97 protein-coding genes and 1 tRNA gene (2 of these 98 cut by a window edge) are annotated in these 115343 nt (G+C 55.8%); 49 read left to right on the plus strand and 49 right to left on the minus strand.

Annotated features, from left to right (window positions below; all coding sequences use genetic code 11):
- From hycC to fdhF, 9 genes are all read left to right on the plus strand, one after another.
- Positions 1 to 336 carry the 3' portion of a formate hydrogenlyase subunit 3 gene (hycC, locus tag FHW74_RS02830; RefSeq protein WP_183169052.1) on the plus strand. 1491 nt of this gene lie to the left of the window's left edge, so only the last 336 of its 1827 coding nucleotides appear in the window; its start codon lies off the left edge, out of view; the stop codon is at positions 334 to 336.
- Between the two features lies 1 nt (position 337).
- Complete coding sequence (locus tag FHW74_RS02835) at positions 338 to 1264, plus strand: respiratory chain complex I subunit 1 family protein (protein ID WP_183169053.1); 927 nt, start codon at positions 338 to 340, stop codon at positions 1262 to 1264.
- A 14-nt stretch (positions 1265 to 1278) separates the two neighbouring features.
- A complete protein-coding gene (locus FHW74_RS02840; RefSeq protein WP_183169432.1) occupies positions 1279 to 2988 on the plus strand; it encodes an NADH-quinone oxidoreductase subunit C in 1710 nt (569 codons plus the stop codon).
- 12 nt (positions 2989 to 3000) lie between these two features.
- Positions 3001 to 3543 (plus strand): formate hydrogenlyase complex iron-sulfur subunit, encoded by a 543-nt coding sequence (locus FHW74_RS02845; RefSeq protein WP_183169054.1) that lies wholly within the window; start codon positions 3001 to 3003, stop codon positions 3541 to 3543.
- A complete protein-coding gene (locus tag FHW74_RS02850; RefSeq protein ID WP_183169055.1) occupies positions 3543 to 4307 on the plus strand; it encodes an NADH-quinone oxidoreductase subunit B family protein in 765 nt (254 codons plus the stop codon). Before FHW74_RS02845 ends, FHW74_RS02850 begins: the two co-directional genes overlap by 1 nt.
- Complete coding sequence (locus tag FHW74_RS02855) at positions 4307 to 4717, plus strand: formate hydrogenlyase maturation HycH family protein (protein WP_183169433.1); 411 nt, start codon at positions 4307 to 4309, stop codon at positions 4715 to 4717. The genes FHW74_RS02850 and FHW74_RS02855 overlap by 1 nt, the downstream gene beginning before the upstream one ends.
- Complete coding sequence (gene hycI / locus FHW74_RS02860) at positions 4710 to 5165, plus strand: hydrogenase maturation peptidase HycI (RefSeq protein ID WP_183169056.1); 456 nt, start codon at positions 4710 to 4712, stop codon at positions 5163 to 5165. Before FHW74_RS02855 ends, hycI begins: the two co-directional genes overlap by 8 nt.
- Before the next feature lie 163 nt (positions 5166 to 5328).
- Entirely contained in the window at positions 5329 to 5874 is a 546-nt protein-coding gene (hydN, locus tag FHW74_RS02865) for an electron transport protein HydN (protein WP_183169057.1), read from the plus strand.
- A gap of 45 nt (positions 5875 to 5919) precedes the next feature.
- Positions 5920 to 8070, plus strand: coding sequence for a formate dehydrogenase subunit alpha (gene fdhF, locus FHW74_RS02870; RefSeq protein ID WP_183169434.1), 2151 nt, complete (start codon positions 5920 to 5922; stop codon positions 8068 to 8070).
- Between the two features lie 116 nt (positions 8071 to 8186).
- On the opposite strand, the gene FHW74_RS02875 is transcribed toward fdhF, so the two are convergent.
- Positions 8187 to 8274: transfer RNA gene (locus tag FHW74_RS02875), tRNA-Ser, on the minus strand.
- 282 nt (positions 8275 to 8556) lie between these two features.
- On the opposite strand from FHW74_RS02875, the gene yccA reads away from it, so the two are divergent.
- Positions 8557 to 9216, plus strand: coding sequence for an FtsH protease modulator YccA (yccA, locus tag FHW74_RS02880; protein WP_183169058.1), 660 nt, complete (start codon positions 8557 to 8559; stop codon positions 9214 to 9216).
- Between the two features lie 102 nt (positions 9217 to 9318).
- Positions 9319 to 9648, plus strand: a complete 330-nt coding sequence (gene tusE, locus FHW74_RS02885; protein ID WP_183169059.1) for a sulfurtransferase TusE — start codon at positions 9319 to 9321, stop codon at positions 9646 to 9648.
- Here the strand turns inward: tusE and yccX are convergent.
- Positions 9645 to 9926 carry an acylphosphatase gene (gene yccX / locus FHW74_RS02890; RefSeq protein ID WP_183169060.1) on the minus strand — a complete coding sequence of 94 codons (282 nt, stop codon included), beginning with the start codon at positions 9924 to 9926 and terminating at the stop codon, positions 9645 to 9647. The genes tusE and yccX overlap by 4 nt on opposite strands.
- Positions 9927 to 10016: 90 nt before the next feature.
- On the opposite strand from yccX, the gene rlmI reads away from it, so the two are divergent.
- Positions 10017 to 11207 carry a 23S rRNA (cytosine(1962)-C(5))-methyltransferase RlmI gene (rlmI, locus tag FHW74_RS02895; RefSeq protein WP_183169061.1) on the plus strand — a complete coding sequence of 397 codons (1191 nt, stop codon included), beginning with the start codon at positions 10017 to 10019 and terminating at the stop codon, positions 11205 to 11207.
- A 62-nt stretch (positions 11208 to 11269) separates the two neighbouring features.
- Positions 11270 to 11587 carry a heat shock protein HspQ gene (hspQ, locus tag FHW74_RS02900; protein WP_183169062.1) on the plus strand — a complete coding sequence of 106 codons (318 nt, stop codon included), beginning with the start codon at positions 11270 to 11272 and terminating at the stop codon, positions 11585 to 11587.
- A 30-nt stretch (positions 11588 to 11617) separates the two neighbouring features.
- Here the strand turns inward: hspQ and FHW74_RS02905 are convergent, their stop codons facing one another.
- The gene (locus FHW74_RS02905) at positions 11618 to 12031 is read right to left on the minus strand and encodes a CoA-binding protein (protein ID WP_183169063.1); all 414 of its coding nucleotides are present in this window, start codon (positions 12029 to 12031) and stop codon (positions 11618 to 11620) included.
- A gap of 175 nt (positions 12032 to 12206) precedes the next feature.
- Between FHW74_RS02905 and FHW74_RS02910 the strand changes: the two genes are divergently transcribed.
- Together FHW74_RS02910 and mgsA are read left to right on the plus strand one after the other, a co-directional pair.
- A complete protein-coding gene (locus FHW74_RS02910) occupies positions 12207 to 12869 on the plus strand; it encodes a DUF2057 family protein (protein WP_183169064.1) in 663 nt (220 codons plus the stop codon).
- Between the two features lie 91 nt (positions 12870 to 12960).
- Positions 12961 to 13419, plus strand: coding sequence for a methylglyoxal synthase (gene mgsA / locus FHW74_RS02915; protein WP_183169065.1), 459 nt, complete (start codon positions 12961 to 12963; stop codon positions 13417 to 13419).
- On the opposite strand, the gene helD is transcribed toward mgsA, so the two are convergent.
- On the minus strand, positions 13420 to 15474 hold the full coding sequence (gene helD / locus FHW74_RS02920; protein ID WP_183169066.1) for a DNA helicase IV: 2055 nt from the start codon (positions 15472 to 15474) through the stop codon (positions 13420 to 13422).
- A gap of 124 nt (positions 15475 to 15598) precedes the next feature.
- On the opposite strand from helD, the gene FHW74_RS02925 reads away from it, so the two are divergent.
- Positions 15599 to 16045, plus strand: coding sequence for a YccF domain-containing protein (locus tag FHW74_RS02925; RefSeq protein WP_183169067.1), 447 nt, complete (start codon positions 15599 to 15601; stop codon positions 16043 to 16045).
- Positions 16046 to 16062: 17 nt separating this feature from the next.
- Positions 16063 to 18195, plus strand: coding sequence for a YccS family putative transporter (yccS, locus tag FHW74_RS02930; protein WP_183169068.1), 2133 nt, complete (start codon positions 16063 to 16065; stop codon positions 18193 to 18195).
- On the opposite strand, the gene FHW74_RS02935 is transcribed toward yccS, so the two are convergent.
- Positions 18178 to 18795, minus strand: a complete 618-nt coding sequence (locus FHW74_RS02935) for a TfoX/Sxy family DNA transformation protein (protein WP_183169069.1) — start codon at positions 18793 to 18795, stop codon at positions 18178 to 18180. The genes yccS and FHW74_RS02935 overlap by 18 nt on opposite strands.
- Positions 18796 to 19011: 216 nt before the next feature.
- On the opposite strand from FHW74_RS02935, the gene sulA reads away from it, so the two are divergent.
- Both sulA and ompA read left to right on the plus strand, forming a co-directional pair.
- The gene (gene sulA / locus FHW74_RS02940) at positions 19012 to 19521 is read left to right on the plus strand and encodes an SOS-induced cell division inhibitor SulA (RefSeq protein ID WP_183169070.1); all 510 of its coding nucleotides are present in this window, start codon (positions 19012 to 19014) and stop codon (positions 19519 to 19521) included.
- A 351-nt stretch (positions 19522 to 19872) separates the two neighbouring features.
- A complete protein-coding gene (gene ompA, locus FHW74_RS02945) occupies positions 19873 to 20955 on the plus strand; it encodes a porin OmpA (protein WP_183169071.1) in 1083 nt (360 codons plus the stop codon).
- Between the two features lie 91 nt (positions 20956 to 21046).
- On the opposite strand, the gene matP is transcribed toward ompA, so the two are convergent.
- Positions 21047 to 21502 (minus strand): macrodomain Ter protein MatP, encoded by a 456-nt coding sequence (gene matP / locus FHW74_RS02950; RefSeq protein WP_183169072.1) that lies wholly within the window; start codon positions 21500 to 21502, stop codon positions 21047 to 21049.
- Between the two features lie 182 nt (positions 21503 to 21684).
- Between matP and FHW74_RS02955 the strand changes: the two genes are divergently transcribed.
- Positions 21685 to 23445: a Lon protease family protein gene (locus FHW74_RS02955; protein ID WP_183169435.1), complete on the plus strand. Its 1761-nt coding sequence runs from the start codon at positions 21685 to 21687 to the stop codon at positions 23443 to 23445.
- Positions 23446 to 23513: 68 nt separating this feature from the next.
- Positions 23514 to 24032, plus strand: a complete 519-nt coding sequence (fabA, locus tag FHW74_RS02960; protein WP_183169073.1) for a bifunctional 3-hydroxydecanoyl-ACP dehydratase/trans-2-decenoyl-ACP isomerase — start codon at positions 23514 to 23516, stop codon at positions 24030 to 24032.
- 64 nt (positions 24033 to 24096) lie between these two features.
- Here fabA and rmf read toward each other — a convergent pair whose 3' ends face one another.
- The 6 genes from rmf to rlmKL all read right to left on the minus strand — a co-directional run bounded on the left by rmf (position 24097) and on the right by rlmKL (position 32028).
- Entirely contained in the window at positions 24097 to 24264 is a 168-nt protein-coding gene (gene rmf / locus FHW74_RS02965) for a ribosome modulation factor (RefSeq protein WP_183169074.1), read from the minus strand.
- Positions 24265 to 24518: 254 nt separating this feature from the next.
- Complete coding sequence (gene pqiC / locus FHW74_RS02970; RefSeq protein WP_183169075.1) at positions 24519 to 25085, minus strand: membrane integrity-associated transporter subunit PqiC; 567 nt, start codon at positions 25083 to 25085, stop codon at positions 24519 to 24521.
- Positions 25082 to 26722, minus strand: a complete 1641-nt coding sequence (pqiB, locus tag FHW74_RS02975) for an intermembrane transport protein PqiB (protein WP_183169076.1) — start codon at positions 26720 to 26722, stop codon at positions 25082 to 25084. The genes pqiC and pqiB overlap by 4 nt, the downstream gene beginning before the upstream one ends.
- Complete coding sequence (gene pqiA / locus FHW74_RS02980; RefSeq protein WP_183169077.1) at positions 26709 to 27980, minus strand: membrane integrity-associated transporter subunit PqiA; 1272 nt, start codon at positions 27978 to 27980, stop codon at positions 26709 to 26711. The genes pqiB and pqiA overlap by 14 nt, the downstream gene beginning before the upstream one ends.
- A 16-nt stretch (positions 27981 to 27996) precedes the next feature.
- On the minus strand, positions 27997 to 29904 hold the full coding sequence (locus FHW74_RS02985) for an ABC transporter ATP-binding protein (RefSeq protein ID WP_183169078.1): 1908 nt from the start codon (positions 29902 to 29904) through the stop codon (positions 27997 to 27999).
- 6 nt (positions 29905 to 29910) lie between these two features.
- Positions 29911 to 32028, minus strand: coding sequence for a bifunctional 23S rRNA (guanine(2069)-N(7))-methyltransferase RlmK/23S rRNA (guanine(2445)-N(2))-methyltransferase RlmL (rlmKL, locus tag FHW74_RS02990; RefSeq protein ID WP_183169079.1), 2118 nt, complete (start codon positions 32026 to 32028; stop codon positions 29911 to 29913).
- 112 nt (positions 32029 to 32140) lie between these two features.
- On the opposite strand from rlmKL, the gene FHW74_RS02995 reads away from it, so the two are divergent.
- Positions 32141 to 33253 carry a YcbX family protein gene (locus FHW74_RS02995; RefSeq protein WP_183169080.1) on the plus strand — a complete coding sequence of 371 codons (1113 nt, stop codon included), beginning with the start codon at positions 32141 to 32143 and terminating at the stop codon, positions 33251 to 33253.
- On the opposite strand, the gene zapC is transcribed toward FHW74_RS02995, so the two are convergent.
- Both zapC and pyrD read right to left on the minus strand, forming a co-directional pair.
- A complete protein-coding gene (gene zapC, locus FHW74_RS03000; protein ID WP_183169436.1) occupies positions 33250 to 33792 on the minus strand; it encodes a cell division protein ZapC in 543 nt (180 codons plus the stop codon). The genes FHW74_RS02995 and zapC overlap by 4 nt on opposite strands.
- A gap of 163 nt (positions 33793 to 33955) precedes the next feature.
- Positions 33956 to 34966 carry a quinone-dependent dihydroorotate dehydrogenase gene (gene pyrD, locus FHW74_RS03005; RefSeq protein WP_183169081.1) on the minus strand — a complete coding sequence of 337 codons (1011 nt, stop codon included), beginning with the start codon at positions 34964 to 34966 and terminating at the stop codon, positions 33956 to 33958.
- Positions 34967 to 35201: 235 nt separating this feature from the next.
- Here pyrD and ssuE point away from each other — a divergent pair, with 235 nt between their 5' ends.
- Entirely contained in the window at positions 35202 to 35777 is a 576-nt protein-coding gene (gene ssuE / locus FHW74_RS03010; protein ID WP_183169082.1) for an NADPH-dependent FMN reductase, read from the plus strand.
- A gap of 37 nt (positions 35778 to 35814) precedes the next feature.
- On the opposite strand, the gene pepN is transcribed toward ssuE, so the two are convergent.
- On the minus strand, positions 35815 to 38427 hold the full coding sequence (gene pepN, locus FHW74_RS03015; protein ID WP_183169083.1) for an aminopeptidase N: 2613 nt from the start codon (positions 38425 to 38427) through the stop codon (positions 35815 to 35817).
- A 267-nt stretch (positions 38428 to 38694) separates the two neighbouring features.
- Between pepN and pncB the strand changes: the two genes are divergently transcribed.
- From pncB to aspC, 4 genes are all read left to right on the plus strand, one after another.
- Positions 38695 to 39897 carry a nicotinate phosphoribosyltransferase gene (gene pncB / locus FHW74_RS03020; protein WP_183169084.1) on the plus strand — a complete coding sequence of 401 codons (1203 nt, stop codon included), beginning with the start codon at positions 38695 to 38697 and terminating at the stop codon, positions 39895 to 39897.
- A 172-nt stretch (positions 39898 to 40069) separates the two neighbouring features.
- Complete coding sequence (gene asnS, locus FHW74_RS03025) at positions 40070 to 41470, plus strand: asparagine--tRNA ligase (protein ID WP_183169085.1); 1401 nt, start codon at positions 40070 to 40072, stop codon at positions 41468 to 41470.
- Positions 41471 to 42050: 580 nt separating this feature from the next.
- Entirely contained in the window at positions 42051 to 43142 is a 1092-nt protein-coding gene (gene ompF / locus FHW74_RS03030; protein WP_304488609.1) for a porin OmpF, read from the plus strand.
- Positions 43143 to 43326: 184 nt separating this feature from the next.
- Positions 43327 to 44517, plus strand: coding sequence for an aspartate transaminase (gene aspC / locus FHW74_RS03035; protein WP_183169086.1), 1191 nt, complete (start codon positions 43327 to 43329; stop codon positions 44515 to 44517).
- Positions 44518 to 44562: 45 nt separating this feature from the next.
- Here the strand turns inward: aspC and FHW74_RS03040 are convergent, their stop codons facing one another.
- The 7 genes from FHW74_RS03040 to cmoM form a co-directional block, all read right to left on the minus strand.
- Positions 44563 to 45210, minus strand: a complete 648-nt coding sequence (locus FHW74_RS03040) for an MBL fold metallo-hydrolase (protein ID WP_183169087.1) — start codon at positions 45208 to 45210, stop codon at positions 44563 to 44565.
- A gap of 35 nt (positions 45211 to 45245) precedes the next feature.
- Entirely contained in the window at positions 45246 to 45794 is a 549-nt protein-coding gene (locus FHW74_RS03045; RefSeq protein WP_183169088.1) for a YcbK family protein, read from the minus strand.
- A 179-nt stretch (positions 45795 to 45973) separates the two neighbouring features.
- Positions 45974 to 47806, minus strand: coding sequence for a L,D-transpeptidase (gene ldtD, locus FHW74_RS03050; protein ID WP_183169089.1), 1833 nt, complete (start codon positions 47804 to 47806; stop codon positions 45974 to 45976).
- A gap of 273 nt (positions 47807 to 48079) precedes the next feature.
- On the minus strand, positions 48080 to 52528 hold the full coding sequence (mukB, locus tag FHW74_RS03055; protein ID WP_183169090.1) for a chromosome partition protein MukB: 4449 nt from the start codon (positions 52526 to 52528) through the stop codon (positions 48080 to 48082).
- Positions 52521 to 53231, minus strand: a complete 711-nt coding sequence (gene mukE, locus FHW74_RS03060; protein WP_144130523.1) for a chromosome partition protein MukE — start codon at positions 53229 to 53231, stop codon at positions 52521 to 52523. Before mukE ends, mukB begins: the two co-directional genes overlap by 8 nt.
- Positions 53212 to 54534: a chromosome partition protein MukF gene (gene mukF / locus FHW74_RS03065; protein ID WP_183169091.1), complete on the minus strand. Its 1323-nt coding sequence runs from the start codon at positions 54532 to 54534 to the stop codon at positions 53212 to 53214. Before mukF ends, mukE begins: the two co-directional genes overlap by 20 nt.
- A gap of 3 nt (positions 54535 to 54537) precedes the next feature.
- On the minus strand, positions 54538 to 55317 hold the full coding sequence (gene cmoM / locus FHW74_RS03070) for a tRNA uridine 5-oxyacetic acid(34) methyltransferase CmoM (RefSeq protein ID WP_183169092.1): 780 nt from the start codon (positions 55315 to 55317) through the stop codon (positions 54538 to 54540).
- Positions 55318 to 55450: 133 nt separating this feature from the next.
- Between cmoM and elyC the strand changes: the two genes are divergently transcribed.
- The gene (elyC, locus tag FHW74_RS03075) at positions 55451 to 56230 is read left to right on the plus strand and encodes an envelope biogenesis factor ElyC (RefSeq protein WP_183169093.1); all 780 of its coding nucleotides are present in this window, start codon (positions 55451 to 55453) and stop codon (positions 56228 to 56230) included.
- Here elyC and FHW74_RS03080 read toward each other — a convergent pair.
- The 13 genes from FHW74_RS03080 to FHW74_RS03140 all read right to left on the minus strand — a co-directional run bounded on the left by FHW74_RS03080 (position 56207) and on the right by FHW74_RS03140 (position 70995).
- Positions 56207 to 57100 (minus strand): YcbJ family phosphotransferase, encoded by an 894-nt coding sequence (locus tag FHW74_RS03080; RefSeq protein WP_183169094.1) that lies wholly within the window; start codon positions 57098 to 57100, stop codon positions 56207 to 56209. The genes elyC and FHW74_RS03080 overlap by 24 nt on opposite strands.
- A 127-nt stretch (positions 57101 to 57227) precedes the next feature.
- Entirely contained in the window at positions 57228 to 57974 is a 747-nt protein-coding gene (gene kdsB, locus FHW74_RS03085; RefSeq protein ID WP_183169095.1) for a 3-deoxy-manno-octulosonate cytidylyltransferase, read from the minus strand.
- Entirely contained in the window at positions 57971 to 58153 is a 183-nt protein-coding gene (locus FHW74_RS03090) for a Trm112 family protein (RefSeq protein ID WP_125291790.1), read from the minus strand. The genes kdsB and FHW74_RS03090 overlap by 4 nt, the downstream gene beginning before the upstream one ends.
- Before the next feature lie 47 nt (positions 58154 to 58200).
- Positions 58201 to 59424, minus strand: a complete 1224-nt coding sequence (locus FHW74_RS03095) for a winged helix-turn-helix domain-containing protein (protein WP_183169096.1) — start codon at positions 59422 to 59424, stop codon at positions 58201 to 58203.
- 28 nt (positions 59425 to 59452) lie between these two features.
- On the minus strand, positions 59453 to 60430 hold the full coding sequence (lpxK, locus tag FHW74_RS03100; protein ID WP_183169097.1) for a tetraacyldisaccharide 4'-kinase: 978 nt from the start codon (positions 60428 to 60430) through the stop codon (positions 59453 to 59455).
- Entirely contained in the window at positions 60427 to 62175 is a 1749-nt protein-coding gene (gene msbA / locus FHW74_RS03105; RefSeq protein ID WP_183169098.1) for a lipid A ABC transporter ATP-binding protein/permease MsbA, read from the minus strand. Before msbA ends, lpxK begins: the two co-directional genes overlap by 4 nt.
- A gap of 36 nt (positions 62176 to 62211) precedes the next feature.
- Positions 62212 to 64473, minus strand: coding sequence for a ComEC family protein (locus FHW74_RS03110; RefSeq protein ID WP_183169099.1), 2262 nt, complete (start codon positions 64471 to 64473; stop codon positions 62212 to 62214).
- Between the two features lie 200 nt (positions 64474 to 64673).
- Positions 64674 to 64958, minus strand: coding sequence for an integration host factor subunit beta (ihfB, locus tag FHW74_RS03115; protein WP_125291785.1), 285 nt, complete (start codon positions 64956 to 64958; stop codon positions 64674 to 64676).
- A 90-nt stretch (positions 64959 to 65048) separates the two neighbouring features.
- Positions 65049 to 66722, minus strand: a complete 1674-nt coding sequence (gene rpsA, locus FHW74_RS03120) for a 30S ribosomal protein S1 (RefSeq protein ID WP_183169100.1) — start codon at positions 66720 to 66722, stop codon at positions 65049 to 65051.
- Between the two features lie 110 nt (positions 66723 to 66832).
- Positions 66833 to 67519: a (d)CMP kinase gene (gene cmk, locus FHW74_RS03125; protein ID WP_183169101.1), complete on the minus strand. Its 687-nt coding sequence runs from the start codon at positions 67517 to 67519 to the stop codon at positions 66833 to 66835.
- 174 nt (positions 67520 to 67693) lie between these two features.
- The gene (gene aroA / locus FHW74_RS03130; RefSeq protein WP_183169102.1) at positions 67694 to 68980 is read right to left on the minus strand and encodes a 3-phosphoshikimate 1-carboxyvinyltransferase; all 1287 of its coding nucleotides are present in this window, start codon (positions 68978 to 68980) and stop codon (positions 67694 to 67696) included.
- A gap of 75 nt (positions 68981 to 69055) precedes the next feature.
- Positions 69056 to 70141 carry a 3-phosphoserine/phosphohydroxythreonine transaminase gene (gene serC / locus FHW74_RS03135; protein ID WP_183169103.1) on the minus strand — a complete coding sequence of 362 codons (1086 nt, stop codon included), beginning with the start codon at positions 70139 to 70141 and terminating at the stop codon, positions 69056 to 69058.
- A 161-nt stretch (positions 70142 to 70302) separates the two neighbouring features.
- Positions 70303 to 70995, minus strand: a complete 693-nt coding sequence (locus FHW74_RS03140; protein WP_183169104.1) for a YetF domain-containing protein — start codon at positions 70993 to 70995, stop codon at positions 70303 to 70305.
- A gap of 138 nt (positions 70996 to 71133) precedes the next feature.
- Between FHW74_RS03140 and ycaO the strand changes: the two genes are divergently transcribed.
- From ycaO to pflA, 4 genes are all read left to right on the plus strand, one after another.
- Positions 71134 to 72897 (plus strand): 30S ribosomal protein S12 methylthiotransferase accessory factor YcaO, encoded by a 1764-nt coding sequence (gene ycaO / locus FHW74_RS03145; RefSeq protein ID WP_183169105.1) that lies wholly within the window; start codon positions 71134 to 71136, stop codon positions 72895 to 72897.
- Positions 72898 to 73300: 403 nt separating this feature from the next.
- On the plus strand, positions 73301 to 74158 hold the full coding sequence (gene focA, locus FHW74_RS03150; RefSeq protein WP_183169106.1) for a formate transporter FocA: 858 nt from the start codon (positions 73301 to 73303) through the stop codon (positions 74156 to 74158).
- 49 nt (positions 74159 to 74207) lie between these two features.
- Positions 74208 to 76490, plus strand: coding sequence for a formate C-acetyltransferase (pflB, locus tag FHW74_RS03155; RefSeq protein WP_183169107.1), 2283 nt, complete (start codon positions 74208 to 74210; stop codon positions 76488 to 76490).
- Between the two features lie 198 nt (positions 76491 to 76688).
- Positions 76689 to 77429 carry a pyruvate formate lyase 1-activating protein gene (pflA, locus tag FHW74_RS03160; protein WP_183169108.1) on the plus strand — a complete coding sequence of 247 codons (741 nt, stop codon included), beginning with the start codon at positions 76689 to 76691 and terminating at the stop codon, positions 77427 to 77429.
- 51 nt (positions 77430 to 77480) lie between these two features.
- Here pflA and FHW74_RS03165 read toward each other — a convergent pair whose 3' ends face one another.
- A complete protein-coding gene (locus tag FHW74_RS03165) occupies positions 77481 to 78629 on the minus strand; it encodes an MFS transporter (RefSeq protein ID WP_183169109.1) in 1149 nt (382 codons plus the stop codon).
- Positions 78630 to 78928: 299 nt separating this feature from the next.
- Between FHW74_RS03165 and ycaC the strand changes: the two genes are divergently transcribed.
- On the plus strand, positions 78929 to 79552 hold the full coding sequence (gene ycaC, locus FHW74_RS03170; RefSeq protein WP_125291774.1) for an isochorismate family cysteine hydrolase YcaC: 624 nt from the start codon (positions 78929 to 78931) through the stop codon (positions 79550 to 79552).
- Positions 79553 to 79599: 47 nt separating this feature from the next.
- Here ycaC and serS read toward each other — a convergent pair whose 3' ends face one another.
- The 5 genes from serS to lrp form a co-directional block, all read right to left on the minus strand.
- Entirely contained in the window at positions 79600 to 80892 is a 1293-nt protein-coding gene (gene serS, locus FHW74_RS03175) for a serine--tRNA ligase (protein ID WP_183169110.1), read from the minus strand.
- A gap of 90 nt (positions 80893 to 80982) precedes the next feature.
- Complete coding sequence (rarA, locus tag FHW74_RS03180; RefSeq protein ID WP_183169111.1) at positions 80983 to 82326, minus strand: replication-associated recombination protein RarA; 1344 nt, start codon at positions 82324 to 82326, stop codon at positions 80983 to 80985.
- An 8-nt stretch (positions 82327 to 82334) separates the two neighbouring features.
- The gene (gene lolA / locus FHW74_RS03185) at positions 82335 to 82946 is read right to left on the minus strand and encodes an outer membrane lipoprotein chaperone LolA (RefSeq protein ID WP_183169112.1); all 612 of its coding nucleotides are present in this window, start codon (positions 82944 to 82946) and stop codon (positions 82335 to 82337) included.
- A 147-nt stretch (positions 82947 to 83093) separates the two neighbouring features.
- Entirely contained in the window at positions 83094 to 86846 is a 3753-nt protein-coding gene (locus tag FHW74_RS03190) for a DNA translocase FtsK 4TM domain-containing protein (RefSeq protein WP_183169113.1), read from the minus strand.
- Positions 86847 to 86966: 120 nt separating this feature from the next.
- On the minus strand, positions 86967 to 87461 hold the full coding sequence (gene lrp, locus FHW74_RS03195) for a leucine-responsive transcriptional regulator Lrp (RefSeq protein ID WP_000228469.1): 495 nt from the start codon (positions 87459 to 87461) through the stop codon (positions 86967 to 86969).
- A gap of 496 nt (positions 87462 to 87957) precedes the next feature.
- Between lrp and trxB the strand changes: the two genes are divergently transcribed.
- The 5 genes from trxB (at position 87958) to infA (ending at position 93763) form a co-directional block, all read left to right on the plus strand.
- Entirely contained in the window at positions 87958 to 88926 is a 969-nt protein-coding gene (gene trxB, locus FHW74_RS03200) for a thioredoxin-disulfide reductase (RefSeq protein WP_151604202.1), read from the plus strand.
- Positions 88927 to 89040: 114 nt separating this feature from the next.
- Positions 89041 to 90807: a cysteine/glutathione ABC transporter permease/ATP-binding protein CydD gene (gene cydD, locus FHW74_RS03205; protein WP_183169114.1), complete on the plus strand. Its 1767-nt coding sequence runs from the start codon at positions 89041 to 89043 to the stop codon at positions 90805 to 90807.
- A complete protein-coding gene (cydC, locus tag FHW74_RS03210) occupies positions 90808 to 92541 on the plus strand; it encodes a cysteine/glutathione ABC transporter ATP-binding protein/permease CydC (RefSeq protein ID WP_183169115.1) in 1734 nt (577 codons plus the stop codon). It abuts the gene before it with no gap.
- A 31-nt stretch (positions 92542 to 92572) separates the two neighbouring features.
- Positions 92573 to 93280, plus strand: a complete 708-nt coding sequence (gene aat, locus FHW74_RS03215) for a leucyl/phenylalanyl-tRNA--protein transferase (RefSeq protein ID WP_183169116.1) — start codon at positions 92573 to 92575, stop codon at positions 93278 to 93280.
- Positions 93281 to 93544: 264 nt separating this feature from the next.
- Positions 93545 to 93763 carry a translation initiation factor IF-1 gene (infA, locus tag FHW74_RS03220; RefSeq protein ID WP_001040187.1) on the plus strand — a complete coding sequence of 73 codons (219 nt, stop codon included), beginning with the start codon at positions 93545 to 93547 and terminating at the stop codon, positions 93761 to 93763.
- Between the two features lie 91 nt (positions 93764 to 93854).
- On the opposite strand, the gene clpA is transcribed toward infA, so the two are convergent.
- Positions 93855 to 96128, minus strand: coding sequence for an ATP-dependent Clp protease ATP-binding subunit ClpA (clpA, locus tag FHW74_RS03225; RefSeq protein WP_183169117.1), 2274 nt, complete (start codon positions 96126 to 96128; stop codon positions 93855 to 93857).
- A gap of 28 nt (positions 96129 to 96156) precedes the next feature.
- Complete coding sequence (gene clpS, locus FHW74_RS03230; protein WP_002463110.1) at positions 96157 to 96477, minus strand: ATP-dependent Clp protease adapter ClpS; 321 nt, start codon at positions 96475 to 96477, stop codon at positions 96157 to 96159.
- A gap of 325 nt (positions 96478 to 96802) precedes the next feature.
- On the opposite strand from clpS, the gene cspD reads away from it, so the two are divergent.
- Complete coding sequence (cspD, locus tag FHW74_RS03235) at positions 96803 to 97027, plus strand: cold shock-like protein CspD (RefSeq protein WP_161661496.1); 225 nt, start codon at positions 96803 to 96805, stop codon at positions 97025 to 97027.
- Between the two features lie 72 nt (positions 97028 to 97099).
- On the opposite strand, the gene macB is transcribed toward cspD, so the two are convergent.
- Positions 97100 to 99040: a macrolide ABC transporter ATP-binding protein/permease MacB gene (gene macB, locus FHW74_RS03240; protein ID WP_183169118.1), complete on the minus strand. Its 1941-nt coding sequence runs from the start codon at positions 99038 to 99040 to the stop codon at positions 97100 to 97102.
- Positions 99037 to 100152 (minus strand): macrolide transporter subunit MacA, encoded by a 1116-nt coding sequence (gene macA, locus FHW74_RS03245; protein ID WP_183169119.1) that lies wholly within the window; start codon positions 100150 to 100152, stop codon positions 99037 to 99039. Before macA ends, macB begins: the two co-directional genes overlap by 4 nt.
- A 153-nt stretch (positions 100153 to 100305) precedes the next feature.
- Between macA and FHW74_RS03250 the strand changes: the two genes are divergently transcribed.
- Positions 100306 to 101265 (plus strand): VirK/YbjX family protein, encoded by a 960-nt coding sequence (locus FHW74_RS03250; protein WP_183169120.1) that lies wholly within the window; start codon positions 100306 to 100308, stop codon positions 101263 to 101265.
- Here the strand turns inward: FHW74_RS03250 and FHW74_RS03255 are convergent.
- On the minus strand, positions 101262 to 102920 hold the full coding sequence (locus FHW74_RS03255; protein WP_183169121.1) for an ATP-dependent endonuclease: 1659 nt from the start codon (positions 102918 to 102920) through the stop codon (positions 101262 to 101264). The genes FHW74_RS03250 and FHW74_RS03255 overlap by 4 nt on opposite strands.
- Before the next feature lie 353 nt (positions 102921 to 103273).
- Between FHW74_RS03255 and aqpZ the strand changes: the two genes are divergently transcribed.
- From aqpZ to hcr, 4 genes are all read left to right on the plus strand, one after another.
- Positions 103274 to 103969, plus strand: coding sequence for an aquaporin Z (aqpZ, locus tag FHW74_RS03260; protein ID WP_183169122.1), 696 nt, complete (start codon positions 103274 to 103276; stop codon positions 103967 to 103969).
- 123 nt (positions 103970 to 104092) lie between these two features.
- Positions 104093 to 104992, plus strand: coding sequence for a lysine exporter LysO family protein (locus FHW74_RS03265; protein WP_183169123.1), 900 nt, complete (start codon positions 104093 to 104095; stop codon positions 104990 to 104992).
- A 142-nt stretch (positions 104993 to 105134) separates the two neighbouring features.
- A complete protein-coding gene (gene hcp, locus FHW74_RS03270; protein ID WP_183169124.1) occupies positions 105135 to 106787 on the plus strand; it encodes a hydroxylamine reductase in 1653 nt (550 codons plus the stop codon).
- Positions 106788 to 106796: 9 nt separating this feature from the next.
- On the plus strand, positions 106797 to 107765 hold the full coding sequence (hcr, locus tag FHW74_RS03275; RefSeq protein ID WP_183169125.1) for an NADH oxidoreductase: 969 nt from the start codon (positions 106797 to 106799) through the stop codon (positions 107763 to 107765).
- Positions 107766 to 107801: 36 nt separating this feature from the next.
- On the opposite strand, the gene FHW74_RS03280 is transcribed toward hcr, so the two are convergent.
- Complete coding sequence (locus FHW74_RS03280) at positions 107802 to 108230, minus strand: DoxX family protein (protein ID WP_183169126.1); 429 nt, start codon at positions 108228 to 108230, stop codon at positions 107802 to 107804.
- Positions 108231 to 108375: 145 nt separating this feature from the next.
- Between FHW74_RS03280 and poxB the strand changes: the two genes are divergently transcribed.
- The 4 genes from poxB to FHW74_RS03300 all read left to right on the plus strand — a co-directional run bounded on the left by poxB (position 108376) and on the right by FHW74_RS03300 (position 113693).
- On the plus strand, positions 108376 to 110094 hold the full coding sequence (gene poxB / locus FHW74_RS03285) for a ubiquinone-dependent pyruvate dehydrogenase (protein ID WP_183169127.1): 1719 nt from the start codon (positions 108376 to 108378) through the stop codon (positions 110092 to 110094).
- A gap of 38 nt (positions 110095 to 110132) precedes the next feature.
- Positions 110133 to 111134, plus strand: coding sequence for a low-specificity L-threonine aldolase (gene ltaE, locus FHW74_RS03290; protein ID WP_183169128.1), 1002 nt, complete (start codon positions 110133 to 110135; stop codon positions 111132 to 111134).
- 12 nt (positions 111135 to 111146) lie between these two features.
- Entirely contained in the window at positions 111147 to 112595 is a 1449-nt protein-coding gene (locus tag FHW74_RS03295; RefSeq protein WP_183169129.1) for an SDR family oxidoreductase, read from the plus strand.
- 87 nt (positions 112596 to 112682) lie between these two features.
- On the plus strand, positions 112683 to 113693 hold the full coding sequence (locus tag FHW74_RS03300) for an NAD(P)-dependent oxidoreductase (RefSeq protein ID WP_183169130.1): 1011 nt from the start codon (positions 112683 to 112685) through the stop codon (positions 113691 to 113693).
- Here FHW74_RS03300 and FHW74_RS03305 read toward each other — a convergent pair.
- The gene (locus FHW74_RS03305; protein WP_183169131.1) at positions 113690 to 114520 is read right to left on the minus strand and encodes an N-acetylmuramoyl-L-alanine amidase; all 831 of its coding nucleotides are present in this window, start codon (positions 114518 to 114520) and stop codon (positions 113690 to 113692) included. The two genes, FHW74_RS03300 and FHW74_RS03305, sit on opposite strands and share 4 nt — an antisense overlap.
- A complete protein-coding gene (locus FHW74_RS03310; RefSeq protein WP_183169132.1) occupies positions 114517 to 114840 on the minus strand; it encodes a heavy metal-binding domain-containing protein in 324 nt (107 codons plus the stop codon). Before FHW74_RS03310 ends, FHW74_RS03305 begins: the two co-directional genes overlap by 4 nt.
- 168 nt (positions 114841 to 115008) lie before the next feature.
- Here FHW74_RS03310 and FHW74_RS03315 point away from each other — a divergent pair, with 168 nt between their 5' ends.
- Positions 115009 to 115343 carry the 5' portion of a lipoprotein gene (locus FHW74_RS03315; protein ID WP_183169133.1) on the plus strand. Its footprint extends 202 nt past the window's final position, so only the first 335 of its 537 coding nucleotides appear in the window; its start codon is at positions 115009 to 115011; the stop codon falls past the right edge of the window.

Genomic DNA, 115343 nt, shown 5'->3' on the forward strand with positions numbered 1-115343 from the left:
GTTTCGCAGCCGGCCATCGCCCTGTTGCTGATCGCATCCCTGCTGCTTCCGCTGGCGCTGATGGCGCTGTTTAAAGGCGACCGGCTGGCAAACCGCACACGCGGTTCAGCCTGGGTGTGCGGCTATCAGCACGAGCCGGAAATGGTGATTACCGCCCACGGCTTCGCGCACCCGCTGAAAGCGGCTTTCGCCCCGGTACTGGCGCTGCGCAAACGCCTGAACCCGGTGGCGCTGTTTCCCGGCTGGGAGGGTGAAGGGACCGGCCGGTTATTTCGCCGGATGGCGTTTATCGAGCTGGCGGTTCTGCTGGTTGTCGTGATTTCTCAGGGAGCCTGATATGAGCAATCTACTTTTACCCCTTATCCAGATGCTGGTGTTGTTCGCTATCGCGCCGCTGCTGTCTGGTATTACCGGTGCCGCCCGCGCCCGGCTGCATAACCGCCGCGGCCCCGGCATCTTTCAGGAATACCGGGACCTGGTGAAATTACTTAGCCGCCAGAGCGTCGCGCCCGCCGCATCTGGCTGGGTGTTTCGCCTGATGCCGTGGGTCATGGTGGGCGTGATGCTGACCATCGCCAGCGCGTTGCCGGTAGTGACGCTGTACTCGCCGCTGCCCGAACTGGGCGATTTGATCACGCTGATCTACCTGTTCGCCATCGCGCGTTTCTTTTTCGCCATTGCCGGGCTGGATACCGGGAGCCCGTTTACCGGCATCGGCGCAAGCCGCGAGGCGATGCTGGGCGTGCTGGTCGAGCCAATTTTACTGCTCGGCCTGTGGGTGGCGGCGCAGGTGGCCGGCGCAACGCACCTTAACAGCATCACCCTGACGGTATACCACTGGCCCGTGCGCGCCACGCTGCCACTCGGATTGGCGCTGCTGGCCTGTGCGTTCGCCACGTTTATTGAAATGGGCAAACTGCCCTTCGATCTGGCCGAAGCGGAGCAGGAATTGCAGGAAGGGCCGCTGAGCGAATACAGCGGCAGCGGTTTTGCGCTGCTCAAGTGGGGGATCAGCCTGAAACAATTGGTGGTACTGCAAATGTTTCTCGGGGTGTTCATCCCCTGGGGCCAGATGAGCGCCTTCTCCTGGCCGGGGCTGCTGGTGGCCGTGTTAATCGCGCTAATCAAACTGGTGGCGGCGGTACTGCTGATCGCCCTGGCGGAAAACAGCATGGCGCGTCTGCGGTTTGTTGAGACGTCCCGCATCACCTGGGCCGGTTTCGGCTTTGCCTTTTTAGCTTTCGTCTCCTTGCTGGCGGCGTGATAAGAGAATTTATGATGTCTGAAGAAAAAGTGGGTCAACACTATCTTGCCGCGCTGCACCAGGCGTTTCCTGGGGTCATCCTGGATGAAGCCTGGCAAACCCGTGACCAGATAACCCTGACCGTCAAACTGAATTATTTGCCGGAAGTTGTTGAGCATCTTTACTACCAACAGGGCGGCTGGCTGTCGGTGCTGTTCGGCAATGACGAGCGCAAACTGTGCGGCAATTTCGCCGTGTATTACGTGCTGTCGATGGAACAAGGCACCAAATGTTGGATCACCGTGCGGGTGGAAGTCGATCCTGACCGGCCGGAATTCCCGTCCGTGACGCCGCGCGTGCCCGCCGCCGTGTGGGGTGAGCGCGAAGTCCGCGATATGTACGGTCTGATTGCGGTAGGGTTGCCTGATGAGCGCCGTCTGGTGCTGCCTGATGACTGGCCGGACGATCTCTATCCGCTGCGCAAAGACAGTATGGATTACCGCCAACGCCCGGCGCCCACCACCGACAGTGAAACCTATGAGTTCATCAACGAACTGGGGAATAAGAAAAACAATGTGGTGCCGATTGGCCCGCTGCACGTGACCTCTGACGAGCCGGGTCACTTCCGCCTGTTTGTGGATGGCGAAAACATTATTGATGCCGATTACCGCCTGTTCTACGTCCATCGCGGTATGGAAAAGCTGGCGGAAACCCGTATGGGTTATAACGAAGTCACGTTCCTGTCTGACAGGGTCTGCGGCATCTGCGGCTTTGCCCACAGCACTGCTTACACCACCTCGGTCGAGAATGCGATGGGCATCGTGGTGCCGGAGCGCGCCCAGATGATCCGCGCCATTTTGCTCGAAGTGGAACGGCTGCACAGCCATCTGCTTAACCTGGGGCTCGCCTGCCACTTCGTCGGGTTTGATTCCGGCTTTATGCAATTTTTCAAAGTGCGCGAAGCCTCGATGAAAATGGCGGAAATCCTTACCGGCGCGCGTAAAACCTACGGCCTGAACCTGATCGGCGGTATTCGCCGGGATCTGCTGAAAGATGACATGATCCAGACCCGGCAACTGGCGCAGCAGATGCGCCGGGACGTGCAGGATCTGGTGGATATTCTGCTGAGCACGCCGAATATTGAGCAGCGCACCGTCGGCATTGGCCGCCTCGACCCGCAAATCGCCCGCGACTTCAGTAACGTCGGCCCGATGGTACGCGCCAGCGGCCACGCCCGCGATACCCGCGCCGACCATCCGTTTGTCGGTTACGGCCTGCTGCCGATGGAAGTCCATAGCCTGGATGGCTGCGACGTGCTGTCGCGCCTGAAAGTGCGCATCAATGAAGTGTTCACCGCGCTGAATATGATTGATTTTGGCCTCGATAATTTACCGGGCGGCCCGCTGGCGGTGGAAGGGTTCACCTACATTCCGCACCGCTTTGCGCTGGGCTTTGCCGAAGCGCCGCGCGGCGACGATATCCACTGGAGCATGACCGGCGATAACCAGAAACTCTACCGCTGGCGCTGCCGGGCCGCGACCTACGCTAACTGGCCGACCCTGCGTTATATGCTGCGCGGCAATACCGTGTCCGACGCCCCGCTGATTATCGGCAGCCTCGACCCTTGCTACTCCTGCACCGACCGTATGACGGTGGTGGATGTGCGTAAGAAGAAAAGCCAGGTGGTGCCGTACAAAGAGCTGGAGCGCTATAGCATCGAGCGCATCAATTCACCGCTGAAATAGTCCGGGGAGAGTATGTTTACTTTTATCACAAAAGCCCTTAAAGGCGGCGTGGCGACCTCAACCTGGCCACTGCAACCGTATGATGTGGATAAAAATTACCGCGGTAAACCGCAGCACAATCCCCAGCAGTGCATTGGCTGCGCCGCCTGCGTTAACGCCTGCCCGTCAAATGCCTTAACGGTCGGGGTCGATCAGGCTAAGCAGCAGTTGGCCTGGCAATTCGATCTTGGTCGCTGCATTTTCTGTGGCCGCTGCGAAGAGGTGTGCCCGACGGCAGCCATTGCGCTGTCCCGGGAGTATGAGCTCGCGGTGTGGCGCAAAGAGGATTTTCTGCAACAGGCGCGCTTTGACTACTGCCATTGCAAGGTGTGCGGCACCCCCTACGCGGTGCAAAAAGAGATTGATTACGCCATCGCGCTGTTAGCGCATAACGGCGATAGCCGCGCTGAGCAACACCGGGAGAGCTTTGAAACCTGTCCGGACTGCAAACGCCAGCAGGGCCTGGCCCCTTCTGAGCGAATCGACTTTACCCGTGAGATGAAGGAGGCGGTGTAATGAGCCAGCTTTTAGGGCCACGCGACGCCCAAGGTATTCCGGTACCCATGACGGTAGATGAATCCATTGCCGCCATGAAAACCGCGCTGTTGAAGAAAATCAAACGCTCAGCCTATGTGTATCGGGTGGATTGCGGCGGCTGCAACGGGTGCGAGATTGAGATTTTCGCCACCCTGTCGCCGCTGTTCGATGCGGAGCGTTTCGGTATCAAAGTGGTGCCCTCACCGCGCCACGCGGATATTTTACTGTTTACCGGCGCCGTCACCCGCGCCATGCGCTCCCCCGCCCTGCGCGCCTGGGAATCGTCGCCCGATCCGAAAATCTGCATTTCTTACGGCGCCTGCGGCAATACCGGCGGGATCTTTCACGATCTCTATTGCGTATGGGGCGGCACCGACAAGATTGTCCCGGTGGACGTGTATATCCCCGGCTGCCCGCCGACGCCCGCTTCGACGCTGTATGGGTTCGCCATGGCGCTGGGCCTGCTGGAGCAAAAAATCCATGCGCGCGAACCCGGCGAACTGGACGCCGCGCCCGCGCAGATCCTGCATCCCGATATGGTGCAACCGCTGCGGGTGCGCATTGAACGTACCGCCCGTCGGCTGGCGGGCTATCGCTATGGACGCCAAATCGCCAATGACTATATGCGCCATCTGGTGCAGGGTGACGACCATGTGCTGCGCTGGCTGGAGCAGGAAAACGATCCGCGCCTGAACGAAATCGTCACCAGCCTGCGCAACGTTGTGGAACAGGAGCGGGTGTGATGGACGAGTCGGTGGTGTTCAGCGTATTAATCCGTAAGTTCATCGATCGCAGCGAGCCGACGCCCGCGCAAGCGCAACAGGTGATCTATTACAGCCTGGCGATTGGTCACCATCTTGGGGTGATTGATTGCCTGTCGGCGGCCCTGACCTGCAATCTGATTGACTACCGCGCCTGGATCGCCACTCTGGCGGCAGGCAGCGAAGCGCGGCGCAAAATGGAAGGCGTACCGCGCTACGGCGAAATTGTTATCGACCACAGCCATGTGGCCATGCTGGCGCGGGCGTTTGACAACGCGCTGGCCGATCAAACCGCGCAGCAGCAGGCGTGGACCCAGTCGATGCTGGGCTGGCTGGCGGCGATCCACCAGGAAAGCGCGGTTTACATCATGGTGAGGAGGCAATATGACTGACGTGTTACTGTGCGTGGGCAACAGCATGATGGGCGATGACGGCGCGGGCCCGCTACTGGCCGAGCGCTGCCACGCGGCGCCGGTTGGGGCGTGGCAGGTCATTGACGGCGGCAGCGCGCCGGAAAACGATATTGTGGCGATCCGTGAGTTGCGGCCTGAGCGGTTGTTGATTGTCGACGCCACCGACATGGGGCTTAATCCCGGTGAAATCCGCATTATCGACCCGGATGACATCGCCGAGCTGTTTATGATGACCACCCACAATATGCCGCTTAACTACCTGGTGGATCAGTTAAAACCGGATGTCGGCGAGGTAATTTTCGTCGGCATCCAGCCGGATATCGTGGGCTTTTATTATCCTATGACCGACGCGGTGAAACAGGCGGTTGAGACGGTTTATCAGCGTCTTGCTGACTGGCGCGGCAACGGGGGCTTTGCGGCGCTTTAACGGCGCATCACCCGCTTTGCCTGGGCGTCACTGACAGTGTCACACATGACAATGACAGTGACGCCCTTTTTATATTCGCGACTGAAACCCTTAATTTTCAATTATTTAAATATTGGCACGGTTAATGCTTGGCGAAAGCGCAACTTATTAACCGGAGATATTGATGAACCGCTTCATCATTGCTGATGCCAGCAAATGTATTGGGTGCCGCACTTGCGAAGTCGCTTGCGTGGTTTCTCATCAGCAGGACCAGGACTGCTCAGCCCTGACGGCGAAAACCTTTCTGCCTCGGGTACACGTAATTAAAGGCGTGAACGTCTCTACCGCGACAATGTGTCGGCAGTGCGAGGACGCGCCCTGCGCGAACGTCTGCCCGAACGGGGCAATTCGCCGGGACCAGGGGTTTATGCATGTCCAGCAGGAGCGCTGCATCGGCTGTAAAACCTGCGTCGTCGCCTGCCCGTATGGCGCGATGGAGGTGGTGGTCCGCCCGGTGGTGCGTAACAGCGGCGCAGGCCTCAACGTGATGGCGGAAAAAGCGCAAGCCAATAAATGCGATCTCTGCCATCACCGTGCGGAAGGCCCGGCCTGCATCGAGGCTTGCCCAACCAACGCCATTCTCTGCGTCGATCGTAATCGGCTGGAACAACTCAGCGCGGAAAAACGCCGTCGCGCGGCGCTGGACAGTATGCCGGACCTGACGTTTTAACCCCAATCCCCCTCACTCTTTCAACTTTTAACAGGTCTGTTAATGATGAAAAAAGTCACCAGCATTTGCCCGTACTGTGGTGCGGGCTGCAAACTCAACCTTGTGGTCAACAGCAATAAAATTATCCGCGCGGAGGCGGCAGACGGCGTAACCAATCAGAACCAGTTATGCCTGAAAGGGTATTACGGTTGGGATTTTCTTAATGATACCCGGCTGCTTACCCCACGCCTGCGCCAGCCGATGATCCGCTACCAGAAGGGGGGCAAACTCACTCCGGTGACCTGGGACGAGGCAATACGCTATACCGCAAAGCGGCTTGGCGAGATCAAAGCCGCTTTCGGCCCCCGCGCCATTATGACGACGGGATCGTCACGCGGTACGGGGAATGAAACCAATTATGTGATGCAGAAATTCGCCCGGGCGGTGCTCAACACCAATAACGTCGACTGTTGCGCCAGGGTGTGCCACGGCCCTTCCGTGGCCGGATTGCAGGAAACCCTCGGCAACGGGGCGATGAGTAATTCCATCGCTGATATCGAACATTCCAGATGCCTGCTGGTATTTGGCTACAACTGCGCGGATTCGCATCCCATCGTGGCGCGTCGGGTGCTGAAGGCGAAGCAGAACGGCGCGAAAATCATTGTTTGCGATCCGCGGCGCATCGAAACGGCGCGCATCGCCGATCAACATTTGCAGATTAATAACGGCTGCAATATGGCCCTGGTCAACGCCTTCGGCTATGTGCTGCTGGAGGAGAATCTTTATGACCACGAATACGTCACTCGCTATACCGACGGGATTGACGCTTATCGCGAACAGGTAAAAGCGTACGCGCCGGAAGCGGTGGAAGCTATTACCGGCGTTTCTGCGCAAAGCATCCGGCAGGCAATGCGGACTTATGCCGCCGCACCCACCGCCACTATTATGTGGGGCATGGGCGTGACGCAGTTTGGCCAGGCGGTGGATGTGGTGAAGGGGCTGGCGAGCCTCGCGTTGCTGACCGGTAACCTTGGCCGGGCGCATGTCGGCGTCGGCCCGGTACGCGGCCAGAATAACGTCCAGGGGGCGTGTGATATGGGCGTGTTGCCGAACCTGTTTCCTGGCTACCAGTCCGTTACCGATGCCGCAGTGCGCGAGAAATTCGCCCGGGCATGGGGTATCGACCCCGCGCGGATGGATGGTAAACCGGGCGTGCGCATTACTGAAGTTCCCCATCTGGCGCTGGAACAGAAGGTAAAAGCGTATTACATCATGGGGGAAGATCCGCTACAGACCGAAGCCGATCTCGGGCTGGTGCGCGCCGGGTTTGAGGCGCTGGACTTTGTGGTAGTACAAGATATCTTCATGACCAAAACCGCCGAGGTGGCCGATGTGATTCTGCCCGCCACCTCGTGGGGGGAGCACGGCGGTGTGTTTACTTGCGCCGACCGCGGATTCCAGCGTTTCGAACAAGCGATTGAGCCGTCTTACAACGTTAAACGCGACTGGGAAATCATCAGCCTGCTCGCTACAGAGATGGGCTACCCCATGCATTACCAGGATAACCAGCAAATCTGGGATGAAATGCGCGAATTGTGCCCGCTGTTTTTTGGCGTGACATACCAAAAAATGGGTGAGATGGGGCATATACAGTGGCCCTGCCCGACGCTGGATCATCCGGGCACCACGTACCTCTACGAAGGCAACCAGTTTGATACGCCGAACGGTCGCGGCCAACTTTTCGCCGCCCCGTGGCGAGCGCCGGCGGAACGCCCCGATGCCGACTATCCGCTGGTGCTCTGTACGGTGCGTGAGGTGGGCCACTACTCCTGCCGTTCGATGACCGGCAACTGCGCCGCATTACAAACGCTGGCTGATGAGCCGGGTTTTGTGCAAATTAACCCTGCAGACGCTCAGCGACTGGGTATTCATCATGGGGCGCTGGTGTGGGTGAGCTCGCGGCGCGGCAAAGTAATCAGCCGCGCCGAAGTAAGCGAGCGCATTAATCAGGGCGCGGTGTATATGACCTATCAGTGGTGGATCGGCGCGTGTAATGAACTGACCCAGGATAACCTCGATCCGATTTCTAAAACGCCGGAAACCAAGTATTGCGCGGTCAATCTCAGCGCAATAGCGGATCAATACTGGGCCGAGCAGTACACCCAGACAACCTACAGTAATATGAAAGCCAGATTGCGCGACGCGGTGGCGGGATAAGCGGAAAGTAAAGCCGGAGCAGGGTTAACGCGCTCTGGCTTATTGTTTGGCGGATAGCGGATTACCCAAAGCTCAAAAGCAAAAGGGGTCGCCTTTCGACGACCCCTTCAGTAATATGGCGGAAGCGCAGAGATTCGAACTCTGGGACCCTTTCGAGTCGCCGGTTTTCAAGACCGGTGCCTTCAACCGCTCGGCCACACTTCCAATGAGGCGAACTATAAACATCCCCTCTCATCCTGTAAAGCCCGGAACCGTTCGTTTGCCGCAAAAACAAGCAAATTGCGATTAATCGCCTGAAATATCGACGTTATGAACAAAAAGTTAGCAGTAAAACTGCCGGTATTAACGTTGCTGCTTTCGATGAATTAGCCGCCTGGTGATTGTTTTCGCTTGATAAATCAGCGTAAAGATGGGTAAAAGCCCTTTCCCGCTTCCTTATTGCGCACTATTCTCTGACGCTAAACACCTGTTATGAGAGAACAACTCATGGATCGCATAGTTTATTCCTCACGCGATATGAATTCGCTGCTTAGCACGCATAAAGTGCTGCGTAATACTTATTTCCTGTTGAGCCTGACGCTGGCGTTTTCCGCTATCACCGCAACCGCCAGCACCGTGCTGGGTCTGCCGTCGCCGGGGATTATCCTGACGCTGGTGGGTATGTATGGCTTGATGTTCCTGACCTATAAAACCGCGAATTCTCCGGCGGGTATTTTCTCCGCGTTCGCGTTTACCGGTTTCCTGGGTTATATCCTGGGCCCGATCCTGAATGCTTACCTGTCTGCCGGTATGGGTGACGTGATCGGTATGGCGCTCGGCGGCACCGCGTTAGTGTTCTTCTGCTGCTCAGCCTACGTGCTGACTACCCGCAAAGACATGTCCTTTATGGGCGGTATGCTGATGGCGGGTATCGTCATCGTGCTGATTGGCATGGTAGCGAATATCTTCCTGCAACTGCCGGCCCTGCACCTGGCCATCAGTGCCGTGTTTATTCTGATCTCGTCTGGCGCAATCCTGTATGAGACCAGCAATATCATTCACGGCGGCGAAACCAACTATATCCGCGCTACCGTCAGCCTGTACGTATCGCTGTATAACATCTTCGTCAGCCTGCTGAGCATCCTGGGCTTCGCCAGCCGCGATTAATCAGCCTCTTGTTTACCCGGCCCCGCCACTGTGCGGGGCTTTGTTTTTTCAGCCGCCAATATTTGCTACACTGCGACCCCGTTTCACGGTGGTAAGAGCATTATGTTGACCTTTAACGATGTACAATTTGAAACCGATAACGAGGGTTATCTGAAAGACTCCAGCGCCTGGAGCGAAGGCCTGGCGGAGGTGATTGCCGAGCAGGAAGGCATCGCGCTTACGCCAGAGCACTGGGAAGTGGTGCGCTTTGTCCGTGCGTTTTATCTGGAATTTAACACCTCGCCCGCCATCCGGATGTTAGTAAAGGCCATGGCGAAAGCGTATGGCGAGGAGAAGGGCAACAGCCGCTATCTGTTCCGTCTGTTTCCGAAAGGCCCGGCGAAGCAGGCCACAAAAATCGCGGGTCTGCCTAAGCCGGTGAAATGCCTTTAATGGCGAATGCCGAAATTGGTCCATTCGCGCTCGGGTCGGTGCGGCTCATGAAGCACTTTCTCCACCCGGGCGCTGCGCGGCCCGCCCGCTTTTAACCAGGCCAACAGCTGTTCCACCTTGTCATTTTCGCCACAGGCCACTACCTCCACGCTGCCATCGTCTAAATTACGGGCATACCCGGTGAGCCCCAGCCGGTTGGCTTCATGCTGGGTGCTGTAACGAAACCCTACGCCCTGGACCGTGCCGTGCACCCAGGCAATTACGCATACATTTGACATTACCCTGCTCCTTTATGCCGGGCGCGTTGCATTTCACCGCTGAACTCGGGAAAATAGCGCCCATTTTCTCTGACATCAGCATAGCAAATTATGAGTGTACGTTTAGTGTTAGCCAAAGGGCGCGAGAAATCGTTATTGCGCCGTCATCCGTGGGTTTTTTCCGGCGCCGTTGCGCGCCTGGAAGGGAAAGCCAATCTGGGTGAAACCATTGATATCGTCGATCACCAGGGCAAGTGGCTGGCGCGCGGCGCATATTCTCCCGCGTCGCAGATCCGCGCCCGGGTCTGGACCTTCGATCGCGATGAAGCCATCGATATCGACTTTTTCACTAAACGCCTGCAACAGGCGCAGCAGTGGCGCAGCTGGCTGGCGGCGCGCGACGGGCTCGACAGTTATCGCTTAATCGCTGGTGAGTCAGACGGTTTGCCGGGTGTGACCATCGATCGCTTCGGCGATTTCCTGGTGCTGCAACTGCTGTCGGCTGGTGCGGAGTATCAACGCCCTGCCCTGCTCAGCGCGCTGCACACGCTCTATCCGCAATGCGCTATTTACGATCGTTCTGATGTCGCGGTGCGTAAAAAAGAGGGCATGGAGTTGACGCAGGGGCCGGTGAGCGGCGAATTGCCCCCTGACCTGCTGGCGATTGAAGAACACGGCATGAAGCTGCTGGTGGATATCAAAGGCGGCCATAAGACCGGCTATTACCTCGATCAGCGCGACAGCCGCTTCGCCACCCGCGGCTATGTGAAGGATAAACGTGTACTGAACTGCTTCTCTTACACCGGCGGATTCGCGGTTTCCGCGCTGATGGGCGGATGCCAGCAGGTAATCAGCGTTGATACCTCGCAGGACGCGCTGGACGTGGCGAAGCAAAACGTTGAACTGAACGGTCTGGATCTCAGCAAAGCTGACTTTATTCGTGACGACGTGTTCAAGCTGCTGCGTAAATATCGCGACCAGGGCGAGAAATTCGACGTCATCGTGATGGATCCGCCCAAGTTTGTAGAAAACAAAAACCAGCTGATGGGTGCCTGCCGCGGCTATAAAGACATTAATATGCTGGCGATCCAGCTGCTCAATCCGGGCGGCGTGCTGCTGACTTTCTCGTGTTCAGGGCTGATGGCCAGCGATTTATTTCAGAAAATCATCGCCGATGCCGCTGTAGATGCCGGACGTGATGTACAATTTATAGAGCAGTTCCGTCAGGCAGCCGATCACCCGGTGATAGCGAGCTACCCGGAAGGGCTTTATTTGAAAGGATTTGCCTGCCGCATCATGTAACTTGAAAAATGGGAAACCGCCCGCATATCAGATGCAGAGTTAAGTTTCCCCGGGAGGTGACGATGATTGCCAGCAAATTCGGTATTGGCCAACAGGTCCGCCACTCATTGCTGGGTTATCTGGGCGTGGTGGTCGATATCGATCCCGAATACGCGCTGGATGAACCTAACGCAGACGAGCTGGCGGTAAACGCAGAATTGCGCGCCGCCCCCTGGTATCATGTGGTTATGGAAGATGACGACGGCCAGCCGGTTCACACCTACCTGGCCGAAGCCCAATTGAGCGGCGAGCTTCAGGACGAACATCCTGAGCAACCCTCGATGGACGAACTGGCGCAGACTATCCGTAAACAGCTTCAGGCTCCGCGCTTAAACAACTAAAAATAAACCCCGCAGCGCGGGGTTTATCGTTTATTTGGCCAGCCCCAGCCGGGGAATTTCAATTGCCGGGCAACGATCCATCACCACTTTCATTCCCGCATCCCGCGCCAGTACCGCCGCCTGTTCATTGATCACACCCAGTTGTAGCCACAGCGTTTTCGCGCCAATCGCAATCGCCTCCTGCGCGACGCCCCACGCAGCTTCCGAATTGCGAAACACGTCCACCATATCGATTTTTTCCGGGATTTCGCTCAGCGAACCGTAGCCTTTCTGGCCCAGCAGCGTTTTCCCCGCCACTTTGGGCGATACGGGGATCACGTGATAACCCTGGTTCAGCAGATAAGCCATCACACGGTAACTTGGCCGTTCCGGTTTGTCGCTGGCTCCCACTAGCGCAATGGTGCGCGTTGTCTTCAGAATGCCAGCAATATCAGATTCATTCATAGTCGACCCTCCAGCAGTGGTTTCTCAGTGTATGCCAAACCTTCAGGACTCACCATCATTCCCATACGGATGCATGAGAGCAAAACAGATAAATCTGGATATATGTTAATGAATATTATTCGTGCAAAATTTTGATACATTCTCTGGCTGTGATGCCGGGAGTCTGGAGACATTAATGAAAGGCTTTTTCGCCGCGGCGATGCTGGTGGCGCTGATTCCGGTTACGGCAGCGGCCACGACGCTACATCTTTCCGGAGATATCGATTTATTGGTTCTCGATGGTAAAAAGGTTTCTGGCTCTTTATTACGCGGCGCGGATAGCATTGAATTAGATAACGGCCCTCATCAGTTGGTGTTTCGGGTGGAAAAAAATCTGGTTACCGCCAGCCGGGACAGATGGCTGTATATCTCCCCACCGCTGATCATGACGTTCGACACCCGCAATGTCACTCAGGTCAATATCGCCTTACCGCGGATTGAAACGGAAAAAGAGAGCGAACAGTTTAACGCCGCGCCGCGCGTGCAGTTGTTGGACGGCAGCGCCGCGCCAATACCGGCCAGGCTCGATGTGCTGGCGGTGACTAGCACCCCCAAAGGAATTGATTACGAATGGGAAACCGAGCGCTATAACAAGGCCAACAACAAAGCTTCCGCCCCTGAATTTGTCACCCTGATGGCCGATGACAGCGCCCTGCTTTCCGGTCCGTCGGAACTGGACAGGCCGGTGGCCCATTCGCAAACCCTGACCGAGCAACGGCTTAAGCACTGGTATTTACAGGCCGACAATGACACCCGCACCCGCTTTCTGGAATGGGTGAAGCAGCAACCCTCTTCCTGACCCGTATCAACCTCGGTTTTTTTCATCGCTTCGCTTGCGGCATCAATCACTTCCGGTAAGCTGTAGCCAAATTTCTTTCATGGATACTGCTATGGAACTGACTACCCGTACCCTTGGCGCACAAAAACATATCGCGCTGGTTGCCCACGATCACTGCAAAGAAATGCTGCTGAAATGGACCGAACGCCATCAAACGCTGCTGTCGCAACACGTCCTTTACGCCACCGGCACTACCGGTAACCTGATTCAACGCGCCAGCGGGCTGGAAGTCAAAGCCATGTTGAGCGGCCCGATGGGCGGCGACCAGCAGGTGGGCGCGCTGATATCGGAAGGCAAAATCGACGTGCTGATCTTCCTGTGGGATCCGCTTAACGCCGTCCCGCACGATCCCGATGTAAAAGCGCTGCTGCGCCTGGCTACGGTATGGAATATTCCCGTCGCCACCAATATTTCCACCGCCGACTTCATTATCCAGTCGCCGCATTTTAATGATAACGTCGATATTCTTATCCCTGACTATCAACGTTATCTGGCTGACCGTCTGAAGTAATTACGGCTTTTTCGCCATCGGCACACCGAGCGCTTCCAGAACAGGCACAAAGCGGGAAGGGTTCGGTTTGTTGTAGAGCAGCCATACCCGATGCCGGGCGCGGGTTAGCGCCACATAGAGCAAACGCCGCTCTTCGGCATCCGGAAAATCCTCCGGCTGCGGCAGCAGCCCCTGCTCAATCACCGATTCCCGCGCGGGTGCCGGGAAGCCTTCCTTGCCCTCCTGTAAGCCCGCGATAATCACATAGTCCGCCTGCTGGCCTTTGCTGGCATGGATAGTCATAAAATCGATGTTCAGCTTCGGCCAACGGGTTTCGGCTTTCTCCAGCGCGGCCGGGCGCAAATGGTGATAGCGAGCCAGCACCAGAATGCGCTCATCATGACGGGCGTAGCCGCTGAGTTTATCCAGCAGCGCCTCAAGCTGGTCGTCAGGCAGCAGGGTGACCGCTCTTTTATCCCCCGCCGTTAAGCTGTTCAGCGGCTTAGCCAGTTGATGCGGGTTCTGCTGCACAAACGCGTTGGCAATTTGACCGATACGCTGATTAAAACGATAGGTCGTGTCCAGCGCGCATTGATCCCCTTCGCCAAAGTGATGGGCAAAGGAGGTGGTCAGCAGCAACTCCGCGCCGCTGAAGCGGTAAATCGCCTGCCAGTCATCCCCCACGGCATACAGGGCGGTGTGGGAGTTTTGCCGCCGTAGCGCCGCCAGCAGCGCCGCGCGTTGGGGAGAGATATCCTGGAATTCGTCCACCAGGATGTGCTTCCATGGGCTGACAAAACGCCCGTTATCCAGCACATTAACCGCCTGGTGAATCAGCCCGGAAAAATCCACCGCGCCTTCCGCTTTCAGTGCGCCCTTCCAGGCTTTAACCAGCGGCGCCATCAGCCTGACGCGTTTCTGAAACAGGTCGCGGATCTCTTCCGGCACGCTGGCGATCATCTCCGCCTGGCTACCGCCATGGGTGCGGATAATTCCCAGCCATCTCTCCAGCCGTGGAGCAAGACGGCGGGCCAGTTTGTCATCCTGCCAGAAGTTGCCTTCATCAATTTCCCAACCGAGCTCGTCGGTCAGCCATTGCCGCCAGCCCTTCGCCTGGGCTTTTTTCTCCTGGCACTGTTCACGCCAGGTGGTGATCAACAGTTTGTGGCGCGCCTCGGTATCGCTTTCCAGTTTGCTGATTTGCGGCGCTTTCTTGCTACCCTGTTGGATAATATGCAACGCCAGAGAATGGAAGGTGCGCGCGCTGATTTGATCGGTATGCAAACGTTCCTGAATCCGCTGATCCATCTCCTGGGCCGCTTTGCGCCCAAACGCCAACAGCAAAATTTGATCGGCGGAGGCTTCGCCGCGCGCCATCAGCCACCCTGCGCGCGCCACCAGCACCGACGTTTTACCGCTGCCGGCCCCGGCAAGCACCAGCACTGACTCTTCACCATTGACCACCGCGCGGGCCTGGCTTGAGTTAAGCGGTGACGATTCAATCTGCTGGAAGAATTCGGCGTACTGGCTAAGCATCTGTTCCGTGAACGTTTGGTTAGCCTGCTGGCGGCGTTTTTCAACGTTGGTCAGCCAGCTGTTACATTCCAGGTAAGCGTCACGGCAGTTATCAAACTCCGTTAAACGGGACAGCGGCAGCGGCAATGCGCTAAACGCCGCGCGGATAGCCTGCTGGATGCCCTCAATATCCTGGCGCTTGAGCCACTTATTGCGCCGGGTCAGCGCCTCGATACGCTGACATTGCTCGTCGAGTACCGATGCGGCTATCTCGCTCATTTCCTGGCTCCAGCGCGTCCAGAGCCCGGAAAGATGCTGGTAAAAACGCTGGGTTTCGCCCCACTCCGTGCCGTGCAGACGCACCACCTGATTATTCGGCACCACAAATTCCAGCTCGCCCCATACCATGCCGCGTTTGCAGCTCATCGCCAGCAGTTGGTTAAAGGGAATGAGATATTCGTGATTATCGCCCGATACCTTTACGCCCGCGGTCAGGATCTCGACCCGATCGTAAGGATGCTGCGCGAGCCGTTTTCCTATTGAAGTTGCTTTCAGTTCCATCACGTAACCAGGGTTAATCGTCGTTGGCTAAGTTTAACCGCCCTGTATATGCCGCTCCAGAGTAAAAACGCGTTACAATTGCTGAGGTTAATGTTTTTGCTCAGCAATCAAAGGAAGAGATTCTATGCGCACGGTTCTTAACATTCTTAATTTTGTTCTCGGCGGCTTTGCCACCACCCTCTCCTGGCTGCTGGCGACGGTGCTGAGCATCGTCTTTATTATTACTCTGCCGTTAACCCGCTCCTGCTGGGAAATCACTAAGTTATCGCTGGTGCCTTATGGCAACGAAGCGGTTCACGTCGATGAACTGGAGCCGCAAAGCAGAAGCGCGATCCTGAACACCGGCGGCACGCTGCTGAATATGGTTTGGCTGGTGCTGTTCGGCTGGTGGCTGTGCCTGATGCACATCGCCGCCGGGATTATGCAATGCGTATCGATTATTGGCATTCCGGTGGGCATCGCGAATTTTAAAATTGCCGCCATTGCGCTTTGGCCAGTGGGCCGCCGGGTGGTGTCGGTGGAAGTCGCGCAAGCCGCGCGTGAAGCCAATGCCCGTCGCCGTTTTCAATAATGAAAAAACGCAACAGTATGTTTAGCCCCCTGCTCAGGCGATACTCCTGGAACAGCACCTGGCTGTATAACGTGCGCATTTTTATCGCCCTGTGCGGCAGCGCGGCGCTGCCCTGGTGGCTTGGCGAAGTTAAGCTCACGATTCCGCTGACGTTAGGCGTTGTTGCCGCCGCGCTGACCGATCTGGACGATCGGCTGGCGGGACGGTTACGTAATCTGATCATCACCCTGATCTGCTTTTTTATTGCCTCCGCCTCGGTGGAACTGCTGTTTCCGTGGCCATGGCTGTTTGCCGTTGGGCTGATGATCTCCACCTGCGGTTTTATACTGCTCGGTGGCCTGGGGCAGCGTTACGCCACCATCGCGTTTGGCGCATTACTGATTGCCGTCTATACCATGCTGGGCGTCTCGCTGTACCAACACTGGTATCAGCAGCCGTTGCTGCTGCTGGCGGGCGCGGTGTGGTACAACCTGCTGACGCTGATCGGCTACCTGATTTTCCCGGTCAGGGCGTTGCAGGACAGCCTGGCACGCAGCTACGAGCAGCTCGCCTGGTATCTGGAAATGAAATCGCGGTTGTTCGATCCCGACATTGAAGAGGAGCGGCAGGCGCCAATGATGGAGCTGGCGCTGGCCAACAGCCAGTTGATCGCCACGCTCAACCAGACCAAGGCGCTGTTGCTGACCCGTCTGCGCGGCGATCGCGGCCAGCGCGGCACCCGCCGGACACTACACTATTACTTTGTCGCGCAGGATATTCACGAGCGAGCCAGTTCCGCCCACATTCAGTATCATGAACTGCGTCAAAAGTTGCGTTATAGCGATGTGATGTTCCGCTTCCAGCGGCTGCTTTCTATGCAGGGGCAGGCCTGTCAGGCGCTGGCGCGCTCAATTTTGCTGCGTACCCCCTACCAGCATGACCCGCGTTTTGAACGCGCGTTTATTCATCTTGACGCCGCGATTTCACGTATCCGCCCGGATGCGATGTCGGATGCGGAAAAGAAAGCCATCGGATTTCTCATCAACAACCTGCGCGATGTCGATGCCCAGTTAGCCAGTATTGAATCTGAGCAGGCCCTGGCTGAACCGCGTAGCGATGAGAACCAGCTTGCCGATGACAGCCTGCACGGCGTCAACGATATCTGGCTGCGGCTTAGCCGCCATTTTACCCCGGAATCGGCGCTGTTTCGCCATGCGGTAAGAATGTCGGTGGTGCTGTGTATCGGCTACGCCTTTATCCAGGTAACCGGTTTGCAGCACGGTTACTGGATCCTGCTGACCAGCCTGTTTGTCTGCCAGCCCAACTATAACGCCACGCGCCACCGTCTGGCGTTAAGGGTGATCGGTACGCTAATTGGCGTGGCGATTGGCATCCCGGTGCTGTGGTTTGTGCCCTCGCTTGAAGGACAGCTGATATTAATCGTTATTACCGGCGTACTGTTCTTTATGTTCCGCACCGTGCAGTACGCTCACGCCACCATGTTTATTACCCTGCTGGTGCTGCTGTGCTTTAATCTGTTGGGCGAAGGCTTCGAAGTGGCGCTGCCCCGCATTATCGACACGCTGATAGGTTGCGCCATCGCCTGGGCAGCGGTGAGTTTTATCTGGCCGGACTGGCGTTTTCGCCGGCTCGATCAGGTGCTTGAGCGGGCGCTTAACGCCAACTGCCGCTATCTTGATGCCATTCTCGAGCAATACCACCAGGGCCGCGACAACCGCCTCGCCTACCGTATCGCTCGTCGCGACGCCCATAACCGCGATGCGGAACTGGCATCAGTGGTGTCGAATATGTCAACGGAACCCCACGTCAGCGATGAATTACGCGAAATCGCCTTTCGGTTGCTGTGCCTGAACCATTCATTGACAGGCTATATCTCCGCTCTCGGCGCGCATCGCGAAAAAGTTGTTACTCCCAACATCCTCGCCATCCTGGATGATGCCGTATGCTATGTCGACGATGCATTGCATCATCTGCCGGCAGATGAAAACAGAGTCCAGCAGGCTTTATCCGGGCTGACGCAGCGGATCCGGGAAATTGAGCCTCGCCAGGAGAGCAAAGAAGCGCTGGTCCTACAGCAAATAGGGTTAATCGCGGGGCTGCTGCCAGAAATGAGTAAATTGCAGACTCAAGTGTCATCCCTCGCTGAGTGACGAAGGCTGTTTGATAAACCACTCATACAGCTCCCGGCGAGTTTCCGCCGGGAGCGCCGCCTCATGCAGCCCGACAATAGCGCCTTCGAGCGCATAAAGGGTTTTAATACCACAATTTTTTTTAATGGTACGCAACTTTAACCAACACGCCTTTGAACCATAGGCTTTAAGGGTAGGCACATCGCCAATTCCCACTTCCCAGAGCCATATCTCATATTGCAAAGAGAGATTAGGTAAATCTTTAACGCGCAATTCTTGCTGGCGGTGGGCAATATCCTCATTGGCGCGGGTAATTGAATTTGCCGCTAACCGCACCAGTAAATCCGGGTTATCCCACAGCTCGTTATCAACCTGGTAATAATTCAGGTAAACCGGTCTTCCCCGGCGAGTGAATTTCAGCTTCGATGCGTTGCGTTGGGTAAAATAGTTGGCGCTTTGTTCATTAGCACGTAAAAAAAGCTCGCCTTCAACCAGCATGCCGAAGGCGGCTTTATCAATGGTCAGACTGTATCCGCCGAACAGAGAACGACATTGCACTTCACCCAGGGCCTTTAATAAATCCTCTACACGTGCAAGCGTATCAATAGTCGTCGATTTCATTATAACTCCTTTATTATCAATAAATAACAGGAATGAATCCGTTATTAATTCCTGTAAAAGGAACATATTCAACTTGGCGAATCTCGGCAATAGTAATTTTCAGCGCAGGGGATTTTGATTTAAGAATTGCGAGACACTTTCAGAAAATAAGGTTGATCTTTGCGCTGCTCGCGAGTACTGTATAAACATACAGTACACACTGGAGTTGAACACACCATGAACATCACTGCTCATTTAAATCGCTCAGTTACACCAATGCGCCCGGCAAAACCGCATCCGGAATTTTCAACAGCCCCGGAGATGAAAGGCATGGTCAGTGAAATTGTTTACCAGGAAGATCAGCCCTGGATGACCCAGTGTGTTTTACTCCCTTTATTGCAGCAGTTGGGTCAACAGTCGCGCTGGCTGTTATGGCTCACGCCTAACCAGCGTTTGAGCCGCTCCTGGCTCCAGGCCTCCGGCTTACCGCTAACTAAAGTCATGCAGGCAAGCCCAACGAATTCTTATACTACTGTCGACGCCATGCTTCGCGCGCTGCGTACTGGAAATTACAGTGTAGTGATCGGTTGGTTGTCGTATGAAATGAGTGATGAAGAGCATCAGGCGCTTTCAGAAGCGGCAGAAATGGGTAATGCGCTCTGCTTTATAATGCGCCCTTCGCGAGGGGGTAGTAACGGTACGAGACCACGTTCTGCGCTAAAAATTCATTCTGGTTTGTATCATTAAGTAAATTTAAGAGAAATCCTGGTCTTATTTTTTGACCGTGACAGGTCTTTGTTCATTCGTGAAATTTACGCGGAATACGCGGGTTCCGCTCAGTTCCACTTATCATTGCTGGCTACAATTGCACCAGAAATGTTAACAAATATGTACGCAACTCGTTTTTTTTCATATGCCTGACGGACTTCACACTTGTAAGTTTTCAACTACGTTGTAGACTTTACATCGCCAGGGTTGCTCATTAATAAACCGTACAGACGGTAGAGTGACAAGTTGAGCTATAACCCCGGTGAAGGATTTAACCGTGAACCCTGTAAAGTGGTTCATGGCCTTTTGGATGATAACGAGGCGCAAAAAATGAAAAAGACAGCTATCGCGATTGCAGTGGCACTGGCTGGCTTCGCTACCGTAGCGCAAGCCGCACCGAAAGATAACACCTGGTATGCAGGTGGTAAACTGGGCTGGTCTCAGTACCACGATACCGGTTTCTACGGTAATGGTTATGACAGCCGTATCGGTGACGGTCCGACTCACGAAAGCCAACTGGGCGCAGGTGCCTTTGGTGGTTACCAGGTTAACCCGTACGTTGGTTTCGAAATGGGTTACGACTGGTTAGGTCGTATGCCGTACAAAGGCGACACTAACAATGGCGCGTTCAAAGCTCAGGGCGTTCAGCTGACCGCTAAACTGGGTTATCCGGTAACTGACGATCTGGATATCTATACCCGTCTGGGTGGTATGGTATGGCGCGCTGACTCTAAAGCCGCATACGACAACGGTGCTGGTGGTCGTCTGAAAGATCACGACACTGGCGTTTCTCCGGTATTCGCTGGTGGTGTTGAATGGGCTGTTACCCGCGACATCGCTACCCGTCTGGAATACCAGTGGGTTAACAACATCGGTGACGCAGGTACTGTAGGTACTCGTCCTGACAACGGCATGCTGAGCCTGGGCGTTTCTTACCGCTTCGGCCAATACGAAGCTCCGGCTCCGGTTGTAGCACCGGCTCCGGCTCCGGCTCCGGAAGTACAGACCAAGCACTTCACTCTGAAGTCTGACGTTCTGTTCAACTTCAACAAAGCCACTCTGAAACCGGAAGGCCAGCAGGCTCTGGATCAGATGTACACCCAGCTGAGCAACCTGGATCCGAAAGACGGTTCCGTAGTGGTTCTGGGCTTCACTGACCGTATCGGTTCTGACGCTTACAACCAGGGTCTGTCTGAGAAACGTGCTCAGTCCGTTGTTGATTACCTGATCTCTAAAGGTATCCCGTCTGACAAGATCTCTGCACGTGGCATGGGCGAATCTAACCCGGTTACTGGCAGCACCTGTGACAACGTTAAACCGCGCGCTGCTCTGATCGACTGCCTGGCACCGGATCGTCGCGTAGAAATCGAAGTTAAAGGTATCAAAGACGTTGTAACTCAGCCGCAGGCTTAAGTTACCGTTATGAAAAAACCCCGCATTGCGGGGTTTTTTTTCGCCTGTCGTTGGTAACGGAACAGCGGCAATCAGCTAAATAAAGAGCGGCTTACTCCCCTTTACCCAGCAAGGCTTCGATATCCTGCTTGAGCGTCGACATCTGGCTGGCATATTTCTCTTTACGCTCGGCATCTTCAATTAGTTGCACGATGGTTTCGGAAAGCGTGCTGCCCCTGCGCTGCGCCAGGCCAGCTAAACGCTGCCAGACCATATATTCCAGATCGATAGACTTTTTGCGGGTGTGCTGATGCTCCGCATTAAAATGACGCTTGCGCCGGGCCCGAATCGTCTGCTTCATGCGGTTAATCAGTTCGGGATTGATGTGCGCATCTATCCAGTCTGCAACCTGGACAGGTTCATTTTCCATGTTGAGTAAGAGGTCAACTGCCTCTTTGGCCGCGCTGGCTTCAATATAACGGGTAATCAGCTCGCCTTCGCGATGCTTCTTCACCAGATATTTCCATTTCCAGCCGCTTTCGAGATTTTCCAATTGTTGGTATTTCATTGTGATCTCAGGGTGACCGTATAACTCACTTCAGAATAACAGTTTTTTGCCAATTCGCTGAATTGAAATCGTCGCCTGTGATTCTCGGTTCGATTCTCCCGGCCAAATGCTTGATTACGGGTGTGTCCTGTGTGCCATTACGCTATAATCGCGCCTTTAACCTCTACCTTAAAAAAGCGACTTTGACCATTAATAAACTTTCATGGCGTGCTCTGGTTGCCGATACCGATCGGTACCTTGAACTGTTTGCGCAGCCACAAACGGACCCCGATTCGCCGCTCGACATTCAAGCCATCCAGCCCCGTTTATGCTTTGGCCTTGAACAGTTGATTCACCCTTATTCCTCTTCGGCGTTTATGCTCGTCAGAGCGCCAGAAGAAAAAGATTATCTCGATACCGTCGCTGACTATTTGCGGGAAAATAGCCCTGCAGCCGATCAACTGTTTGGCGGCCGTTATTCGATTGAAAACCATACCGTTACGCTGCACCCTGCCGTTAGCGCTGAAGATCCGTTTACCAGCGCCGGTGAAATTGTGTCTGCCGACTGGGTCGAAACGGAGCAGTTGTTTGGGTGCGTACGCCAGCTCGGCGAGAAAGTGACGTTACAACCCGGCCTGATTCATCAGGCTAACGGCGGCGTGCTCATCCTCTCCCTGCGAGCGCTGCTTTCCCAGCCACTGCTGTGGCTACGATTAAAGCATATGGTTGAGCGTAACCGCTTCGACTGGTTCTCCCAGGACGAATCGCGTCCGCTGCCGGTTTCGGTGCCCTCTTTGCCCCTGCAATTGAAAGTGGTGCTGGTAGGCGATCGCGAATCGCTGGCTGATTTTCAGGAGATGGAGCCGGAACTGAGTTCGCTCGCCATTTACAGTGAGTTTGAAGATAACCTTCAGGCCACGGATGAAGAATCCATGAGCCTGTGGCTGCAATGGGTATTGCATATCAGCGCAACCCATCAGCTACCGTCGCCTGATGCCAGCGCCTGGCCCATCCTGATCCGCGAAGCAACGCGTTATACTCAGGATCAGGAAACGCTGCCACTTTACCCTTCGTGGATTTTGCGCCAGCTGCGTGAAGTCTCACCGCTGTGCGATGGCGAAACCTTTAATGCCGAACAATTTGCCTCAATGCTTGAACAACGGGCCTGGCGTGAAGGTTTCCTCGCAGAACGTATGCAGGATGAAATCCTGCTCGACCAAATTCTGGTTGAAACCGAAGGCGACCGCGTCGGTCAAATCAACGCCCTGTCGGTGATTGAGTTTCCGGGCCACCCGCGCGCTTTCGGCGAGCCTTCGCGCATTAGCTGCGTGGTGCATATTGGCGATGGCGAGTTTATTGATATTGAACGCAAAGCCGAACTGGGCGGAAATATCCATGCTAAAGGCATGATGATTATGCAGGCTTTTTTGATGTCGGAATTGCAGCTTGAGCAGCAAATTCCCTTTTCCGCCTCGCTGACCTTTGAACAATCTTACAGCGAAGTGGATGGCGATAGCGCGTCAATGGCCGAGCTGTGCGCGTTAATCAGCGCGCTGGCGGATGTGCCGGTACATCAAAATATGGCCATCACCGGATCAGTAGACCAGTTTGGCCGGGCGCAGCCTGTTGGCGGTCTTAACGAAAAAATCGAAGGATTTTTTGAGATTTGCCAGAGCCGGGAATTAACGGGGAATCAGGGCGTGATTATTCCATCGGCTAACGTGCGGCATCTTTCGCTGTCGCAGCCTTTACTGGATGCGGTAGAGAATGAACGCTTCTTTATTTGGGCAGTGGACGACGTCATGGATGCTTTGCCGCTGCTGACCGGCCTGCCCTGGGACGGCGAAGGGCAAACGACATTGATTCAAACAATCCAGGAACGCATTGCACAAGCGACTCAGCAGGAAGGAAGAAACCGTTATCCCTGGCCTCTGGGCTGGCTTAACTGGTTCAACCACAACTGATCGGACTTGTTCAGCGTACACGTGTTAGCTAACCTGCGTGCTTCACTAAAATAAGGCTTACTGAGAACATGGTAGATAAACGCGAATCCTATACGAAAGAAGACCTTCTTGCTTCCAGCCGTGGCGAACTGTTTGGCGCTAAAGGCCCGCAGTTACCCGCACCGAACATGTTGATGATGGACCGCGTCGTCAAGATGACCGAAACCGGCGGCAATTTCGATAAAGGCTATGTCGAAGCAGAGCTGGATATCAATCCGGACCTGTGGTTCTTCGGTTGCCACTTTATTGGCGACCCGGTAATGCCTGGCTGTCTGGGCCTTGATGCGATGTGGCAACTGGTTGGGTTCTACCTGGGCTGGCTGGGTGGCGAAGGCAAAGGCCGCGCGCTGGGTGTAGGCGAAGTGAAATTTACCGGCCAGGTTCTGCCGACGGCGAAGAAAGTGACCTACCGTATCCACTTTAAGCGTGTGGTAAACCGTCGTTTGATTATGGGTCTGGCCGATGGTGAAGTGCTGGTTGATGGCCGCGTAATCTATACCGCTAATGATCTGAAAGTGGGGCTTTTCCAGGATACGTCTACGTTCTGATTACTGGTCCCCTGTAAGGCGAAACCTCCGCGCTGCGGAGGTTTCTATGTCTAAAGAGACAGTGTTATGCGATTAACACTTTGACCTCCATGGCTTCTCGCCAGCCTCCAAGCCAATAAGATCGCTGATTAACAGCCTGATAAGGACACATTTCTTTTGGTCGTCCGGTCATACCTGCTTGATAACCGCGTTGATGTGCCCGTTCCAGGCGATCTCGTTTTTGTCTCTTCATGCCTCGTTTCCCTCATCTTTGTTTCTGCTGGAAATGAAAACAGTGATGAGCAAATGCTCAATCACGACTAAGCAATAACGCGAAACCATTCACTCGTCAACGCGCAAAATTCACGCCAATGTCATATTTGTGAGCTATACGAAGGCAAAAAATTACAAATTGATTTAAATGCCTTTTTTATCTTGTTGGTATCAAAAGAAAAGCCGCTGCAGGCCTGTACAGACTTACAGCGGCTAAAATTTACACAAAAGTTTTTAGGGAAGTCGTTTAATTTCTGCCGCTATACTCTGCGCTTCCTGCTGCCAGGCCTGACCTAAGGCTTTGACCATGGCGTCATAGCCGTCCTGCTGCTGTTTTAACTCGATGTTAAACGGACGTTTTACCAGCTCGCCCTGGTTATTGAGCAGCCACTCACCGCTGACAATCACCCGGCCATCGTAACGGCCATGGAATCCTGTGACGTTAACGTTCAACACCTGCTGCTCGCTGCCCAACGGCGTTGAGGAAACCACCCAGCCAGGCAGTTGACTGCTCAGGTTTGCCACCAGCGTATTACGCAACTGCTGATCCAGCGGGCTGGCCCACAGGTTGCTGTTGGCGATATTGAACTGCACATCGGTGGTTTGATACACCACCCCGTTACCGGCCAGATAATCCGGAATAGTCACCTGCTCCACCCACAGAAGCTGCCGCCCCTGGCTGGTGGTCTGGCTGCTCAGAGCCTGCGCCCCGGCGGGCAGCTGATAATACGTTTTTCCATCGTCGCTGCTGCTGCAGGCGCTAAGCAGCGCCGCAATCAGAACCGGAAGCCACTTTCTCATTCTTTCGCCCTCTTCGGCTGTGGATCTTTTTTATCCTTCGCTTCAAACACCAGCGCGTTGCTCTTATCGTTCAGGGTACGCAATACCGGCTGTAGCTCACGCAAGACCTGATCGAGACGCTGCATATCCGCCACCATCTTGTTATAGGCCGCAGAACCCGGCTGGAAGCCCTGCATACTGCGGTTAAGTTCACGCAGCGTGCCCTGCATATCCGCAGGCAACTGCTGCATCGATTTGCTGGCGGTCAGTTGGTTCAGGTTGTTCAACGTCTGCTGCAGGCGCTGCATGGTACGCTGGCTCTCGTTCAACGTATTGGTTGCCTGTTGAATCATCGGGTTAAGCGGCAGATTGTTGATTTTGTCGAGGGTTTCCAGCAGGCGCTGCTGAATTTGCGCCAGCCCGCCACTGACGGACGGAATAATCGAGTAGCCGCCGAAGCTGCGCATACCCGACATCGCAGGCGCTTTTGGATAGAAATCGAGATCCATATACAGCGCGCCGGTCACCAGGTTGCCGGTTTTCAGCGAGGCGCGCAAACCGCGCGCTACCAGATCCTGCAAATGCGCGCCGATTTTCGGGCTCTCGCCCAGCTGGTTTTCCAGACGCTCAGGCTCAATACGAATCAGCACCGGGATACGATAATCAGTACTTAGTGCCTGGCGGAGTCCGGGCACAAAGTACGGTGCCTGCGCCACGGTCCCCAGACGAATACCCCGGAATTCAACCGGCGCGCCGGGCTGTAACCCGCGAATCGAGTCATTGAAGAACACTAAGTAATCAATATGTTCGGTGTACAACGAATCCTGAATGCTTTTTTGATCGTCATACAGTTTAAAAGCCGTTTTCTCGGTGATCGGTTGACCGAGTTCCCAGCCGTCAGGGATATCGAAGCTCACCCCGCCGCTGAACAGCGTGGTCAATGACCCCATCTCCACGCGCATGCCCGCCGAGGTTAAATCCACGGCGATCCCGCTGTCTTTCCAGAAGCGTACATTGCTGGTGACCAGCCGGTCATAGGGCGCATTAACAAACAGTTGATAACTGATGGTGCGTTTTTGGGTATCAAAGGTGCTGGTCTCCACCGACCCGACGCGATAGCCGCGGAACAGCACCGGATCGCCCGGCGACAATTGCCCCGCTTTTTTACTGTCCAGCACCACGCGGATACCTTTTGCATCAGGCGGTGCCAGCGGCGGCGCATCCAGCAGTTTATATTCATCCGGCACCGCGCCTTTTGTGCCCGGTTTGAGTTCAATATAAGCCCCGGAGAACAACGTGTTGAGCCCGCTCACGCCTTCTCTGCCGATTTGCGGTTTCACCACCCAGAACACGGAATCCTGATGCAGCAGTTTTTCCATCCCGGCATTTAAGCGCGCTTTGATCTCCACATGCAGCAGATCGTCGGAAAGCACTGCGCTTTCAACCACGCCCACATCCACGCTGCGGCTTTTGATGGTGGTTTTCCCGCCCTCAATACCTTCGGCGTTAGTCGTGATCAGCGTAACTTCCGGCCCCTGATGGCTGTAGTGGTAAAATAAAATCCATGCGCCGATCAGCGCCGTGACGATAGGGAATATCCAGACCGGCGACCAGTTCCTGACCTTGCGCACCTGCGCTTCCCCGTTAGGCTTTTCCATGTTCCGATGACTCCTTATGGCTCAATTCAGGCTCGCGATCCCAGGACAAACGTGGGTCAAAGGTCATCGCAGCGAACATTGTAATAATGACAACCAGCGCAAACATCACTGCGCCGATAGCAGGATAAATGCTCATTAAGGCTCCCATACGCACCAGCGCCGACAGTACGGCAATAACAAACACATCAATCATGGACCAGCGCCCGACAAACTCGACGACCTCGTAAATCAGGTGCATGCGTTCGCTATCGCGTTGGCCGTGGCCTTTGGCATCCCAGCACAGCCAGGCGATAGCAATCATTTTTAACGTCGGAACCAGAATACTGGCGATGAAAATCACCAGCGCGACCGGGTACGACCCCTCACTCCAGAGCAATATCACCCCGGCCAGGATCGTCGACGGCATTTTATCGCCGAGCAGATCGGTGATCATAATCGGCAAAATATTGGCGGGCAGATAAAGAATGATGGCGGTAAACAGCAGCGCCAGCGTCCATTGCAGGCTGTTCTTGCGCCGCACGTGACCGCGCGTCTCACAGCGTGGACAGCGGATAGTTTCAGCGGGCAGGATAGCGGTGCAGCAGGAGCATGACCGCAGCCCCTGACGGATACCCGGCACGCCGACGCGCGGCGGAGTTGCCAGCGTTGGCATCGGCGCTAAGTCATCCCACAGCCAGCGGCGGTCCACGCACTGGAAGGCGCGCAGTTGCAGTAGGCAAAACAGACACCAGGGAATAAAACTGCTGCCAACGCCGATATCGCCATAAGCCATCAGTTTTACGAAGCTCACCAGCACCCCGGCGAGGAAAATCTCCGCCATTCCCCAGCTTTTAAGATTAAACAGAATGCGCGCCATGGCCCGTTTCAGGTTCTCAGGCAAGGCGGCGCGATTGACCAGCAGCAGGATCGTCACCAGGCAAAACGCCGGCACCAACTGGACAAACAACATAAAAAAGGTGCCCAGGCTGGCGTAATCTTGCGAAAACATCACGCCAGGGATTTCCAGCAGCGTGACCTCGCTGGTGATACCCGCAACCTTCATATTGACGAAGGGGAAAAGATTGGAGAGCAGCAGCATAAACAGCGCCGCCAGCGCATAGGCGGTAGGCCGCTGGCGCGGCGCGGCCCACTGTGTTGTTAAGGTTGTGCCGCAGCGTGGACAGTTGGCCTTATGGCCCTCTTCCAGCTTTGGCAATAACACCAGCATGTCGCATTGCGGGCACAGAATATGTTTCGCTGCATGGTGCTGTTCACACATGCCGCCCTCCCTTTGGCTATCCACCGTTTTTTAACGACTCAAGGTATTCCCAACGTTCGAAAGCCGCCTCAAGCTCCTGCTCTGCGCTAGCCAGTTTTTCCAGCACACTTTGCGTGACGTCATGAGGTTGGTTAAAGAAGGATGCGTCGCTCACCTGCGATTGCAGGCTTTCCACTGCGGCTTCTAACTCTTCCATGCGTTGCGGCATCTGATCTAATTCGCGCTGCATGTTATAGCTTAGTTTGCTGCTGGCTCGTTTGACAGTTTCTGCTTTCGCAACCGCGACTTCGGGTTCTTTTTTTGCGACCGGCGCACGGGCGATGGCCGAGGAGGCCTGCTGCCCACGCGCATCGTGATAGCCGCCGACGTATTGTCCGATACGTCCTTCGCCTTCAAAGATCCAGCATTCCGTCACGGTGTTATCGACGAATTCACGGTCGTGGCTCACCAGCAGCACGGTTCCCTGATAGCTGTCGATCAGCTCTTCCAGTAATTCCAGGGTTTCGACATCCAGATCGTTGGTCGGTTCGTCAAGGATCAGCAGGTTGCTGGGTTTCAGAAAAAGACGCGCCAGCAGCAGGCGGTTGCGCTCTCCGCCTGACAGGGCGCGTACCGGCGTCATGGCGCGTTTCGGATGGAACAAGAAGTCCTGGAGATAACCCAGCACATGGCGCGGCTTGCCGTTGACCATGACTTCCTGTTTGCCTTCCGCGAGGTTGTCCATCACGGTGCGCTCCGGGTCCAGCTCGGCGCGGTGCTGATCGAAATAGGCGATTTCCAGTTTGGTGCCCACGTGAACACGTCCGCTATCAGCGTTAAGCTGACCGAGCATCAGTTTCAGCAGCGTGGTCTTGCCGCAGCCGTTGGGCCCGACCAGCGCGATTTTATCGCCGCGTTGCACCTGGGCGCTGAAGTTACGTACCAGGGTTTTGCCTTCAATGCCGTAATTCACGTCCTCAAGCTCAAAGACAATTTTGCCGGAGCGGGAGGCTTCTTCCACCTGCATTTTGGCGCTGCCCATCACTTCGCGGCGCTCGCTACGTTCGCGGCGCAGGCTTTTTAACGCGCGCACGCGGCCTTCGTTACGGGTGCGGCGCGCTTTAATACCCTGGCGGATCCAGACCTCTTCCTGGGCCAGCTTCTTATCAAACTCGGCGTTTTGCAGCTCTTCCACGCGCAGCGCTTCTTCTTTCTCCAGCAGGTATTGGTCGTAATCACCCGGGTATGAAACCAGCTTGCCGCGATCGAGATCGACAATCCGCGTTGCCATATTGCGAATAAATGAACGGTCGTGGGAGATAAAAATAATGCAGCCCTGGAAAGATTTTAAAAACCCTTCCAGCCAGTCGATGGTTTCGATATCCAGATGGTTCGTAGGCTCGTCGAGCAGCAGCACGCGCGGCCCGCTCACCAGCGCCCGGCCCAACGCCGCTTTACGCAGCCAACCGCCGGACAGCGCCGACAGCTCCATATCCGCATTCAGGCCAAGCTGCATCAGCACTTCGTTGATACGATTTTCCAGCTGCCACAAGCCATGGTGATCGAGCATCTCCTGCACCCGCGCCAGCTCGGCCAGATTTTTGTCGCTCGGATCCTGCATCACCAGATGGGAAACATCGTGGTAACGCTTGAGATACTCCGCCTGCTCTTCGATACCTTCAGCGACGAAATCATACACGCTGCCGGTGATGTTGCGCGGCGGATCCTGTTGCAGGCGTGACACCACCAGATCCTGCTCGAAAATCAGCCGTCCATCGTCCAGCCCGACTTCACGGTTAAGGATCTTCATCAGGGTCGATTTACCGGCCCCGTTACGCCCCACCAGACAAACCCGTTCGTTGTCTTCAATGTGCAGTTCGGCGTTATCGAGAAGCGGTGCGTCGCTGTAAGAGAGCCACGCGCCATGCATACTGATTAATGACATAAATAATTATTTCCCGGTCTCGTGAGTAACCAGCCAGCAGTTATGGATTTGGCGATTACGGGCAAAATCTTGCGACAGCGTTTTCTCAGTAATTTCCTGCGCCTTCAGGCCCAGTTGCGCCAGTCCCGGTAGATCCATTTTGAAGCCGCGTTTGTTGTTGGAGAACATAATGGTGCCCCCCGGCTTCAACAGGCGCTTGAGATCCTTCATTAACGTCAGATGATCGCGCTGAACGTCAAACGAGGCCTCCATACGTTTTGAGTTGGAGAACGTCGGCGGATCGATAAAGATCACGTCAAAGCGTTCGGTCGATTCCGCCAGCCAGCCCAGGCAGTCCGCCTGGATCAGCCGGTGATTGCGCCCGGTGAGGCCATTGAGACGCAGGTTGCGCTCCGCCCATTCCAGATAGGTACGCGACATATCCACCGTGGTAGTGCTTTTCGCCCCGCCCAGCCCGGCATGAACGCTGGCGCTGCCGGTGTAGGCGAACAGGTTGAGGAAGTCTTTATCTTTGCTCATCTGGCCCAGCATCCGGCGCGCGATACGGTGATCGAGAAACAGGCCGGTATCCAGGTAATCGGTCAGGTTGACCCAGAAGCGCGCATTATATTCACGCACTTCCATAAACTCTTCTTTCTGGGCGACCTTCTGATACTGGCTGGCGCCTTTCTGGCGCTCGCGGGTTTTCAGCACCAGCTTGTTCGGTGCGATTTCCAGCACCTGGATGGTTGCGGCGATCACGTCAAACAGACGCTGACGCGCCTTGTTAGCGTCCACGGTTTTCGGCGGCGCGTACTCCTGAATCACGACCCAGTCAGCGTAGCGGTCCACCGCCACGTTATAATCCGGCAGGTCGGCATCATAGAGGCGGTAGCATTCAATCCCTTCCTGTTTCGCCCACTTATCCAGTTTTTTAAGATTCTTGCGCAAGCGGTTGGCGTAGTCTTCCGCAATACGTCCCTGCCCGCCTTCGCTGCTGCCTGCGGCCAGATGGTAGTTTTTCTGCACGCAATCCAGCGGGCCGTTTTTGGCTTTAAACTGGCGGTCGGCGCGCAGTTGCAGGCAACTCAACAGTTCCGGCGAGGCACTGAACAGCGACAGATTCCAGCCGCCAAACTGCTGCTTCATGGCGCGGCCCAGCAGGCTGTGCAGGGCAATCAGCGCCGGTTCGCTTTCCAGACGCTCACCGTACGGCGGGTTGCTGATCACGGTGCCGAGCGGCCCTTTCGGCAGCGGGTTGGTCAGTTGCGCCACGTCGCTGACGCTAAAAGAGATAAGCTCGCCAAGGCCTGCGCGACGGGCGTTGCTGCGCGCCCGTTCGATTACGCGGGCGTCGTTATCCGAGCCGTAAAAACGCGATGGGTATTCGCTTAAACCCCGGCGCGCCCGCACCTGGGCATCCGTTTTCACGCTTTTCCAAATTTCGTCGTCATGCTTCGCCCAGCCGGTGAACCCCCAGCGGGTGCGATGCAGGCCCGGCGCGCGATCGGTGGCGATCATCGCCGCTTCTATCAGTAACGTGCCGGAGCCGCACATCGGATCGATAAGCGGGGTGCCAGGCTGCCAGCCGGAGCGCTGAACAATTGCCGCCGCCAGAGTCTCTTTGATCGGTGCCTGGCCGGTGGCGTCGCGGTAGCCGCGCTGGTGCAGACCGTCACCGCTGAGATCGAGCGCAATGCTGGCGGTTTCTTTATTCAGCCAGACGTTGATGCGCAGGTCCGGCTGCTCTTTATCAACGTTAGGACGCGGCAGGTTTTTACGGGTAAAGGCATCAACAATCGCGTCTTTGACCTTCAACGCGCCGTACTGGCTGTTGCGGATAGTGTCGTTTAAACCGCTGAAATGAACGGCAAACGTGGCGCCTGGCGCGAACATGGCGGTCCAGTCGATTGCCTGAACCCCAAGGTAAAGGTCGAGATCGCTGTAAACTTTGCATTCGCTAAGCGGCAGCAGAATGCGCGATGCCAGGCGGCTCCACATCAGGCTCGAGTAGAGCAGATGCGCGTCGCCTTCAAAATGCACGCCGCCCTGAACCACCTGAGCGTTCTGCGCCCCCAGGTTTTCCAGTTCGGTTTTTAACAGTTCTTCAAGGCCGCGCGCCGTACTGGCAAATAAAGCATTCATATCGTCACTTATCACTTAAGAAAATTGTTGCGCATTATAGCCAATCCGCCCCGCATGTCATAAAGTTGCCCTTCTATTTCTTCATCTTCTATGACTTTTCAGGGAGTGCGCAGTGGTCTTTTTATCTCGTCTGGCAGTTCATCCGGTTAAATCCATGCGCGGCATTCAACTCTCTCATGCACAGGTAAGTTTAAGCGGGCTGGCGTTCGATCGCATTTTCATGGTGACAGAAACTGACGGCACCTTTATTACCGCGCGTCAGTATCCGCAAATGGTGCTGTTTTCCCCGGCGATAATGCATGACGGTTTACATCTGCGCGCGCCGGACGGCAGTAGCGCGATGGTGCGTTATAGCGATTTTGCCGCTGCCGCCGCGCCGACAGAGGTGTGGGGCAACCACTTCACTGCGCGGGTCGCCCCACAGGCAATTAACCAGTGGCTGAGCGGATTTTTCTCCCGCGAGGTGCAACTGCGCTGGGTGGGGCCTGAACTGACCCGCCGGGTGAAGCGCCATGAGGCAGTGCCGCTCTCTTTCGCGGACGGCTATCCTTTTTTACTGGCCAATGAAGCCTCTCTGCGCGATTTGCAACAACGCTGCCCGGCCAGCGTCAAAATGACCCAGTTCAGACCCAATCTCGTGATTGCTGGCGCTCAGGCCTGGGAAGAAGACACATGGGAGGTGATTCGCATCGGCGGCGTGACCTTTGATGTTGCCAAACCCTGTAGCCGCTGCATTTTTACCACCGTCAGCCCGGAGCGCGGTAAGAAGCATCCCTCCGGAGAACCGCTGGCGACGTTGCAGTCGTTCCGCACAGCCCAGGATGAGAGCGGCGATGTGGATTTTGGCCAGAATCTGATCGCCCGTGAGAGCGGCATTATTCACGTTGGCGATGAAGTGGAAATCCTGAAAACTAAACCGGCGCGGGTATACGGCCCGGGCGAGGTCGTGGAGGCGATTGAGGTAGAAACCGCGCCGCAAAGCGCCGTGGCGATCACCTGGCAGGGGGCGACGTTTAACGGCAACAATCAGCAAATCCTGCTGGAACAGTTAGAGCAGCAAGGCATCCGCGTTCCCTACTCGTGCCGGGCCGGTATCTGCGGAAGCTGTCGGATTCGTTTAGTTGACGGGGAAGTGAAAGCGCTGAAACAGAGCGCCATTGGCGACGATGGCACCATCCTGTGCTGTAGCTGCATTCCGGTTGGAGCCGTAACGCTGGATCGCTAAACAGCCTGATCGAGACTCAGGCTCTGCGCCACTGGCTGCGGTCTGAGTCTGTCGTTCATGATTTTAATCGCATCACCCAGCTGCATAGTGCGCCCGGCCAACGTTAAACCGGGTTGCGCCAGCAGGCACAGCGCCGCGTTGTCGCCCGGCTCCACCACCAGCAGGTTAACGCTCTCCTGGGTATCGCTTAAATACACGCAGGCCGGGTCGCCGCACAGCGGCTGCCAGTCATCATGATGGGAGAGAAAGTGCCAGCTTTTCGGCATCTGCGGTTTCAGGAAGCGAATCGCCACCAGCGCGTTCAATACCAGTTCGGCACGTTGATCTTTAGATAATGGCAAATCCCGGCATTTTTCTTCGAAGGTGAAATAAAGCGCAGCGTCATCAACACAAAAACCGCTGGAGGCAAAGGCGTCGGGGGTGAGCATTTTACGGGCGAAGCGCGAGCGGAATAGCATGCCATTAGCCAGGTCGAGCATCATTCTGTCGTGCTCGTCGTCATAATACCAATGCCAGTTATCGTCCGGTTTAATGCGCATCATTTTTTCCCCACATCTGCCAGCGACGAAATATCATCCTTTTTGCCGCTTCGTTTAAAACCCTAATAAAGAAAAGACTAAAATGTCTAAATTAGCAACTGCGCCCGAATATAAAACAACCAGGGCTCAAAATAAAGCCCTGGTTGTCTGTAAGTCAAAAAGCTTAGATATGGGTTACGATTTCTTTAATCAGCGGCGGGCCTTTAAAAATAAAGCCAGAATAAATTTGAATCAGCGTTGCGCCTGCCGCCATCTTCTCGCGCGCCGCCATCAGAGAATCAATCCCACCGACGCCGATAATGGGCAGTCGGCCATTTAATTCCTGAGATAACAGACGAATAATTTCGGTGCTTTTTAATTGCAATGGACGGCCGCTTAACCCACCCATCTCCTGGCTGTGTTTCATTCCCTCAACCAGCGATCTGTCGAGCGTGGTATTGGTGGCGATAACCCCATCAATATTATGGCGAACTAAACTGTCGGCCACCTGGATCAATTCTTCCAGAGAAAGATCCGGCGCGATCTTCACCGCCACAGGAACATATTTATGATGTTGTTTTTGCAGTTCTTGTTGCTTATTTTTTATCGCGCTCAAAAGATCGTCCAGCGCTTCGCCATATTGCAGCGAGCGTAAACCCGGGGTATTTGGCGAAGAAATATTGATCGCGATATATCCGGCATACGGATAAACTTTATCCATACAGATCAAATAGTCATCTTTACCCTGCTCTACCGGGGTGTCTTTATTTTTGCCGATATTAATCCCCAGCACGCCGTCAAAATGGGCTTTCTTGACGTTCTCAACCAGGTTGTCGACGCCCAGATTGTTGAAGCCCATGCGGTTGATCAACCCTTCGGCTTCCACCAGGCGGAAGATCCTTGGCTTATCGTTGCCCGGTTGCGGACGTGGCGTCACGGTGCCAATCTCGATCGATCCAAAACCCATCGCGCCCAACGCGTCAATGCATTCGCCATTTTTATCCAGCCCTGCCGCCAGACCCAGCGGGTTTTTAAACGTCAGCCCCATGCAGGAAACCGGTTTTTCCGGTACGCGCTGGCGCACCAGCCGCTCAAATGGCGTACCGGTAATGCGGCGCAGTTGCTGGAAGGTCATTTCATGAGCGCGCTCTGGATCGAGCTGAAAAAGGGCTTTACGAACGAAGGGGTAGTACATGAACTCTCCTGGATTCCCGGTATGCAGACCGGGGCGCTATTATCCGTGAATGCGCTCACAAAGTGAATTGACTTGTGGCAAAAAAGCAATCGTTTTCCAATAGCTGGGTGATTTATGCGAAATTCGGCATTGCTCCGACAGAAAAATCAGTTAGCCGCGGGAAGCGGCTCTGCGACACTGGGCTAATTGTTATTAATGTTACCAACTTGAAAATCAATGGTTATAAGGAGCTGTCATGCGCATTATCACCCTGGCCGGTAGCCCTCGCTTTCCTTCTCGCTCCAGCGCGTTATTAGAATATGCCCGCGATCGGCTTAGCGCGCAGGATGTGGAGGTTTATCACTGGCATCTGCAAAATTTTGCGCCGGAGGATCTGATTTATGCCCGTTTCGATAGCCCGGCATTAAAAACCTTTAACGCACAACTGGCGGAGGCCGACGGGCTGATCGTGGCGACGCCGGTTTACAAAGCCTCGTTTGCGGGCGCATTAAAGACGCTGCTGGATTTATTGCCCGAGCGGGCGCTGGAGAAAAAAGTAGTTTTACCGCTGGCGACGGGCGGCAGCGTGGCGCATCTGCTGGCGGTGGATTACGCGCTGAAACCGGTATTAAATGCCCTGAAAGCGCAGGAGATCCTGCACGGCGTTTACGCCGATGACAGCCAGGTACTGGATTATCAGCACAAGCCGGTATTTAGCGCGAATTTGCAGCATCGGCTCGACGACGCGCTGGATACGTTCTGGCAGGCGTTACACCGTCACGACACGTCTCATCTGGCGCTTAAATGGCCGGAAAACTCGCTGTCGGCATAACGAAAAACGCCCTTCCCGATGGAAGGGCGTTTGGTTATCAGGCAAGCGCTTTGGTGATTTTCTCGAACAAGTCCCCGGAGAGATTCGGCAACGCTTTCAGCTGCTCAAGCGCCGCGCGCATCAGCTGCTGGCGATTTTCATCGTAGCGCTTCAGGCGAATCAGCGGTTCGATCAGGCGTGACGCCACCTGCGGGTTACGGCTGTTGAGTTCGGTGAGCATTTCCACCATAAACTGGTAGCCGCTGCCGTCCGCCGCATGGAATGCCAGCGGGTTATGCATGGCGAAGGCGCCAATCAGCGCGCGGATGCGGTTCGGATTGCTCATACTGAACGAGCGGTGATTAAGCAGCGAGCGCACCGTAGAAAGAACATTTTCCGCCGGGCTGATCGCTTGCAGCATCAGCCATTTATCCATCACCAGTCCGTCCTGATGCCACTTCTCATCATACTCCGCCAGCAGCGCTTCACGGCACGGCAGCTGCGCCACAACCGCTGCCGACAGTGCGGCAATCGCGTCGGTCATATTGTCCGCCTGGTGATACTGAGCGGTGATCAGCGTATCGGCCAGCTCCGCGTCACCAAACGCCAGATAGTGCAGGCAGGTATTACGCAGCGCACGTTTGCCGATATCGGCATGTTCGATGCGATACCCGTCGAGTTTATTGGCGTTGTACACCGCTAAAAACTCATCTGCCAGTTCGGTCGCCAGCGTGCGAGTTAACGCGCCATGCACCGCGGCAATCGCCAGCGGATCGATAATGTCAAACAGCTCGGCAATCTCGTTTTGCGATGGCAGGGTCAGAATTTCCGCCGCCAGTGCCGGATCGATCCGCGCATCCAGCAGGATGGCGCGGAAGGCATCCGCCACGTGCAACGGCAGCGACAGCGGCTGGCCCTGCTGCTGGCGGGCGACGTTCAGTTTGATGTGGGTCGCCAGCAGGCTTTGCGCCGCATCCCAACGGGAGAAATCATTGCGGGCATGGCGCATCAGGAAGGTTAACTGCTGATCGCTCCACTTATACTCCAGTTTCACCGGGGCGGAGAATTCGCGCAGCAGCGACGGCACTGGCTGGAAGTACACTTTATCAAACACAAAGGTCTGCTCGGCCTGAGTCAGATTCAGTACGTGGTGCACCGGATGACCGTTGTATTGCAGCGGGATCACCTTGCCTTCGTTATCGTATAGCTCGATATCAAACGGAATATGCAGCGGATGCTTTTCAGTTTGCTCTGCGGTGGGCGGCGTTCTCTGACTGATGGTCAGGGTATATTGTTCAGTTTCCGGATTGTAATCATCCTGAACGCTCACCACCGGCGTACCGGCCTGGCTGTACCAGCGGCGGAAATGGGATAAATCGACATTCGACGCATCCTCCATCGCCTGCACGAAGTCGTCGCAGGTCGCCGCGCTGCCATCATGACGCTCGAAATAGAGCTGCATTCCCTTCTGAAAATTCTCTTCACCCAGCAGGGTGTGCAGCATGCGGATCACTTCCGAACCTTTCTCATACACCGTCAGGGTATAGAAGTTATTCATCTCAATAACTTTATCCGGGCGGATCGGGTGCGCCATCGGGCTGGCGTCTTCCGCAAACTGCATGGCGCGCATGGTGCGTACATTATTGATGCGGTTAACCGCGCGGGAACCCAAATCGGAGCTGAACTCCTGATCGCGGAACACCGTCAGCCCCTCTTTCAGGCTGAGCTGGAACCAGTCGCGGCAGGTCACGCGGTTGCCGGTCCAGTTGTGGAAATACTCATGGCCAATCACGCGTTCGATATTGAGATAGTCTTTATCGGTGGCGGTTTCGGCACGCGCCAGCACGAATTTGGAGTTAAAGATGTTGAGACCTTTATTCTCCATCGCGCCCATATTGAAGAAATCTACGGCGACGATCATGTAGATATCTAAGTCATATTCCAGACCGAAGCGCGTTTCATCCCACTTCATGGAATTCTTCAAGGAGGTCATCGCCCAGGGCGCGCGATCGACATTGCCACGGTCGACATACAATTCCAGCGCCACTTCACGCCCGGAACGGGTGGTGAACGTATCGCGCAACACGTCGAAATCCCCCGCCACCAGCGCAAACAGGTAGCATGGTTTTGGGAACGGGTCCTGCCACTCAACCCAGTGGCGGCCGTTTTCCAGTTCCCCCTGCCCTACGCGGTTGCCGTTGGACAGCAGATAAGGATATTGGGTTTTATTCGCGATAATTTTGGTGGTGAAGCGCGCCAGAACATCCGGGCGATCCAGATACCAGGTAATGTGCCGGAAGCCTTCGGCCTCGCATTGGGTACACAGCGCGTCGCCTGACTGATACAGCCCCTCAAGGGCAGTGTTCGCCGCCGGGCTGATTTCATTGACGATTTTCAGGGTAAAGCGGGCGGGCAACTGCTCGATAATCAGGGCATTATCTTCTAAGCGATAATGGGGCCATGCTTCATCATTCACTTCGAGAGAGATGAGCGTTAAAGATTCGCCATCCAGGCGTAGCGGCGCATCCGACGCCTGCGGGCGATTCACCTGACTTACCGCCGTCACGCGCGTTTTTTGCGCGTCCAGCTCAAAGGTTAAATCGATGTCGCTGATGAAATAATCCGGCGCGCGATAATCGTGGCGGTATTTGGCTTGTGGCAATTGAGTCATAGAAACCTTATCCATCGTCCGTAGAGTATTGTGCTTCAGTCTATTCTCGTTGCGAAAATGTTGCCATGCAGAATCTTTATCTTTTCTGGCGGTGTAACGCCTTTTGCTACATCCAGATAACATGCGGCACAAAATGCGCTCGACCCGACCGGTGTGTTATGTTGTGATCCTGCTTCAATAAACGGATAATCAGGGTATACTCCTGCGACTTTATCTGCTTTCGCTAGCCCAGGAAACGCGCCTGTTAGAGGATGTCGGTTACGCGCCATGACACAATATGCTTCCCCTATTCTGCACTCGTTGTTGGATACCGATGCCTATAAACTGCATATGCAGCAGGCCGTGTTTCATCATTACCAGGGCGTGCAGGTCGCCGCTGAATTCCGCTGCCGCGGCGACGATCTGTTAGGTATTTATGCGCACGCTATTCGCGAACAGGTGGATGCGATGCAGCATCTGGCGCTGAGCGAAGAGGAATATACGTGGCTCGCGAAACTGCCGTTCTTTAAAGCGGATTATCTGGCCTGGCTGAAGAATTTCCGCTACGACCCGTCGCAGGTGGAAATCGTTAACGATAACGGCAAACTGGATATCCGTCTTTCCGGCCCGTGGCTGGAAGTGATTATGTGGGAAGTGCCGCTGCTGGCCGTGATCAGCGAGCTGGTTCACCGCTTCCGCACACCGGACGTGACTGTCGATAATGCCCTTGAGCATCTCGAAAGCAAGCTGGTGGATTTCAATACCGTCACCGCCGACCTGCCGCTCGATCGCTTTTATCTGATGGATTTTGGCACCCGCCGTCGATTTTCCCGCGAGGTTCAACAGGCCATTGTCGAGCGTCTCCAGCAGGAGCCCTGGTTTGTCGGCACCAGCAACTATGATTTAGCCCGCCGCCTGAATTTAACGCCGATGGGCACCCAGGCGCACGAGTGGTTCCAGGCGCATCAGCAAATCAGCCCGGTACTGGCCAACAGCCAGCGTGCCGCGCTACAGGCCTGGCTGGATGAATACCCTAATCAGCTCGGCATCGCGCTAACGGACTGCATTACCATGGACGCGTTTCTGCGCGACTTTGGCCCGGAATTCGCCACCCGCTATCAGGGGCTGCGCCACGATTCCGGCGATCCGGTTCAGTGGGGCGAAAAAGCCATCGCCCATTATGAAAAGCTGCATATCGACCCGTTGAGCAAAACGTTGGTATTTTCCGATAATCTCGATCTCAATAAAGCGATCGATCTGTATCGCCATTTTGCGTCGCGCGTGAAGCTCGGTTTCGGTATCGGCACCCGTCTGACCTGCGATATCCCCGGCGTGCAGCCGTTGAACATCGTGATTAAGCTGGTGGAGTGCAACGGCAAGCCGGTCGCCAAGCTCTCCGACAGCCCCGGTAAAACCATCTGCCACGATAAGGCCTTTGTACGCGCCCTGCGTAAAGCCTTTGATTTACCACAGGTCAAAAAAGCCAGCTAATCCCCGGTTCAGGGAGTTTTTCCGCTCCCTGAACGCCATCACTTTGTGTTTTCTTTATTTCCCGACACGAATTCTGCTTGTCTGCCAGCGCCCGCCAGGTAACATAGATAACCCTCCCCCGTTGGGTGGATAAGCGATTTTTTGTTATTGACTACTAACCAGAGAGATAATTATGAGCGTTGTGCCTGTAGCCGACGTACTCCAGGGCCGTGTCGCTGTTGACCAGGAAGTCACCGTGCGCGGATGGGTACGTACCCGTCGAGATTCAAAAGCTGGCATCTCCTTCCTCGCCGTCTATGACGGTTCCTGCTTTGATCCTATACAGGCTGTCATTAATCATTCTCTGCCCAATTACCATGATGACGTTCTGCGCCTGACAACCGGCTGCTCGGTCGTTGTGACCGGCACCGTGGTGGAATCCCCGGGCCAGGGTCAAAGCTTTGAGCTGCAGGCGACCCACGTTGAAGTGACCGGCTGGGTTGAAGATCCGGACACCTATCCAATGGCCGCCAAACGCCACAGCATCGAATACCTGCGTGAAGTGGCGCACCTGCGCCCGCGCACAAATATGATTGGCGCGGTGGCCCGCGTTCGCCACACCCTGGCGCAGGCGCTGCACCGCTATTTTGATGAGCAGGGCTTCTTCTGGGTATCTACGCCGCTGATCACCGCCTCCGACACCGAAGGCGCCGGCGAAATGTTCCGCGTCTCCACGCTGGACCTGGAAAACCTGCCGCGCAACGATCAGGGCAAAGTCGATTTTGACAAAGACTTCTTCGGTAAAGAAGCTTTCCTGACCGTTTCCGGCCAGCTCAACGGCGAAACTTACGCCTGCGCGCTGTCAAAAATCTATACCTTCGGCCCGACCTTCCGTGCGGAAAACTCCAACACCAGCCGCCACCTGGCCGAGTTCTGGATGCTGGAGCCGGAAGTGGCGTTCGCCACGCTGGATGATGTCGCTGCGCTGGCGGAAGGCATGCTCAAATATGTGTTTAAAGCGGTGCTTGATGAGCGTATGGACGACATGAAGTTCTTCGCCGAGCGTGTGGATAAAGATGCTATTGGCCGTCTGGAGCGTTTCATCTCCGCTGACTTCGCCCAGGTGGATTACACCGACGCGGTGAAAATCCTTGAAACCTGTGGTGAGAAGTTTGAGAACCCGGTTTACTGGGGTGTCGATCTGGCTTCTGAGCACGAGCGTTATTTAGCTGAAAAACATTTTAAAGCGCCGGTGGTTGTCAAAAACTATCCGAAAGACATTAAAGCGTTTTATATGCGCCAGAACGAAGACGGCAAAACCGTGGCGGCGATGGACGTGCTGGCGCCCGGCATCGGTGAAATCATCGGTGGCTCTCAGCGTGAAGAGCGCCTCGACGTACTTGATGTGCGTCTCGAAGAAATGGGCCTCAATAAAGAGGATTACTGGTGGTACCGCGATCTGCGTCGTTACGGCACCGTTCCACACTCAGGTTTTGGACTGGGTTTTGAGCGTTTAATCGCTTATGTGACCGGCGTTCAAAACGTGCGTGATGTGATCCCGTTCCCGCGCACGCCGCGCAACGCCAGTTTCTGATTTTCGAAAGCCGGGTTTTCCCGGCTTTTTTTTGCTTTCCTGCGTCAGTTTTTGTCTACAAATATTCAACATTTGTTTCAATCAACTCCCACCACTACCGGTGAAGTAACCAGGTATTAACTGGTAATAATTTTCACCAAAAAATATCCCTCATTTTCTTGCGCCTATAATTTTATCGCGACTTAGCATAGTTGCGCAGAAATTACACAGACATCCAGCCATCTGAACAGGCGCTTTTGTAAAGTGAGAATAATTGTCGTTAAGAGGCTTAAAACCTGTCTATGCGAATTAAATATAAGGTTTTCATATATATAGATTAGGAACGGTTTAATATTGTTCAGCGGCGTGATTTATTTTGATGTGGTTCACAAAGTTCCCAAAAATACACAATTGGTTACACATTATTGCTTTTGGTTACCGTGTTTGCATATTTGTAGCACTTTCACGGTAGCTAATCCTTAATATGAATGGAAAGATGCCTCCAGACACAGAAAGACACCAAACTCTCATCAATAGTTCCGTACAGAATTATTGACGGCAGTGGCAGGTGTTCAAAAAAAACCAATGAGGGTAATAAATAATGATGAAGCGCAATATTCTGGCAGTGGTTATCCCTGCTCTGCTGGTAGCTGGCGCAGCTAACGCTGCAGAAATCTATAACAAAAACAGCAACAAACTGGACCTGTACGGTAAAGCTGTTGGCCTGCACTATTTCTCCAAAGACAATGGTGATCACGCTTACGCGGGTAACGGCGACAAAACTTATGCGCGTCTGGGCTTCAAAGGCGAAACTCAGATCAACGACCAACTGACCGGTTACGGCCAGTGGGAATACAACTTCGCGGGTAACAACTCCGAAGGTGGCAGCGACGCGCAGAACGGTAACAAAACCCGTCTGGCATTCGCTGGTCTGAAATTCGGCGACGCAGGTTCTTTGGACTACGGTCGTAACTACGGTCTGGTTTACGATGCAGTTGGTATCACCGACGTTCTGCCAGAGTTTGGTGGTGACACTGCATCCAGCGACAACTTCTTTGTTGGTCGTACTGGTGGCCTGGCGACTTACCGTAACACCAACTTCTTCGGTCTGGTTGACGGCCTGAACTTCGGCGTACAGTACCTGGGTAAAAACGAGCGTACTGACATCACCCGTTCTAACGGTGACGGCTGGGCGACCTCTCTGAGCTATGAAATCGAAGGCTTCAGCGTTGTTGGTGGCTACGGTGCGGCAGATCGTACCAACGCACAACAGGCTGCTGCTCTGGCGAACGGCGGCAAAAAAGCTGAGCAGTGGGCGACTGGCGTGAAATACGATGCTAACAACATCTACCTGGCGGCTCTGTATGGCGAAACCCGCAACGCTACTGCGATTTCCAGCACTGCAGGCCTGTCTGGTTTTGCTAACAAAACTCAGGACTTCTCTGTTGTAGCACAGTACCAGTTCGACTTCGGTCTGCGTCCGTCCATCGCTTACTACAAATCTAAAGCGAAAGATGTTGAAGGCGTTGGTAGCGAAGAGTTCATCAACTACATCGAAGTTGGCGCAACTTACTACTTCAACAAAAACATGGCGACCTATGTTGATTACATCATCAACCAGATCGACAGCGACAATAAACTGGGTGTAGGCTCTGACAACACCGCTGCAGTTGGTATCGTTTACCAGTTCTAAGCAGCACGCACGTTTATTAAATGTTTTAGAAACAGGGCTTCGGCCCTGTTTTTTTATGCCCGAAAGAGAAAAACACCGGAATGACATAACGGTCAATCTTTTGCGGGCAAACGGTTGGCATTTGGTAAAACACCCGTTAACCTGATAGCGAATTTCCCTTCTGATATCACAATGGAACCTCGTCATGTTTGAGAACATTACTGCCGCCCCTGCCGACCCGATTCTTGGTCTGGCGGACCTGTTTCGCGCCGATGAACGTCCGACTAAAATCAACCTGGGTATTGGTGTTTATAAAGATGAAACCGGTAAAACCCCGGTTCTCACCAGCGTGAAAAAAGCCGAACAATATTTGCTGGAAAATGAAACCACCAAGAACTACCTGGGCATTGATGGTATTCCTGAATTTGGCCGCTGCACCCAGGAGCTGCTGTTCGGCAAAGGTAATTCGCTGATCGCTGACAAACGCGCCCGCACCGCACAGACGCCTGGCGGCACCGGCGCACTGCGCGTGGCGGCGGATTTCCTCGCTAAAAACACTGACGTAAAACGCGTCTGGGTTAGCAACCCAAGCTGGCCGAACCATAAGAGCGTATTTAATTCTGCCGGTCTGGAAGTGCGTGAATACGCCTATTACGACGCGCAGAACCACACCCTGGATTTCGATGGCCTGCTGAATAGCCTGGCGGATGCCCAGGCTGGCGACGTGGTGCTGTTCCACGGCTGCTGCCATAACCCTACCGGTATCGATCCGACCCTGGAACAGTGGCAACAGCTGGCGCAGCTGTCGCTGGATAAAGGCTGGCTGCCGCTGTTTGACTTCGCCTACCAGGGCTTTGCCCGTGGTCTGGAAGAGGACGCAGAAGGCCTGCGCGCGTTCGCGGCGCTGCATAAAGAGCTGATCGTCGCCAGCTCCTATTCCAAAAACTTTGGTCTGTATAACGAGCGCGTAGGCGCCTGTACGCTGGTCGCCAGCGATGCAGACAGCGTCGATCGTGCATTCAGCCAGATGAAGTCCTGCATCCGCGCTAACTACTCTAACCCGCCGGCGCATGGCGCCTCGGTAGTAGCCACTATTCTGAGCAATGACGCGCTGCGCACCATCTGGGAACAAGAGCTGACCGATATGCGTCAACGCATCCAGCGCATGCGTCTGCTGTTTGTGAACACCCTGCAGGAGAAAGGCGCGAACCGTGATTTCAGCTTTATCATTCAGCAGAACGGCATGTTCTCATTCAGCGGCCTGACCAAAGAGCAGGTGCTGCGCCTGCGTGAAGAGTTTGGCGTTTACGCCGTCGCCTCTGGCCGCGTTAACGTAGCGGGCATGACGCCGGATAACATGGCGCCGCTGTGTGAAGCGATTGTCGCCGTACTGTAATCCGCGATAAGAAACAACAAGGGCCGCATTCGCGGCCCTTTTTTATTACCAGACAGGCATCTCGTCCTGTAAGAAAGGATTATGCAACCGCTCGTTCCCGAGGGTAGACAGCGGGCCATGACCGGGAATAAAGGTCACGTCATCACCCAGCGGCAGCAGTTTGCTTTTGATGGAATCAATCAGCGTGGCGTGGTTACCACGCGGGAAATCGCTGCGCCCTACTCCGCCTTTAAAAATCACGTCGCCGGAAATTAACAGCCGCGCGAGCTCGTCAAAGAAAACGATATGACCAGGGGTATGGCCAGGGCAGTGCAGCACCTGAAGCGCAACGTTGCCTACAGTTACGCTGTCGCCTTCATTTAACCAGCGATCCGGCGTCAGCGGCTGGCACTCTTCCAGCCCAAACATCTGGCTCTGCGCCGGTAATCCCTGCAACCAGAACTCATCTTCTTTTTCAGGCCCGATAATCGGTACGCCATAGTGCGCCGCCAGCTCCGCCGCCGCGCCAACATGATCGAGATGCCCGTGGGTCAGCAGGATAGACTGGATCGTCACACCCTGTGCCGCCACGGCCTGTTGAATACGCGGCGCGTCGCCGCCCGGGTCAACAATGGCCGCCTGACGCGTCTCTTCACACCAGATTAATGAGCAGTTCTGTGAGAACGCCGTGACCGGAATAATTTGGTAATTCATACCGCTCCTTTTATCCGGCAGTGACCGGATTCGTTCTACCAGTGCCTGAGAGGACCGGTATCAATATGCACAAAGTTACTACGCGGGTAGTATCCTACACCACCTGCCCGCAGAGACAACGCGGCTTTGCGAATATTGCTCAGAGAGATGCCTTCGATGTGAAAATCCATGGCCTGGCCTTTGGTGTGATAGCTCTGTTTGGCTACACCACGGCTTCTGGCGCGCAGTTCGTTATTGGTATCGAGAGAGCGATAGCCGGAAATAAGCTGAACCGGCTTGCGGGTTCCCAATAACCCTTGCAGACGGTAGAGCTGATCGAACAGTTTCGGATCGATGCTTTTGATTTTGTTAGCGCGATAATCCCGGAAGAAATGGTTCAATTTTGCTAATTCATCCTGAATATAGCCTTTGCCATCGAAAAACTCCGCTTTGATGCTCTCTCCGGTATTGAGATTGTTCAGCGTAAGAATACGAGGACGGGGCGTGGAAAGCGTAGCAAACGCAGGCACAGGCAAGATGGCGGCGCCGAGCGTCACGCCACCAAGCGCCAGCAGTTTGCGGCGGTTAGCGTCAAATTTATCCATGATGTTCAGGTCTACAGTCAGTGTTGTGATTATATGCACTTCTGGCGCACGCAAGGCACCTTAACCGCCAAACTGCAACACGTCAAGGCTCTCAAAGCCAGTAAAAACGGGCCTTACAGCGAAGCAGGCCCGTTTATTTACCCGGTACTTTGACAGCTTATTTGTTAGATATTCTGTAGTTACCTGATTAATTGTTCAGCTTTTGGCAAGATTTGCGCGCCCGATCGCGCTGGGGAATCATAATTGTAAATATCCGATCTGAATTGCGGTTTGCCATCCGCCCCGACAAACGCCGTCATATAGTAAAGATTAACCGGAATGGTTTGGGGAATATTCACGTAACGGGTATCGCCTTCCTTGAGCGCATCGGAAATGCGCGTATCGTTCCATCCCGCATCCTGCAACAGCATATTCGCCAGTTCCGAGGCTTTATTGACGCGCACGCAGCCGGAACTGAGCGCCCGCGCATCTTTCTGGAACAGATTGTGGTTCGGCGTGTCATGCAGATAAATGGCATCCGAGCTGGGCATATTGAACTTATAGCGGCCCAGTGAGTTATGCGCGCCCGGCGCCTGCTGGAAGCGGAACGGTAGATTTGACGGCGTAATCGTAGCCCAGTCGACGTTCCATGGATCAATCACCTCAGCTTTACCGCTCCAGCCACGCAGCACCGTATAGTTATGACGCTCCAGATAGCCCGGGTCGTTCCACACCTTCGGCAGAATATCCTTGCGCGCCAGGGTCGGCGGTACGTTCCAGGGTGGGTTCACTACCACGTTATTCAGCGCGCTACTCATCAGCGGCGTCTTACGATCGGGGCGGCCAACAATAACGCGGGAATCCAGAACCTGATTGCCGTTCTGGTAATAGACCAGCGAATAGGCCGGAATATTGACCATAATGCCGGTGGTCAGCTTTTGGGGCAGCAGGCGCAGGCGTTGAATATTTAACGCCACCACGGCGGCGCGTTGATCGGGCGACATATTCAATAAGTCGCGGGTGGACTGGCCAATCACGCCATCCGCACCAAGACCCTGCGCGGCCTGGAAGCGCTTCACGCCTTCCACCAGCGTTTTGTCATAGACGCCGCGCGCCGCGGTTTTTTTCTGTGTCGGCGCGGATTCGGTTGCCGCTGCAGAAGGGCTTACCACGGCGTTTTTAGACGGGGGATCCCCTGGCAGTACGATGTTAGGGGCGTTATCCAGCATACCGTGACGCTGGAGAATTTCGCGAAGCGCGCCGACGTCGTTACTCCACTGCCCTGGCCGCAGTGAGGCGGTGGACGCCAATTGCGGCCATGGACGCGAATCGGCCACCAGACTCAATAAATATTGATGCATCACCTGATACTGCGGATGCTGCGGCGCAAGGCTTTGCACAAAAGTAATCAGCGAGCCGCTATCCAGCGCTACTTGCCACTGGTTTACCACCGACAGCGGCGCGATTTCGGCTTTATAGGGCTTATCACTGTACAGCCAGCGATTGCCTTTCAGCGGAATGCCGGAGAGGTAATAAAGGTAACCCATCATGGCGTCTGACAGCACCACATCACGCGCCATGCCGGTCACATCCGGATTCGTCAGCAGTTCGACCCAGGTGGTGAATTGCGGCTGAAAACCGGCGATCGCCACTTCGGCCAGTTGCTGCTGGAACGCCTGCACCGCTTCGCGATTTTCCCACATCGGTTTTACATCGCGGGCGGTATACAGCGCGGCCAGCGCATCCATATAAACGGGCGTGTATCCCTGCGGAAGCTGGGATTGAAGCGTGCTTCGCGTTTGGGCGATACGCTCGCCGTCAATCTGCGGCCCGATGCCGGCCATCAGCGCCGTGGCGGGAGATTGCGCCTGCGGGAGCAGCATTGAGCCTGGCTGATCGATAACCGCCGCCGAACCATCGGAAGGCACCAGATCGGGCTCTTCGGCGAAGGCATTGGTCAACGGCGCTAAACTGAGCGCCAGACACAAATGCATCGCGGACCACCGATAACGTTGAGCTTTTATAAGCAACATCCCTTGCCTCCTTATCATTTTTACATCATTCCCGTAAGCCCGGCTTCAGGATTACCTTCAGTATATAAAGAGAAAAAACCATTTGCCTCGCCAAATGTAAAGAAGTTTAAAGAAAAGAAAGTCTGAAAAAAAAGCAGGCAGACCGCGCATCTCCGTGCTAAGCGGCTCGGTAAATGATTGCGCAACGCGAAGCCGGAAAAAGGGCTCGCATTGCGTTACAGAATTGCACGCCCGGACATCGACTGTCCGGGCGTGTCACTGGCGCGATCGGGATCAGGAGGCGTCAGCCGTGCCAGGCAGCGCCTCGGTTTGCGCAGCCGCAAAACCACGCAGCCCCACCACGTGCACGTGTTCGTGGTTGTGTACCACTTTACGCACCAGTTTATAGGTGGTGCCTTTTTCCGGGCTGATGTTTTCCGGTGCGGCGATGATTAACTGCATCTCCAGACGGTCGCACAGCTCGAACAGCGTGGCGATAGAGCGGGCATCCAGACGCGCCGCCTCATCAAGGAACAGCAGACGGCACGGCGAAATATCTTTGCCGCGCAGACGTCGCGCTTCATCTTCCCAGCTCTGCACCACCATCACCAGAATCGACATGCCGGTACCGATGGCTTCCCCGGTCGACAACGCGCCGCTCTCGGCACGCAGCCAGCCGTCGGAGCCGCGGTTGACCTCCACTTCCATCTCGAGATAGTTACGGTAATCCAGCAATTCTTCCCCGATGGTTTGCGGGGTACGCTGGCCCATGTCGATCTGCGGATTGAGGCGCTGGTACAGTTTCGCCAGCGCTTCCGAGAAGGTCAGACGATTACTGTTAAACAGATCCTGATGCTGCTCATGCTGCTCTGACAACACATCCAGCAGCATTGCGTGGGTTTCACGCACATTGACGTTCAGGCGCACGCTGTTGACCTGACCAAACGACACGCTTTGCAGCCCCTGGTTGAGCATCCGGATACGGTTCTGCTCGCGCTGAATAGTCTTGCGGATAATGTTCGCCACGCTGCGGGAGCTGATCGCCAGCTTCTGCTCGCGTGAGGTCAGCTCTTCCGTCAGACGGCCCAGCTCGATCTCCATCTGCTCGATGGCCTCGACCGGGTCGTCGGTGCGGATGATATCCTGGCGGATACGCTCGCGCAGATGCTGGTAAACCGCCACGAAGAACTGGATTTTACGTTCTGGACGCTTCGGATCTTCCGACCCACGCAGCACATCGCGCAGGTGTTCGTTATCCGCCACCGCCAGACGCAGCGCGCCCAACGCTTTATCCGACATAGAACGCAGTTCATCGGCGGAGAGATAGGCCAGCTCGCGGCGGTGCAGACGGCGCTCGACGCCATTGTCTTTCACCATACGCATCACCGCGCACCAGCCCGCTTTGGCGCTCACCACCTGCTCGCGCATTTCGTGGTAATCGCGCTCCAGGCGGCGCAGTTTGCGGGTCAGGTTATCCATTTCCGCTTCGCAGAAGGTCAGCTGTTTTTCCAGCTGGCTGCGGCGCGAACGGTTATTGCTGAGCTGGGTATGCAGTTCATCACGGCGCTGGCGCGCCCGCTCTTCCGCACCCGCATCGGCGCGCACGCCGATATCTTTCAGTTCTTTGTTGAGATCGTTAAGCAGCTCTTTCTTGGTATCGTAAGAGCTTTTCAGCGACGCCAGCACCTGATGATACTGGCTGACCTGCGCCGCATGGGTGCGCAACGCTTCACGCGCCCGGGTACGCTCGATCTCCGCCTGCTCAAGACGCTGGCGCAGCTTTTCGTTCAGATCGCTGTTGCCGCTGAGCATTTCGGCGGAGTCGGAGTAGCTGAAGTGCGCGCGGCGCGATACCACTTCCGTCAGGGCAAACGCCTGCTGGCGCGCATCGCGCTGCTGCTGCTGCGCATAGGCGTAATCTTCTTTTAACTGGTCGTATTGTTCCGGATCGCTTTGCAGCACCGATGCCATCGGCTCCAGCTTCGCCAGTTGGTTGCCAAACTGGTTGATGAAATGCGCCGCTTCCTGGGCTTCGTCCAGCCGCTCGCGGATTTCGTCCACGCGATCGGATAATGTCTCATCTTCCAGCAGCGCCAGGCGCGGCAGCAGGCGGTTAAGCTGGGCTACGCCCTCTTTCGCCTGGTCAAACTGGGCGCGCTGCTGCTGGTTGTCGTTTTCATGGGTGCTTAACGCCCGCTCAAGTTCGTTGCGGCGGGTATTGAGCTGGCGGATTTCCGCTTCCGGGTCAGATTCGAACGCTACCGCCAGGTGGCTGCCGATAAAGCGGCTAAACGCCTGGTGTAAGCGCTGGGTTTTCTGCACGTCAAACGACAGGGTAGCGAAACGCTCGGACAGCGTTTCACGCTCCTGATGCAGGCTTTCGATGCGGCTTTCACGCGCCGCGCGGCCAAACAGCGGCAGCGACGGGAAACGCGAGTAGCGCCACTGGCGATCGGCGATTTTCACCACCACCGCTTTTTCCAGCTCTTCAGTGGCGAACACGCTGTCGTCGAAGGACTGCGGGTCCCCTTCAATCAGATACAGATCTTCCGGGGTATCTTCCAGCCCTTCCAGCTGCTCGCGCACCAGCGACAGATCCGGCACCACGATAGCGTGGCGCGACGGACCGTACAGCGCCGAGAAGTACGGGGCGTCTTCGAGACTGACGTCGTCATAAATTTCCGACAGCAGCACGCCGCCGAAACGCTCGGCAAGGGCGTTGAGACGCGCGTCTTCCGCGCCGCCCGGCTGGCTGAGACGTTCAATTTCTTCATCGACCGCCCGCTTACGCGCGCCGACTTCATCACGTTCAACCACCGCCTCGCGCTCGCGCTCCAGCAACTGTTGCAGATATTCGGTCACCTGCTGGCTGGATTCAAAGCTTTCACCGCACTGTTCGATGATCTGGTTAAGGCTGTTTTGCGCCGCCAGCCAGATGGGCGCGCGCTGGGTCAGGATTTTGATACGGCTTTGCAGCTGCTCCAGCTCCTGGCGCAGCGTCATGCGCTGTTCCCCGGCCTGGGCCACCGTGTCAGACAGCGCGGCGATGCGCTCTTCCAGCTCCTGATGCAGCGCTTCAAGCTGCTCCGCTGAGTAACGTTTACCCTGGCGCTTGCAGAAGTCAGCCAGCAGGCGCTCGGCATCCTGCTGCTCGCGCAGACGCTGTTCCAGTTCAGTCAAACGGGAACGCAGCGGGGTGACCTGCGCGGCGAGGTGGCGCTGGGTCGAGGCGTCGCGCAACAGGTCGCGCGCCACGTCCCAGGCTTCATCACGCGCCACCGGGCCGTTAATCGCGCAAACCAGCTGGAACGCCTGTTCAAACTGGCTGTGCGCCGCCTGGGCGACGCTCATTTTTTGTTCAAGATTGAGCAAGCGGCCAGTGGCCTCTTCCTCTTTCGCCTGGAAAGTTTCCAGCCACTCTTCGGCAGATTGCGCAGAAAGATCCGGCAAATGGCACAGTTCGCGGGCGCGCTCCAGCGCCGTGAGCGCCTGCTGATACTGGATCGCGCGGGTCTGCTGAACGTCAAGCGCCTGTTGGTAGTCCGCCAGCTGGTTTTTTAGCTCGTCCACTTCCAGCTCGGCGGCTTCGGCGCGGGCTTCGTTCTCTTCCTGCTGTTCCGCAGCCTCGGCCACGACTTCATTTTGCTCTTCCAGCCGCACCTGCAATTCTTCTAAATCGGCGTCATAGCGCTCGATTTTTTCCTGCTGGCGCAGCGCGGTTTGCACCAGGTTCAGGTGATCGCTGGCGGCCTGATAATCGGTCTCCAGATCGCCTTCCGCTCCGGCATGTTCGGCAAGCTCCCGGGCCATATCCACATGCTTGTATTGCTCGGCTGCCAGTTGCTGGCGGCTGGTGAACAGATCGCGACGGTATTCAATGGCTGTGTCGAGGTGAATACGGCGCTCGTTGGCATGGCGCATATAATCCGCCGCCACGTAGTCGGTGGCTTCGGAAATCAGGTGTTTGAACAGATCGCGGTCCGACTGGGTAACGCGAATCGCTTCCAGCGTCATGCGGTTTTCACGCAGCGCCGCTTCCATATCCTGGAACGCTTTACGCACGCCGCTGTTTTCCGGCAGCAGGTAATCGCGCAGGGAGCGGGTGATGGCGCTGGAAATCCCGCCGTACAGCGAGGCTTCAATCAGACGGTAATATTTGCTGCGGTCGGAGGCGGAGCGCAGACGACGCGCCACAATCCCCAGATCAAACATCAGGGAGTGGTAATCGGTAATCGAGTTAAAGGCCTTGAACTGCACCCCTTCGATTTGCTCGATTTTGTCTTTCAGTTCCTGAAGGGTTAATACCCGCGCCTGGCGCTCGTTCAGGGTTTCGGTAAGCAGTTGGGTCGGCTGGATAGATGTCGGCAGCCCCTGGATCGCGAAAGGTTTGATATCCACTTTGCGATCGCGACCGGCGATCTGTTGTAAACGCACCCCAACTACGACGCGCTGATGGCGCGAGTTCACCACGTCCAGCACCGAATAGCAGACGCCTGCTTTCAGTTTACCGTGCAGGCCTTTGTCGCGCGAGCCGCTGGTGGCGCCCGCTTCAGTGGTGTTACGGAAGTGCAGCAGCGTCAAATCCGGGATCAGCGCCGTGACGAAGGCCGCCATGGTCGTGGATTTCCCTGCCCCGTTGCCCCCGGACAGCGTGGTGACCAGCTCGTCCAGATCAAAGGTGCGGGCAAAAAAGCCGTTCCAGTTAACCAGCGTTAGCGAGCGAAATTTACCGCGTTCAATCATTGTCTTCCTCCGCATTATCCGGTTGCGCGTCTTCAGGCTCATCATTGAGTTGCAGGTGGTTTTCCACCGGCATCGCTTCGCCGTCACGGATCATGCGCAGCTGCGCTTCGCGAGCGTCATCGCCGGCGCGCACATCGGCACCAAAGCGGAAAACCGACTCCGTGATGCGGAATTTGCTGCTGTCATGCCCCATAAACCACACCATGCCTAAGCGGCGCAGGCGGTTTAACGAGGAACGCACTTTTTCCTGAAGTTTCTGTTTATCAAGATCCGAACCGGTGGAACGGTTGTTGACCAGTTTGAGCAGCTTGCTTTCGTCCGCCAGGGTCAGCAGTTCGTCATACAGTTCCTGCTGGGTAAAAATACCTTCGTTCGCCAGGCGCTCCGGGCTGAGATACAGGTAGCAGAGGATTTTGCCTACCATCATGTCCAGCTCGGACAACACCGAACGCGGGATCAGCGTGGTTGAGCGCGGGCGCAGGTAGAAAAACCCTTCCGGCGCGCGGATCAACTCGACGTTATAGCGGGTGTAAAACTCTTCCAGCTCGGGCTGGAAGTCCATCAAAAAGGCGTGGTTATCCAGTTCATCAAGCCCGATGTGGCGTCCTGAGCGCAACTGGCTATCCAGCGCCGGGAATAGCGGATTCGCCAGCGCCTGGGCCAGTTTAACCGGCATGAATTTTTCAATATTTGTCAATGACATGTGCCTGTACCTTGGCTCCGTAATCATTAATGGGCTGCCATTTTGCCGGCAACCCAGTGAAATCTGCTTCAGCAATACCGAGGCGCACGGCCTGGTCAACCACGATCCTTGCCACGTCGAAATGTCGGGCGCGCGGATATTGCGCGAGATACTCACGCATCACCAGCCCCAGGTCTAGTGGTTGTTGTCTGTTTTTGAAGCCTGCCAGTTGCCCTTCGATCAGCGCCGCCAGCTGTTCGCGGATCTCGTTAAACTCTTCATATTCCAGATCCGCCGGCAGCTCGCCGGTGACTTCTTCATCACGCAGCGTCATCTCTTCATCACGCATATCCAGCAGGCGATCGGCGTTGGCATAGGTTAATGCCCAGGGCGCGTCGAAATAGCTCTGCACCGACTGGCGCAGGCGCTGGGCGAAGACGCGGTTTTTATCCATATCAATCGCGGTACGGATGAATTTATGCACGTGGCGGTCATAGCCGATCCACAGGTCAATGGCCTGCTGTCCCCAACTGATAATACGGTCCAGCTTGCTTTGCAGGTCGATCACCAGCCGGTCGATAAAGTGCAGATCGTGTTTATCGAGGATCGCGTCCTGGATCAGCAGCAAATTGGCCTGGAGCTTGTCGCCCGCCGCTTCGAGGGTGTCCTGCAATTCACGCAGCGTACCGGAGGTTTCTGACAGCAGCAGTTCGCAGCTGGAAATGGCGGCGCGCCAGTCTTTGTTGAGTAGCTGCGCGATATCGTCTTTCACCAGTTGCTGCTGTTCGTCCATGATGCGCTGGGTCAGATCGATGCTGTCGAAAATCTCTGCCACCGAATATTTCAGCGGCGCGTAGACGTTGCGATGCCAGTGGAATTCGTCTCCGCCTTCGCTGGCGGCATCGGCGGCGCGTTTCAGTTCGCCCGCCACGATGGAAAGCTGCATCGAGAGACGCAGCGTGGAAAACTCCCGCTGGCGGATGTAATAGTCGGTAATGCCAATGCCCAACGGCGTTAAGCGATAGATAGCATTCCCTTCATTGATCTCGCTGGTAAAGCGGTTGAGCAGGCGCTGACGCACCATATCGTTGATGGCGTTGTTGGCGCGCTGGGTTACCGTTTCGTGGGTCTGCTCAAACGCCTCGCTGACGTGACGAAACGCATCCACCAGTTCGCCTTCGCTCATTTCACCGTCCATGCGCTCGCCGTTTAGCGTGGCGATAGCCAGCAAAAAAGCCAGCCTGTCTACCGGAAGCTGGATGGAAAAATCATTTTTCCTGGCCCAGGCAACCAGTTCGGGGACTGTCTGGGAAAAATCACTCATAGTTTATCCTTGGTTCTCCGGCTTACGTGCGGTGACATGTATATAACGCCCCAGACTGATATAAGGCTCCTGCCGGCAGTAGCGTGTTTCCAGTTCTAACAACACCTCAAACTCATCGCGCTGGCGCTGTTTTTCGCGCAGATAATCATGAAAAACCCGCACGCCGGTTTTACCGGTAATGGTCCAGCCGATTTGTTCAAGCCAGCGATAGACATCGTCAGGGTTGCGCGGATGATCCGGCGACAGGGTGCGTTTTTTGCGCTTCGGCATGCCTTGCTGCACATAAGCGAAATTTCCGGCCACCATATTATGCATCAGCAAACCGTTTGCATTGTAAAACATCAGAGAAAGCGCCCCGCCGGGGGCCAGCGTTTCCCATAACGCTTGCAGCACGGCCTGCGGATCGCTGACCCATTCCAGCACCGCGTGAAACAATATCAGATCAACCGGGCTTTCTAAATGTTGCCCTACGTCCTGAGCGGCGCAGTGGATAAAGCGCATATTGCTACTGACCGCATTTTCCTGACTTGCCCGCTGCGCCCGCGTCAACATTTCTGATGAGAGATCGCAGAGCGTAACCTGATGCCCGCGCTGCGCCATGCGGATGGCGGTCTGCCCTTCTCCGCCGCCGGCATCCAGCACCCGTAGCGACCGCTGCGGCAATACATCCAGCAGTTGATCGAGATCCTGCCAGAGAATGGCCTGCCGCAATTGGCCTTTCGTTGTCCCGTAAATGTTGCGCGCAAACTTTTCGGCAATATCATCAAAATTGCGATCCCGCATGGGTACAACTCCACCTTATAAACAAAGCATCTGGGCAAAGGCGCTATTTTGGCATAGCCGCAGGGATAAGGAACCCATCAGGTGTAAGATCCGCGCTTTGCGCCCGTTATATGGTTAAAAAGGACCCGGTTTTATGCTCTTTTTCCTGAAAAAATTTATTGGCGGTCTGTTACTGCCGCTGCCGTTCCTGCTGATCGTCATTGGTTTGGCGATTTTGCTGCTGTGGTTTACCCGCTGGCAGAGAACGGCGAAAACGCTATTAACCGCGGGCTGGCTTGCACTGCTGCTACTCAGCCTGCAACCCGTCGCCGACGGGCTGTTAAAACCGATTGAGGATCGCTATCCCACCTGGCAAGACGAGCCGAAGGCGCAATATATCGTGATCTTAGGTGGCGGGTATACCTGGAACCCGCAATGGGCGCCCAGTTCGAATCTGATTAATAACAGCCTGCCCCGAGTGACGGAAGGCATCCGCCTGTGGCAGGCCAATCCGGGGGCAAAACTGATCTTTACCGGGGCAAGAGCTATTAGCAACCCGGTGAGCACCGCAGAAGCGGGGGCGCGGGTAGCGGAGAGTTTAGGCGTGCCGCGCGACGCCATTGTCACGCTGGATACACCGAAAGATACCGAAGAAGAAGCGGCGGCAGTGGCCAAAATGATTGGCGATACGCCATTTTTGCTGGTGACGTCCGCCTCGCATCTGCCCAGGGCGATGATCTTTTTCCAGCATCAGGGGCTGAAGCCGATCCCCGCGCCCGCTAACCAAATCGCGATTACCTCGCCGCTCAATCCCTGGGAGAGAGCCATCCCCTCTCCCCTTTGGTTAATGCATAGCGATCGGGCGAGTTATGAGACGCTTGGCCGGGTGTGGCAGTGGTTAAAAGGCATCTCAGGCGATCCAGGGGATCAGTGATTTAGAGGCCAGATCAAAGTTATTACGGTTAAAGCGCCCGGTTTGCAGCAGTTGGGCGACTTCGTCCCATAATACATACAGCCAGCGCCGTGAGAGGAAAGCTTCCGCGACCGGCGCGCGCTGTAAATAGTGCCACAGCAGGCTCTCCGCCTGAGCGGTATCGCACAAACGGAACAGTTCATACTCGCGCGGCGCCCACAGCGTTAAGCCGGGGTTAACCATGGCCAGCAGCTGGTCGCTCCGGGGATCTTTTAACATGCTGCGTAAGGTGAAATTGCCGTGGATCAGGACGCAGTTATCGTTGAATCCATAAAACAGCGTGTCGAGGCATTCCCGGGTGCGAAACAAAATCCGCTTATCCTGCATGGTTAAGCCGCAGCGCGGATACTGATTCAGGGTATTCCACAGCACTTCAACGCGCTGACGATACCAGGAGGGCCAGATATTTTCCTGGGTGCTGTCGACATTGCCCACGCAGCCCCGGCTGTCGACACGGTGCCAGGCCAGCAGGGATTCGACAATCTGGTCTTTTAGCTGTTCCCAACGCTCGGGGGTGCGGGCGGGCGCTTCCACCGATACGCCGCGTAATCGCTCCATCAGCACCACATCCGGGCCCGGATTCTCTTCATGGGTCATGACGCCATACACCACCGGCATCCGGGCGGTACCCGAGCGGGCCAGCATGGAGATTTTCCAGGCAAGCTGCCCGGCAAGCCCGGGCGACGTGAAGCTGCGGGCCAGCAGCGGCATTGGGTTGCCGTGGCTATCGTAAAGCGCCCACAAGGCGGTATCAGGTTTCTCGCTGACGCATTCAACCCGGCTTAATTTTTCACCCAACAGATGACTGAGTTCTGCACGCAGCTGCTCCATTCGCTTTTACCCTTAATAACCATACTGCTTTTATAATGGGCGTCCTTTGCGCAGATGTCATCACACGAGATCAATAAGCTGCCAGAAAGAAAAAACCGGCCAGAGGCCGGTTTGCAAAATTGTCGGTTTAGCGCATTTCCGCCCGAACCCGTTCGAGATCGGCGGGGGTATCAACGCCGGTGCCCGGCACCTCATGCGCTACTGCGACGTGAATTTTCTCGCCGTGCCAGAGCACGCGCAATTGCTCCAGTTTTTCAATATGTTCCAGTTCACTCGGTGCCCAGGTCACATAGCGGCGAATAAATCCGGCGCGATAGCCGTAGATGCCAATATGGCGCAGGAAGTAATTGGCGATTTCATCCCGGGACTGGGCGAAGCGGTCGCGATCCCAGGGAATGGTGGCGCGGGAAAAATAGAGCGCGTAACCATTTTTATCCATGACCACTTTAACGGCGTTAGGATTAAATGCCTCTTCTGCACTGTGGACAGGTATCGCCAGTGTCGCCATGCCGGCATCGCAGTTCGCCAGGTTTTCCGCCACCTGACGGATAATCGTAGGCGGGATCATCGGCTCATCGCCCTGCACGTTGACAATAATGGTGTCATCGGCAAAACCCATCTTTTCGACAACTTCCGCCAGACGTTCGGTACCGGATTCGTGATCGGCGCGCGTCATGCAAACTTCGCCGCCCGCGGCGCGAACGGCATCGGCAACTTCAACCGTATCGGTAGCGACGATCACCCGGTCAGCGCCGGATTCACGGGCGCGCTCAAGTACGTGCACAATCATCGGTTTGCCATTGATGTCCACCAGGGGTTTACCCGGCAGACGTGTTGAGGCATAGCGGGCGGGAATAATGGTCACAAAGCTCATGAAAAACTCTCTTCCGGATCCAGGGTACGGGCTTCGGTTTCCAGCAATACGGGAATGCCCTCTTTAAAGGGGAAGGCCATATTGTCCACTTTACAGATAAGCTCCTGCTTATCCTGGCTGTAATACAACTTGCCGTTGCAAACCGGGCAAGCAATGATTTCAAGCAAACGATGATCCATGTTTCCTCCTGATGGAAATGATGCCCACAGAATACCACAGCCCGGGGTCAGGGCTGCTGGATTTCCCAGGCGCTGCCCCATGCGGCCTGTAACGCAGAGGGCTGGCTGGCCAGGGTGACGCTCGTTGCGCCCTGCCAGAGGGCAAACTCGGTAATTGCCTGCTGTAAACCGGTCACGAGGGATGCCCTGACGGCCACCTCAGGCTCCAGATACAGCGCAATAATTGCCAACTCGCCAGTTTTACGATGCATCTTGGCATCCATTCGTCCAACCAACTGGCCGCAGTGCAGTAAGGGTAAGGTAAAATAGCCATACTGACGCTTTGGCGCCGGGGTATAGCATTCAAGCCGATAGGTGAAATTAAACAACTGTTCGGCGCGGCGACGATCCCAGACCACCGGATCAAAAGGTGACAGCACGGCGCTGTGCGTGGCGCGTGGGCTTTTGCCATTGTCCAGTAACGGCAGCAAATCCCGGTGCAGCCACATTTGCCCCAGCGACTCGACCTCAACGCTTACTACTCTGCCTTCGGCCTGCCAACGCACAATATGTTCCGCCAGCGGGGCTCTTTTCAGCCGGTAATAATCGGCCAGCCAGGCGCTTTTAAAAATCCCCAGGCTGCGGGCGCTATTTTCCAGCATCCTGGCCTGGGCCAGTTCCTGCGGCAAAAGGTGTTTGTCGTCGTCCCAGTGGGGCATCACGCGGGCAGTGAGATCGTAGACGCGCTGGAAATTTCTGCGTTCGATCACCATCACTTTTCCAGCGCTGAACAGGCCTTCAAGGTGGCGCTTATGGGGTTTCCAGTCCCACCAGCCGCGTTGTCCTGGTCGCGGATGCTCAAAATCTGCCGAGCGTACCGGGCCGTTTTGCTCAATCCAGTCAAGCAGTTCAGCGATGTCCGCAGCATGTTCCGCCATCCACTCCGCACGGTATTTCCAGCCCATGTTTTCCGGCTGGAGCATTTGGTGGCGTACCAGTTCAAAGTCGCTGCGTGGGAGAAAGCAGGCCTCATGCGCCCAATACTCCATCAGCTCTCCGCGCGCCAGTGCATCATCAAGCCAGTGCATCGGGTAGCATCCCAGGCGGCTAAACAGCACCAGATACGGGCTACGCGCCACCACGTTAATGGTGTCGATTTGCAAAAGCGACATTTGGGTGATGGCGGCAAGGATATCTTCAGGACGGGCGCGGCGGCGCGGTTTGCGCAGCAGTCCCTGAGCGGCAAGATGAAGATTACGTGCGGTTTGTAGCGAAAGTACAGGTTCAGCCATGGTGCATCCTTGTTCGGCGCGAAGCGGTTTAACGCACCAGGGAGAGGATATCCAACAATAATTTATCCGCCGCCGGGGATTCAAGCTTCGCCTCGACCGGTAAATACCACCAGTTAGCCTGGGCGAACGGACGGCATTTAACCGCGTCTTTTTCAGTCATCATTAAGATCTGATCGGGTTGGGCAAAGGCGGAAACCTGGGCTTGCGTCAGCGCCTGATGATCCGCAAGGCTCAGCGTCTTAACGGGCGTCACGCCCAGGCTTTCCAGTGTGGCGAAAAAACGGGGCGGATGTCCAATTCCCGCCATCGCCACCACATCCGTAAAAGACGCGGCATCGCGTTTTTCACCGGTCAGCAGATTAACCGCCTGAGACGGCACCAGCCGCATAGCGATTTCACCGGGTTTCGGCGTACCGCCGTTAGTGATAACCGCATCGACCTCACGCAGCCGGCTTGCGCGTTCACGCATCGGGCCCGCCGGCAGCCACCAGCCGTTGCCAAAGCGCCTTACGCCATCCACTACCACGATCTCCCTGTCGCGTGCCAGCGCATAATGCTGAAGCCCGTCGTCAGTGACGATAATTTGCGGCTGATGTTGGTCGAGCAGAGCCTGAACCGCCTCGCTACGCACGGGCGATACCGCCACGCCAGCACCGGTACGCTGGTAAATCAGCACCGGTTCATCCCCGGCCTGCTCGCTGGACGTGTTGGCATCAAGAACCAGCGGATAGCGCTGGGCTTTTCCACCGTAGCCGCGAGAGACCACGCCGACCCGGATGCCGCGCTGTTGCAACTGTTCTACCAGCCAGACCACCACCGGGGTTTTGCCGTTGCCGCCGGCGGTGAGATTACCCACTACCACCACCGGAACCGGCGCGCGCCAGGCTTTACGCCACCCTAAACGGTAGCTGAGCCGGATAAGGGCGCTCACCAGGCCATACAGCCCGGCGAGCGGCAACAGCAGCAGCCACAGGCGCGATTGCCCCGACCAGATTTTTTCTATCATGCGCCAAACTGCATTTTGTGGAGCTGGGCATAAACACCCCGCTCATTCAACAGCTCGTCATGAGTACCACGCTCCACGATGCAGCCATCTTCAATCACCACGATTTCATCGGCTTTCTCAATGGTCGACAGACGGTGGGCAATCACCAGCGACGTGCGGTTTTTCTGCAACTCATCCAGCGCAGCCTGGATAGCACGCTCAGATTCCGTATCCAGCGCCGAGGTCGCTTCATCGAGGATCAGAATCGGGCTGTCGCGCAGCAGGGCACGGGCAATAGCAATACGCTGACGCTGACCGCCGGAGAGCATTACCCCGTTTTCACCGATGATGGTATCGAAGCCGTTATCCATCTTATTGATAAAGTCGGTGGCATAGGCCATTTTCGCGGCTTTCTCAATTTCTTCGCGGCTGTACTCTTCGGTACGGGCGTAGGCAATGTTATTGGCGACGGTATCGTTAAACAAATGCACGTTCTGGGAGACCAGCGCCACCTGATTACGCAACGACGTCAGGGTGTATTCCCGCAGATCGTGGCCATCCATCAGGATTTCGCCTTCATCAATATCGTAAAAGCGCGTAATCAAGCCAGCGATGGTGGATTTGCCCGACCCGGAGCGGCCAACCAGAGCGATGGTCTTGCCCGCCGGAATGCGCAGATTGATGTTGCGCAGCGCTGGCGTGTCTCTGCCCGGATAGGTAAAGGTGACATTACGGAACTCGATATCGCCGGTGGATCGTTCGATAACTCGCGTACCGTCATCTTTTTCCTGCTCGCTGTCCAGAATGCTGAACAGGGTCTGGCAAGCCGCCATACCGCGCTGGAACTGGGCGTTGACGTTGGTCAGGGATTTCAGCGGACGCATCAGGGCGATCATGGCTGAGAACACCACGGTAATGGTCCCCGCGGTCAGGGTTTCCATCACGCTTGGGAAGCTGGCGGCGTACAGCACGAAAGCCAGCGCCAGAGAGGCGATCAGCTGAATTATCGGATCGGAAATGGAGGAAGCGGAAACCATACGCATCCCCTGGCGGCGCATTTTGTTGCTGACTTTGTCAAACCGTTCGGTTTCCACCTGCTGGCCACCAAACATCAGCACTTCTTTATGCCCTTTGAGCATCTGCTCCGCGCTGGTCGTTACCTGGCCCATGGTGTTCTGCATGTTTTTGCTGATATTGCGAAAACGCTTGGAAACCACACGAATAGCAATAGACACGATGGGCGCCAGCACAATCAGGATGATCGACAGCTGCCAGCTGTAATAAAACATCATGATAAACAGGCCGATAATCGACGCCCCTTCGCGCACTACAGTGATCAGCGCGCCGGAAGACGACGAGGCAACCTGCTCGGAATCATAGGTGATGCGCGAAAGCAGCGTGCCGGTGGATTGCTTATCGAAAAACGCGACCGGCATCCCCATCATGTGGTTAAACAGGCGGCGGCGCATGGTCATCACGACCTTGCCAGAAACCCAAGATATACAATAACTTGAAACGTAACTGGTAATCCCGCGCAGGACCATTAATCCAATGACCACCAGCGGCATCCAGAGCAGTACAGAGCGATCCGTCTTACCAAAACCATCGTCCAGTAATGGTTTAAGCAGCGATAGCATATAAGTATCGCTGGCTGCGTTGAGAATTAACGCTATCGCAGCAACAATGAGGCCTGGTTTGAAAGGGGCAATCATTGGCCAGAGGCGGCGAAAGGTTTGCCACGTCGAAAGATCTTTATCGGTATGCATTCAAAAAACCAACTTTCGTTGAAATAGCCGCATATTCTACCCGTTATCCTTATCTACGCCAAACCACTGATGATACCAGCGAGGCGAAAGTTGCTGCCGGAAGCGTGTGATAAACCTGGATTTTGGTGAAAAATAAACCGTAATTTGCCCTGCATGGGCGGTATCCAGCCATTGATAGCCATACTGTTTATAGCGCGCCATGACCGGGCGAGAAGGTAATCGCCAGGCGTTATAGCGCGCTACGGAGGCCAGCGCATCCTGCCCCGCCACCGCATGGAGCAAAATCGCGCTGGATGACGTCTTGCTGCCGTGGTGCGGAACCTGCACAACTGAAGCCCGCAGTTCGCGCCAGTGATGCTTTACCATCTGGCGCTCGGCGTCCGCTTCAATATCTCCCGTCAGTAAGATGCTTTGCTCGCCATCGCTCACCTTAACCACGCACGAGACGTTATTTCCGCCATTGGCACCGATCTGTAAAGGCCAGTGCACGGTGAAAATAAGGCCCTGCCAGCGCCAGGTCTTGCCGCGCAGACAGGGCGCATGCCCAGCCCAACCCAGTGAACTTATCACCGGTAACGTCGGCCAGGCCTTCAACAGGCTGTTTAAACCGCCCCGGTGATCGAGATGCTCATGGCTTAAGATAATCCCGTCAGGCACCAGGTGATGCCAGCGCAGCCAGGGAATAATCGTTTGCCGGGCGCTGTCTCCGCCCGGCCAGGCGTTGCCGCTATCGTAGAGCATGGCGCGCCCGTTACGCTCAATAACTATCGCCAGGCCATGGCCGATATCCAGCATATGCACGGCCCAGCTGTTATCCTGACGCGGGCGGATCAGCGGCCCGCTCAGCAGCAGCATCACAATGCCGGGCAACAGTGGCGTGTACCACTGAAAGCGTAGCCGCCAGAGAACAATTAGCAACCAGGGGCTAAGCGCCAGCCCGAGAAAGCGCTGATCAACATCCAGCCAACCGGGCGGCAGCGCCTGTAATCCATAGAAGACGCCAGCCAGTGTGCGGTCCGCCAGGTATTCAAGGAAAGACTCCGCGCCCTCAATGCCTATACGATTAACGATCATCGCCAGCAGGATCAGCGGCACCGTTATGAAGGTTACGACAGGTACAGCCAATAAATTGGCGACCACTGACGTCAGGCTGATGCCGTGAAACAGCAGGACCTGAAGCGGCAATAACAAAAGTGCCATCCCAGCCTGAAGGTGTAATAACGCCAGTACGGGCCTGATAACGCGTGGCGCTTTTGGGGGAATAAAGGGCACCCACTGGTACCAGAACAGCAGCGCGCCCACCGCCAGCACCGAGAGCCAGAAGCTTTCCGACAGTACGGTTAGCGGATCGATAAACACAATGCCAGCCACGCAGCACAGCCACACATGCCAGGGATCTCCGCTGCGGCCGCTCAACCTGAGCGCCCCCCAAATGGTCATGGCGACAAAGGTTCGCAACGCGGGTGGATTCGCGCCGCTAAGCCAGGTGTAAACGCCGCTGGCCGCTAAACTGGCGAACAGAGGAAAAGCGTGATTAATCAGCCTGACCGGGAAGACAAATTGCAGCAAACGCGCCAGCCCCCACCCCATAAGCCCTGCGAGGCCGATATGCAGCCCGGAAATCGCCATTAAATGCGCGGTGCCGGTTTCGCGCATCAGGGTTTTGATTTCATCACTTACCGCCAGCCGTTCACCGAACCCTAAGGCCAGCATCACGTCGCGCCAGGGCCGCGCTGCAAGCGACTGATTCACCGACGCCATAAAGCCCGCACGCCAGCTACATCGGCTGTCGAGAGGCTGAGAAGCGATAATCCGCCCCGTAACGCTGCGCCGCTGCGACAGCGCATAGCGCTGGTTGTCAAATCCGCCGTCATTAAGCTGTCCGTGAACAGGTTTAAGGCGCACCACGAGATCCCAACGCTGCCCGGCGCACACTTTTTCTGCAAGGTAGCTGCCGGGTAAATCCACGGTTATTGCCGGAAAAAGCCATTTGCCGTTGAGCTGGGTTATCCGCACCAAATGCCGCGTTGCGCCATCGGTTTGCAGAATTGTCGCCGTCACGTTCTGGTTATGTGTGGTGAGTGACAGCGGCGCAAGGGTTTGCCTTGCCGCCAGAACAGCCCAACAAAAAAAGAGCAGCGTTAATGCCAGCCGGAATGCGAATTTACCTGGCGCGAAAAGCAGCAGTATTGCACCCGAGCCGATCGCTGCAAGCAGCCTCAGAGACGGTAGCTGAGGTAGCCACAGTAACGGCACGGTCCCTGCAACCAGGCACCAGCAAAGAGTGATAAGCGGCATGCAGACCTCCTGTCTGGCCGCAGTATGCCGGGAATAGACAGGCGCGCGAGGCATATTTCCCAGCGTTACGCGTTGTATTCACAGAAATTTATCGTGTTGCAGCAACAGCCGGACGTTGTGCGCGTTTTATCGCAAACCTGGCGAGGGGCAAAAAAAAACGACATCCGGAGATGTCGTCTTCAGGGCAAGCTTAAACAAGCTTAACCGTAGATATTGGCGCGGTCGCGTAACTCTTTACCCGGCTTAAAGTGCGGAACGTATTTACCTTCCAGATCCACTTTATCGCCCGTTTTTGGGTTACGGCCAGTGCGCGGAGCGCGATAGTGTAAGGAGAAACTGCCAAAGCCCCGGATTTCAATACGTTCGCCCTGGGCGAGCGTCGTGGCCATGTGCTCCAGCATCTCTTTTACTGCATCTTCCACCGCTTTCGCTGGGATATGAGATTGCTGGGTGGCAAGTCTTTCAATTAATTCTGACTTGGTCATCATTCCTCCGGTTTCCATTCAGGAAAATTTGCTTACAGCTATCAATCGAACAAGGGCGGCCGTAGCCGCCCTGATTTAGCGCTCGGACGATTACTCGCCTTTAGCTGCTTTGAATGCTTCAGCCATTGCGTTGGAGAAGTTGCCGTCTTCCTGTTTGTTGTTAACAGTTGCGATTGCATCTTTCTCGTCAGCTTCGTCTTTCGCACGAACAGACAGGCTTACAACACGGTTTTTACGATCAACGCCGGTGAATTTCGCTTCAACATCGTCGCCAACGCTCAGAACCAGAGTTGCATCTTCAACGCGGTCACGGGAAGCTTCAGAAGCGCGCAGGTAGCCTTCAACGCCGTCTGCTAATTCAACTGTAGCACCTTTCGCGTCAACTGCCGTTACTTTACCAGTAACGATAGCGCCTTTCTTGTTCATCGCAACGTAGTTGTTGAACGGATCTTCCGCGAGCTGTTTAACGCCCAGGGAGATACGCTCACGCTCTGCGTCAACCTGCAGAACAACCGCTGCGATTTCGTCGCCTTTTTTGTATTCACGAACTGCTTCTTCGCCTGCAACGTTCCAGGAGATGTCAGACAGGTGAACCAGGCCGTCGATGCCGCCGTCCAGGCCGATGAAGATACCGAAGTCAGTGATAGACTTGATTTTACCTTCAACGCGGTCGCCCTTGTTGTGGGTCTCAGCAAACAGCTGCCACGGGTTGGATTTGCACTGTTTCAGGCCCAGAGAGATACGACGACGTTCTTCGTCGATATCCAGAACCATCACTTCCACTACGTCGCCAACGTTAACAACTTTGGACGGGTGGATGTTTTTGTTGGTCCAGTCCATTTCGGAAACGTGTACCAGGCCTTCAACGCCTTCTTCGATTTCAACGAAGCAGCCGTAGTCGGTCAGGTTGGTCACGCGGCCAGTCAGACGAGTGCCTTCCGGGTAACGTTTAGCGATAGCCACCCACGGATCTTCGCCCAGCTGTTTCAGGCCCAGGGAAACACGAGTACGCTCGCGGTCGAACTTCAGCACTTTAACAGTGATTTCGTCGCCAACGTTCACGATTTCGCTCGGATGCTTAACGCGTTTCCACGCCATATCAGTGATGTGCAGCAGGCCGTCTACGCCGCCCAGATCAACGAATGCACCGTAGTCAGTGAGGTTCTTAACGATACCTTTAACTTCCATGCCTTCCTGCAGGTTTTCCAGCAGCTGATCGCGTTCTGCGCTGTTTTCAGACTCGATAACGGCACGACGAGAAACAACAACGTTGTTACGCTTCTGGTCCAGCTTGATTACTTTGAATTCAAGCTCTTTGCCTTCGAGGTGCAGGGTGTCGCGAACCGGACGCACGTCAACCAGGGAACCTGGCAGGAACGCACGAATACCGTTCAGCTCAACAGTGAAGCCGCCCTTGACTTTGCCATTGATAACACCAGTAACGGTTGCAGCTTCTTCGTAAGCTTTTTCCAGCATCAGCCATGCTTCGTGACGCTTCGCTTTCTCACGAGACAGCAGGGTTTCACCGAAACCGTCTTCTACTGCATCCAGAGCAACGTCAACTTCGTCACCAACCTGGATTTCAATTTCGCCCTGGGCGTTTTTGAACTGCTCAGCCGGAATGGCAGACTCAGATTTCAGACCGGCGTCAACCAGTACGACATCTTTGTCGATAGCAACAACAACACCACGAACGATAGAACCCGGGCGGGTTTCGATTTCTTTCAGGGATTCTTCAAAGAGTTGAGCAAAAGATTCAGTCATGTTTAATCTTCAGGTTTTAATTTAACGTCCACCTGGCTTCATGCCGGATGGGGTTGTTTCACATACCCGCTGTCAATCCATTGCAACGGGGGTACTGCAAATTCTGTCGCTTAATCCGCGAGAGCCAGTTTTTGGCGCGCATATTGTAGCGCTTTTTCAATCACTTGCTCAATACTTAAACTCGTGGAATCCAGAACTAAAGCATCGGCAGCGGGGACAAGCGGCGCTACGGCACGATTTCGATCGCGATCGTCACGTTCTTTGATCTCGGCCAAAAGGCGTTCAAAGTTAACACTAAAGCCCTTCTCCTGCAACTGTAGCATGCGGCGTTGGGCGCGCTCTTCAGAGGAGGCGTCAAGGAAAATTTTCACTGGCGCGTCAGGGAATACCACGGTGCCCATATCACGCCCGTCGGCGATCAGGCCCGGCGCTTCGCGAAACGCGCGTTGACGACGCAGCAAGGCTTCACGAACGCGTGGGAACGCCGCCACCTGCGACGCGGCGTTAGCCACTTCCTGGGTGCGGATTTCGCCGCTGACGTCTTCCCCTTCGAGGATCACTTCCAGCTCTTCATTGGTCGCCACGAAACGGACGTCCAGATGCGCCGCCAGGGGCACCAGCGCGTCTTCGGAAGCCACATCAACATGGTGATGCAGCGCGGCCAGCGCAAGGACACGGTAGATAGCGCCTGAATCCAGCAAATGCCATTGCAGTGTTTCAGCCAGGGCTTTACATAGCGTGCCTTTACCAGCGCCGCTCGGCCCATCAACGGTAATCACGGGGGCTGCTGCCGTCATCCTGTTCTCCTTAAGCAAGGCAACCATTTCATAAACGCCGCGCATTATACGCGCCAATCACTCAGAGCGTTACTAAAGCTTACGTATGATTTGGTTAAAGAATCTGAATGTAGAGGAATTGCTCAAGTATAGCGGGCTGGCAGAGGACCAGCCCGGCGAGGCGGGATTAAAAGCTTACGCAGACGTGCTCAGGCGCGCCAGCTGTTCGAAATAGTCAGGGAAGGTTTTTGCCGTGCATTTCGGATCGAGAATAGTCACCGGCGTATCCGAGAGCGCCACCAGCGAGAAACACATCGCCATACGGTGATCATTATAGGTGCCGATATCCGCAAAGCGCAGCTGCTCCGGCGGGGTGACCGTGATGAAATCGTGGCCCTCTTCCACCGTCGCGCCCACTTTGCGCAGCTCGGTCGCCATCGCGGCCAGGCGGTCCGTCTCTTTGACTCGCCAGTTATAAATGTTGCGCAGTGTAGTGGTCCCTTTGGCGAACAGCGCGGTGGTGGCGATGGTCATGGCGGCATCGGGAATATGGTTCATGTCCATGTCGATGGCGTTGAGATCGCCGCGAGTGCAGGCGATAAAATCATCGCCCCAGGTAATCTGCGCGCCCATTTTTTCCAGTACGTCAGCGAAGCGGATATCACCCTGAACGCTGTTGCGGCCAATGCCGGTCACTTTGATGGTGCCGCCTTTAATCGCCGCCGCCGCCAGGAAATAGGAAGCAGAAGAGGCATCACCCTCCACCAGATATTCCCCTGGCGCTTGATAGGTTTGTCCGCCGCGAATCACGAAGCGTTGGTAATCCCCGTTGTCCACGTCGACGCCGAACGTTTTCATCAAATGCAGCGTGATATCGATATAGGGTTTGGACACCAGTTCGCCTTTGATGGTGATAACCGTATCCTGCTCCGCCAGCGGCGCGGTCATCAGCAGCGCGGTTAAAAACTGGCTGGAGACGCTGCCGTCAACCTCGACGTCGCCGCCGCGAAAACCACCGCGCAGGCGCAGCGGCGGGTAGTTTTCCTGCTCCAGATAATCAATCTGCGCGCCGCCCTGGCGCAGCGCATCCACCAGATGGCCGATAGGACGCTCTTTCATGCGCGGTTCGCCGGTGAGCACGATGTCGTTATGCCCCAGGCACAGCGCCGCCGCCAGCGGGCGCATGGCGGTGCCGGCATTCCCTAAAAACAGTTCCAGCTCGCCTTGCGCCTGGAATGCGCCGCCCAGCCCGGTGACCTCGCAACGGCGGCGGTCGTCAGACAGCGCGTACTCAACGCCCAGCGCTTTCAGCGCGTTCAGCATATGGCGGACATCATCGCTATCCAGCAGGTTGGTCAGCACCGTTTTGCCTTTGGCTAAGGCGGCAAGCAGCAGCGCGCGGTTGGAAACGCTCTTTGAACCGGGAAGGTTGATGGTGCCTTCAACGTGCGCGATAGGCTGTAAAGTCAGGGATTCCTGCATGCAAAAAACTCTCGATCGAGGTAATAAAAGCCCCGCAGGCGCGCTGCGGGGAAGAGAAACAATAACGAGGATTAATTAACCGTGGCGACGCTCAAAATCAATCATAAAGTCAGTCAGCGCTTTCACGCCTTCCAGCGGCATGGCGTTATAGATGGAGGCGCGCATCCCGCCGACCACGCGGTGGCCCTTCAGCGCATGCAGGCCGGCTTTAAACGACTCATCAAGGAACAGCGCATCGAGTTTGCTGTCAGCCAGTTGGAACGGTACGTTCATGCGTGAACGGTTGGCGCTGGCCACATCGTTGCGGTAGAAATCGCTGTTATCGATGACGCCATACAGCAGATCTGCTTTTTGCTGGTTGATGCGGTTCATCACATCCACCCCGCCCTGCTGCTTCAGCCATTTGAACACCAGGCCGGACAGATACCAGGCGAAAGTCGGCGGCGTGTTGAACATCGAGTCGTTTTCGCTCAGCACGCTGTAGTCGAGGATCGACGGACAGACGGAATGCGCTTTACCCAGCAGATCCTCGCGGACGATAACAATGGTTAACCCCGCCGGGCCGATGTTTTTCTGTGCGCCGGCATAAATCACGCCATAACGGGAAACATCAATCGGATGGGAAAGAATAGTGGAGGAGAAATCTGCGGTAACGATAGCGTCGCCAAAGTCCGGCGTTTCATTAATGGCGATACCATCAATAGTTTCGTTCGGGCAGTAGTGCAGGTAAGCGGCGTCTTCAGAGAGCTGCCATTCGCTCATCGGTTTGATGGCGCGTTTACCGTCAACGGTAATTTTCGCGTCGATGACGTTCGGCTTGAGGTATTTATGCGCTTCTTTTACCGCGCTCGCCGCCCAGTAGCCGCCATCAACGTAGTCCGCGGTGGTCTTATCGCCCAGCAGGTTGAGCGGGATAGCGGAGAACTGGCCGCGTCCACCGCCGTGGCAGAATAAAACTTTATAATTGGGGGGGATATTCAGCAGATCGCGAAAATCTTTTTCCGCCTCTTCCGCCACCGCAATAAACGGTTTACCGCGATGGCTCACTTCCATTACCGACGTGCCCAGTCCCTGCCAGTCGCGTAATTCCTGCTGTGCCAAAAGCATTACATCTGCCGGTAACATCGCCGGGCCAGAACTAAAATTGTAGACCTGAGTCATTTCCCCTCACCACGCATAACAATAAGTTTTTCCTGTGGCTATCGGTTTTATCACTCAGCGAGTAAGGCTGCAATGGGTAATCCCCGCCAGCGGCAAAATGTGCGCTTTATCACACGGCAGATTATGCCAGGCGGGGAACAGAACGCCGGAATTTTCACTGTTCAGGTCACTCGGCGGGCGCGGCTCGCCTTGACCCAGTCCGGATGCCCGCAGCGCGGACACATTAATTTGTCGCCGTCTTTCATAGCCACCACTTCACTACAGCGTACACAGGCATAATCCCCTGCGTCAGGCATGATTTTAAACGCGGGCTTGTGGGAGTTCGGCAGAATAGGCAAACCGGGCCGGACGTTTTCATCCGCGTAAAAATAGACGCTGAGTTGGCCGTTGGTTTCCTGAATGGCTAATTTTACCTGCCCGAGTTGCTCAACGCCGCTGAGCCGCAACTCCATAAAGTATTCGAACTCGGTCATGTTCTCTTTACGCAGATTATCCCAGGCGAGCTCGCCCTCCTCCACCACGATCATGGGCTTGCCTTCAAGCAGATCCTCGATTTTCTCGCTGCGCGCCATCAGCCACATCACCAGCCGGTAAAGCGCACCAAGTGAGATAAACACCACCAGCACCGGGATCATCGGCACGTCGTCATAGAACGCCACGTCACCCGCGGCGGAGCCCAGGGTCAGGATGATCAGCACTTCAAACAGCGACATCTGGCGGACGCCGCGCCGTCCGGTGAGTTTCAGGAAAATAAACACCAGCACAAAGGTATATAAGCTGCGCAACGCAACTTCGCCGAGAAACTCAAAGGGGACCTTGTCAAACGCCATCCGTTGCAAATCAAATGCTTTCATTTTTATTCGCCTTTACAGTACCTTGCTGAAAGTAAGCATAGCGCGAACAATTATTTTTGCCCGGGACGGCGGGAAGATAGCACCGGCAACGCAAAACCCGTATCATTGCGCGCTTTGCGTACGATAAAAGTGACTCTCATGACTCAAACTTTCATTCCCGGTAAAGATGCTGCGCTGGAAGATTCCATCGCTCGCTTCCAGCAACAGCTCACCGATCTCGGCTTTAATATTGAAGAAGCCTCCTGGTTAAACCCGGTACCGCACGTCTGGTCGGTGCATATTCGCGATAAAGACTCGGCGCTGTGCTTTACCAACGGGAAAGGCGCCACTAAAAAAGCCGCGCTGGCCTCCGCGCTGGGCGAATATTTCGAGCGTCTCTCCACCAACTATTTCTTTGCCGATTTCTGGCTGGGCGACACCATCGCTAACGGTCCGTTCGTTCACTATCCCAACGAGAAATGGTTCCCGATCCCGGAAGACGATGAACTGCCGGAAGGCATTCTCGACGATCGCCTGCGCGCTTTTTACGATCCGGAAAATGAACTGACCGCCAGCATGCTGATCGACCTGCAATCCGGCAACGAATCGCGCGGCGTGTGCGCCCTGCCGTTCACCCGCCAGTCTGACCAGCAGACCGTGTATATCCCGATGAACATCGTCGGCAACCTGTATGTCTCTAACGGTATGTCCGCAGGCAACACCGCCAACGAAGCGCGCGTGCAGGGCTTGTCTGAAGTGTTTGAGCGGCATATCAAGAACCGCATCATCGCCGAAAGCATCAGCCTGCCGGAAATCCCGCAAGCGGTGCTGGCGCGCTACCCTGGCGTGGTGGAAGCCATTGCCAAACTCGAGGCCGAAGGTTTCCCGATCTTCGCTTACGACGGCTCGCTGGGCGGCAAATATCCGGTGATCTGCGTGGTGCTGTTCAACCCGGCTAACGGTACCTGCTTTGCCTCGTTTGGCGCGCACCCGGACTTCGGCGTGGCGCTGGAGCGTACCGTGACCGAGCTGTTGCAGGGCCGCAGCCTGAAAGATCTGGACGTGTTTACCCCGCCGACCTTTGATGATGAAGAAGTGGCGGAGCACGCCAACCTGGAAACCCACTTTATCGACTCCAGCGGTCTGATCTCCTGGGATATGTTTAAGCAAGACGCTGATTATCCGTTCGTTGACTGGAGCTTCGCCGGCACCACCGAAGAAGAGTTCGCTACGCTCATGGCAATCTTCAAATCGGAAGATAAAGAGGTCTACATCGCCGACTACGAACACCTGAGCGTCTACGCCTGCCGCATCATCGTGCCGGGCATGTCGGATATCTATCCGGCGGAAGACCTGTGGCTCGCCAATAACAGCATGGGCGCGCATCTGCGCGAAACCCTTCTGGCGCTGCCGGGTAGCCAGTGGGAAAAAGAGGATTACCTCAACCTGATCGCCCAACTGGACGAAGAAGGCCACGACGACTTTACCCGTGTACGCGAGCTGCTGGGCCTGGCGACCGGCAAAGACAACGGCTGGTACACTTTGCGCATCGGCGAGCTGAAAGCGATGCTGGCGCTGGCGGGCGGCGATTTGGATCAGGCACTGATCTGGACCGAGTGGACCATGGAGTTCAACGGGTCGGTATTCAGCGCTGAGCGCGCCAACTACTACCGCTGCCTGCAAACCCTGCTGCTGCTGTCGCAGGAAGAAGATCGTCAGCCGCTACAGTACCTGAATGCGTTTGTGCGTATGTACGGCGCTGAAGCGGTAGAAAGCGCCAGCGCGGCGTTGAGCGGCGAAGCGCCGTTCTACGGCCTACAGGCTGTAGACGCCGATCTGAAAGCCTTCCCGGCGCATCAGGCACTGCTGGCCGCATACGAGAAGTTACAGCGCGCCAAAGCCGCTTTCTGGAAAGTGTCATAACCTGAAGTCACTCAAAAAGCGTATGCGATTGTGCATACCTCAGCTATATTACGGGGCGATTTAATTGCCCCTTTTTTTATTTTGGCGTTAATTATTTCAAATGTAATTTTAAAGTTAAATATGAGTGAACATTTAAAGCCGTGAATGGCTTTTAGTGTTACTTATTTTAATAAATACTCCATATTAATTAACTGTTGGCTATGAGGCGGAGCGGTATCATTCAACTTAAATAATAAACTTTAAAAATTATTTTTACCTTTATTTTCAAAAGGTTAACACAAAAATTTGCAATAACGCCACGTTTTGCAGGTCTACAACTCCGGCGAGATATGATCGATATCAAATTTTGCTGTATAATGCTTTGTTAGTATCTCGTCGCCGATTAAATATAGAGAGAGTTAGTGTGAAAGCTGACAACCCTTTCGATCTATTACTTCCCGCTGCCATGGCAAAAGTTGCCGAAGAAGCGGGTGTCTATAAAGCAACGAAACAGCCGCTGAAAACCTTTTATCTGGCGATCACTGCGGGCGTCTTTATCTCCATCGCCTTTGTTTTCTATATCACTGCCACCACCGGTACCGCGACCATGCCTTTCGGCATCGCGAAATTGATCGGCGGGATATGCTTCTCTTTGGGCCTTATTCTTTGCGTGATTTGCGGTGCGGACCTGTTCACCTCCACGGTGCTGATTGTGGTCGCTAAAGCGAGCGGCCGGATCACCTGGGGCCAACTGGCGCGTAACTGGCTGAATGTTTATATCGGCAACCTGATTGGCGCGTTACTGTTTGTACTGCTGATGTGGCTGGCAGGCGAGCATATGGTCGCGAATGGCGGCTGGGGCTTGAATGTTTTACAAACCGCTGACCATAAACTCCACCATACTTTTATCGAGGCCGTCGCGCTCGGTATTCTGGCGAACCTGATGGTGTGCCTGGCGGTATGGATGAGCTACTCTGGCCGTAGCCTGTTCGACAAAGCGTTCATCATGATCCTCCCTGTTGGCATGTTCGTCGCCAGCGGGTTTGAGCACAGTATCGCAAATATGTTCATGATCCCGTTTGGTATTGTGATTCGTAACTTCGCCAGCCCGGAATTCTGGACCGCTATCGGTTCTTCACCGGACAATTTTTCTCATCTGACTGTGATGAACTTCATCATTGATAATCTGATTCCGGTTACGATCGGCAATATCATCGGTGGTGGTTTGTTAGTTGGGTTGACGTACTGGGTCATTTATCTGCGCGGCGACGATAAGCATTAATGTCGCTTCCGGGCAGTAAAGAAATTCCACTTAAGAAGGTAGGTGTTAAATGTCTGAACTTAATGAAAAGTTAGCCACAGCCTGGGAAGGTTTTGCCAAAGGCGACTGGCAGAATGAAGTTAACGTCCGTGACTTCATCCAGAAAAACTATACCCCATATGAAGGTGACGAATCCTTCCTGGCTGGCGCCACTGAAGCGACGTCTTCTCTGTGGGACAAAGTTATGGAAGGCATCAAACTGGAAAACCGCACTCATGCGCCAGTTGATTTCGATACCGACCTGGCTTCTACCATCACCTCTCATGACGCTGGCTACATCAACAAGAGCCTTGAGAAGATTGTTGGTCTGCAAACTGATGCTCCGCTGAAACGTGCGATTATCCCGTTCGGTGGTATCAAAATGGTTGAAGGTTCCTGCAAAGCGTACAACCGCGAGCTGGACCCGGCGTTGAAAAAAATCTTCACCGAATACCGTAAAACCCACAACCAGGGCGTGTTCGATGTCTATACCAAAGACATCCTGAACTGCCGTAAGTCTGGCGTACTGACCGGTCTGCCGGATGCCTATGGCCGTGGCCGTATCATCGGTGACTACCGTCGCGTGGCGCTGTACGGTATCGACTTCCTGATGAAAGACAAATACGCACAGTTCCAGTCTCTGCAATCCGATCTGGAAAACGGCGTAAACCTGGAAGCCACTATCCGTCTGCGTGAAGAGATCGCTGAACAGCATCGCGCACTGGGTCAAATCAAAGAAATGGCAGCGAAATACGGCTGCGATATCTCTGGCCCGGCGACCAACGCGCAAGAAGCGGTACAGTGGACCTACTTCGGCTACCTGGCTGCGGTTAAATCCCAGAACGGCGCGGCAATGTCCTTCGGTCGTGTGTCTACCTTCCTGGACGTGTTCATTGAACGCGACCTGAAAGCAGGCAAAATCACTGAAACCGAAGCGCAGGAAATGATCGACCACCTGGTGATGAAACTGCGTATGGTGCGCTTCCTGCGTACCCCGGAATACGATGAGCTGTTCTCTGGCGACCCGATCTGGGCAACCGAATCCATCGGCGGTATGGGCGTTGACGGTCGTACTCTGGTGTCCAAAACCAGCTTCCGTTTCCTGAACACCCTGTACACCATGGGTCCGTCTCCGGAGCCGAACATCACTATTCTGTGGTCTGAAAAACTGCCGCTGAACTTCAAAAAATTCGCGGCGAAAGTCTCCATCGATACCTCTTCTCTGCAGTATGAGAACGACGATCTGATGCGTCCTGACTTCAACAACGACGACTACGCGATCGCTTGCTGCGTAAGCCCGATGGTTGTTGGTAAACAAATGCAGTTCTTCGGCGCGCGCGCTAACCTCGCGAAAACCATGCTGTACGCGATCAACGGCGGCGTGGACGAAAAACTGAAAATGCAGGTAGGCCCGAAATCTGAGCCGATCAAAGCTGACGTGCTGAACTTCGACGAAGTCATGGACCGTATGGACCACTTCATGGACTGGCTGGCTAAGCAGTACGTGACTGCGCTGAACATCATCCACTACATGCACGACAAGTACAGCTATGAAGCTTCGCTGATGGCGCTGCACGACCGTGATGTTATCCGCACCATGGCCTGTGGTATCGCGGGTCTGTCCGTAGCGGCTGACTCCCTGTCTGCCATCAAGTACGCGAAAGTTAAACCGATTCGCGACGAAGACGGTCTGGCTATCGACTTCGAAATCGAAGGCGAATACCCGCAGTTCGGTAACAACGACGCTCGCGTGGATGACCTGGCGGTTGACCTGGTAGAACGTTTCATGAAGAAAATCCAGAAACTGACTACTTACCGCAACGCTATCCCGACCCAGTCCGTTCTGACCATCACCTCTAACGTGGTGTATGGTAAGAAAACCGGTAACACCCCGGATGGCCGTCGCGCTGGCGCTCCGTTCGGACCGGGTGCTAACCCGATGCACGGTCGTGACCAGAAAGGTGCCGTTGCCTCTCTGACTTCCGTTGCTAAACTGCCGTTCGCATACGCTAAAGATGGTATCTCTTACACCTTCTCTATCGTGCCGAATGCGCTGGGTAAAGACGACGAAGTGCGTAAAACCAACCTGGCGGGTCTGATGGATGGTTACTTCCACCACGAAGCGTCCATCGAAGGTGGTCAGCACCTGAACGTGAACGTGATGAACCGTGAAATGCTGCTTGATGCGATGGAAAACCCGGAAAAATATCCGCAGCTGACCATCCGTGTTTCTGGTTATGCGGTGCGTTTTAACTCCCTGACTAAAGAACAGCAGCAGGACGTTATTACCCGTACCTTCACTCAGACCATGTAATTCACTGTCTGGCTGAATAAGCGTACAATAAAGGCTCCACATCCGTGGGGCCTTTTTAACAGTGACTCCCCCACCCCACAGCCTGCTTTGCCAGCTATCTATACTGAGATGGATGACTGCCAAAACAGACTCGACACAACCTTTATGAGTTGTGCGCACACAGGCCCCGGATGGGCCACATCTGGAGAAAACACCGCAATGTCAGCAATTGGTCGCATACACTCCTTTGAATCCTGCGGTACCGTCGACGGCCCGGGCATTCGCTTCATCACCTTCTTCCAGGGCTGCCTGATGCGCTGCCTGTACTGCCATAACCGCGATACCTGGGATACCCACGGCGGTAAGGAAATCACCGTTGACGAGCTGATGAAAGAGGTCGTCACCTATCGCCACTTTATGAACGCGTCCGGTGGCGGCGTCACCGCGTCCGGCGGCGAAGCGATGTTACAGGCTGAATTCGTGCGCGACTGGTTCCGCGCCTGCCATAAAGAAGGCATCCATACCTGCCTGGATACCAACGGCTTTGTGCGCCGTTACGATCCGGTGGTGGATGAGCTGCTGGAAGTCACCGACCTGGTGATGCTTGATCTCAAGCAGATGAACGACGAGATCCACCAGAACCTGGTGGGCGTCTCTAACCATCGCACCCTGGAATTCGCGCGCTACATCGCCAATAAAGGGATTAAGACCTGGATCCGCTATGTCGTGGTGCCAGGCTGGTCTGACGATGATGATTCCGCGCATCGCCTCGGCGAGTTTACCCGTGAGATGGGCAATATCGAGAAAATCGAATTACTGCCTTACCACGAGTTGGGCAAACACAAATGGGTGGCGATGGGCGAAGAGTACAAACTGGATGGCGTAAAACCGCCGAAGAAAGAGACCATGGAACGAGTAAAAAGCATTCTGGAGCAGTACGGCCATAAAGTGATGTACTAAATTCCGCCGCTGCTAAACCAAACCCCCGACGTAAATCGGGGGTTTTTCGTTTCAGGCGTGTACCACCGGGGTGGGATGCTGGCCCGCTTTGCGCAGCAGCATCAGCAGATAAACGAACGATACGCTGGCGATCATGATAAACAGCAGATTGTCGGAATATTTCTGCATCAGCAGCGCGGTCAGCGTCGGGCCTAACAGGCTGCCGATGGTGTAGCTCAGCAGCAGCGCCTGATTCATCGCCACCAGTTGATGGTGCTCGACTTTTTCGCAAGCCCAGGCCATTGCCACCGGATAAACTGTGAAACCTGCCGCGCCGAGGATAAACAGCGCGGGCGCCATGGCTGCATTGCTGAGCATCGCCAGGCAGCCGAGGATCACCACGAATACCTGTACGCGTAGCACCAGCAATCGGCCAAAGCGGTCGGCAAGGCGGCCAATCGGCCACTGCCCGACAATACCGGCGCTCACCATCACCGCCATCCAGAAGCCGATACCGGAATTGCTTACGCCCTGATGATTAAGGTACAGCGGCATCAGGCCATACAGCGAACCGAGCACGATCCCGGAAATGATGCAGCCGTTCACGCCGAGACGCGCCTGGCGCAGCTTGAACATCGACCACACCGGGGTATTTTCCTGGTGCTCGCTGTTCTGGTTGACGATACGGGTGAACAGCAGCGGTAAAATCGCCGCCAGCGTTAAACCGGTGACCCAGGGCAGGACGTCCATCAGCTCGGTAGAGAGCTTGCTCACCAGCACCTGGCCCAGTACCGTACCGACATAGTAAATCATCATATAGGCCGCCAGCAGACGGCCCCGGTTGCGTGAGGTACCGCTGCACATCAGCGCGCTTTCCACCACCACCCAAATCATGGCGCAACCAACGCCGGCAATAAATCGCCAGCTCATCCAGCTCCAGAATCCCACCATCAGGCCAAGACCGACGCAGCCCGCCGCAAACAGCAATGAGGCAAAATAGTAGCTGCGGTTAAAACCCCAACGCTTAATTAAGCTGCCGGTCAGTAACGTCCCTACCAGGTTTCCGGTGAAATAAGAGGAACTAACGACTCCAACCTGCCAGGTAGGAAGGTTTTCATGAGCGAGCCAAAGCGGCACCAGGGTGTTTAGCACCGCGATAGCCAGGGTCAACAAAAGTAGGCCACAGAGCAGAAGCAGCACTGGCCGGGTATACGTGGACATGGATTAAACCGTGAGGAAGTTCAAAATTCACGCGCATCATGCCACTGGCAAAAACAAAGTCAATCGGCTTATTGAGCGCGAAACGGGCTTTTAGGGCTATCGATATAAGTTATTCATTTAGCTTATAAATGTTTGACCCGATTTTGGCTCTATCCCTTTGTTTTATTGATATTTTTAAAAGCATTAACATGATAATTCAGTCGAAAAATTTCATCGAAGCCGCCGGCGCTCCGGGCGCGTTTTTTTAATCTATTCTTAGTGACGACGCGCTTTTATCCACCCTGCAAAGGTAACCGCAAATGAGTAAACCTTACGTTCGTCTCGATAAAAATGAAGCGGCTGTTTTGCTTGTCGATCATCAGGCCGGATTGCTTTCTCTGGTCAGAGATATCGAACCTGATAAATTCAAAAACAACGTGCTGGCGCTCGGCGATCTCGCTAAGTACTTTAATTTGCCCACCATTTTGACCACCAGTTTCGAAACCGGCCCTAACGGCCCGCTGGTGCCGGAACTGAAAGCGCAGTTCCCGGATGCGCCCTATATTGCCCGTCCAGGGAATATCAACGCCTGGGATAATGAAGACTTTGTTAATGCCGTGAAGGCTACCGGTAAGAAACAGCTGATCATTGCAGGGGTGGTCACAGAGGTGTGCGTGGCCTTTCCGGCGTTATCCGCCATTGAAGAAGGGTTCGATGTCTTTGTGGTGACGGATGCGTCAGGCACCTTTAATGAACTCACCCGCCTGTCGGCGTGGGATCGTATGTCTCAGGCGGGCGCGCAGTTGATGACATGGTTTGGCGTCGCCTGCGAATTGCATCGCGACTGGCGCAACGACGTGGAAGGCCTGGCGACCCTGTTCTCTAACCATATTCCTGATTACCGCAATTTAATGACCAGCTATGATTCGCTGAAAGGCAAATAAACGGCATAAAAAAAGCGCCCAGAGGGCGCTTTTTTCAGGTTCGTCGATTAGCCGATAAATTCCAGACCTTTCATATACGGCTTCAGCACGTCAGGAATGGCGATACGCCCGTCCGCCTGCTGATAATTTTCCATTACCGCCACCAGGGTACGGCCAACCGCCAGACCGGAACCGTTCAGGGTGTGAACCAGACGCGGTTTCTTGTCGGTTTTGGTACGGCAGCGCGCCTGCATACGGCGAGCCTGGAAATCCCATACGTTAGAACAGGAAGAGATTTCACGGTAAGTATCCTGCGCCGGAACCCACACTTCCAGATCGTAGGTTTTGCATGCGCCGAAGCCCATATCACCGGTGCACAGCAGGACTTTGCGGTACGGGAGCCCCAACAGCTGGAGAACTTTCTCGGCATGGCCGGTCATCTCTTCCAGCGCATCCATAGATTCTTCCGGCCGCACGATCTGAACCATTTCAACTTTATCGAACTGGTGCATACGGATCAGGCCGCGGGTATCGCGACCGTAAGAACCCGCTTCAGAACGGAAGCACGGCGTATGCGCGGTCATGCGCAGCGGCAGCGATTCTTCTTCGAGGATCTCGTCACGCACCAGGTTAGTCAACGGCACTTCCGCCGTCGGGATCAGCGCGTAATTACTGCTGTCCGCTTCTTCTTCCAGCGGACGGGTATGGAACAGATCGCCGGCGAATTTCGGCAACTGCCCGGTTCCGTACAGCGTGGCGTGGTTCACCAGATACGGCACATAGTTTTCGCTATAGCCGTGCTCTTCAGTGTGCAAATCCAGCATGAACTGCGACAGAGCACGGTGCAGACGTGCGATCTGGCCTTTCATCACAACAAAACGCGAGCCGGTCAGTTTAACCGCGTTCGCAAAATCCAGTCCGCCATGCATTTCGCCGAGGGTGACGTGATCGCGGATCTCGAAATCGAACTGGCGAGGCGTACCCCAGCGGCTGACTTCAACGTTATCGTGCTCGTCTTTACCCACCGGTACGCTATCGTCCGGAATGTTAGGGATCGCCAGCGCGATATCGCGAATTTCATTCAGCAAGGTTTCCAGTTCGGCTTTCGCCGCATCTAACTCTTCACCCAGTTTGTTCACTTCCATGCGTAGCGGCTCGATATCTTCCCCACGCGCTTTGGCCTGGCCGATGGATTTCGATCGCGAGTTACGCTCAGCCTGCAGATTTTCAGTGTTGACCTGCAAAACTTTACGACGCTCTTCAAGAGCGCGCAGCTTATCTACGTCCAGCTTAAAGCCCCGGCGTGCCAGTTTTTCTGCGACTGCGTCTGGCTCGGTACGCAGCAGATTGGGATCGAGCATGCTTATCCTGTGCTTATCGAATTGAAAGGGAGAAAGTGGCCACAGCCTGCGGCCACCTGGAGTCCTGATAACCTTACCGCAACGCCTGCATTAGCGGTAGCGTTTTGTGGGGCTTTTCTGATCCTGTTCAGTAAGCCAGGCGAGCTTTTCGCCAATTTTCCCTTCAAGACCTCTGTTTGTTGGTCGGTAATAGCGCGTTTGTGCCATTTCGGGAGGGAAATAGACTTCCCCGGCGGCGTAAGCGTTGGGCTCGTCATGGGCATAACGGTACTCTTCCCCGTAACCCATTTCTTTCATCAGCTTCGTCGGGGCATTGCGTAAATGGACCGGAACATCATAGTCGGGGCGGTCGCGCGCGTCGGAGAGCGCAGCTTTAAAGGCGGTATAAACGGCATTGCTTTTCGGGGCGCAGGCCAGGTAGACAATGGCCTGGGCAATCGCTCTTTCCCCTTCTGCCGGGCCGACGCGGGTAAAGCAATCCCACGCCGAAATCGCCACCTGCATAGCGCGTGGATCGGCGTTGCCGACGTCCTCAGACGCAATCGCCAGACAGCGGCGCGCCACGTACAGCGGATCGCCGCCCGCCGTGATGATACGCGCATACCAGTAGAGCGCGGCATCCGGTGCGGAACCGCGTACCGATTTATGCAGCGCGGAAATCAGATCGTAGAACCGGTCGCCTTTGTTATCGAAGCGCGCGCTGCGCTCACCGGCGATTTCGGTAAGTAATTCCTGTTTCAGCACCCGTTTGCCGGCATCGTCCAGCTCGGCCATATCCGCCATCATTTCAAGCGTATTTAACGCCCGGCGGGCATCGCCATTGACCAGCTCCGCAATAGCCCGGCGCGTATCGTCCGGCAGCACGATGTCCTGACCGCCGTAGCCGCGCTGCGCGTCGTTCATCGCCTGATCGAGCACCTGTTCGATATCGTCTGTGGTCAGAGATTTCAACAGATACACACGGGCGCGGGACAGCAGCGCCGAGTTCAGCTCAAACGAGGGGTTTTCAGTGGTCGCGCCGATAAAGGTGATAGTGCCGTCTTCAATATGGGGCAGGAACGCATCCTGCTGGCTTTTATTAAAGCGATGGACTTCATCAACAAACAGAATGGTGCGCCGTCCGGCATTGCGATTCTGCCGGGCGCGTTCAATGGCTTCGCGGATCTCCTTGACGCCAGACGTCACCGCAGAGATGCGTTCAATATCCGCGTTGGCGTAGCGGCCAATCACTTCGGCAAGGGTTGTTTTACCGGTGCCTGGCGGCCCCCAGAGGATCATTGAGTGCAAATGGCCCGCTTCAATGGCGCGCGGCAGCGGTTTGCCGGGAGCCAACAGATGCTGTTGCCCGATGTACTGCGCTAAATTTTCTGGCCGCATACGCGCGGCCAGAGGTTGAAAAGCGTTATCAGAAAAGTCGAGCGACAGGTTACTCACTCACACCTCTATTTACGTTGGTCGTCCACGGTAACGCCCTGCGGCGGCGTGAAACGGAACTTGCTCATATCCACCGCGCCATTTTGCTGGGATTTAAGCTGATAGCTACTGCGCTGGTCGTCCTGCTCTACAGCGCTGAACTGGTTAATGGTGCCATCCGCGCTGACGTTAATGGTGAACTGCTTGAGATTGCCCGCGCTGGTCTTTGGCGTCAGAACAAAATCATTGCCGCTTTGCTTGATGTTATACTGCTGCCAGTCGCTGGCCTGGTTGCGGGCAATCAGCATAAACGGCGTGTTGCCGGTCGCGTCTTTCAGCCAGGTGGCGCTCGCCTGCTCGACAAACGGATTATAGAACCACAGGGTTTTACCATCGGAGATCAGCACGCTTTCATCCGGCTGGGTCATATGCCAGTTGAACAGATTCGGGCGTTTAACCCACAGATCGCCCTGGCCTTCCTGTACCGCGGCACCGCTGCCGTCGGTGACTTTTTGGGTAAAGCTGGCGTGGAAGCTGCCGACTTTATCGAGACGGCTTTTCAAATCGCTCGCTGCATCCGCCCAAACCGAGCTGGTGGCGAACGCCGCAACGAGCGCGCAGGTCATTGCAATTTTTTTCATTATTTATGATTCCTCAACAGGCGCCAGGCCCAACACGGGCTACCGGTATCGTTAACTGTAGCGCTGGCAGCCGCGATCCCGAAAGAAGAAAAAGCTGATTTTCAGCACTTTACCGATCTTTGCACAGCACGGTAAAGCGCCGGTATGTTATTCGAACGGCGGCGGCGCCAGCACTTCGCGGTTGCCATTGTGGCCCTGCTCGCTGACGATGCCCTGCATTTCCATCTGCTCGATAATGCGCGCCGCACGGTTATAGCCAATACGGAATTGGCGCTGTACGCCGGAAATGGATGCCTTGCGTTTCTCGACTACGAACGACACCGCCTGATCGAACAGCGGATCCAGCTCTTCGCCAGCGTCAAATCCGCCGCCAGCGCCGCCTTCGCTTTCGCTGTCGGAGGTGATGCCATCAACGTATTGTGGACGTCCGCGCGCTTTCCAGTCCTGGACTACGGCATGCACTTCCTGGTCGCGAACAAACGCGCCGTGGACGCGCACCGGGCTGGTGGAGTTCGGTCCGGAATAGAGCATATCACCCATGCCCAGCAGCGATTCCGCGCCCCCCTGGTCAAGGATAGTGCGCGAGTCGATTTTGCTCGACACGGTAAAGGCGATGCGCGTCGGGATGTTGGCCTTAATCAGGCCGGTAATCACATCCACCGACGGACGCTGGGTCGCCAGCACCAGGTGGATCCCTGCCGCACGGGCTTTTTGCGCCAGGCGGGCAATCAGCTCTTCGACTTTTTTACCTACCGTCATCATCAGGTCGGCAAATTCATCCACCAGCACTACGATATATGGCAGTTTTTCCAGTACCGGATGGGTGGCGTCCATGCTGTCGCCCGGCTTCCAGTACGGATCTGGGATTGGGCGGCCCATACGTTCAGCTTCGAGGATCTTCTCGTTATAACCGGCAAGATTACGCACGCCCAGAGCCGACATCAGCTTGTAGCGGCGTTCCATCTCGTTGACGCTCCAGCGCAATGCGTTGGCGGCGTCTTTCATATCGGTAACCACTTCGGTCAACAGATGCGGGATCCCCTCATACACGGAGAGTTCCAGCATTTTCGGGTCGATCATGATAAAGCGCACTTCTTCCGGCGTGGCTTTATACAGCATGCTGAGGATCATGGCGTTGACCCCCACAGACTTACCGGAGCCGGTGGTCCCTGCCACCAGCAGGTGCGGCATTTTCGCCAGGTCGGCTACCACGGCGTCGCCCGCGATATCTTTACCCAACACCACGCTTAACGGCGACGGGTTGTCGCGGAATTTGGCGTTATCCAGCACTTCGCGCAGGTAAACCGTCTGGCGTTTTTTGTTCGGCAATTCGAGGCCCACATAAGGCTTACCGGGGATGACCTCCACAACGCGCACCGCAACAGTGGAAAGCGAACGCGCCAGGTCGCGGGACAGGTTAGAGATCCGCGCGGCTTTTACGCCAGGAGCAAGGTTCAGCTCGAAGCGGGTGATCACCGGGCCGGGTGAATAGTTCACCACGTCGGCTTTGATACGGAAGTCCGCCAGACGCGCTTCAACCAGGCGCGCCATTTGCTCCAAAGCAAAGGTATCTACCGGTTCCACTTCCGCAGGCGGCGGTGTCAACAGATCCAGCGACGGCAGCGGCGTGGACGGTTTTTGCAGCGGGCGGCTATCGCCGTTACGCATGAGTAACGGGTGGATCAGGCTTTCACGCGGCGGCTCAACAGGCTGCGCCGGTGCGGCGTAAGCCGGATGTTGCTGCTGCATGGGCTGCTGCGGCTGAGCCGGGGCAGCGTAAGCCGGATGTTGCGGCTGTATGGGCTGTTGCGGCTGCGCCGGGGCAGCGTAAGCGGGAGGCTGCTGATACGACTGCTGCGGTGGAACCTGAACCGGCTGAGGCTCATCCACCACCGGGCTCGGCATAAACAACGGCTCGCTTGGGCCATCATCTACCAGCGCTTTAATCGGCGAGAAGTCATCCAGCGAGAACGGCATCGCGCCAGAGGGTTGCTCCCCCGCGTAGCGCTGCTGCTGTTGTGCGGCAAACTGACGCGACAATTCTGCTTGTTCTTCATCTGCATCGTCAGCCTCGTCCATGCCCTGCGGCAGGCTGTCGTCATCCTGATAGCGTTGCTGCTGTTGCGCCATAAACTGGCGAGCCAGTTCATCCTGCTGCCGGGCGTCCGCTTCATCTTCGCTAAGCGGCTGTTGCGCGTGTCGCGCCTGCTGCTCCGCCATACGTTGAGAAGGCAGCTTGATACCATAAGAAGCCAGTTCGCGGCGTGTGGGAACGCGAACACGATTCGGGCGCGGCAATTGCGGGCCAATGCCCTCTTTTACCTGGGCGCGCGGCGCATCGCTGGCAATGCTGAATACCGGCGCAAAGGCCGCGGCGGCGGTTGCCGCTTGCGCTGCCGCCTGAACCTGTGAAGCAGCGGGGGTCACATCGGGCGGTGCGATGTTGTCCGTCGGCATGGCCGGAGCAACAGCCGGTTTCGGCTCGTAAGCCGGTTGAGCGGGCTCAGGAATCGGTTGATACCATGCCGCCAGTTGCTCACGCTCCCGGGCGCGCTTCTCTTCCACCTCTTCAAAGTAGTAAAGCGGCGGACGGGTTTGCTTCAATTCCGGCGCGGCAGGTTCTGGCTCGACGGCAGGTATTTCCGCATGAGCCGGCGCTGCATAAGCCTCTTCGTCGACCCATGGCTGCGTTGGCGGGTAATGAGGATTCTGCGGTTCAGAATAAGGTTGATATGCCGCCTGGGCATGCATATCCACCGGTGGCGTTACCGGCACATGGTCATAATGCTCAGGCGCAGGCGCAATAGTCGCTTCTGGCGTTTGGGTCGTCGGCACAGGTTGCCATTCCACTACCGGCTCCTGCGGTTGCGGCGCGGCGGTATACTGAACCGGCTGTGGCGTGATCGCCGCGGCTGGGGCGACGGGCTGAACGGCTGCCGGAACTGCCGTCGGCACCACGGAATAACCGCTTAATAACGGATCGTTTTCCTCTTCCGCCGCTAACGCTGTTTGTCCGGAGAACAGCACATCATCCGGATCGAGTTCAACGCCGCCCGCGCGGTAATGGATATCGTCGGGTTCATCCATGCGCTTGCCGGAGAACAGCGCCTCGTCAGTTTTGCGTCCCACCGGATTAGCGAACTTTTCGGCCAGGCGTTTACGGCGCGCCAGTGCGCCGCGCAGGATGCGCGCGCGACGAGAGTCTTTGGCGACGACGTCATCTTCATCGTCTTCATACTCATCGTCTTCGTATTCGTCATCATCCTGCCAGGTATTATCGCGGCGGGTGCGGTTGGTGGCGAAGGTTAAAACGCTTAACACCACGCTACCGATTTTTTCGGCGATGCCGACCCAGGACCAGCCGGTAAACAGCGTCAGCCCGGCGGCCCAGACGCACAGCAGCGCGATGGTTCCGCCGCTGCTGTTCAACAGCGGCATCATGGCGGTGCTTAATAAGCTACCCAACACCCCGCCAGAGGCGAAATACCAGATATCATCGGCGTTGATAGCCGCCAGCCCGCAGGAGGTGAGGATCAACGCCAGCACGCCAATCAGGCGCAGCGCGACGGCGAAATAATCGATGTAATCTTCATTAGCGCGATGTCGCCAGGCGAACCAGCAGCCGCCGATCATCATCACGGGCAGCGTATAGGCCATGATGCCGAAAATGAAGAACAGGGTATCAGCCAGCCACGCGCCGGGCGCGCCGCCTAAGTTATGGATAGGCTCATGCCAGGCCGTTTGTGACCAGCTGGGATCGGAGGGATTAAAACTGAGCAACGCCGCCATCAACCAGACGGCAAAAAGGGCAACCAGAATCAGCAAAGCTTCCAGGAGTCGACGACCGCTATCCAGCTTTGTCAGAGTAACATCTTTGTCTTCAGTGTATTCCTGGCTCAAGAAAGGCTCTCCAGGTTCTTCGAGCTAAAACGGACAGCAGCGCCGGGTCGCCCCGGCACTGCTGCTGTATGGATTAACAGGAGTGTAATCAAACTACAGCGACTTTGCACCTGTTCCGCATTAGCGAGTCTTAATAACCAGACGATTGCTCTGTTTCACTTCTTCCATTACCACATAGGTACGGGTGTCGTTCACACCCGGCAGACGCAGCAAGGTTTCACCGAGCAATTTACGGTACGCAGACATATCCGGCACACGCGTTTTCAACAGGTAGTCGAAATCGCCTGATACCAGATGACACTCTTGAATTTCTTCAAGTTTTTGCACAGCGGCGTTAAATTGTTCAAACACATCCGGCGCGCCACGATTCAGAGTAATCTCAACGAAAACCAGCAGTGATGCGTCTAAATAGTGTGGGTTCAGCAGAGCGGTATAACCCTGAATAAAACCCTGTCGTTCCAGTCGGCGCACGCGCTCAAGGCAAGGCGTCGGTGAAAGTCCCACTCTTTTAGAAAGCTCGACGTTGGAAATACGCCCATCCTTTTGCAGCTCATTAAGAATGTTACGATCGATGCGGTCGAGATCTTTGCCTGGGCGCTTCTTGCTATCTACCATTATTATTGTCTCTCTCTGTTCCTTCCCTACACCTGCCACTACCCATTCAACATCATTGTCCAGGGTCTTATATTGAGAAGCCCGTTGCCCTCAGGCAGCTATCGACATCACGCATGGCGTCTGTCCACACCATGCGTAGATTTCAATTGCCCGGTAAAAATACATAAGCTGAAGAAGGTAAAAAGGGTCTACCCGCGCAAATGCTTTTTTTCTTCCTCGAATGTTTTCGCAAATGCGCAGGGGATTGTCAAAGCAAAACATCGATTTTTAGTAGAACGTGCCAGATATTGATTACGGGTGGCGATTATTCCTCATTTTATCACCTTATCTCCGGCCGGATTTCATTCACATCCCTAATACTCTGCGGTGTAAAGCCGATACATAAGATTGCTTTAAGCTATTACACATATCGTTAACAAAATCGCTGCACTCTTTTATTAGCCCGGTAAATTCCCTACAATCCTGCCCATTGTTTGCCAACTACAATGAGGACCTCATGGGCACAGTGAAACACAGTAAGCTGCTAATTCTCGGCTCCGGCCCTGCGGGGTATACCGCTGCCGTCTACGCCGCGCGCGCGAATCTGAATCCGGTACTGATCACCGGTATGGAAAAAGGCGGTCAGCTTACCACCACTACCGAAGTGGAAAACTGGCCTGGCGACCCGCACGACCTGACCGGCCCTGCGCTCATGGAACGCATGCACGAGCATGCCGCCAAATTCGAAACCGAAATTCTGTTCGATCACATTAATAAAGTTGATGTGCAGAACAAACCGTTCCGTCTGTTCGGCGATAACGGCGAATACACCTGCGATGCGCTGATCATCGCCACCGGCGCATCAGCGCGCTATTTAGGCCTACCGTCTGAAGAGGCGTATAAAGGCCGCGGCGTTTCCGCCTGCGCTACCTGTGACGGGTTCTTCTACCGCAACCAGAAAGTCGCTGTCATCGGCGGCGGCAACACGGCGGTGGAAGAAGCGCTGTATCTGGCGAATATCGCCTCAGAAGTTCACCTGATCCACCGCCGCGATAGCTTCCGCGCGGAGAAAATTTTAATTAAACGCCTGATGGATAAAGTCGCCAGCGGCAACATCGTGCTGCACACCAACCGCACCCTGGAAGAGGTGACCGGCGATCAGATGGGGGTCAGCGGCGTGCGTCTGCGCGACACCCTGAATACCGATAACGTGGAATCTATCGACGTCGCCGGGTTGTTTGTTGCTATCGGCCACAGCCCGAACACCGGGATTTTTGAAGGCCAACTGGAACTGGAAAACGGCTACATTAAAGTGCAGTCGGGTATCCACGGCAACGCGACCCAGACCAGCGTACCGGGCGTATTCGCGGCTGGCGATGTGATGGACCACATCTATCGCCAGGCAATCACCTCCGCCGGAACCGGCTGTATGGCGGCGCTGGATGCCGAACGCTACCTGGACGGACTGGCGGAAAACAATAAATAATTCTGCAAGTTAAATAAGGCGACTGAATAAGTCGCCTTTCTTTTTTTGTCGTTGTAACATGGCTGCGCGCTTTCATACCCTTAGTTCACTGGACTTTCGCCTGCTTACAACTCGATGAATAAATCCCGCCAACAAGAACTGACCCGCTGGTTAAAACAGCAAAGTGTAATTTCCCGTCGCTGGCTGAATCTTTCGCGTCTGCTGGGCGTCGTGACCGGGCTGTTGATTATCGCCCAGGCCTGGATCCTGGCCCGCATCCTCAACCATATGATCATGGAAAACATCCCGCGAGAGGCGTTGCTGCTGCCGTTCGCCCTGCTGGTGCTGATCTTTATTCTGCGCGCCTGGCTGGTGTGGATCCGCGAAAAAGTGGGCTTTCGCGCCGGGGTGCATATTCGTCGGGAAGTGCGCCGTCTGGTGCTGGATCGTCTTCAGCAGGCAGGCCCGGCCTGGATCAGCGGCAAACCCGCCGGCAGCTGGGCGACATTAATTCTCGAACAAATTGACGATATGCATGATTACTACGCCCGCTATCTGCCGCAGATGGCACTGGCGGCGGCGGTTCCGCTGCTGATCGTGCTGGTGATTTTCCCGGTGAACTGGGCCGCCGCGCTGATTTTATTGGGCGCCGCGCCGCTGATCCCGATGTTTATGGCGATGGTCGGTATGGGTGCCGCCGACGCTAACCGCCGCAACTTCGCCGCGCTGGCGCGTCTGAGCGGTAACTTCCTCGATCGCCTGCGCGGCCTGGAAACGCTACGGCTGTTTAACCGCGGCGCAGCGGAAACCGAAAATATTCGCGAGGCGTCAGTGGACTTCCGCCGTCGTACCATGGAAGTGCTGCGGCTGGCCTTTTTATCCTCTGGCGTGCTGGAATTCTTTACCTCTTTATCCATTGCGCTGGTCGCGGTTTACTTCGGCTTCTCCTATCTTGGCGAACTGAATTTCGGCCACTACGGCGTCGGCGTCACGCTGTTCGCAGGCTTCTTAACGCTGATCCTCGCACCGGAATTTTTCCAGCCGCTACGCGATCTGGGCACGTTCTACCATGCCAAAGCCCAGGCGGTAGGCGCGGCGGACAGCCTGAAAACCTTCCTTGAGGCGCCGCTGCAAAGCCCGACGCGCGGCACCTTCAAACTCGGCAATAGCGATCCGATTACGCTGCGCGCCCATCACCTTATCGTGCTTTCGCCGGAGGGCAGCGCGCTGGCTGGCCCGCTTAACTTTACCCTCGACGCGGGCAAACGGGTTGCCATCGTCGGCCAGAGCGGCGCGGGTAAAAGCTCATTACTGAATGTGCTATCAGGGTTTTTGCCCTATGAGGGGTCGCTGACGGTGAATGATATTGAGCTGCGCGATCTCGATCCGCAGGCCTGGCGCGAGGTTTTAAGCTGGGTGGGGCAGAACCCGCAATTGCCCGCCGCAACGCTGCGCGATAACGTGCTGCTTTCCGCTCCGGATGCCAGCGAGCAGGCGCTGCAAAGCGCGCTGGAAAACGCCTCGGTAACCGAGTTTATCAGCCAGTTGCCTCAGGGCATCGACACGCCGATTGGCGACCAGGGCGCAGGGCTGTCCGTGGGCCAGGCCCAGCGCGTCGCCGTGGCGCGCGCGCTGCTGACGCCGTGCAAACTGCTGATGCTGGATGAACCCGCCGCCAGCCTTGACGCTCACAGCGAAATGAAAGTGATGCAGGCGCTGAATGCGGCTTCGCGCCACCAGAGCACTTTGCTGGTGACCCATCAGCTCGATTACATCAGCGAGTGGGATGAGATTTGGGTCATGCGTAACGGCCACATTGTGGAACAGGGGCGTTTTGCCGCGCTCGCCAGTGGAAACAGCCACTTTGCGGCGCTACTCGCCCATCGTCAGGAGGAGATTTAAATGCGCGCGTTACTTCCCTACCTGGCGCTGTATAAGCGACACAAATGGATGCTCAGTCTCGGCGTGGTGCTGGCGATTATCACCCTGCTTGCCAGTATCGGCCTGCTGACGCTGTCGGGCTGGTTTTTATCCGCCTCCGCCGTGGTCGGCGTGGCTGGGGTGTATAGTTTTAACTATATGCTGCCCGCCGCTGGCGTGCGCGGCGCGGCGATCACCCGTACCGCAGGCCGCTACTTTGAACGTCTGGTCAGCCACGACGCCACTTTCCGGGTATTGGCTCATCTGCGGGTTTACACCTTTACCAAAGTGCTGCCGCTCTCCCCTTCCGGCATTGCCCGTTTTCGCCAGGGCGAACTGCTGAACCGTCTGGTCGCGGATGTAGATACGCTCGACCATCTCTACCTGCGGGTTATTTCCCCGCTGGTGGGCGCGCTGGTGGTGATCCTGGTGGTGGCCGTTGGGTTGTCCGTGCTGGACGTGACGCTGGCGCTGACGCTCGGCGGGATTATGTTCCTGACGGTGCTGCTGCTGCCTCCGCTGTTCTATCGCGCCGGTAAGGGCACCGGTGAAGCGCTCACCACGCTGCGCGCGCAGTATCGACAGCAGCTGACGGCATGGCTGATCGGCCATGCTGAGTTGACCATTTTTAACGCCGCCGATCGCTATCGCGAGACGCTGGACGCCACCGAAAGCGAGTGGCAGGAAGCTCAACGCCGCCAGGCGGGGCTAACGGCGCTGTCCCAGGGCGTGATGATGCTGATAAGCGGCATAGCTGTGGTGCTGATGCTGTGGATGGCGGCGGGCGGCGTGGGCGGCAATACCCAGCCCGGCGCGCTGATTGCGCTGTTCGTGTTCTGCGCGCTGGCGGCGTTTGAAGCACTCGCGCCGGTGACGGGCGCATTCCAGCATTTAGGCCAGGTGATCGCCAGCGCCCGGCGCGTAACTGATTTAACCGAACAGCAGCCCGACGTCGTCTTTACGGATGCGGCGACCACCGCTCCGACACAAACGGCGGTGACCTTTAATAACGTCAGCTTCCGTTACTCCCGGCAGGCGCAACCGGCGCTGAATCAGGTGTCATTGACCCTCAACGCCGGAGAGCGCGTAGCGCTGCTGGGCCGTACCGGCTGCGGCAAATCGACGCTGTTGCAGTTGCTTACCCGCGCCTGGGACCCGCAGTCGGGCGAAATTACGCTCGCGGGCCGCCCGCTGACGCAGTACAGCGAAGAGGCGTTGCGCGCCAGTATGAGCGTGGTGCCGCAGCGCGTGCATCTGTTTAGCGCCACCCTGCGCGATAACCTGCTGCTTGCCGCGCCTCAGGCCAGCGATGTAAAGCTTGCCGATACACTGCGCCAGGTAGGTCTTGATAAGTTGCTGGAAGAGAGCGGCTTAAACAGCTGGTTGGGCGAAGGTGGCCGCCAGCTATCCGGCGGCGAGCTGCGCCGTCTGGCGATTGCCCGCGCCCTGCTTCACGATGCGCCAATGATGCTGCTGGACGAACCAACGGAAGGGCTGGACGCCGAAACCGAACAGCAAATTTTAGCCCTGCTGGATAAGGTGACGGCCAATAAAACCGTATTAATGATCACCCATCGTCTGCGCGGTTTGGCTGATTTCAACCAAATCGTGGTGATGGATAATGGCCAAATTATTGAAAGTGGAAATCATGACGAATTGATGGCGAAACAGGGTCGATATTACCAGTTTCGCCAATCCTCCGTAGTCTATGATTGAACGATAACGTCCTGCGGTGGAGCCTGGTAAGATGCGTCTGGTTCAGCTTTCTCGTGAGTCAATCACCTTCCCGTCGCCGGAAGGTGCATTGCGGGAGCCGAATGGCCTGCTGGCCCTTGGAGGCGATCTCAGCCCTGCGCGTCTGTTAATGGCTTATCAGCGCGGCATTTTCCCGTGGTTTTCGCCGGGCGACCCGATTCTGTGGTGGTCGCCCGATCCGCGTGCCGTGCTGTTCCCCGACCAGTTTCACCTTAGCCGCAGCATGCGGCGCTTTCACAACCGTTCGCCCTACCGGGTAACGCTTAATCATGCTTTCGGGGAAGTGATCGACGCCTGCGCCAGCGATCGCATTGAAGGCACCTGGATCACGCCGGAGGTGCTGACCGCTTATGTACGGCTGCACGAACTCGGCCATGCGCATTCGATTGAAGTGTGGCATCAGGATCAGCTGGTTGGCGGCATGTACGGCGTGGCGCAGGGCGCGCTGTTCTGCGGCGAGTCGATGTACAGCCGCCGCGAGAATGCCTCTAAAACCGCGCTGCTGGTCTTCTGCGATTATTTTATTCGCCAGGGCGGCAAGCTGATTGATTGCCAGGTATTGAATAACCATACCGCGTCGCTGGGCGCGGTGGAGATTGCCCGGCGCGATTACCTGAATTATCTCAGCCTGCTGAAACCTCAGCCGCTGCCATCGCACTGCTGGGTGCCTAAAGTGCTGTTTGATACGGGCAATAAATAATGTTTTCCGCATATTTTATGGGAGAGTGCTATACTCTTGCCCGCAGAGAAAACTCTTCACATTACCCGCCGCCGTTTAGGATCCACAGTTTAGGCTTTACTCCCCCTTTACGTTTGCGTTCTGGATGCGGTTGATGCCGTGTCGTCGGGTCATGCGCAGAATCAACTTTGCCGGTTTATCAACCGCAAAATCTTTACATATTTGGTGAACTTGGGCATTATCTTGCCGGTTCAAAACATTGGTAGTGATACCCCAGAGGATTAGATGGCCAAAGAAGACAATATTGAAATGCAGGGTACCGTTCTGGAAACGTTGCCTAATACCATGTTCCGCGTTGAGTTGGAAAACGGTCACGTGGTTACTGCTCATATTTCCGGTAAAATGCGCAAAAACTACATCCGCATTCTGACGGGCGACAAAGTGACTGTTGAACTGACCCCGTACGACCTGAGCAAAGGCCGCATTGTCTTCCGTAGTCGCTAAGCATTAATCGAATCGGCGCTGCTGGCTGGCGGCGCTTTGAATACAAAAAGGCCGGGTGAATTACCCGGCCTTTTATTTTATCGCGTTATGCTTAGTGCGCCGCTTCCGGCTTGTGCTTTTGCGCGCTCTGGAAGTGATAGGTCAGTTCGCCCTTCTCTTTATCCAGCGCCACGGTTACCTGGCCGCCATCCACCAGCGAACCGAACAGCAGTTCGTTAGCCAATGGTTTTTTCAGGTTATCCTGGATAACACGCGCCATCGGACGCGCGCCCATCGCCCGGTCGTAACCCTTCTCTGCCAGCCAGTCGCGCGATTCCTGGCTAACTTCCAGTGAAACGCCTTTCTGGTCCAGCTGCACCTGGAGTTCAACGATAAACTTGTCGACCACCTGATGAATAACCTCGGTGCTGAGATGGTTGAACCAAATGATGTTATCCAGACGGTTACGGAATTCCGGCGTAAACACCTTCTTGATCTCTTCCATCGCGTCGGTGCTGTTGTCCTGATGGATCAGGCCAATGGTTTTACGCTCGGTCTCACGCACGCCGGCGTTGGTGGTCATCACCAGGATCACGTTGCGGAAATCCGCTTTACGCCCGTTGTTGTCGGTCAGCGTACCGTTGTCCATCACCTGCAGCAGCAGGTTGAACACGTCCGGGTGCGCTTTTTCGATCTCATCAAGCAGCAGCACCGCATGAGGATGCTTGATAACGGCATCGGTCAGCAGCCCGCCCTGATCGAACCCGACGTAGCCCGGAGGCGCGCCGATTAAACGGCTGACGGTATGACGTTCCATATACTCGGACATATCAAAGCGCAGCAGTTCAATACCCAGCGATTTTGCCAGCTGGACGGTGACTTCGGTTTTCCCAACCCCGGTCGGCCCGGCGAACAGGAAGGAACCCACCGGTTTATGGTCGTGACCCAGACCGGCGCGGCTCATCTTGATGGCTTCGGTTAACGCCTCGATAGCGTTATCCTGGCCGAACACCAGCATTTTCAGCCGGTCGCCCAGGCTCTTCAGGGTATCGCGATCGCTGGCCGAGACGCTTTTCTCCGGGATACGGGCAATACGCGCCACCACCGATTCAATATCCGCCACGTTGACGGTTTTCTTACGCTTACTCACCGGCATCAAACGCGCACGGGCGCCCGCTTCGTCGATGACGTCGATGGCTTTATCCGGCAGATGGCGGTCATTGATATATTTGACCGACAGCTCCACGGCGGCGCGCACCGCTTTGGCGGTATAACGTACATCGTGATGCGTTTCGTATTTCGGCTTCAGGCCATTGATGATCTGCACCGTTTCTTCCACCGACGGCTCAGTAATATCGATTTTCTGGAAGCGACGCGCCAGGGCGCGGTCTTTTTCGAAAATATTACTGAATTCCTGATAGGTGGTAGAGCCGATCACGCGGATCTTGCCGCTGGAGAGCAGCGGTTTGATCAGGTTAGCGGCATCAACCTGCCCGCCAGACGCCGCGCCCGCACCGATAATGGTGTGGATCTCATCAATAAACAGGATGCTGTTGGTATCCTGCTCCAGCTGTTTCAGCAGGGCTTTAAAGCGTTTTTCAAAATCGCCGCGGTACTTGGTGCCCGCCAGCAGCGAGCCGATATCCAGCGAATAGATATTGCAGTCCGCCATGATTTCCGGCACGTCACCCTGCACGATACGCCAGGCAAGGCCTTCGGCAATGGCGGTTTTACCGACCCCGGATTCGCCCACCAGCAGCGGGTTGTTTTTCCGCCGGCGGCACAGCACCTGGATCGCCCGCTCCAGCTCCTTATCACGGCCAATCAGCGGGTCAATGCCGCCGACGCGCGCAAGCTGGTTGAGATTGGTGGTGAAGTTTTCCATACGCTCCTCCCCGCCTGCTTGCTCTTCGTTAACTGGATTTTCTGAACCGCTGGACTGATGCGGCTCATCTTTGCGCGTGCCGTGAGAAATGAAGTTGACCACGTCGAGACGGCTGACTTCATGTTTACGCAGCAGATAGGCGGCCTGGGATTCCTGCTCGCTGAAAATCGCTACCAGCACGTTAGCGCCTGTCACTTCGCTACGGCCTGACGACTGTACATGGAATACGGCGCGTTGCAGTACGCGTTGAAAACTCAACGTCGGCTGGGTGTCGCGCTCCTCTTCGCTCGCCGGGAGGACGGGCGTGGTTTGTTCGATGAAGGCTTCAAGTTCCTGTCGCAGCGCCACCAGATCCACTGAACACGCTTCCAGCGCTTCGCGGGCTGATGGGTTACTGAGCAAAGCCAGTAACAGATGCTCGACAGTCATAAACTCATGTCGGTGCTCGCGCGCTCTGGCGAAAGCCATGTTTAAACTGAGTTCCAGTTCCTGGTTGAGCATAGGCACCCCCCTCAATATAATTCGCCGTTCAGGCTAGTTCCTGCGTACACAGCAACGGATGCTCGTGCTTCCTGGCATATTGATTCACCATCGCCACTTTGGTCTCAGCGACTTCTGCGGTGAAAATGCCGCAGATGGCTTTCCCTTGATAGTGAACCGTCAGCATCAATTGTGTTGCACGCTCTACATCATAAGAAAAGAACTTTTGTAGCACGTCAATAACAAATTCCATCGGCGTGTAATCATCGTTCATTAACATAACTTTATACATAGATGGCGGTTTTAGCCCCTCGTCGAGCTTATTTTCCGCCAGTCGTTCAAAATCCAACCAATCGTTCGTCTTACCCATTGCCCACTTTCATCACTGGTTAACTAAACAGTAAGCAGGCTGTCAGCCCGCTGCTCATCCAGTTATACGCCATTTGAATCTACCTTAACTTACAGATAACTATCATCTATCGTTGCTATCCGCGAACATTGTCACATTAATGGCAATAGCGTTAACTGCTTCAAAATTTTGACTGATTCTTGTCCATTTCACCCCGTCAGACGCTTGACGCGTTGCCTGATTTCTCTAAATTGTACAGGCGTGAGTTGGCGAGGTTTTGAACAGCGCACCCTCACCCACCGGTTCATTCCATCTTACTTATAAGATTCATGAAGGATGTCGAAGCATGGAGACGGGTACTGTTAAGTGGTTCAATAATGCCAAAGGGTTCGGTTTTATCTGCCCTGAAGGCGGCGGCGAAGACATATTCGCCCATTATTCCACCATCCAGATGGATGGTTACCGTACGCTCAAAGCCGGACAAATTGTCAGGTTTGATGTACATCAGGGGCCCAAAGGCAATCATGCCAGCCTCATCGTTCCTCTGGAAGCAGAGACGGCAGTCGCTTAACGCGTCTGTTTTATTGTGTACATCCCACACCTAAAATGCCAGCCTCCGCGCTGGCATTTTACTTTTCAGGCCTTACTCGCGCGCCAGCGCATCCACCGGATTTAACCGCGCGGCATTGCGCGCAGGCAACCAGCCGAACAGCACACCCGTCGCGGTAGAGCAGACAAACGCTGTGATGAGCGCCAGCCCCGAGAAGCCAATCTGCCAGCCGGGCAGGAACACCTGGAGGGTAAAGGCGATAAGTAAGGATAGCCCAATGCCCAGCGCGCCGCCGACCAGACAGACCAGCACCGCTTCAATAAGAAACTGCTGGAGCACATCGCTGGCGCGCGCGCCCACCGCCATACGGATGCCAATCTCCCGCGTCCGCTCGGTCACAGAAACCAGCATAATATTCATGACGCCGATGCCGCCGACCACCAGCGAAATCACCGCCACCAGGGTTAAAAACAGCTGAAGCGTGCGAGTGGTTCGCTCCGCCGTTTGCAGGAAGCCGTCCATATTCCAGGTGAAGAAATCTTTCTTACCGTGGCGCAGCGCCATTAAGCGCGTCAATTGCTGCTCGGCCTCCTGGCTGTTGTAGCCCTCTTTTACGCGTACGGTGATGGAGTTCAGCCAGGACTGGCCCATCACTCTGCCGGACATGGTGGAGTAAGGCAGCCAGACGCGGAGAATTTTACTGCTGCCGAACATCGACTGCTTCTCCTGGGCCACGCCGATAATCGTCGCGGGCATATTGCCCACCAGAATCACTTCACCCACCACGTTGCGCTTATCCGGGAACAGCTGGCGGCGGGTGTTTTCATCAATCACCACCACCTGGGCACGGCCCTGATGTTGCGCCTGATTGAAGGTGCTCCCTTCGCTGAAGGTCATCCCGTAGACGTTAAAATACTGCTCGCTAACGCCGTTGGCGCTGGCCGCCACGTCTTTATTGGCGTAGCGCACCCGCAGATTGCTCGACAGCGCGGGCGTCGCTGAACTGACCCAGGGCTGCTTCTGGATCGCCACCAGGTCATCGTATTTCAACGCCTGTTGGTATTGCGGGTCGTCATCGCCGAAATCGGTGCCGGGATATATATCGATAGTGTTGGTGCCGATGGAGCGAATATCCTCCAGCACCAGCTGTTTCGCCGCATCGCCGACCACCACGATAGAGACCACCGACGCGATGCCGATGATAATCCCCAGCATGGTCAGCAGGGTGCGCATTTTATTGGCGGCCATCGCCAGCCACGCCATGGTGAACGCTTCGCGAAAGCCGCTGGTAAACTGCTGCCAGCCGCCTTCCCTTGGCGTGCGTTCAATCTTCGCTGCCGACCGTCCGGTGACGGCGGGTGGGTTGCTGATAATTTCCCCGTCGCGGATCTCGATCACCCGCTCCGCCTGGGCGGCAACCGTCGGATCGTGGGTGACGATAATGACCGTATGGCCGCGATCGCGCAGCTGTTTCAGGGTGGCGATGACCTCTTCACCAGAGTGGCTGTCCAGCGCCCCGGTGGGCTCATCGGCCAGGATCACCTGGCCGCCGTTCATCAGCGCCCTGGCAATACTCACGCGCTGCTGCTGGCCGCCGGAAAGCTGTGACGGCGAATAATCCACCCGCGCTGCCAGCCCCAGCCGTTCCAGCAGTTCCCGGGCGCGCTGCTGGCGGGCTTTACGGCCCGCGCCGGCGTAGATCGCCGGGATCTCGACGTTCTGCGCCGCCGTTAAGTGCGACAGCAAGTGATAACGCTGGAAGATAAAACCGAAATGCTCGCGTCGAAGCTGCGCCAGCTCGTCGCCGTTGAGCGTTGAAACATCAACGCCCGCCACTTTATAGCTGCCGGAGGTGGGCTTATCGAGACAGCCGAGGATGTTCATCAGGGTGGATTTGCCCGAACCGGAGGCGCCGACAATCGCCACCATTTCCCCGGCATTGATGCTCAGCGTCACGCCTTTTAGCACCTCTACCGGTTCGCCGCCGGAGAGATACTGGCGGCGGATATCGGTCAGTTCAAGCAGTGCCGTCATTGCGCCGCTCCGGGCGTGGTTTTACCGGTGACGACTTCCTCGCCCTCTTCCAGGCCCTTAATAATTTGCACCTGGGTATCGTTGCGCGCGCCAATGATCACTTCGCGCTCGCGGGTTTCGCCGTTACGCATAATGGTGATGTGGTAACGGTTATCGCCGATGGGGTCGCCCAGCGCCGACAGCGGAATGGTGAGCACGTTTTTCATCCCGCTGAGCTGGATGTGCACCTGCGCGGTCATATCCAGCCGCAGCACGCTTTGCGGGTTCGGCACTTCAAAACGGGCGTAGTAGAAAATCGCGTCGTTCACTTTTTCCGGCGTCGGCAGAATATCTTTCAACACGCCTTCATAGCGGGTTAACGGATCGCCCAGCACGGTAAACCACGCTTTCAGCCCCGGTCGCAGGTGGATAATGTCCGCCTCCGACACCTGGGCCTTCACCAGCATGGTGCTGAGATCGGCAAGCGTCAAAATATTGGGCGCCTGTTGGGCGGCGATCACCGTCTGGCCCTGTAGCGTGGTAATTTGCGTCACTTCCCCGGCCATCGGGGCGATAATGCGGGTAAAATCGAGGTTGGTTTTGGCGGTGTCGAGTGACGCCTGGTTACGCTTGATTTGCGCGTCGATGGTGCCGATCTGCGCCTGCTTAACGGTCAGCTCTGTCGCCGCGGTATCCAAATCCTGGCGTGAAACGGCCTGAGTCCTGGCCAGCGCCTGTTGGCGGCTTAGAGTCACTTTGGCCAGCTGCATCTCCGCCATCGCCTGCTGGCGCTGGGCGCGCAGCTCCTGTAGCGTCGCTTCCACCTCTTTTATCTGGTTTTCGGCCTGTTCGGGGTCGATTACCCCCAAAAGCTGATCTTTTTTGACTTTATCGCCAATTTCTACCGACAGGGTTTTCAGCTGACCGCTGACCTGCGCCCCCACATCGACCTTTTTCAGCGCGTCGAGTTTGCCAGTCGCCAGCACAGTTTGTTCCAGATCGCCTTTGCGTACAATCAGGGTCTGGTACTGCGGCTGCGGCGCAGTGAGCGTTTTCCATGCCCATAACGCAGCAATCAGCACCACCACCGCCAACACCAGATAACGCTTTTTGACTTTTCCCTTAAAACGCATAAATCCCGGGTCTCTTAAGTAATCTGTCCATTGCGTTTATCTAAACGCACCCTCAACAACCATGATTCTACCCTGCTACGCCCGAGCTTATTGAATTTTCATTGAATATCGCTCTGTTCAAATACAGGCTCGTTCAACTTTCGAGCTACTGCCATGTCCACTTTTTTCGATACCACTGATTTCACCCATCATGCCCCCCGCAACGGCTGGCAGCTGTTCAAAATGCTCGTATCAGGCCAGTGGATGCCCGGCAGCGCCTGGCAAAACCGCCGCTACCGTCAGAAATTCCTGCTGCGCTCGTTAGCCACGCCGGTCGTCACCTGGCGGCTGCTGAATTCGCTGGCCAGCCAGCCGCATCTGGAGGTGCTGTTAAAGGCGCAACCCGGTTTGCCTTGCCGGATGCATCGCCCCTATTTGTCGGTAAATACCAGCCGGAATCAGGCCCGTGCGGCGCTGGGGTTTCACTATAAACAATTAATACAGCTTTTACCCGCAACGCTTTTGCTGTCGCACTGGTCGAACAATGGCGCTACCCTGGCGCAGTTGACCGGCAAAAACGGCGAGCAATACCGCATCCAGCTCGCAGCGCTGTCGATGCTGGATAAAGAGGGCGAGTCTACGCTGCTATTTTGTGATGAAAATGACACGGTGCTGGCAGAAATGACGTTTACCCTATGCCAGCGCAACGGGAAACCGACGCTGTTTATCGGCGGATTGCAGGGTGCGAAAAGCGGGGTGCCCCATGAGAACATCCAGCTCGCCACCAAAGCCTGTCACGGCCTGTTCCCGAAACGCCTGTTACTGGAAACCGCCTGCCATTTAGCGCCGCTGTTAAACGCCTCGCAGATTCAGGCGGTGGGCAATGACACCCATATTTACCGCAGTTGGCGCTACGCCAAAAAGAAAAAAGACAAACTGCATGCGGATTACGACAGCTTCTGGCTGTCAATGGGCGGCGATCCTGACAATGAAGGCTATTTTATGCTGCCAAACACCATTACCCGTAAGCCCATGGAGGAGATCGCCAGTAAGAAGCGCGCCGAATACCGTCGCCGTTATGACGTGCTGGATAGCCTCGCGGCGCAGATCAACGCCAATATCCACGCGCGTTAATCAGCACGGCCCCGCGCCAGCCACAGCACGCGGGAAAACATTTTGCGCAGCAGGTGCGGTACGGCGTCCACGCCCCGCCGCCCTGCCTCCAGCGCCACTTCAATTGCCAAATCCGGTTTTGAGGAGCGATGGATAGCTTTCGCAATCACCCGGCGCATATTCATCGGAATGTTATCCGGCAGTTGCGCCACCCGGTGAAACACGTCAGCGAAGCCCTCGCGATACATAAAATGCTCCATATCCATAGCAGGCAGCGCGGTTAAATGCTCGCGCTCCTGATCGCGGTCGTTATTCAGGATGCTGCGCACCGTGGCGGCATATTTTTTCCCGGCTTCGTCGCCATCCACCAGCACATGCCATTCAATGCCCATACGCCGGGCAAACTTGATCAGCGGTTTTAAGCCGGACTGGGCAAATTCAATCACCCTCACCCCTTCGGCATCAAAATGGTGGCCGCACTGACGCGCCAGTTCGTTAATCACCCAGACTTCGGTTTCGCCTTCCACCAGCAGCCAGCAGCGGGCAAACAGCGCTGCCGGGCGGTTAAAGCGAATATGAAACGCAATGCGGCGATTGTCTTCGGCGTTCAGGCCGCCCGGCCCCAGACGCCAGGCGGAAACCCGGGCAGATTCGCGCACCAGACGGCAGACTTGTTCGATCGGCGTCAACGACAGCAGTTCGCTGGAGTTGGTGGTGGTAATTTTTTGCAGCGGCAGCAGATTCAGCAGTTGCCAGGCCACGGAGAGCATAATCGGATGCAGCCGGGTTTCCGGATCCTCCACCAGCAGCAGCGGGCGCGCATCGCGATCGAGTTTTACGGTGCCTTTCGCCTGCAGCAGCGTGGAAAACAGCCCCAGCAGGATCACCCGGTGAGTGCGGCTGCCAGGCTTGTCGATCATCCGGTTGATCACGTCCAGATAGCGCCAGCTGCGCTGTTCATCATGGGACCGGCGGCGCAGCAAACGGTGGCGGGCCTGGTCGCTGCTCTGCTCGGCGAAATAGTGCTCCAGCAGTTGCACCATCGCCGACAGCCCCTGACGAATCTGCCCGTCGGTGAGGTTTTGCGGGCGCGCCACCAGCTCGCGCGCCAGAAAATCGAGCTGGCGCGCGGTGACCTCCACCTCTGGCGCGCCGGGTATGGTGCCGGTGCGGATACGCTGCATAAATCGTGCATCCCGCAGGCGCAGTACCGGATTCAGGCGAATCAGATGGCCTGCCAGCATATCGATATCATCCAGCTCCAGCGGCTCGCCCCGGCTGTTAAGGAAGCTGCGCAGCGTCATCACCGCGCCGTCGTCGGCCAGTTCGCCTTCCAGACGGTAATAGATACGCGCGTAGCCATCGTCGCCGCGATCCCACACCTCGCCGAGATGACGATAGCGCCGCCCGTTATGGCGGCCCGGCTGGGTCTCCCGGAAAGTCAGAATGATATGCAAATGATGTTCCCGGCCATGAATATCGCCGGGCGGGAACCAGAAGTCGTCGCGGGTAAAGTGGTAGAGATCGGCACCGGGCGCCAGTAGCAACGTCAGCGCATCCAGCAGGCTGGATTTACCCCAGGCATTCTCGCCAATCAGCACATTGGTGTGTTCCAGCATCAGCGACAACCGGTTGATGCCGCGAAACCCGACAATTTCTACCCGTTCAAGGAACATATTCTCTCCCAATGCTGCCTGTCCTTTATATATTGGCAGTATAGCGGCAGCTTTTCGATTATGTCACCGAATCGTGCCCAGTGGATAAATTATCGCCAGCAACAGAGATCTATTAGCAATATATTAACGACTCGTTAAAGCCATTTAAATTTACTCAGAAAATACTCAAAGCCGCATAATACTGCTTGTCTTACATCAAGCAATTAGGATTTATGCATCTGGCAACTCATCGCGGGAATTAATTAAAATAAACGGCTTTCATTTCTTTTTGTCAGAAATAACGTCAAAGCATAATCACAATAAATCAATCGCGACTAATTAGCGATATTAATGTATTAAATACTGAGGTGGGTATGGTGAGAAAATTAGCAGCCGAAGCCTTCGGCACGTTCTGGCTGGTATTCGGCGGTTGCGGTAGCGCCGTGTTGGCGGCAGCGTTCCCGGAGCTGGGTATCGGTTTTACCGGCGTGGCGCTGGCATTTGGCTTAACGGTATTAACCATGGCTTACGCGGTAGGCCATATTTCCGGCGGTCATTTTAATTCGGCGGTAACATTAGGTTTATGGGCGGGCGGTCGTTTCCCGGCGAAAGATATCGTGGGTTATATTATCGCGCAGGTTATTGGCGGTATTGTTGCGGCAGGCGTGCTTTATTTAATCGCCAGCGGCAAAGCCGGTTTTGATGCGGCTGCCAGTGGTTTTGCCTCTAATGGTTATGGCGAACATTCTCCGGATGGCTATTCTATGCAATCCGCCATCATTATTGAGATTGTTTTGACCTGCGCATTCCTGATGATTATTCACGGCGCGACGGATAAAAACGCCCCGGCCGGTTTCGCGCCGATCGCCATCGGCCTGGCCCTGACGTTAATCCACCTGATTAGCATTCCGGTCACCAATACCTCGGTTAACCCGGCGCGCAGTTTCGCCGTTGCTATTTTCCAGGGCGGATGGGCGCTGCAACAGGTCTGGCTGTTTTGGGTAATGCCGATTATCGGCGGGATCCTCGGTGGATTTATCTACCGGACGCTGCTGGAAAAACGCAGCTAATCATGGAAAGGCCTGCAAAACGCAGGCCTTTTGCATAAAAATCACTATTTTTTGCTGCTTTACTCATTTCCTGGCTTTGGGTAGTGTTATGAGGCTCACTTTCTGCAAGGACCTCGATTCCCCATGTTGTCAGGATTACTGATTATTTTACTACCGCTCATCGCCGGTTATCTTATTCCCCTCAAAAATACCGCCGCATTAAAAACCATTAACCGCCTGCTGAGCTGGATTGTCTACGTGATCCTGTTTTTTATGGGGATAAGCCTGGCTTTTCTCGATAATCTGAGCAGCAATCTGCTGGCGATATTCCATTACTCCGCCGTCAGTGTGGTGATGATTTTATTATGTAACTGCGCGGCGCTGTTCTGGCTTGATAAATCCCTGCCCTGGCGACATAACCATCATCAGGAAAAACTGCCCTCGCGTATCGCCATGGCGCTGGAATCGCTCAAACTGTGTGGCGTGGTGGTGCTGGGTTTCGCACTCGGCCTGACCGGAATGAAATTTCTTATTCATGCCACCGAAGCCAGCGAATATACCCTGATTTTCTTGCTATTCCTGATCGGCATCCAGTTACGCAATAACGGCATGACGCTGCGGCAAATTGTCCTTAATCGTCGGGGCATGATTGTGGCGGTATTGGTTGTCGGCAGCTCGCTGGTAGGCGGCGTGATTAACGCTTTTATTCTCGACCTGCCGATCCGTACCGGCCTGGCAATGGCGTCGGGTTTCGGCTGGTATTCTCTGTCAGGTATTTTAATGACTGAGTCCTATGGCCCGGTTATTGGCAGCGCCACCTTCTTTAACGATCTCGCCCGCGAACTGATAGCGATTATGCTGATCCCCGGTCTGGTTCGCCGCAGCCGTTCGGCAGCGCTGGGATTATGCGGCGCGACCTCAATGGATTTCACTCTCCCCGTTCTGCAACGCAGCGGTGGCCTGGAGATGGTGCCTGCCGCCATTGTGCACGGTTTTATTCTCAGCCTGCTGGTGCCGTTATTGATGGCACTATTCGCCGCCTGATGCCGCTTTGGCGATGCATAAGTATCGCCAAAATTGCGCTAAATCAATCTCCAGTCAAATTGCAGTAAAAATCACTTTTAACCCCTTTCACAGACGCATAACCTAAAACATGTATATCAAATATAACTTTAAGGTATCATTTATGTTTTGTGTGCAATGTGAACAAACCATCCGTACTCCTGCCGGCAACGGCTGCTCATACGCTCAGGGTATGTGCGGTAAAACTGCCGAAACATCCGACCTGCAAGACTTACTGATCGCCGCACTGCAAGGCCTGTCTGCATGGGCAGTCAAAGCGCGTGAGCTGGGCATTATCGATCATGAAGTGGATAACTTCGCCCCGCGCGCCTTCTTCTCTACGCTGACCAACGTCAACTTCGATTCTCCGCGTATCGTCGGCTATGCCCGCGAAGCGATTGAAAAACGCGAAGCGCTGAAAGCGCGCTGCCTGAAAGTGGATGCCAACGCGACCGTTGACAACCCGATGGCGGACCTGCAACTGGTCAGCGCCGATCTGGGCGATTTACAGCGCCAGGCGGCGGAATTTACCCCGAACCGCGACAAAGCCGACATCGGCGAAAACATTCTTGGCCTGCGCTTACTGTGCCTGTATGGCCTGAAAGGCGCGGCGGCGTACATGGAGCACGCCCATGTGCTCGGCCAGTACGACAATGAAATTTACGCGCAATACCACCAGTATATGGCGTGGCTGGGCACCTGGCCTTCCGATATGAACGCGCTCCTGGAATGCTCCATGGGCATCGGCCAGATGAACTTCAAAGTCATGAGCATCCTGGACGCAGGCGAAACCGGTAAATATGGTCACCCGACGCCGACTCAGGTTAACGTTAAACCGGTTGCCGGCAAATGCATCCTGATTTCCGGCCACGACCTGCTGGACCTGCACAACCTGCTGGAGCAGACCGAAGGCACCGGCGTGAACGTCTATACCCATGGCGAAATGCTGCCGGCGCACGGTTACCCCGAACTGCGTAAATTCAAGCATCTGGTCGGCAACTACGGCAGCGGCTGGCAGAACCAGCAAACCGAATTCGCTCGCTTCCCAGGCCCAATCGTGATGACCTCAAACTGCATTATCGACCCGACCGTTGGCAGCTATGACGACCGCATCTGGACCCGCAGCATCGTCGGTTGGCCGGGCGTGAACCACCTGGAAGGCGACGATTTCAGCCCGGTCATCGAGCAGGCGCAGCAGCTGCCTGGCTTTACTTACAGCGAAATCGAACACCTGATCACCGTTGGTTTTGGCCGTGAAACCCTGCTGGGCGCTGCCGATTCCCTGATTGACCTGGTGAGCCGCGAAAAACTGCGTCACATCTTCCTGATTGGCGGCTGCGACGGCGCGCGCGGCGAACGTAATTACTTCACCGATTTCGCGACCAGCGTCCCGCAGGATTGCCTGATCCTGACGCTGGCGTGCGGTAAATACCGTTTCAACAAGCTGGACTTCGGCAACATCGAAGGCCTGCCGCGTCTGGTGGATGCCGGTCAGTGTAACGATGCTTACTCTGCCATCATCCTCGCTGTGACCCTGGCGGAAAAACTCGGCTGCGGCGTGAACGATCTGCCGCTGTCGCTGGTGCTCTCCTGGTTCGAACAGAAAGCGATTGTGATCCTGCTGACCCTGCTGTCGCTGGGCGTGACCAATATCGTTACCGGCCCGACGGCCCCAGGCTTCCTGACGCCGGATCTGCTGGCTGTGCTTAACGAGAAGTTTGGTCTGCGTTCCGTGACCACCGTTGAAGAAGATATGCAGCAGCTGCTGAGCGCGTAAGGAGAACCTATGACGATGCCAACCTCTCAATGCCCGTGGCGGATGCAGGTACACCACATCCAACAGGAAACGCCGGATGTCTGGACCCTGTCGCTGTTCTGCCACGATCATTATTCGTACCAGGCCGGACAGTATGCGCTGGTGAGTATCCGTAACAGCGCTGACACCCTGCGAGCCTATACGATTTCGTCAACGCCTGGCGTCAGCCCGTTTATTACGCTGACCATCCGCCGCATCGACGAAGGGGTTGGCTCGCAATGGCTGACCGGCGAAGTGAAACGCGGCGACTATATCTGGCTGTCAGACGCCCAGGGCGATTTTATTTGCGAAGATAAAACCACCGACCGCTTCCTGCTGCTGGCAGCGGGCTGCGGCGTGACGCCGATTATGTCGATGCGCCGCTGGCTGGCGAAACACCGCCCGCAGGCGGACGTCCAGGTGATTTATAACGTCCGTTCACCGAAAGACGTCATTTTCGCCGAAGAGTGGAAAAACTACCCGGTGACCCTGGTGGCGGAAGTCACCAACGAGCCGGGCTTTATCGAAGGCCGCCTGACCCGCGAGATTCTGGCCGCCGTGCCGGATATCGCGTCGCGTACCGTGATGACCTGCGGCCCTGCGCCATATATGGACGCGGTCGAAGAGAACGTCAAAGCGCTGGGCGTGACCCAGTTTTTTAAAGAGAAGTTCTTTACACCGGTCGCTGAAGCGGCCACCAGCGGCCTGAAATTCACCACGCTGACGCCAGCCCGTGAATTCTACAGCCCGGTGGGCACCACGCTGCTGGAAGCGCTGGAAAGCAATAAAGTGCCAGTCAACGCCGCCTGTCGCGCCGGGGTGTGCGGCTGCTGCAAAACCCGCGTGGTTTCCGGCGAGTACACCGTAAACAGCACCATGACGCTCACCGAGCGGGAAATCGCGGAAGGCTATGTGCTGGCCTGCTCGTGCCACCCGCAAGGGGATTTAGTGCTGGCTTGAGAACGTTAAAAAAGGCGCTGAAAAGCGCCTTTTTCCTTACCGCCACGTCCCGCCCAGCGCATACCGCCCCGCCCCGAGAAACGCCACCGCCAGCGCCGCCACGAAGAAGTAGACCAGGCTTTCAATCGCCCATGCGCCCACTTTATCGAGCATAAAGGTTTTATCCAGCCCCACCAGCAGCCAGGCCACCACCATGGTGAATGCCAGCCCCAGCGCAGACAATCGCGTCAGGATGCCGAGGATAATCAGCACTGGCGCCACCACTTCCCCCAGCAGCACGCCGTAGGCGACAAACCCCGGAATACCGCGCGCGGTGAGCATGCCGGCGATGCCCTCTACGCCGCCAAACAGTTTATGCAGGCCGTGAAACAGCATCAGGCCCCCCACGCTCAGGCGTAATAACAACTTACCCAGATCGTCTTTACTCAATGCGCTGTTAACCGCGCCCAACGCCTTCGCCACCATAAAACCCCCATAATTTGTGTGAGATGAGAATAATTTACACTTAATTTTTATCGGCAGTGAGCTGCTGAAAATAAGAGGTTATCGGGTCTGCCTGTACGAATGGACTACGCTTTAAGCGAAATCAGAATGCATAAAAGGAGATCCGATGAAACAGACCGTTGCGGCGTATATCGCCAAAACCCTGGAGCAGGCTGGCGTAGCGCGTATCTGGGGGGTAACCGGGGACTCATTAAATGGGCTGAGCGACAGCTTAAACCGCATGGGCACTATCGACTGGATGCCGACGCGCCACGAAGAGGTCGCGGCGTTCGCGGCGGGCGCGGAAGCCCAGCTTACCGGGCAACTGGCAGTATGCGCAGGCTCCTGCGGGCCGGGGAATCTCCATTTAATTAACGGGCTGTTTGACTGCCACCGCAACCACGTACCGGTACTGGCGATCGCCGCGCATATCCCGTCGAGCGAAATCGGCAGCGGCTATTTTCAGGAAACCCACCCGCAAGAGTTGTTTCGCGAGTGCAGCCACTATTGCGAGCTGGTATCCAATCCGGAGCAAATCCCGCAGGTGTTGGCAATTGCTATGCGCAAAGCGGTGCTGAACCGCGGCGTGTCGGTGGTGGTTTTGCCGGGGGACGTCGCGCTACAACTCGCGCCGGAAACCGCGAGCACGCACTGGTACCCTGCCCCGCAGCCGGTTGTGGTGCCAGAAGAGAGCGAGCTGAAAAAACTGGCTCAGGTGCTGCGTTATTCCAGCAATATCGCGCTGATGTGCGGCAGCGGCTGCGCCGGGGCGCATGAGCCGCTAATTGCCTTCGCTGAAAAACTGAAAGCGCCCATCGTCCATGCGCTGCGCGGCAAAGAGCACGTCGAATATGATAACCCCTATGATGTGGGGATGACCGGGCTGATCGGCTTTTCGTCGGGCTATCACACTATGATGAACGCCGACACGGTGATTTTGCTGGGCACGCAATTCCCCTATCGGGCGTTTTACCCCACCGATGCCAAAATCATCCAGATTGATATCAATCCGGGCAGCATCGGGGCACACAGCAAAGTGGATATCGCGCTGGTGGGAGATATTCGCGCTACGCTTACCGCCCTGCTACCGTTGCTGGAAGAAAAAACCGACCGCAAATTCCTCGACAAAGCGCTGGAAAATTATCAGCAGGCGCGGAAAGGGCTGGACGATCTGGCGAAGGCGGGCGATAAGCAAATTCACCCGCAGTATCTGGCCCAGCAGATCAGCCAGTTTGCCGACCACGACGCCATCTTTACCTGCGACGTGGGCACGCCAACCGTCTGGGCGGCCCGCTATCTGAAAATGAACGGCAAACGGCGATTGCTGGGGTCGTTCAATCACGGTTCGATGGCCAATGCCATGCCGCAGGCGCTGGGCGCAAAAGCCAGCGCGCCGCAGCGTCAGGTGATTGCCATGTGCGGCGACGGCGGGTTCAGCATGTTGATGGGCGATTTCCTGTCGGTGGTGCAGATGAATCTGCCGATCAAAATCGTGGTGTTTAACAACAGCGTGCTGGGATTTGTGGCAATGGAGATGAAAGCCGGCGGCTATCTGACCGACGGGACCGACCTGCATCAAACCAATTTCGCCGCTATCGCCAACGCCTGCGGCATTACCGGGATCCGCGTTGAGAAACCCGAGGAGCTGGATGCGGCGCTGAACCAGGCGTTTAAAACCGACGGGCCGGTGCTGGTGGATGTGGTGGTGGCGAAAGAGGAATTAGCCATCCCGCCGCAAATCAAACTGGAGCAGGCCAAAGGGTTTAGCCTGTATATGCTGCGCGCCATTATCAACGGGCGCGGCGACGAAGTGCTGGAGCTGGCTAAAACCAACTGGTTCCGGTAAAAAGTAGGGCATCTCCTCGATAATTAAAAGGATATGCCGTGATTGACTTACGCAGTGATACCGTAACCCGGCCAGGGCGCGCCATGCTGGAACAGATGATGGCGGCCCCGGTTGGGGATGACGTCTACGGGGACGACCCTACCGTTAATGAACTCCAGGCTTACGCTGCCCGACTCAGCGGAAAAGAAGCCGCCCTATTCCTTCCTACCGGCACCCAGGCCAATCTGGTGGCGCTATTGAGCCACTGCGAGCGCGGCGAAGAGTACATCGTCGGCCAGGCAGCCCATAACTACTTGTTTGAAGCGGGCGGCGCAGCCGTATTAGGCAGTATTCAGCCGCAGCCGATTGAGGCGGAGCTGGACGGCACGCTGGCACTGGATAAAGTGGCCGCTAAAATTAAACCTGACGATATCCATTTTGCCCGCACCCGCTTGCTGGCGCTGGAAAACACCCACAACGGCAAAGTGTTGCCGCGCGAATATCTCCAGCAGGCGTGGGAATTCAGCCGCGAGCGTGGCCTGGCGCTGCACGTCGACGGCGCGCGTATTTTCAACGCCGTGGTGACCTACGGCTGCGAGCTGGAAGAGGTGGTGCGCTATTGCGATTCGTTCACCATCTGCCTGTCTAAAGGCCTGGGTGCGCCAGTGGGATCGCTGCTGGTGGGTAGCCGTGATTACATCAAACGCGCCACCCGCTGGCGGAAAATGGTCGGCGGCGGGATGCGCCAGGCCGGGATCCTGGCGGCGGCGGGGCTTTACGCGTTGCAAAACAACGTGGCTCGCCTGAAAGACGATCATGATAACGCCGCCTGGCTGGCGGATGCGCTGAAAAAGATTGGCGCAGATGTGCGTCGTCACGAGACCAATATGCTGTTTGTGCGCGTACCGCAGCAGGACGTCGCCGCGTTGGGCGAGTTTATGAAGCGCCGCGATATCCTGATCAGCGCCGCGCCGGTAACCCGTCTGGTGACGCATCTGGACGTCAGCCGCGAGCAGTTAGCGGAAGTGGTCGACAGCTGGCAGCAGTTTCAACAACGGTAACGAGGAGCAGGGATGAGCGAGCCGCAGCGGATACTGGTTCTTGGGGCCAGCGGGTATATCGGGCAACATTTACTCCCGAGGCTGAGCGCCGAAGGGCATCAGATCATTGCCGCTGCGCGCAACGTCGAACGGCTGGAAAAGCGCCAACTGCCGGGCGTCACCTGCCGCAGCCTGGATTTACTGTGGCCGGAAACGTTGCCCGATCTGTTGACAGGCATCGATACGCTCTATTACCTGGTACACAGCATGGGCGACGGGCGCGATTTTGTGGAGAAAGAGCGCCAGGCGGCGCTCAATCTGCGCGATGCGCTGCGCCAGACCCCGGTGCGCCAGGTGATATTTTTAAGCTCTCTGCAAAGCAAAGACGCGCCGTCGGATCATCTGCGGGCGCGCCAGTTAACCGCCGACACGCTGCGCGATTCCGGCGTGCCGGTGACTGAACTTCGGGCGGGCATTATCATCGGCGCGGGCTCCGCCGCCTTTGAAGTCATGCGCGATATGGTTTACAACCTGCCGGTGCTGACGCCGCCGCGCTGGGTGCGCTCGCGCACCACCCCCATCGCGCTGGAAAATTTACTGGTGTATCTGATTAAGCTGCTCGATCACCCCTCTACCGAGCACCGCATTCTGGAAGCCGCCGGGCCGGAAGTGTTGAGCTACCAGCAACAGTTCGAGCGGTTTATGAAGATCAGTGGCCGCCATCGCGCGCTGATCCCGATTCCCTTCCCCACCCGTTGGATCTCGGTGTGGTTTCTTAACATGATCACCTCGGTGCCACCGGCCATCGCCCGGGCGCTGATCCAGGGGCTGAAGCACGATCTGCTGGCGGACGACACGGCCCTGCGCGCATTAATTCCTCAACAGTTGATTTCTTTTGACGACGCGGTTCGCGACACGCTCAAAGAAGAGGACAAGCTGGTGAATTCCAGCGACTGGGGCTACGACGCCCAGGCGTTCGCCCGCTGGCGGCCTGAGTATGGCTACTATCCAAAACAGGCGGGCTGTACGCTGAAAACCTCCGCCAGCCTTGAAGCGCTGTGGAATGTGGTTAACCGCATCGGCGGGAAAAAGGAGCGCTACTTCTTCGGCAACTACCTGTGGAGCACCCGTGCGGGAATCGATCTGTTGCTCGGCCATAAGCTGGCGAAAGGCCGTCCGGAAAACGCGCTGTTACAGGTCGGCGACGCAGTCGACAGCTGGAAAGTGATTATCGTCGAGCCGCAAGCACAACTGACGCTGCTGTTCGGTATGAAGGCACCCGGCCTGGGGCGTTTGTCGTTTAATTTACGCGATCTGGGGCCGGAGCGGTCGCTGGATGTTCGGGCCTGGTGGCACCCGCACGGCACGCCCGGATTGTTCTACTGGCTGGTGATGATCCCAGCGCATTTGTTTATCTTTCGCGGGATGGCGCGTCAGATTTGCCGCCTTGCCGAGCAGGAAGAGCAAAAACTCCGGCGCTAACTCTGAATCTTTCGCTATTCTGATTGCATAGCCGTTGATTTCACGAAAGAATGCGCGGCGTTATTTTCTCTTACAGAGCGGGCAGCAATGAAGGTACTGGTCACGGGCGCCACCAGCGGTTTAGGCCGAAACGCGGTCGAATATTTACGCCAGAAAGGGGTAAGCGTCCGGGCCACCGGCCGCAACGAGGCCATGGGCAAGCTGCTGCAAAAAATGGGCGCGGAGTTTATCCACGCCGATTTAACCGAACTGGTCTCTTCCCAGGCTAAACAGATGCTGGCTGGTATTGATACCCTGTGGCACTGCTCCGGTTTTACGTCGCCGTGGGGCACCCAACAGGCGTTTGATATGGCTAACGTGCGCGCGACCCGTCGTCTCGGCGAATGGGCCGTCGCCTGGGGCGTGCGCAACGTGGTGCATATCTCCTCGCCATCGCTCTATTTCGATTATCACCACCATCGCGATATCAACGAAACGTTCCGCCCGGCGCGCTTCGCCAACGAGTTTGCCCGCAGTAAAGCGGCGGCGGAAGAGGTCATTCAGCTGCTGGCGCAGGCCAACCCCAATACCCGGTTTACTATTCTGCGTCCGCAAAGCCTGTTCGGGCCGCACGATAAAGTATTTTTCCCGCGGTTGGTGCAGATGATGCGCCACTACGGCAGCATTTTACTGCCGCGCGGCGGTGATGCGCTGGTGGATATGACCTATCACGAGAACGCCGTGCATGCGATGTGGCTGGCCAGTTCGGCAAACTGCGATGCGTTGCCGTCCGGGCGCGCATTTAACATCACCAACGGCGAGGCGCGGCCTTTACGCCAGATTGTCGAGCAACTGATTGCCGAACTGGGTATTCGCTGCCGCATCCGCTCCGTACCGTATCCGATGCTGGATATCATCGCCCGCAGCCTGGAACGGCTGGGCAACAAGTCGGAAAAAGAGCCCGCCCTCACCCATTACGGCGTTTCCAAACTTAATTTCGATTTCACGCTGGACATCACCCGCGCTGAAACTGAGCTGGGCTACCAGCCCATCGTCAGCCTCGACGAAGGCATCACCCGCACCGCGCTGTGGCTAAAGGATCACGGTACGCTGCGTTAACCCCGTCCATATTTTTCCAGTAACGCCTGGGCGATGGCCTGGGTTTCTGCATCGGCCACGCCGTCATAGCGCGCGGGCCGAAAATGCATCTGGAAAGCCTCGATCACCCGCTTTTGCTGGGCGGCAGTCATCTCCGGCGTCACTTCATATCCGTACTGTGCCAACAACGCCAGCAGTTCGCGGCTGTCCACCGGTTGATAAGGGCTTCTGCCCATTAGCCAAAAATTCACCCGCGCCGGATCGGGCCATGCGCCGATGCCCTGCTTCGCCAACGCCGCCCACGGGAACAGCGGGCCTGGATCGTCTTTACGCTGAGGCGCGATGTCGGAATGCGCAACGACATTGACCGGTAGTATGTTGTAACTATTAATGATATCCCGCGCCAGTTTCGCCAACACCTCGATCTGCGCCGGGTTAAAGGGCGCAAACTGCTTCTGCCCCCCCTGACGCCGCCAGCCGCGGTTTTCCAGTTCGATGCCAATGGAGGTGTCGTTGATTCGGTTGGTGCCGCGCCAGTAACTGATGCCCGCATGCCACGCCAGTTCCTGTTCCGGCACCAGTTGCCAGATCACCGGTTTGCCGTTGCGTACCGGCGGGTTATCCGGCACCAGATAATGGGCGCTGACGTTGCGGTCGGTGAGCGTGGCGAGGGAACTGTCAAAATCATCGGCGGTATAATGGATCACCAGCACTTTGATGCGCGGGTACGCCGCCTGGGCCGGGCGGCGGAGATCCACCTGGTAATCGCCCCGGTCGACGACCCCTTTCTCCCCCGCGCAACCTGCCAGCAGCGCCGCCAGGACAATCAGTAAAACGCGCATGCTCATCGACGGGTTTTCACCGCCGTTCCGGTGACGCTGACCATCAGCATGCTGCTGTCTTTGCCCACGGTTTCATAATCGATATCGATGCCGATGACCGCATCGGCTCCTAAACCCCGGGCCTGCTCTTCCAGCTCGCGAAAGGCGATTTCCCGGGCTTTACGCAGCTCTTTTTCATAGGAGCCGGAACGGCCGCCGACGATGTCACGGATGCCCGCGAAAAAATCACGGAAAATATTGGCCCCGAGGATCGCCTCGCCGGTCACCACGCCGCAGTACTCGACAATGGTGTGTCCTTCAAGATTCGGGGTAGTTGAAAATTGCATATTCGCTCCTTCTTTGGCTATCAATGCGTTAGCACAGATTATCAGACACGGGTATGAATCGATACGCTATGCTTACCTGAGGCCCGCTGGCGCGCCAGCACTGGCGGGGTCAACCTGAGCAATGCTCTGACAAATACCGTAGTCCTTCAGAGAAGATAAGGAAATAAAATGCGCCCATTAGCTTTGACTCTTGTTTTGCCTTGTGCGCTGCTGCTCAGCGCCTGCGCCACCGACTCGACCACGGCATTTAAGGATATCGGCACCCGCAGCGGCCCTTGCGTTGAAGGCGGCCCGGACAGCGTCGCGCAAAAATTTTATGACTATCGCATCGCGAACCCTGCTGTCGGCACCCGTAATCTCGGCGCGCTGCGTCCTTATCTGAGTGACGATTTATACGCGGAACTGCAAAAAGCCAGCACCGACAGCGCGAACAGCGCGTTCCTGCGTAGCGATATTTACTCCAGCCGCACCACCGCGCCGTCTCAGGCCAGCGTGTCCAGCGC

Source organism: Atlantibacter sp. RC6 (assembly GCF_014193285.1).
Classification (GTDB): Bacteria; Pseudomonadota; Gammaproteobacteria; order Enterobacterales; family Enterobacteriaceae; genus Atlantibacter.

What these genes read in the sequence shown, in the direction of transcription:
- FHW74_RS02835 (WP_183169053.1), top strand. Translation starts at nt 338, where the DNA reads ATGAGCAATCTACTTTTACCCCTTATCCAGATGCTGGTGTTGTTCGCT.
- FHW74_RS02840 (WP_183169432.1), top strand. Translation starts at nt 1,279, where the DNA reads ATGTCTGAAGAAAAAGTGGGTCAACACTATCTTGCCGCGCTGCACCAG.
- FHW74_RS02845 (WP_183169054.1), top strand. Translation starts at nt 3,001, where the DNA reads ATGTTTACTTTTATCACAAAAGCCCTTAAAGGCGGCGTGGCGACCTCA.
- FHW74_RS02850 (WP_183169055.1), top strand. Translation starts at nt 3,543, where the DNA reads ATGAGCCAGCTTTTAGGGCCACGCGACGCCCAAGGTATTCCGGTACCC.
- FHW74_RS02855 (WP_183169433.1), top strand. Translation starts at nt 4,307, where the DNA reads ATGGACGAGTCGGTGGTGTTCAGCGTATTAATCCGTAAGTTCATCGAT.
- hycI (WP_183169056.1), top strand. Translation starts at nt 4,710, where the DNA reads ATGACTGACGTGTTACTGTGCGTGGGCAACAGCATGATGGGCGATGAC.
- hydN (WP_183169057.1), top strand. Translation starts at nt 5,329, where the DNA reads ATGAACCGCTTCATCATTGCTGATGCCAGCAAATGTATTGGGTGCCGC.
- fdhF (WP_183169434.1), top strand. Translation starts at nt 5,920, where the DNA reads ATGAAAAAAGTCACCAGCATTTGCCCGTACTGTGGTGCGGGCTGCAAA.
- yccA (WP_183169058.1), top strand. Translation starts at nt 8,557, where the DNA reads ATGGATCGCATAGTTTATTCCTCACGCGATATGAATTCGCTGCTTAGC.
- tusE (WP_183169059.1), top strand. Translation starts at nt 9,319, where the DNA reads ATGTTGACCTTTAACGATGTACAATTTGAAACCGATAACGAGGGTTAT.
- yccX (WP_183169060.1), bottom strand. Translation starts at nt 9,926, where the DNA reads ATGTCAAATGTATGCGTAATTGCCTGGGTGCACGGCACGGTCCAGGGC.
- rlmI (WP_183169061.1), top strand. Translation starts at nt 10,017, where the DNA reads ATGAGTGTACGTTTAGTGTTAGCCAAAGGGCGCGAGAAATCGTTATTG.
- hspQ (WP_183169062.1), top strand. Translation starts at nt 11,270, where the DNA reads ATGATTGCCAGCAAATTCGGTATTGGCCAACAGGTCCGCCACTCATTG.
- FHW74_RS02905 (WP_183169063.1), bottom strand. Translation starts at nt 12,031, where the DNA reads ATGAATGAATCTGATATTGCTGGCATTCTGAAGACAACGCGCACCATT.
- FHW74_RS02910 (WP_183169064.1), top strand. Translation starts at nt 12,207, where the DNA reads ATGAAAGGCTTTTTCGCCGCGGCGATGCTGGTGGCGCTGATTCCGGTT.
- mgsA (WP_183169065.1), top strand. Translation starts at nt 12,961, where the DNA reads ATGGAACTGACTACCCGTACCCTTGGCGCACAAAAACATATCGCGCTG.
- helD (WP_183169066.1), bottom strand. Translation starts at nt 15,474, where the DNA reads ATGGAACTGAAAGCAACTTCAATAGGAAAACGGCTCGCGCAGCATCCT.
- FHW74_RS02925 (WP_183169067.1), top strand. Translation starts at nt 15,599, where the DNA reads ATGCGCACGGTTCTTAACATTCTTAATTTTGTTCTCGGCGGCTTTGCC.
- yccS (WP_183169068.1), top strand. Translation starts at nt 16,063, where the DNA reads ATGTTTAGCCCCCTGCTCAGGCGATACTCCTGGAACAGCACCTGGCTG.
- FHW74_RS02935 (WP_183169069.1), bottom strand. Translation starts at nt 18,795, where the DNA reads ATGAAATCGACGACTATTGATACGCTTGCACGTGTAGAGGATTTATTA.
- sulA (WP_183169070.1), top strand. Translation starts at nt 19,012, where the DNA reads ATGAACATCACTGCTCATTTAAATCGCTCAGTTACACCAATGCGCCCG.
- ompA (WP_183169071.1), top strand. Translation starts at nt 19,873, where the DNA reads ATGAAAAAGACAGCTATCGCGATTGCAGTGGCACTGGCTGGCTTCGCT.
- matP (WP_183169072.1), bottom strand. Translation starts at nt 21,502, where the DNA reads ATGAAATACCAACAATTGGAAAATCTCGAAAGCGGCTGGAAATGGAAA.
- fabA (WP_183169073.1), top strand. Translation starts at nt 23,514, where the DNA reads ATGGTAGATAAACGCGAATCCTATACGAAAGAAGACCTTCTTGCTTCC.
- rmf (WP_183169074.1), bottom strand. Translation starts at nt 24,264, where the DNA reads ATGAAGAGACAAAAACGAGATCGCCTGGAACGGGCACATCAACGCGGT.
- pqiC (WP_183169075.1), bottom strand. Translation starts at nt 25,085, where the DNA reads ATGAGAAAGTGGCTTCCGGTTCTGATTGCGGCGCTGCTTAGCGCCTGC.
- pqiB (WP_183169076.1), bottom strand. Translation starts at nt 26,722, where the DNA reads ATGGAAAAGCCTAACGGGGAAGCGCAGGTGCGCAAGGTCAGGAACTGG.
- pqiA (WP_183169077.1), bottom strand. Translation starts at nt 27,980, where the DNA reads ATGTGTGAACAGCACCATGCAGCGAAACATATTCTGTGCCCGCAATGC.
- FHW74_RS02985 (WP_183169078.1), bottom strand. Translation starts at nt 29,904, where the DNA reads ATGTCATTAATCAGTATGCATGGCGCGTGGCTCTCTTACAGCGACGCA.
- rlmKL (WP_183169079.1), bottom strand. Translation starts at nt 32,028, where the DNA reads ATGAATGCTTTATTTGCCAGTACGGCGCGCGGCCTTGAAGAACTGTTA.
- zapC (WP_183169436.1), bottom strand. Translation starts at nt 33,792, where the DNA reads ATGCGCATTAAACCGGACGATAACTGGCATTGGTATTATGACGACGAG.
- pyrD (WP_183169081.1), bottom strand. Translation starts at nt 34,966, where the DNA reads ATGTACTACCCCTTCGTTCGTAAAGCCCTTTTTCAGCTCGATCCAGAG.
- ssuE (WP_183169082.1), top strand. Translation starts at nt 35,202, where the DNA reads ATGCGCATTATCACCCTGGCCGGTAGCCCTCGCTTTCCTTCTCGCTCC.
- pepN (WP_183169083.1), bottom strand. Translation starts at nt 38,427, where the DNA reads ATGACTCAATTGCCACAAGCCAAATACCGCCACGATTATCGCGCGCCG.
- pncB (WP_183169084.1), top strand. Translation starts at nt 38,695, where the DNA reads ATGACACAATATGCTTCCCCTATTCTGCACTCGTTGTTGGATACCGAT.
- asnS (WP_183169085.1), top strand. Translation starts at nt 40,070, where the DNA reads ATGAGCGTTGTGCCTGTAGCCGACGTACTCCAGGGCCGTGTCGCTGTT.
- ompF (WP_304488609.1), top strand. Translation starts at nt 42,051, where the DNA reads ATGATGAAGCGCAATATTCTGGCAGTGGTTATCCCTGCTCTGCTGGTA.
- aspC (WP_183169086.1), top strand. Translation starts at nt 43,327, where the DNA reads ATGTTTGAGAACATTACTGCCGCCCCTGCCGACCCGATTCTTGGTCTG.
- FHW74_RS03040 (WP_183169087.1), bottom strand. Translation starts at nt 45,210, where the DNA reads ATGAATTACCAAATTATTCCGGTCACGGCGTTCTCACAGAACTGCTCA.
- FHW74_RS03045 (WP_183169088.1), bottom strand. Translation starts at nt 45,794, where the DNA reads ATGGATAAATTTGACGCTAACCGCCGCAAACTGCTGGCGCTTGGTGGC.
- ldtD (WP_183169089.1), bottom strand. Translation starts at nt 47,806, where the DNA reads ATGTTGCTTATAAAAGCTCAACGTTATCGGTGGTCCGCGATGCATTTG.
- mukB (WP_183169090.1), bottom strand. Translation starts at nt 52,528, where the DNA reads ATGATTGAACGCGGTAAATTTCGCTCGCTAACGCTGGTTAACTGGAAC.
- mukE (WP_144130523.1), bottom strand. Translation starts at nt 53,231, where the DNA reads ATGTCATTGACAAATATTGAAAAATTCATGCCGGTTAAACTGGCCCAG.
- mukF (WP_183169091.1), bottom strand. Translation starts at nt 54,534, where the DNA reads ATGAGTGATTTTTCCCAGACAGTCCCCGAACTGGTTGCCTGGGCCAGG.
- cmoM (WP_183169092.1), bottom strand. Translation starts at nt 55,317, where the DNA reads ATGCGGGATCGCAATTTTGATGATATTGCCGAAAAGTTTGCGCGCAAC.
- elyC (WP_183169093.1), top strand. Translation starts at nt 55,451, where the DNA reads ATGCTCTTTTTCCTGAAAAAATTTATTGGCGGTCTGTTACTGCCGCTG.
- FHW74_RS03080 (WP_183169094.1), bottom strand. Translation starts at nt 57,100, where the DNA reads ATGGAGCAGCTGCGTGCAGAACTCAGTCATCTGTTGGGTGAAAAATTA.
- kdsB (WP_183169095.1), bottom strand. Translation starts at nt 57,974, where the DNA reads ATGAGCTTTGTGACCATTATTCCCGCCCGCTATGCCTCAACACGTCTG.
- FHW74_RS03090 (WP_125291790.1), bottom strand. Translation starts at nt 58,153, where the DNA reads ATGGATCATCGTTTGCTTGAAATCATTGCTTGCCCGGTTTGCAACGGC.
- FHW74_RS03095 (WP_183169096.1), bottom strand. Translation starts at nt 59,424, where the DNA reads ATGGCTGAACCTGTACTTTCGCTACAAACCGCACGTAATCTTCATCTT.
- lpxK (WP_183169097.1), bottom strand. Translation starts at nt 60,430, where the DNA reads ATGATAGAAAAAATCTGGTCGGGGCAATCGCGCCTGTGGCTGCTGCTG.
- msbA (WP_183169098.1), bottom strand. Translation starts at nt 62,175, where the DNA reads ATGCATACCGATAAAGATCTTTCGACGTGGCAAACCTTTCGCCGCCTC.
- FHW74_RS03110 (WP_183169099.1), bottom strand. Translation starts at nt 64,473, where the DNA reads ATGCCGCTTATCACTCTTTGCTGGTGCCTGGTTGCAGGGACCGTGCCG.
- ihfB (WP_125291785.1), bottom strand. Translation starts at nt 64,958, where the DNA reads ATGACCAAGTCAGAATTAATTGAAAGACTTGCCACCCAGCAATCTCAT.
- rpsA (WP_183169100.1), bottom strand. Translation starts at nt 66,722, where the DNA reads ATGACTGAATCTTTTGCTCAACTCTTTGAAGAATCCCTGAAAGAAATC.
- cmk (WP_183169101.1), bottom strand. Translation starts at nt 67,519, where the DNA reads ATGACGGCAGCAGCCCCCGTGATTACCGTTGATGGGCCGAGCGGCGCT.
- aroA (WP_183169102.1), bottom strand. Translation starts at nt 68,980, where the DNA reads ATGCAGGAATCCCTGACTTTACAGCCTATCGCGCACGTTGAAGGCACC.
- serC (WP_183169103.1), bottom strand. Translation starts at nt 70,141, where the DNA reads ATGACTCAGGTCTACAATTTTAGTTCTGGCCCGGCGATGTTACCGGCA.
- FHW74_RS03140 (WP_183169104.1), bottom strand. Translation starts at nt 70,995, where the DNA reads ATGAAAGCATTTGATTTGCAACGGATGGCGTTTGACAAGGTCCCCTTT.
- ycaO (WP_183169105.1), top strand. Translation starts at nt 71,134, where the DNA reads ATGACTCAAACTTTCATTCCCGGTAAAGATGCTGCGCTGGAAGATTCC.
- pflB (WP_183169107.1), top strand. Translation starts at nt 74,208, where the DNA reads ATGTCTGAACTTAATGAAAAGTTAGCCACAGCCTGGGAAGGTTTTGCC.
- pflA (WP_183169108.1), top strand. Translation starts at nt 76,689, where the DNA reads ATGTCAGCAATTGGTCGCATACACTCCTTTGAATCCTGCGGTACCGTC.
- FHW74_RS03165 (WP_183169109.1), bottom strand. Translation starts at nt 78,629, where the DNA reads ATGTCCACGTATACCCGGCCAGTGCTGCTTCTGCTCTGTGGCCTACTT.
- ycaC (WP_125291774.1), top strand. Translation starts at nt 78,929, where the DNA reads ATGAGTAAACCTTACGTTCGTCTCGATAAAAATGAAGCGGCTGTTTTG.
- serS (WP_183169110.1), bottom strand. Translation starts at nt 80,892, where the DNA reads ATGCTCGATCCCAATCTGCTGCGTACCGAGCCAGACGCAGTCGCAGAA.
- lolA (WP_183169112.1), bottom strand. Translation starts at nt 82,946, where the DNA reads ATGAAAAAAATTGCAATGACCTGCGCGCTCGTTGCGGCGTTCGCCACC.
- lrp (WP_000228469.1), bottom strand. Translation starts at nt 87,461, where the DNA reads ATGGTAGATAGCAAGAAGCGCCCAGGCAAAGATCTCGACCGCATCGAT.
- trxB (WP_151604202.1), top strand. Translation starts at nt 87,958, where the DNA reads ATGGGCACAGTGAAACACAGTAAGCTGCTAATTCTCGGCTCCGGCCCT.
- cydD (WP_183169114.1), top strand. Translation starts at nt 89,041, where the DNA reads ATGAATAAATCCCGCCAACAAGAACTGACCCGCTGGTTAAAACAGCAA.
- cydC (WP_183169115.1), top strand. Translation starts at nt 90,808, where the DNA reads ATGCGCGCGTTACTTCCCTACCTGGCGCTGTATAAGCGACACAAATGG.
- aat (WP_183169116.1), top strand. Translation starts at nt 92,573, where the DNA reads ATGCGTCTGGTTCAGCTTTCTCGTGAGTCAATCACCTTCCCGTCGCCG.
- infA (WP_001040187.1), top strand. Translation starts at nt 93,545, where the DNA reads ATGGCCAAAGAAGACAATATTGAAATGCAGGGTACCGTTCTGGAAACG.
- clpA (WP_183169117.1), bottom strand. Translation starts at nt 96,128, where the DNA reads ATGCTCAACCAGGAACTGGAACTCAGTTTAAACATGGCTTTCGCCAGA.
- clpS (WP_002463110.1), bottom strand. Translation starts at nt 96,477, where the DNA reads ATGGGTAAGACGAACGATTGGTTGGATTTTGAACGACTGGCGGAAAAT.
- cspD (WP_161661496.1), top strand. Translation starts at nt 96,803, where the DNA reads ATGGAGACGGGTACTGTTAAGTGGTTCAATAATGCCAAAGGGTTCGGT.
- macB (WP_183169118.1), bottom strand. Translation starts at nt 99,040, where the DNA reads ATGACGGCACTGCTTGAACTGACCGATATCCGCCGCCAGTATCTCTCC.
- macA (WP_183169119.1), bottom strand. Translation starts at nt 100,152, where the DNA reads ATGCGTTTTAAGGGAAAAGTCAAAAAGCGTTATCTGGTGTTGGCGGTG.
- FHW74_RS03250 (WP_183169120.1), top strand. Translation starts at nt 100,306, where the DNA reads ATGTCCACTTTTTTCGATACCACTGATTTCACCCATCATGCCCCCCGC.
- FHW74_RS03255 (WP_183169121.1), bottom strand. Translation starts at nt 102,920, where the DNA reads ATGTTCCTTGAACGGGTAGAAATTGTCGGGTTTCGCGGCATCAACCGG.
- aqpZ (WP_183169122.1), top strand. Translation starts at nt 103,274, where the DNA reads ATGGTGAGAAAATTAGCAGCCGAAGCCTTCGGCACGTTCTGGCTGGTA.
- FHW74_RS03265 (WP_183169123.1), top strand. Translation starts at nt 104,093, where the DNA reads ATGTTGTCAGGATTACTGATTATTTTACTACCGCTCATCGCCGGTTAT.
- hcp (WP_183169124.1), top strand. Translation starts at nt 105,135, where the DNA reads ATGTTTTGTGTGCAATGTGAACAAACCATCCGTACTCCTGCCGGCAAC.
- hcr (WP_183169125.1), top strand. Translation starts at nt 106,797, where the DNA reads ATGACGATGCCAACCTCTCAATGCCCGTGGCGGATGCAGGTACACCAC.
- FHW74_RS03280 (WP_183169126.1), bottom strand. Translation starts at nt 108,230, where the DNA reads ATGGTGGCGAAGGCGTTGGGCGCGGTTAACAGCGCATTGAGTAAAGAC.
- poxB (WP_183169127.1), top strand. Translation starts at nt 108,376, where the DNA reads ATGAAACAGACCGTTGCGGCGTATATCGCCAAAACCCTGGAGCAGGCT.
- FHW74_RS03295 (WP_183169129.1), top strand. Translation starts at nt 111,147, where the DNA reads ATGAGCGAGCCGCAGCGGATACTGGTTCTTGGGGCCAGCGGGTATATC.
- FHW74_RS03300 (WP_183169130.1), top strand. Translation starts at nt 112,683, where the DNA reads ATGAAGGTACTGGTCACGGGCGCCACCAGCGGTTTAGGCCGAAACGCG.
- FHW74_RS03305 (WP_183169131.1), bottom strand. Translation starts at nt 114,520, where the DNA reads ATGAGCATGCGCGTTTTACTGATTGTCCTGGCGGCGCTGCTGGCAGGT.
- FHW74_RS03310 (WP_183169132.1), bottom strand. Translation starts at nt 114,840, where the DNA reads ATGCAATTTTCAACTACCCCGAATCTTGAAGGACACACCATTGTCGAG.